Origin of the sequence: Halomicrococcus pelagicus (genome assembly GCF_051917725.1) — an archaeon.
GTDB lineage: Archaea > Halobacteriota > Halobacteria > Halobacteriales > Haladaptataceae > Halomicrococcus.
In genome coordinates this window covers 221,447-331,590 of the sequence record NZ_JBQBLX010000004.1, presented here as the reverse complement: position 1 = coordinate 331,590, position 110,144 = coordinate 221,447, and the positions used below count along the sequence as shown (strand labels likewise).

Below are 110,144 nucleotides of genomic sequence, written 5' to 3'. Positions count from 1 at the left end.
CCGCCCCCGAAACCTCGCACGCGCGCACCGAACTCGCCCTCCTTCACCGCCTCCTCTTCCCGAGCTGCTGGAACGCCTACGCAGACCACGCTGATCCCGACGACGTCCAGGAGACCCTCACTGAGCTCGGCGAGCAGCTCATACGGGGCTGCCGACTGTATGCCGCCGCCGACGCCGACCCCCGGGACTGTATCAGTGCCGTCCTCGACGACCTCCCCGAGATCAGAGAGCGTCTCAAACGCGACGTCGAGGCCGCGTACAAGGGCGACCCCGCTGCGAAGTCTTACCTCGAGGTCATCCGGGCGTACCCGGGGTTCCACGCCATCGTCGCCCAGCGTGTCGCCCACGAACTCTATACGGAGGGCGCGCACGAGTACGCCCGCGAACTCACCGAGGCCGCCAAAAGCGACACGGGCATCGACATCCACCCCGGCGCCGAGGTCGGGGACTACTTCTTCGTCGACCATGGCACCGGCGTCGTCGTCGGCGAGACCGCCACTATCGGTGATTGGTGCCGGCTCTACCAGAACGTCACTCTCGGCGCCCTCCACTTCGAAGAAGAAGAGGGCGCCGACCACGCGCTCAAGAAGGGGTACAAGCGCCACCCCGACATCGGCGACCACGTCGTCATCGGTGCCGGGACGAACGTCCTCGGCGCTATCACCGTCGGCGACCACGTCAGCATCGGCGCCAACTCCTGGATTACCGAGAACGTCCCTGCGAATACCACGGTGTACGTCTCTGAACACCCCGACCAAGAACGCAAATCCAATGGCTGTGAGACCAGGGACTGACCCCCGCTACGTTCTCGTGAAGGCCACCCAGTTGGTTGACACAGCGCTCACGGTCGTCGCGCTGGATGACGTGCCCGCGTACCGGAAACTTCGAGCTAGCCGTTCGTGCAGCAGTCGAGGCTCGTCAGTCCGAGTTCAGGCCCAAGCGCCGGATTGCAACCGACGGTGGATTGTGGAGGAGCTGTCGGCTTTACGCCCGCCCTGAAGGGCGGCGTTCTCGTCGTTCCGGCTGACGAGTTCGAAGTAGCTGAAGTCTGGGACACACTCGGTGAATCCATCTACGAGGGCCACTCGAGAGTATAGACTATTCAATTGACGTCTCTATGACCGGATTTTGACCGCGAAGTAGCCCTGCCGCTCATCACGGCTCGGTGAGCCGAAGCTCGCCGTCGACTTCGTAGAGATGCCCACGTAACAGCAGGCGTTCGATGATATCGTCGGCGGCTGGTTGGCTCAGGCCCTCTTCTTCAGCGAGGATCGTACAGGCGCGCTCGTAGCTAAAGCTGTCGTCGTGCGGCGCTGTTGTCGTGAGCGCGTCAAGGGCGTCTCGGGCCAGTGGTGGGAGCGTCGGTTCACCGTTCGAAGCCATCCTACTGCTAGATTGTGGAGAAAACGGGTAAAACCCTGTGACGCCATCCTCCGGGAAGAGAGGCACAGCTGTTAGCAACTCCGATTAGAGGAAACGAGCGGACGGCGTGGAATGCTGGGGGAGTGGACGTTGGATACGTCGCTTACGTTCGACATCCTTGACTTCAGGCTAAGTGAACAGCCGGGTTAGCTCTCTACGGGTGCAGCGGGCTGCGTTTCTTCACTGTACCTGTCGTTGAACTCGCCGATGAGCTGCACCATTTGGGCGTACCAGTCATTGAGCGTTCGCTGCATCTCGTTAGGAATCTCCTTGGCGTACCGCAGCCGGTAAACGTGGTAGTAGCCGCCCTGTTCGTAGTTCACCTGCTCTTTCTGGATGAGGCCTGTCTCGAGGAGCCGCTGGACGGCCCGATACGCGGTCGACCGTTCACGTTCGACCTGTTCAGCGATCTCATCGACGGTGAGAGGGCTCTGTCGTTCGTGAAGCAACTGGAAGATGTCCGTGTCGATTTCCTTGAGATCGTGGAAACATTCTAGCAGTCCTTCGCATTGCATGTCCTTTTGGAGCATCCCGCTCATTGATTCGGTCATTACTAACTAGGAGTAGGAGATGCAGACTCAAAAGAGTTTGTATGGTTAGTACAATACTACACCAGACTATGACGTGGTGAGCTGACACAACGTGCTAGTCCGATCGTCCCGGAGCCGACAGATGGCAGCGAGTATGACCGCGCTGCTCACGAACAGCGCCGCCCCGAAGATGAGGACGGTACTCACGGTGTTGAGCACCTCGATACCGTAGACAGTACCGAGTTTGTTCGCGGCGACGGCCACGCTCCCGGCGAGCAGCATCGCGGCGAAATACCCCTTGATCTCGTCTTCGTCCACGAGGTTCGTCGCCCCTGCCCCGATGCGTGCACCGAGCGAACTCCCGAGGAGCAGGAAGCCGACGACGGGCAGCGCGACGGACCCGGATTGCGCGTACGTGAATGCGCCGAACGCGCCCGAAATCGTAATCTGGAGGATGTCCGTCCCGACGGCGATGGCTGCGGGTACGCCGAGCCCGTACATCATCGCAGGCATCAAGAGGAACCCACCGCCGACGCCGAGGAATCCGGAGAGAACGCCGATGACGAGTCCTACCGCGAAGATGATGGTCGCCGAGACGCGGACACCACCGCGTAACGTCACCATCGGCGGGATGTGGATGGACTGGACGCGGTCCGCGAGGTCACTACTCGTTTCGGCGTCCTCGTCATCGGACCACGCGTCGCGGAGCGTGAGCAGTCCCACTATCGCGAGGAGACCGACGTACGCGACGTTGATGATGAGATCGGCCATGCCAGTCGCTTCGAGGAAGAACACGACGCTCTTCCCACCTTCGATGCCGAGAGTCATGGCGATCGTCATGATCACCGCGAGTTTGTAGTCGACTTGCCCGTGGTCGCGGTGTCGAAGCGCGCCGATGACGCTCGTCCCGAAGACGAACGCCAGCCCACTCCCGACGGCGACCGTCGATGGGTAGCCCATAACGAGCAGCGCGGGCGTCACGAGGAACGACCCGCCCATCCCGAAGAACCCGAAGAGAGTCCCGATGAGCAGGCCGAACCCCACGAAGACCGCGATCATGGTGAGACTCATGCCGAAGATCGCCATCGTCAGTCACCTCCAACCGCGTCGATCACGGCTGAACCGAGTATACTATTGAGCACACCATACCCGACGTACAGGACGATTGCCTCCGCGAAGACGAGCCCCACGGTGGCTATCGCCCGCGCTGAACCGCTCAGGGTTTCCAGTCCGAACATGTCACGCAGCCTCCGTTGTCTTGTTCTGATATACCATTATAGTGCAATTCTGCTGTCGCTCGATTGTGCTGTAAGCGGATGAGTACATGATAGTTAGCTAGTTGATGCGTCGCCAGTAGTGAGCGACCGAGCGTATCCCTGTGTGTACGCACCGAGGAACATTCCCGCAATCGCCCAGAGGATGGGGTAGTTGCCGACGCCGAAGCTGGCATAGGCTGCTCCGGGACAGATACCGGAGAGCCCCCACCCGACGCCGAAGATAGCGCCGCCGAGCAGGACGTTCCTGTCGAACGACTTCAGGCGGCGAGTGTACGCGTCGTCGGTGAGGGGTGCGCTGTCGAGGAACCGGGTCGCCACCGCGAACGTGAGACCGGTGACGACAGCTGCTCCACCCATCACGAACAGGAGGCCGAAGTCGTCGAACTGGAGGAAATCCAGGACGACCTCGGGACGAGCCATCCCACTGATGGCCAGGCCGAGTCCGAAGATGAGCCCCCCGATGTAGACGACGGGTAGGAACAAGGGGCCGCGTTCGCTCTCACTCATGGTGACACCCCCGTGGCCGCGACGAGTTGGGCGGTCCCGATCGCGGTAACCAGGAAGGTTGCGACGTTCACCAGCGAGGTGTTGGACAGCGAGCCGACGCCACAGACGCCGTGACCCGACGTACACCCTTTGCCCAGGCGAGTGCCGACGCCGACGAGGAAGCCGCCCCCGAGCAGCCGCCACCACTGGACATCAGTTGTCCAGATGGCGGGGTCGGGCGCAAGGACGAGCCCCCAGACGGCCGCGCCACTGACGATACCGACGGTGAACACGACCCGCCAGCCGCGCGACTGGATGTACTTGAAGCGGTTGAACCGGTCGACACCCGAGACGTACGAGAGCGTCGACTCGAGGAACGTACTCGCGCCCGCGATGATTCCGGTTGCGAGATAGATGACTGCCGCGCCGAGCCCGACGAGCAGGCCGCCGAGGAGGTACGGCAGTATCCCTCGCGGGAAGGGATCTCCGAATGCGAGCAGCGGGACGAGTGGCTCCATCATCAGTTAGTCAGGGCCTCATCGCTCGCAGCGCAGTTGTTCGGGCCGAGCTCGAGCTCGAACGCCTCCTCGTCATCAGGAGTTTGCTGGCCGAGGTTGGTGGCGATGATGTCCTCGTAGTTCGCCGGCTGGGGCGGCATGTCCGCGACGATGAACTCGACGAACTCGTCTTCGTCCATCGTGAGCGCGTCCATCCGCTCGACCAAGTCGCCAAGTTCCGCGGTGTACGTACCGTCGTCGTTTGGCGTCGCCGCATCACTGAAGTGCGCCGGCGCGACGACCGTGTCGTCGGGCTGGATTAGGACCTGCTTCTGCAGGCTCTCGTAGAGCGTCCGGGCTGCATCCTTCGCAGCCTCGGGATCCTCGAGGTCGGGGCGAGCCACACTCTCGGTGAAGAGCCCGTCGCCCGTGAACAGGACGTCACCGACTTTGTATGCGGTCATGCCGGTCGTGTGCCCGGGCGTATAGATGACCTCGATATCGATGTCACCGACCGAGAGGGTGTCACCGTCAGTGACCGTCTCGTAGGACGGTTCGTAGTCGACGCCCCGATCTGCAGCTGCCGCCGGAAGGACTGCCGTTGCGTCCGTCTCTGTCGCGAGGTCGCGAATGCCAGAAATGTGATCGGCGTGGACGTGCGTATCGAGTGCGTACGTGAGGTCGGCGCCCAGAGTGCGTGCGTCTTGGACGTACTCGTCGGTGAACGCCCGGAGCGGGTCGATTACGGCGGCTTCACCGTCGGAGACGATAAGGTAGGCGAGACACCCGCTGGATGGCCGTCGGTACTGGGCGACCGTGGCGTCGACGTCCGCGTCGAGTTCTTGGTACTCGTAGATACGTGCCCAGCCCTTCATGCCGTGTGCGAGGTGGTCGACGTCGTAGCCGTCCTCGTCGAGGTGTTCGGCGACGAGCTCGCTCGAACCACCCTTCGCACACAGGACGGTAATGCGCTGGTCGTCGGGGAGGTCTGCGTGGAGATTCTCAGGGATGCCGTCGAGCAACTCGAAGTACGGGTAGTTCACGATGTCGACGTTCTCGCCGTCGATGTGCCACTCTTCGAAGTTGCCCTTCGAGCGTGCGTCGAGAATAAACACATCCTCGCCGCTGTCGATGCGATCCTTCAGTTCGGGTGGCGTGGTCGATGCGACCGTTGTGTCAGATTCGGGGTCCGGTTCGGTCATCGTCACTCCCGTCTACCGACTGCTCGTAAATAAGGCTTTGTATAGTAGTTCATCTACTACACAACACTCTTTCTTGGAATTTTGCCGCTCAGCGTCGCTAAAGAGCCTATAATTATAGTGGGCATGAGGGTATTGCCCCAACGAAGGATTACCACCGACACGCTTTTCAGAGCCCACCCAGTATTGGGTAGTGGAGTCAATATCATGACGCAGTACGAAGTCACCGAGACCCTCGACGTAAAGGGCGAAAACTGTCCGATGCCGGTCGTCAAGACCAAGCAGAACATCGACCAGCTCGCCGAAGGTGAGATTCTAGAGGTCCTCGCAACCGATCCCGGAAGCATGAGCGACCTTGGCGGCTGGGCCGATACAACCGACGGCGTCGAACTCGTCGACCAGCAGGAAGGCGACGACGCGTACACACACTACGTGCGCAAGACCGAGTGATCACAATGGAGAAAATCGGAATTATCGTCGACAACGACAGTCCGAAGAGTCTCGCAATGGCGATGAACCTCGGACACACGGCTATCGCATCTGACACCGAGGTCCTCGTCTACTTCACTTTCGACGGACTCACGCACCTCCTCGAAGGCGAGAAGGATGTCTCAGAGATCGAACCGCTGCTCGAAGCGGGGATGCCTAATCCCTACGACCTGCTCGACGCGTTCGTCGCCGACGGCGGCAATCTCGTCACCACGGTCGCCTGCACGACGACGCTCGACATGCTCGAATGGGACCAGGAGTCGATCGACGACACCGTCACCACCAAATTTGCGGGCGCGGCCACGTTCCTCGAGGAAGTCGAGAACGCTGATCAGGTGTTCACCTTCTGACGATGAGTACGGATACATCACCGTCATCGAGTGAGGGCGCTCCCTCGCGCGCCGAACTCGCTGCTCGTATCGACGAGCTGGAGACACAGCTCGCCGCAGCGACAGACGACGACGGCCAGCCGAAAGTGTCGATCATCGCGACGAAGGGAACGCTCGACATGGCGTACCCGCCGCTCATCCTCGCCAGCACCGCTGCCGCGTTCGGCTACGAAGTGACGGTGTTCCACACGTTCTGGGGACTCGACATCCTCCACGAGGAGCGCTCGAAGAATCTGAAGCTGAGTTCGGTCGGCAACCCCAATATGCCCGTGCCGAACGCCGTCGCCGCGTTCCCCGGCATGGATCGCGTGACGACGAAGATGATGGAGAAGAAAATCGACGACAACGACACCGCTACCATCGAAGAACTCATCGAGACGTCTCTCGATATGGGCGTCGAGTTCCAGGCGTGCCAGATGACCATCGACCTGATGGATTACGACGAGGACGACTTCTACGACGGCGTGAGGACGGGCGTGGGCGCCGCCACGGCGATTCAGGACATGGCCGACGCCGACATTCAACTCCTCATCTAACGGCCGCGTTTCTTCGCTCTCACCAGTAAACTCGTGGAACAGTCTGGATCAATACGTTTAGCGGGACGTAGGGCTTTCACCCTCGGAGCGTGACCCGAGGTACTCGGCCTGCTCCGCCTGTAGAGTCGCCGGACGAATTCCGTCGGCAAAGAGGTGGTCCACCGAATTGCTCAGCCAATGCTTTGTACTACCCATCTACCCGACAGAGCTGTTCAGTTCGTGGTGCGAACTAATCACCGAACAGTATGTCAAATGAAGATAGTAGTCGTCGCGGCGTGCTGAATACAGGGCACGTACGGTCTCTCGGCCACGTTGTTACGTCAAGAGCGTACTCTTCAGTTGTTGGAAAACGTGGCCCCGAGGGTTCTGGCGACGTTATCACTTCTATCGTTATCAGCAAGCCGAACATCGATTCATGTGGTGATGTACCAACCCTACGAAATATTGATACTGCGTGCGAATGGAGGACGACTCATGACCGAGCATAGACAGGAGAACCAACAGCTCTGGAACGAGTGGAGCGAGGAGTTCCAGGCCGTGTGGAACGCAAATACGGGGGAAGGAGAGCTTCCACCAGCCCCGTCCCCGTTTGCGCCGGATGCCCCGGGAGGCAGCCACCCCGACATTCTCGCCTCTGTCGAGGGCAAGGACTACGTCGAACTGGGGTGCGGTGGGGGTCAAGGGAGCGTCGGTACGGCCAAACTAGGGGCTGAGACCGTCGTTGGAGTCGATTTCTCTGGAGAGCAACTGCGGCACGCACGACGGTTACGGAACTTCTACGGCGTTGAAGTCCAGTTTATCAAAGGTGACGTGACGAACCTTCCGCTCGCTGACGACGGGTTCGACGTAGCGTCCTCCGAGGCAGCTTTCCAGATGGTCGAACATCTCGACCAGGCTCTCTTCGAAGCCCATCGCGTCCTGCGGGATGGCGGTGTCTTTGTACTCAGCGTGCCACATCCCCTCTACGAGAATCTCGATAACGACACGGGGAGTATCGAGGGGAGCTATTTCGACACTAGCCCTCGGGAGATTACGATCGACGAGGACTACGAATCGAAGTTGACCGTCTTCGACCGAACGGTTGCCGACCTTCACAACGCTCTCGTCGACGCCGGGTTCGAGGTTCGACGGCTCATCGAACACAGGCGTCATGAGGTCAGGGAAAACGAACCGGCGGAAAGCGACCTCCCTGAGATACTGTGGAACGTGCCACAGAGTGTTCGGTTCTGGACAGTCGCAAAGTAAGTCGGCGGTCGAATCGGAACGAGCAATTGACGTTTGCTGAAAACACACTCTGTATGCAGCACGCCTATTATGGCAGATTCTGGCAACTCATCCGGAGCGTGCTGAATACGCGCCCTGTATTCAGTACTCGCCCCTCCGTTTTATATCGCGGTGTGTGTTACTCTCTCACATGCACAGATTGAATTCGACCGAGTCACCACTGGAGGCGGCTGCGGGCGCTGCCGGGCCACGCGCGACGGAGGCTTTCTCCGTCCTGGGGAACGAGACCCGGCTGGCGATCTTGCTGGCCCTCTGGGAGGCATACGAACCGTTTGAAGCGGAGAACACCGTCGCGTTCGCGGAGTTGCGCAAACGCGTCGGGATGCGCGATGGCTCGCAGTTCAACTACCACCTCACGCAACTCGTCGGGCACTTCGTCCGCCACACCGACGACGGCTACGAGCTCCGGCGCGCTGGCCACAAGCTCGTGCAATCGGTCATCGCGGGTGCGGGCCTCGACAACCCTGAACTCGACCCGACCGAGGTCGACCGGGCCTGTCCTGTGTGTGGCGCGCCCACGGTTGTTACCTACCACGATGAGTGGCTCTTTCATGTCTGTACCGAGTGCGAAGGGCGATTCGGGAACCGCGATCAGTTTCCGGAGGGGACGCTCGCAGGGGTGAACCTCAATCCGGCTGTTGTGACCGACCGGAAGCCCGAAGAGCTACTCAATGCGGCCTTTGTCAGGGGAACGTGGAACTTGCAATCCGCGGTCGAAGGGGTGTGTGCCGAGTGCTCGGGCCCGATGGAGGGGTGGCTACACGTCTGTGACGACCACGGGGCCGAGGGGGTATGTCCAAATTGCGACCGGCGGTACGAGGTGATGGCTCGGTTTCGCTGTCCCGTCTGCAAGGCCTCCGGCGAGTATGTGCCATCGTGCTCGTGGCTGGTCATGCACCATCCAGCCGTGATCGCCTTCTACGCCGACCATGGGGTTCCCCTCCAGTACGATGATGACAGTGGGAGTTTCCAACCGCGATACCGAGACGTAGATCCCAAGGAGGACATTGACTTTGAACTCATCACAACAGATCCACCCCGTGTTCGAGTTACGTTCCAGCATGAGGGTGCCGAATTGGAACTGACGCTCGACGAGAACGTGAACGTCATCGACGTAAGCGAGAGAGGGAGACCCGGTGTGAATCGCCTCGGGACTTGATCTCCGAGGCATCCGTCTCGAACCGCCCCATACATCCGGAAATCAGACCGATTGCACTGTGGTCAGAGTTCTTCGAGGGGGACACAACCGGGCATGTTGGCGAACCGGGAATTCGGCAGGCTGAACACGCCTTCCGGGTTCCTTTCGTGCACCCACACGTGCAAGTCCCAGATATGCATTCCCGTCCCGGGATCTTCGATGAGTATCCATCCGTCCTCCTCAGGTGTCCCTCGAAGCGTATCCCCCTCCAGTGGTTCGCTTTCGTCGTTGAAGAGATCAGGCTTGGGAACTTTGGGATCGTCGTTCTCGTCCAGTTCGGTAGGGAGGATGAATTCGGCGCCGCCGAGTTCGAGCTTTCCATTTTCGTCGACCATATAGAAGAGGGACTGTGGGTTTTCGGGGTCGAGCTCGCCTTTTTCCCAGAGAGCGGCATTGTCGAAGTGAAGACCCTCGCTACAAACGATCGGAATCGGCGCACTGACGTACCCTGCGTCGGCCATGTTCTCCAATCGTTTGAATGGCTGCGTTGCCTCGCGAACGACTTTCAGCTGATCGGTCAGCGTGGTATCGTCCCAATCGGTCGATCGCGCTATGGCAGTTCCAGGTCCACCTCCGGCGGCAGCAATGGTCGCCGTAACGACGCCCGCCTTCAGAAGTCGACGACGGTTGACGTCGAGATGGTTCCCGTCCGTTGCCGTTCGGTCACTCTCCACTGGTTCTCCCGTTATTGACGTTCGTTTCATGGTGTGTCGTGGGTGTTGTTCGGACGTGACTGCGTTGCCGATCACGTGGGTGAACGGCGGAGGGGTGACTCCACGAGGAACCCGTGGTATGTCAACCCCTACCGAACCGAAGTGGTGGGGTGCAATAAGTGTTAGTTGAATTATATTTCATCAAGTGAGATGATAGGTCGAAACCCAACGGCTGTACCGGTGTCGCGAAGGGACGTCCTTTGGAGTTGGTACGTTTGTCGTAGACCACTGTCTGTCCACAGTGTGAAGATGTCGTTCGGGACCGATTGCTGCTGAACGTAGGTTCACCAGTATTGACTGGTACGTATCAGAACTATGGGTGGCGCACTGCTCGCAGGAACGTGGCTGAAAGAGTACTGCGAACCCTGTTGAGTACGGCGAACGCGGGGAGCAAGTAGCTGAATAGTGATGGGCTGTGGCGGAGAACCCCGTCAGTACGCGGCGGCAACGTCGTCGAGTACGCGGTCGAATCGGTCGCGAACATCTCCGGCGATGCCATCTAAGTCCCGGTTGTCGACGACGCCGAGCAACGTCTGGGGGTCGACGGCGCTGACGACCACGTCGCCGTCGTCAGCCTCGTAGACTACGACGTTGCATGGCAGGAGCGTACCGAGGTCGCGTTCGGCGTCCAATCCCTGCTCTGCCAGCGGTGGGTTACACGCCCCGAGGATGCGATACTCCGGATATCCTTCGAGACCGAGTTTCTCCTCCAGTTTCGCCTGTAGATTGATGTCACTCAGGACGCCGAACCCTTCCTCTTCCAGCGCCTCAATAGCTGAATCGACGACATCCTGAAACGGCCCATCGACGCGCCGGGTCATTGTGTACTCCATAGCCACTCCCCCGGTTCGTCCGCCATTGGCATAGTGTTTGAGGCACAATCGCGGTCGCCGCTGTCCCCTCACTATCGAGGACGGCGATACAGGCAAACCGCGCCGAAACGGCATTCTCAAGCGGTGAGAATGAACGGCTCGATATAACCCGATAGTCGTCGTAGTAGCAGATAGAAGGGTGAACTCCACATGACTCTTGCCAGGCAACTCGAAACGAGAATCGTAGCGCTAGTCGCTACCGTGACCACGCTCGTCGCAACCGCGACCGGAACGGTCGTCGCCGACCCAGTCGGCGGTGGACACATGTGGGGCGGCGGCCACATGTGGGGAAACGGCTGGATGGCTGGATCCGGATGGATGGGACTCTGGGGTATCCTCTGGATGGTCATCCTCCTCGTCATCCCGCTCGCGCTCGTATACGTCCTGCTGAGTCGTCGTGGATCCGAGCGGGGGACCGACCCCGCGCTGGCGACGCTCCGAGAACGATACGCTCGTGGTGAAATCGACGACCAGGAGTTCGAAACACTCCGGGCAAAGCTTTCCCGTCGCGGCGATGCCGATCACTAGCACATCGTGAATCGGACGTTGTCGCTGGCGAGGTCGGCCACGTCCCGGCAGAGTCGGATGCACCGGGACATATCCACGCCCTCGTCGGAACACTTCTCCGCGCACCACTCGCAGGCCTACACTATCTCTCGATTTTGCGCCGAATCCTGTGATATTCTCGCTTCGTATTGACGTTCTCGACCGAGGTACCAAGCGACACGTCCGACGGAGCGGTCGAAATCGGAACGGTCTCCAGCTCTGGCAGGGCGTCGTGGAGTGCTCGGAGGCTGGCGTCCGGCAGAAGTTCACTGCGAACGTCGGCCACGGCGTCCCGTCGATAGAACGCGTGCAACGGTTCAGGCTCACCGTCTGCATGCACCGGGACGAGCGCATCCGGTGATGCACGCGCTGTCGGGAGCCGGCTTGCGAGCCACTCTATCGCCTCAGCGGAGAGTCGTGGCATATCGCACCCAGTCAGGAACAACCACTGCTCGTCGATAGCGGAGAGCGACCCGTACAGGCCCGAGAGCGGCCCCTGAAACGATGGCGCGTCGGACGTAAACACCAGGTCGTCCACCGAACCAAGTCCCGTCTCTACGGTGGCACGTTGGTCAGCAGTATCCACAGCGATTATCGGTGGGTTGTCCGTTACGCTGCTCACTGCTTGGACGACACGTTCGACAAACGTCGTCTCGTTCACGACCGCGACCGCCTTATTCGTCTCACCGAAGCGTCGGCTGCGGCCGCCAGCGAGCACGACGCCGCTAAACGAGGGGTGACGGCTAAAATCTCTGGACACGGCTACTCAGGGATGAACTGCTTTGAGCGCCCACTTTTCGAGCCCCCGACGTTCAACCGTGAATTCGGGGAGTACTTCGGTCGGCTTTCCGTCCGTACCCGCAAGATTGGTCAGGAAATCGCCAACCTGTGTCGGATCGCGGTCGCTCACGAGGTAGAGTGATTCCCCGGAGTCGAGGCTCTCGAAGGTCTCGCGCACGCGATCTACACGCTGTTGTCCCTCCAGTCCGCGGAGATCCACCGGGTTCTCGGGCAGTTCGAGGCGCTCGACGTTCTCCAGTCGGCCCATCACGGTGTCGGCCAGCGACGCGAACGAGTCGGGTGCGGTGCCGGGTTCGGGCGCGTCTTGCAGGTCCGTCGAGAACGGGAGGCGAGCCAGCACCTGCATGTCGAGTTCGTCTATCGGGGTCTCGCCGGGGAAGGTGTCGTGGTCGTGGCCGCACTCCTCGCAGACGAACCGGTCCATGTTGACCACCGTGCCGAGGACGGGAACGCCGTTCTCGTCGAACAGCCTGCGACTCCGACGGGTGTCCTCGATGCTGGTGTGAAACGGTGTCGTGACGAAGACGGCCCCGTCGATGGGCACCTCCTGCAGCGTCGTGAGCGCCACGTCGCTGGTGCCGGGCGGCAGGTCGATGACCAGCACGTCGGGGGCGTCCCACGCCGCGTCGGCGAACAGGTCCGAAAGCGCGTCGTGAGCCATCGCGCCCCGCCACGCCAGCGGGCCGCCGTCGGTCATCAGGCCGACGCTCAGCACTTCGAGGTTGGAGTTTCCGACCGTCTCCGGGATGGGCCGCCCCTCGTCGTCGGACATGATGGGGCCCTCGACGCCGAGCAGGGAGGGTACGTTCGGCCCGAAGATGTCGGCGTCGAACAGCGCCACGTCTCGATCGGCCGCCAGCGTGCAAGCCAACTGAGTGGCGACAGTGGACTTGCCGACCCCGCCCTTGGTGGACGCGACTGCGACGACCGAATCTATCTCGGCGATGGACACTCGGCCCTCGGTGTCGGCAGTAGCAGGTTCGACGTGGGCGCTCTCGACGCCTGCCACGTCCCGGACCGCGCTCAACATCGTCTCCATGACCTCGGTGCTGGTCCGAGGGTCGAACTGGGTCAAATCGACCTCGACCGTGACCGCCTCGTCCTCGACGTCGATGTCCGCGACCAGTCCGGCTTCGAACACGTTCATCTCGGTCCGGGAGTCCCTGACCGACCGGAGCGTCGCTTCCACGTCTTCCCGAAGTTGGTGTTCCGTAGGCATGCTCACAGGTTCGGCTGTCGGTTCAGCAGGTCTTCGCCGGGCAGGAGGGTGTCGCCCTCGGCCATCGCGCCGGTGAACCGTCGCCGGAAGCGGTCCGGGTCTACCGACCGGGCGTGTCGCGCAGTCAGTGCCACGATGTCGCTGTCGTCGCTGATCGCCATCCCCTCTAGCGTCCGCCGCGCCCGGTCGTCGTCGATGCCGCCGAGGACGTGGGCGGCCCACTCACGGACGCGCTCGCTCGGGTCGGTTGCCATCTCGATGGCGTCGTCCAGCACGTCCTCGCCCCGGAGTTTGAACAGCGAGATGAGGGCGTTCCGGCGACTTGCGTGATGGTCGTCCGATAGCGCCTCGTCCATCCGGTCGGCGTACGCCTCGCGGTCGATGCGGTCGAGCGCCACCACGGCCTCGGCCCGGACCCACGGGTCGTCGTCGTCGCGCGAGACAGCCAGCGCCACGTCGCCCGCGTCCTCGGCGCGAAGTTTGGCGAGCGATTCGACCGCGAACTGGCGCACGTCGGCGTCGTCGTCGCCGAGCGCGACAGACGACAGCGCGGCCACGACCGCCTCGGAGCCGTCGGTCTCGGCCAGCGCCAGCGTGGCCCGGCGTCGATCCTTCCGGGACCCCTCCGCGAGGTCGTCGAGCAGCTCGCGCGCCGAGTCATCGGCCACCGGGTCGGTGTCGCCAGCGGTCAGTTCGTCGGGAGCCACCTCGCCGAGGGTCACGTCTCGGCTCACCTCGATGTCGGCGAGACTGTCGAGGGTGTGGCCGACCCCCGGACTGCTCGTCGGATCGAGTTGCGGGTCGGGGTCCTCCTCGACTTCCGCGTACTCGGGTTCGTCGTCGTACGGGTCACTCGTGCATCTGCAGTCACCGCCACAGGCGCAGTCCTGCGGCGCGTCATCTCGGTTCGCGTCGTGGTCGTGCTGATGGTCGAAATCTCGTCCACAGCCGCAGTCGTGGTTCTGTCCGTGGTCGGGATTCTTGTCGTGTTCGTGGCTCACGTGGAATCACCTCGCTGGTCGGGAATCGGCGCGAGAACGAACGCCACCGCGAGTGCCGCGCCGAGCGCTCGCGGAATCGAAGAGGGAACACCAGCAGTCAGGAGCAGGAGACCGGTCGCCGCGGGCGCGATTCGCCGGTTCGTCGCGCCCGTCGCCACCGTCGTCGCCAGTCCGCCCACGGCCGCCGCGAGCAGGAGCGCCGATGCGCTGACGACGCTTCCCGCGACGAGGACGACTGCGCCCGAGACGAACGGCGCGGCCCCGGTCAGGTGAAAGGTCGCACCGGCAACGAGTCCGCCGACCGCGAACGCGCCCATTCGCGGCCGGAACGCCAGCGGGGTCGCCGCCATGCCCACCAGCGCGAGCGTCGTCCCGACGGTCCGGAACGCCGCCGGACGGACGCCGACCGCGCCGAACATCGAGAGCGTCAACCCTCCGAGGAGTGCCACCGCGACGACTCCGACGCGAATCTGGCGACGAGTCGGCGACCGGGAGACGACGGCGGACCCGGCAAGCGTCAGCCAGCCACCGACGACGACCGCCCCGACCGCTGGGAGGGCGACCGCGGGCGTGACCGCTGACAGGAGACCGAACACACCGACGAGTATCAGCCCGATTTGGGACCACGACTCGTCGGCGGTCACGCCGAGCGCGAGCGCCGCAGTCGCGGGACCGACGACCGCCGCACTCGCGGCCGCGTCGAACCACGCGCCGGACGCCACGCTCGGCAGAGTGACTGGTGCATTCAACGCGATTCGGGTCGCGGCCAGCGTCCCGAGTCCGGCCAGCGCCACGAGCGCCGCCACGAGTCGGACGCGCCGGGTCCAGGACTCGGTGACGACCGCAACCGTGAGCGAGCGCGCTCGCTGGCGGACCGCCGCGGTGCGCTCCCGGAGCGCAGTCGCCTGCTCGACCACGCGTCCGCGGACCCGCCCGGCAGATTGGCTCATCTCAGTCGCCCTCCAGTCGGTCGGCGAGTTCCGCCCGGTCCGCGGCGGTGAACTCGTCGAGGACCCGTGCGAATCGGGCGTACGCGCCAGGGTTCGGTTCGTCGTCGATGCGCTCGACGACGCCCTCCACGAGGAGGCGAAGGTGGCGGTCGAGGAGGTCGAGTCGCGCTCGTGCGGCGTCCGGTTCCTCCTCGACGGCTTCGCGCCGGGCCAGATAGCCCGCGAACTCCAGTTGGAGACCGAGGTAGTCGTGGTGTTCCCGGTCCGAGGTGGCGGGTCGGACCCCGTAGTAGTCGTAGGCCCGTGCGAGGTCGAGGTTCACGTCGGTCCACGACGCCTCGGGCCGGTAGGCCGACTCGTAGAGCGGGACCGGCGGTTCGTCGGTCGAGAGGGTGCCGTCGGTCCGGTCCTCGTACTCGGAGTAGCCGATGACGAAGAGGTCGTTGTACCGCGCGCAGAGCGTGTCGTAGTCGTCCTCGCTGCCGACCTCCTCGGTGGACACGTCGAGTGGCGTCCGGGCGAACAGGGCCGTCAGTTCGTCGCGCAAGTCGCCCCCAGCGAGCGCGTCGTAGAGCCCCTCGTCCGGGTGTTCGAAGGCGCTGGCGAGCAGGGCATACACCGTTCCGCGGGCCGTGGCGTCCGGGTCGAGTTCGTCGCGGTCCAGCGGCGGGTCCTCGTGGTCAGCAGTGGTATCGCTGTTCATCACCCGTCACCCCGCTTGACTGCGACGGCGGTGACAGCGATCACGACAGTGATGGCCACCCCCGCGATGAGCCACAGGGCGGTCTGGTAGGGCGGTCCCTGCGGCCCCGGACCGAACGGGAAGGTGTACCACTCGCTGACCGCCTTCCGGCCTGCTCGCTCGGCGTTCGACCCGTTCCAGACCGCGAACGAGACGGGCACGTCCTGGTCCATCTGTATCGAGGCACGGTCGGGAGCCTCGACGGTCAGGTTCCGCGAGAACACGACGTACCACCGGCCATCGCTGTACGTCGCGTTGGTTGTGATGGCCGTCTGGTTGAACGGCGTAGTGGTCCCCGGTCCGGCGGCTAGCAGTTCTTGACTGTCCATCGCGCCGTTCCACCACCAGACGTTCACCATCGACTGGGGACTCCCCATGGCGATGCCGGGTTGCTGGCTGACGTTTGCCGGGAACTGGACCGCGACCCCGTCGCCGAAGGAGTTGACCCTGGGCGCGTCGTACTGTGAGGCCGTGACGTTGCCGTCCTTGGTTCCGTCGGCCCACGACACCCGGAGGAACAGCCGTTGCTGGCTGTGAGCCGCCTCGATGTTCGCTCGGTCGACGGACGTCTGGTTGGCGTTGGGCACCTGACTCGGCGCACTCGACAGCGGGACCGTGACCGTCGAGGCGTTGTTCCACGCCGGAGCCGTCGGGTTCGAGAGCGCCCCGACCTCCGACTGGGAGGCTACCATGACCGGAATCTGGTTGGCTGGCGCTCCCGCGACCAGCATCGGAAGCGCCGCCGCCGCGAGGACGAGCGTTCCGGCAATCAGTAGTTCCCGCGCCGTCGCCGCGAACTCCCCTCTCACTGGTCGAACACCTCCAGTCGATACTGCTGTGCCGGGTTGTTGGTCGTGAGGATGTCCATGAGTTCGCTTTCGTCGCCGCCCTGGACCCGCGTGCGGTGGCGTTCGATGGTGTCCAGTGCGGCGTGAACTTGCTCGCCGAACAGTTCTTCGAGGAGAGGTCGCGGGATGCGCTCAGCGTCGACGCTCTCACCGGTCTTCTCGTCGTGCTGTGGTGGGGCGAACGGCGGGATGTAGTAGACGTTCGGTTGCGTGTGGTAGTCGGGGTGGAGTCGGAGCGCCACCTCGTACTCGTTGACGAGCTTGTGAATCGGTCCCTGCTCGTCGTCGAGGTAGCCGACCAGCCGGAGTTGCGGCGGACACTCCGTCGCGCACGCCGGCGGCACCGCGTCGCCGTCGTTGAGGTTGAAGTTGCCGTCGCCCGACCCCTCGCCCTCGATGCGCGGGTAACAGAAGATGCACTTCTCCGAGCGCTTGCGCATGACGTTGTAGTAGACCTTGTTGTATGGACAGCCCTCGACGCAGTAGCGGTAGCCGCGACACCGCTCCTGGTCGACGAGCACGATGCCGTCCTCCTCGCGCTTGTAGATGGCCTTCCGGGGACAGGCCTCTGCGCACGACGGGTGGGTGCAGTGGTTGCAGATGCGCGGGAGGTAGAAGTAGTAGGAGTTGGGGTACTCCCCCGCACCCTGGTCCTCGTCCCAGTTGGGTCCCCACTCGGGGTCGTTTCCCTCCGGACGGAGCGGCGCGTCGCTCCCGTCGTACATGACTTCGGTGTGGTTGAAATCCCACGCTCGGCCGTAATCCTCCTGAGACGGGAGGCTGCCGTCACCCTCCTGATACTCGCCGTGACCGTCGTTTTCGGCCTGTTCGGCCGAGGCGTAGCCGCCAGTGTCGTCCTCCCAGCCGCGTGGATACCCCTGGCCTGGTTGGGTCTCGACGTTGTTCCAGTACATGTACTCGCGGCCGCCGGTGTCGGTCCAGAGCTTCTTGCACGCGATGGTGCAGGTCTGGCACCCTATGCATTTGTTCAGGTCCATCACCATCGCTACCTGGTGGTTGATGCCGTCCGCGACGTCGATTTGCTGGCCGGACTCGGTCGTGGTCGTCTCGTTTCCTTGATCCTGAGAACTCATTCGGAGTCACCTCCGGCGGCGTCGTCGGGCGGATGGCCCGGGATTGCCTCGACGTCCATCGAGCTTTCGCCCGTCGTGACGTTCGTCGTCTCTGTCGTCGTTCCTTCGCCCGTCGCTTCGGTCGTCGTCCCGGTCGCGGTGTCGGTCCCCGCGTCGCCCGAGGTGTCCTCTACCAGTTCCACCTCGACCTGCACGTCGCTGTTCACGCCCGTCGGCCCCCAGTAGTTAGGGACGAACTCGAGATGCTCGCCGCTGTCCGCGGGGTACTGCACGAGCTGGGTCGGTTTCATGTACATCCCGACGAGCGTGTTGAAGTTCCCCCGACTCGGGAACTGGAACCGCTCCCACGCGAAGTAGAGCTTCGCCACGCCGGGTTGGGCGCTTGGATATATCTTGACGCTGACCTCGATCTCGTCGAGGTCGTTGTACACTCGGACGGTGTCGCCGTCCTCGATGCCTCGTTCTTCGGCGTCGTCGGGGTGCAGGTAGACGATCGGCTCGCCCCGTTGCAGTCGGAGCATGTGCTCGTTGTCCCGCCACGTCGAGTGGATTGACCACCGGCCGTGTGGCGTGTTGTACTGAAGCGGGTACTTCTGCTTGGACTGGAGCACTTCGGGCTCCTTGAACGTCGGCACCTGCTCGCCGAGGTCGAGGAACCAGTCGTGGTCGATGTAGTACTGCTGTCGCCCGGTGAACGTCGGCCACGGGTTCTTCTGCTGTACGTAGCGTTTCCACGGGGTGTACGGCTTGCCCTCCTCCAGCGGCGAGGTCCAGTGGTCGCCCGACGCCTCGAACCGCCGCGGCTGTTCGACCGTGTCGTCGAACGTGATGCGGCCGTCCTGGTTCTCCGGGTTGGTCTCCTCGGAGTGTTCGAGGATGAACTCGGCGGCGGCCTTGTCTTCTTTCAGCGCGCCCGGTGCGTCGTCCAGCCAGTCCCGGACGTAATCGTCGTGGACGGTCGTGAGGTCGATGTCGCGGTCGAACTGGCGGTCCTGAACCGGGTCCACGTTCCTTTCGTTGGCGATTTCTTGGACCTTCTGGGCCAGCAGGCGGAATATCTCCCAGTCGGTCTTGGACTCGCCCAGCGGTTCGATGGCGGGCGTGAACGGGTGGACGTAGCTGTGCATGTCGGTCATGTTCAGGTCGTGCTTCTCGTAGTGGCTCGCGGCCGGGAGCACGATGTCGCTGTACAGCGCCGTCGAGTCCATCCGGAAGTTGATGTCCACGACGAGGTCGAGTTTCGGCCAGAGAACGTTCTCGATGGCGATGCCGCCTTTCGACTGGTTGAAGTAGTTGCCCCGCCAGCAGAAGAAGACGCTCGGGTCCGGTCGCTCGCCGCTCTCGCGCTCCTTCGGGTAGACGGGCATCCATCCGTTGTCGATGGACTCCTGAATCCGCCGGCGCGTGTCGGGGTCGATGTTCCCGAGGATGTCGCCGTGGTAGTAGGTCCACAGCGTCGTCGGTACCCCGCGGACGTTCCCAGTCGGGAAGGATAGCTGTTGCCAACCGCGGTGAGTCCAGATTTTCTCCTGGCCGACGTAGTGGTCGAAGCCGGTTCCCTGTCGGCCGATGTGGCCCGTGAGCGTGACGAGCAACTGGATGGCCCGATTGCCGAGGTCGTTGTGGTACCAGTCGTTGACGCCCTTCCCGTGGATTATCTTGCCCTTGTCCACGTTGGCGAACTCGCGGGCGATCTGCTGGTGGGTCTCCGCTCCGACGCGGGTGAGTTCGTTGACGCGCTCGGGGGTGTACTTCGACAGTTCGTCGGTAACGTGCGACCAGACGGTCCGGACGGGCACGCTCCCAGCACCCTGTACGTTCACCTGGCGATTGACGTTCAGTTGCGGGTCGAAGTTCAGGGCGATGCTGGCGTTCTCGTCGTGCTTGCCGTCGCGGTTGCCCAGTGACCCCGGTGCGTTCCGGAGGTTGCCCTGTTGGTCCACCATCACGAACACTTTCCCGGCGTCGCCATCCGTGGAGAGGTTCGGCACGTCGGCGACCCGGAGGAACTTCCCGGTGTCCTCACGGACGAGTAGTGGCATGTCGGACTGCTCCTTGACGTGGCGTTGGTCGTAGAGGTCCTCGTCCACGATGGTCCGGGCCATACCGAGTGCGACCGCCGCGTCGCTCCCGGCCTTCGGCGAGAGCCACTCGTCGCAGTGGATGGCGGTCTGGGAGTAGTCGGTGAAGATGCCGACCCGCTTGGCCCCCTTGTACGCGGCTTCGAGGAAGAACTTCGCGTCCGGGATGCGCGTGACGTTGATGTTCGACCCCCACGCGATGATGTAGTCGGCGTTGTACCAGTCGGCGCTCTCGGCGTTGTCAGTCTGGGTCCCCCACGTGATGGGCTCGCCCGGCGGGAGGTCCGAGTACCAGTCGTAGAAACTGTGGCTCACGCCGCCGAGGAGGTTGACGAACCGCGACCCCGAGGCGAACGAGACGGGACTCATCGCCGGAATCGGGGTGAACCCCGAGATGGCGTCGTAGTTGCCCTGCTGGACCTCCTCGATGACCTTCTCCGCGATTTCGGTCAAGGCCTGGTCCCACGAGATGCGCTTCCACTTGCCCTCGCCGCGCTGGCCGACGCGCTCGAGCGGGTATTTGATTCGCTGTTCGGCGTTGACGTAGTCGGTGTAGCACGCGCCCTTCTGACAGCCGCGGGGGTTCGAGGAGGGGAGTTCGTCGTTGATGGCGGGGTAGTCGCTGGCCTGCTCCTCGCGCCAGACCTGCCCGTTCTTGACGTAGACGTTCCACGAACAGGATCCCGTGCAGTTGACTCCGTGGGTGCTCCGCGCCACCGAGTCCCAGTCCCACTTCTGCCGGTAGAAGTCCTCCCAGTCCCGATAGGGGTAGTTGCCGATGTAGTCCGCACCGTCCACGCTCTCGATGCCGGATAACTGGGTGAGTTCGTCGGCGACGATGCTCTCCGACAGGCCCAGGGCGGTCGAGAGACCGATGCCCTTCAGGAAGTCGCGACGACCGACACCACTGCTCGATTCACCTGCGCTCTCTGCGTTCGATTGATTGTCGCTCATTGTCGTTTCTCGATAAACACTGTCGTTAGTCCGAGCGCTGTCCCACCGAGCCCGAGCAACAGTCCCGTCGTCGTCGCGCCGCCGACTTCGAGTCCGGCGGCGACAAGCGCGAGGCCCACGATTTTCGTCGCGTAGTCGAGCAACCGGTAGGTCCGACTGGCTACGGTCACGCGGTGGTCAGTCATCCGGACCACCTCCGCGGGCGTCGTCCGACCGTCCTCCTTGAGGACTGTCCGTCTCCTCGTTGACAGGCGGGTCGTCGGCCGCAACCGACGACCCACCGTCCGCGGCGGCCTCCTCGCGACCGGGGCCCGCTGCGGAATCGTTCCCTCGGAGGACGACGTACGTGATTCCGCCGGCGACGAGAGGGTAGAGCAACACGCTCGCGAGCAGAATCGTATTGATAGTACCGGTCGGGGTGTGGACCACCTCCGCGAGGATGTTGTTCATCCCCGCGAGGGACGCGACCATGATGAACGTCACTCCCGCGACGCCGACAGCGGTCTGCCACGGCCTGCGCATGGGGTCCACCGTGAAGTGGGTTGGCTCCTCGCGGTAGTCGATGAACGGCCACAGGAACATCGCCCCGAACACGATGCCCGGCAGGACGATACCGCTGAGGAACTCCGTCGAGACGTGTATGTCGGTGAACGGCACCGTGAAACTCGTCCACGACGGCATCAGCTTCAGGAACCCGAACACCCACATCAGGAACCAGTCGGGCATGATGAGACCGGGCGTCGAGGCCGGGTCGTTCGGGCCGTACTCCGCGACGTTGTGGACCGGCAGGAACCCCGCGAGCAGGGAGACCGACGCCAGCGTCAGGAAGAAGACCACGACGCTGACCGCGGTCTGATTTGGGAACGCGGGGAGACCGACGACATAGGTGTCGTCTCCTCGGTCGATGGTGAGTTCACCGGCTACGTCGTCGCTCCGGGGGGCCTCAGTGTGCTTCTGGCGTATCAGTATCGCCATGTGGACGCCAATGAGACCCATGATGGCGACCGGAATGGCGAAGACGTGCAGGAAGTAGAACCGCGGTACTGTCGCGCTGGAGGGATACTGGCCCCCGAAGACGATTTTCGACAGTACGTCTCCGAACACCGGCACCGACTTGGCAATGCTGTAGCCGATGCCGGTCGCAGTGCTGGCGAACTCGTCGAACGGGAGCGAGTAGCCCGTGTACGCCGCAAAGATGGCCAGCACGGCGAGGAGTCCGCCGACGATCCAGTTCAGCTCTCTCGGGTTGCGGTACGCTCCGGTGAAGAACACCCGGAGCAGGTGGAGGCCGATGGACGCTACGAAGAAGTGGGCGGCCCAGTGGTGCATCCGCCGGAGAAACATCCCGTAGGGGATGTCGTAGGTGATGTGGAGGACGCTCACGAACGCCGCCGGGAGGTCTTGGCCCTGATACTGGGCGACGCTCCCCTCGTAGGTGACTTCGGTGGTGCTCGGTTCGAAGAAGAATCCGAGGAACACGCCCGTCAGCACCAGCACGAAGAACGTGAACAGCGCCACCTCGCCGAGGAGGAACGAGTCTTCGGCCGGGAATGCCTTGCCGAGGAACTCGCTGCCGTCGTCGAGATCGAAGCGCCCGTCGAGCCAACCGTAGATGCGGTCCCACATCTGCTCTCACTCCTGTACCCCGACGGGACTCTCGAAGTCCCCGGTGGCGACGAGGTAGCCGTCGCTCGACAGCGTGATGGGTAGTTGCGGGAGCGGCCGCGGCGGCGGCCCGCCGACGACCGTTGCGCCCTGCACGGGGTTGAACTTCCCGAAGTGGCAGGGACACACCATCGTCTGGTCTTCGCGGTTCGACACCATGCAACCGGCGTGCGTGCAGACCTTCGAGTACGCGGCGTAGCCCGCGACCGTGAACTCCAGTTTCGTCGGTTCGCTGTACTCCTCTTCGGGATATCGAACCAGCAGCGTCGGCGAGTCTTCGAGGCCGGGTCGAGGTTCGGGAAAGACAGTCATCATGTCTGCCATCTCCAGTTGGTTCTCGCCAATCCGGTCGCCGTCGGCGTCCACCAGCGGCACACCATCTGAGTAGATGGGGCCCGTGTACTCGCGCTCGAACACGCGTGTCAGTCCCGCGAGCGGTGCCGCGAGACTCCCAACGGCAGCCAGACCACCCATCGTGGCCAGTATCTTGGCCACGTCCCGCCGGTCAAATCGTCCCTCCTCGGCGTCGCCGGACGGTTCGGTCCCGCCGTCGGGCCTGTGGTCCGGCGAGGACTGGCGGTCCTCACGGGGCCGTCCGCCGTCCACACGAGCGCACGGACAGTTATCGTACGGACTAGCTCGCGGATTGTCAGTTGCTGGTCGTTCCGGGTCGCTCGGGTCGCTCCTGCCGTCCATTATCAGTGCCCCCGTTTCTCCGCGACTTCGACGTGCGGCATGAACCACGCGTAGTACGCGACGGTCAGCGCCGCCAGCGAGAGGAAGAGTCCGGCGGCGTAGAGTCCGAAGTACTGCGTCCGGGCGAGCGTCAGGTACTCGCCCGTGAACAGCGCCGAGAACACGATGGCGAGGACTGTCAACCCGGCCATGACGACGATGCCCTCAGTCGACCCCGCCGCGTCGTGGTACTCGATCAACCATCGCTCGTCGGTACTCAACCACGAGAGGGGACTGCCCCCTCCTTCGATTCTCCCGTCCCGCGGGGTCGTCCTGCGTTCGGCGTCGTTCCCCTCCTCGCCCGAGATTCCACCGTCGGATACGATGACTTCGGCGTCGGCGTCCGACGGCCTGACGGCGCTGTTCATGAACCGGTGTGCACCGACGAGGGCGCCGTAGAGACCGAACAGTGCGACCCATACGACGACCCCGACCTGACTCGGCGAGAGCTTGTTCGGCGCGTCCACCGGGCCGCCGAGCGGCCGAATCTCGCTGACGCTCGGGTCTATCTGTATCTCCTCGCCCGACGGCTCCCCCTGCAGCGCGACGTACCACATCGGAAGCAGTACCAGCGCGACGAGGACGCCGACGACGAGTGTCTCCCGCCTCACCGCTGGACCTTCCTCTGGATAGTACAGGTCACCTGATCCCCCCGTGCTCGTTTGCCGTCTCCACCGAACGAACTGTAGGAGAAACACTATAGACGCGATTAGGCTCTATTCCTCTAAATGAAGGTCCTTTAAATGCGGACGATGTACTAATCAGTTGGGATAACTACTTATGAGCGTCGGCGAAGTCGATTGAGGCATGGTGGGGGAGACGGTGTACGTGGAGTTGAAGATCAGCAACCCGAATACCTGTCAGGTCGCCGCCGCATCCGAACCGAACGCGACCGTGACCCGCGTGTCGCGAACTATGCTCCCGAACGACGATGGCCACGTAACCGAGGAGTTGGAGGTCGAACAGTCGTCCGGCGACGAAGTCGCGGCCGCGCCGGTCCACCGATCCAACGGCGTGTTCCGTCTCCAGCGACCGGTCGGACAGGGATGTGCCTGCGAACTCGTCGAGCGATACGACTGTCCGGTCCGGAGCATCCACGCCGACGATGGGGAACTGTCGCTGTCGTTCTACGCTAAGGAGATCAGGACGGTACGCCAGATCGTCACAGACCTCAAGGAGTCCTGCGACGGCGTCCATATTCAGCGGCTCTACCACGCGGATGAAGGGGAGACACGCGACCTCGTCTACGTCGACCGCGACCAGTTCACCGACCGCCAGCGAGAGGTGCTCCGGACCGCCCACAAGATGGGCTATTTCGCCTACCCGAAGGAAGCCAACGCGTGCGAGGTCGCCGCCGCACTGGGAATCACCTCGACCACGTTCGCTGAACACCTTTCGAACGCCCAGGCGAAGCTCCTCGACCACCTGCTCGACCAGCAGTAAATATCACGGTGAATTAGATAGATGCGTCCAGTACCAACACACCACGATGTCAGTTGAGTGCTCGTTGATGGTTTCACCGTGTTGCATCCTACGTGTACCGAAACCTTTCCGTCATAGAGTAGAAAATCGGCAGTCGATCGGTGCTATTCCGGTCGGCGAGTGATGCAGTCGAGAGCGAAGAGAAGCGAAGGCCCGGTCAACCCTCGAATGCTTCGTCCGATTGGTCGTATTGGATAGTCAACGTCCCCGGTGTGGAGCGTCTGGTCGCTTCGCGGATGGCTTCTAACTCATCGAGTACCTCGCTCTGGCCCGCTTCGTCTCCAGAGACTTCCCGTGTTTCCTCTCGCAGTATGTCATACGCCCGTTCAACGAGACGCCTGACTGCTTCTGCGTCGGATTTCGAATTAATCTCGAAGGTGGCTTCGTGCATAGGGCTAGTTGACGCTCAAGTGGTAAAACCGTAGTCCAGGGCTCATCGCCACAGAAGTTTCGTTCTGCGTCTCTCTCAGCAGAAAAACACTAAACGAATGAGAATTATTCGTTGTCTCACCTAATCAGGGGATTTTTGACTTGTGTCGATGTACCCTAGAGAAATGGGTCCGGGGGAATACGACGCGACGATGTCCGGCCGACGACTCAACGTATGAAATCATGGTTTCATTAGTCGAACCGTTCGTTCAAGTGGTCGGCGAAAACCCCGTGATTCAGGGGCTCGTCGGCGGAATCGTTATCGCGGTATTGAACCTGTTTGGAGCGTCACTGGTGCTCGTCTGGCGGAATCCTTCGGAGCGTGCGCTCGATGGCGCGCTCGGATTCGCGGCCGGTGTGATGCTCGCTGCAGCCTTCACGAGTCTCATCATCCCGGGAATCGAGCAGTACTCTGGCGGAAATCCGATTCCCACGCTCGTAGGCGTCGTGCTCGGCGGTCTCTTTCTTGATCGAGCCGACAGGCTCGTCCCGCACGCACACTATCTGCTGACCGGAAGCACGCGAGCGGATGAGGCCGACCCAAGCACGTCTCTTCCTCTCGATAACGAGCGGCTGAAGCCCGTAATCCTGTTCATCTTGGCTATCACGCTCCACAACATGCCCGAGGGGCTAGCTGTGGGTGTCGGTTTTGGCTCCGGCGACATCGAGAACGCGATTCCGCTCATGCTCGCTATCGGCATCCAAAATATTCCTGAAGGGCTTGCGGTCTCGGTGGCCGCAATCAATGCCGGGTTGGATCGCCGCTTCTACGCGGTCTTTGCCGGGGTGCGTTCAGGTGTCGTTGAAATCCCACTTGCGGTGCTGGGTGCACTGGCAGTGAGTGCCGTCAAGCCATTACTTCCGTACTCGATGGGCTTCGCCGCGGGGGCAATGCTCTTCGTCATCTCCGACGAGATCATCCCTGAAACCCACATCCACGGGCACGAGCGAGTTGCTACACTCGGAGTAATGGCTGGCGTGGTCGTGATGCTTTATCTCGATATCAGTCTGGGATAGAGCGCACGGTTATAAGATACTTGACAGCACTCCGTAAATTGATACAGTTCTTCAACTGGGCCAGCGATGTATATGAGTGAGAAATTCGTTCTTCGAATCTACAGGCGGTCCCTCGCGACGACGATAGCTGTCTCGCCGACGGTGTCGAGGGATGCCTCAACGCCGGGCCCGAAATCAACGGTGATGACGTTCTCCTCCTCGTACTCAGGACGCGTTATCGTAATGTCGTCCTGTTCGTCCGCGGCGGACTGGAGCTGGTAGGGAACTTCCATACGGTACCGTGGTCCGTATTTAACCTAAGTACTCTGTCCGTCATGGAATGGCACAGAGGAGCAGACCGCCTGGGAGTCGTCGCGCCGCCGCTCACTCCAACTGCGTGAGGTCCCCGCGCCGTTCACGGTGCATGATACCGCCCGCGACTCGCCGGAGTTTGGCAACGAGCTCCGCCTCGGTGTCGTACGTTGCAACCCGCAGATCCCACCGCACCTTCGCCGACCGGATCATCGCACTCGTCACGTCGTCTTCATGCACGAACACTAACCGCTCGCCGTGCGTGTCAGCAAGGTTCTCTAGCACGCTACCGGCCTCCTCCCCCACGCCGAAGTTATGCCCGAGAAACGGAACCACGAACGCGGTCGCGTTGCTGCACCGCGCGTACCTGATACTCTGGGACACTGCGTCCACCTCGTCCGTATCGATGCCGACGTCGAGGGCGAGAAACGCGTTCACGCCGGGATCCGCCCGGAGTTGCCCCTGCACCCGGCGCAAGAGCGCCTGCGCCGCGTCGATCTCCTCCTTGTTCCGGAAGAGCTGGCGCAGCGGGCCGGGGAGGTCGTCGACGTCGATCTCGCGGCGTTCGTCTTCGCTGAGAATGTAGTTGAGGTTGAACGACTTGTACGGCCCCATCAGATAGAAGAAAAACCGGTCGTATTTGACCTCGCCGAGCCGTTCGGCGAGGACGTCACGCGTAATCTCGACGCTCATGTCCCATCCTCCTATCCTGACTATATAAAAGGCGCTGTTTTCGAGACTTCTCGGCTTGACAACGACTAAGAGTTCACAGTCCGTACGTCGACACACGATGGCGACCGATCAATCTCGGCCGGGCGGTGGCGACCTTCCAGAGGACCCAGCAGACTTGCTGCCGGACGACAGCGTGCTCAGTCTCGACGAGTACCTCGCGATGCACGCCGCCGTCGGCCACCGCACCCGCTACGAGATTCTCTACCGGCTCGTCCACGGCGGCGATATGAGTCCCAAAGAACTCGAGGACGCACTCACTGTCGACGACAGCACGCTCCACTATCATCTCAACGAGCTCGTCGACGTCGGCCTCGTGGAGAAGCGCCAGCGGACCGACCGGGGCCAGGATGGACTATACACGTATTATCGGGCGACCGTGTTCGGGGAGGTCACGCTTACCGACGGTGTCGACGAGTTGATCCGCGGCGAACAGGACTTCGAAGCATTGTACGACAGCACGGTCGACAGCTGACGCAATACGGCCGGTGCGTTCTACCTGGAAGTCGCTCTCATACCTTCCCTGTGATGACGTCCCCAAAGCTTTTATTTTTATTACATGAGTGGGTGCTATGGATATTGCAATCCTCTCTGACACGCACATCCCTGACCAAGCAGACCAGATCCCCGACCAGTTCCGTGAGCACGTCACAGCGGCAGATCACGTCATTCACGCTGGCGATTTCGGCTCAAAAGAGGCGTTTGCAGACATCCGAGACCTCGCCGCCAATCTGACTGCAGTTTACGGGAACGTCGACCCAACCGATATCGACCTCCCGTCGGTGGCGTCGGCCACGGCCGGTGGTGTAACGTTCGTCGTTTCCCACGGGATGATCAACTTCGTCGAGCGGGCAGTTTCCAGTTCAGAAGGCGTTGTCTTTGACCGCAACGACTGGCTAAATGCGGTCGCCGACACGGCACGGGCACGAGCTGACACGGACGAACCACTCATCGGCGTCGGTGGGCACAGTCACGAACTCGAAGACGAAACGCACAACGGTGTTCGCGTCCTCAATCCAGGGAGTGCTACCGGCGTCGGTCCAGCCGACGGGACGGCAACAATGATGGTCGCTGGAGTGGCTGACGGTGAGACCACCGTCACTATCCACGAGGCGTAGGAGATTCGCACCACGAACGTATCGTAGCCAACTCTCGGTGGAGACAGAGCGTCTATCTATCGAAGATTCTTTCGCAGACAGGTTGCCGAATTCGGACACAGGTCCGTGAACTCGGCCGTTTGCTGGATGCTCGATGGGACGTCCTCCCGAACGACCTCTTCGTATCCACGCCGTCGGAAAAACGCTGCCGCGGTCGTGGTCAGCAAGTAGAGCGTCTCTACCTCGTTGGTTCGTGCATACTCCTCCAGCGCGTCGCACAACGCCGTCCCGTAGCCTTGGCCACGATTCGATTCCGTAACGACGACCGACCGAAGGAGCCCGGTCGATCCGTATCTTTCGACGCCTCCGACACCGATACACTCCGTGTCAGAGTAGACGACGAAGAAACACTCCGGCTTCGCTCGCACGTCCTCGGACGGAAGACCGTTCGCTTCCAACAGGGCTTCGACGCGGTCTACGTCGTCTTCGTCCGCCTTTTGGAGAGTTATCGAAGAGTCGGTCATGCGGTCTCGGTCTGTAGCGGGGATCGGTTGCTGTGACTACGCCGACCCGGAAGCGGCCCCAACTGCTCGAAACGCCGATCAGTTCGCTTCATCGATGGGAATCTGAGTGACCGTAATCTGGGCCTTCCCGCCCAGGTCGAAGGTGAACCCCTGGCAGTCGTAGAAGCAGCGGGTCAGTCTGTAGGCACGTCGCCCGCCGACGAGCAGGCCGACGACGGCCGCAAGGGTCACGGAGCCAACTAGCGGTTGGCTGACGACCCACAACAGCAGGGGAATCGCAGCTACCATGGCGTAGCTCACGAGGACGTTTCGCCAAGTGGGTGTCTCGATCAGCGGACGATCTCGTGGATCAAGCGGTGGCCTGTGCATCGTTACGTTATCGATTTTACTGGTGTCTGTCGTGGCTGTACCACTCGAAACGGTCGGCAGCACGTTCTCGCCCGCGACGACTGCGATTGTACGGATCGGTTCTCATGTTACGATTGGGGCTCCGTCGCTGGTTTCTCTCCTTCTATCGTCGCCGCGACGATGTAGTCGCTCAAATCGCGCTCGCTATCCCAGTCACGGATGAACTCTTCGCTGTCCGCTTTCGGCTCGACGGAAACGTCCGTAAATCCGGCTTCGGTCAGCATCGCTTCGAGCGCGGAAATCGTTGCTGCACCGCCGACGCAGGCAGCCACCGACGTCGGATCGGCCCGAAGGTCGGTCGGTAGCTCGGTGGTCAGGACCACGTCCGAGATAGCGAGGCGTCCGCCCGGTCGGAGGACGCGATACGCCTCGCGGAACACTCGAGGTTTGTCCGGCGACAGATTGACGACGCAGTTCGAAAGGACCACGTCCACCGACTCGTCGGCGACCGGAAGGTGTTCGATTTCACCGAGTCGGAACTCCACGTTCGTCGCATCGTTCGCCTCGACGTTCTCGCGGGCCTTTTCGACCATCTCGGGCGTCATATCCACGCCGATGACGTGACCGGCCGTTCCGACTTCGCGAGCCGCGAGGAAGCAATCGAATCCGCCACCGGAGCCGAGGTCGAGGACGGTGTCTCCCTCCGCGAGGCTGGCGATTGCGGTCGGATTGCCGCAGCCGAGACCCAGATTAGCGCTCCCGTCGACGGCGCCGAGGTCGTCGTCCGAATAGCCGAGTTCCCGTGATCGGTCGGGAGACGCTTCGTTACAGGAGTTATCGTCGCCGCAACACGATGACGACTCCGTGGCTATGCGTGTGTATCGTTCGCGCACGGCGGAGCGCTGTTCTGCGGAGTCGAGATGCCCCTCGTCCGCATCGTCTGTGGAAGTGTTATCGGTCATCGTCGAGCGACCTCCCGTCGTCGAGGACTCGGAGGAGTCGTTCTGCGCTCGGCGTCGCGGTGTAATACCGCCATCGCCCCTCTTTTCGCCGTTCGACCAGTCCAGCGCTGAAGAGCCGTGAGAGCGCCTGACTGACGGCTCCCTGGCTCACCCCGAGCGCAGGTTCCAACTCGCAGACGCAGACGTCGTCGTCGGCCTCGGCGATGAGGCGAAGCGCTTCGTACCGGGTATCGTTACCGAGGGTTGCAAGGGTCTCCACGTCGGCAGCTACCTCCTGTTCCGTCAGTGAATGCGCATGGCTGACCGAACAACAATCGGCGTCTTGCTGGCTTTGCGCGTCGGATGGCCGGCTGTCTGTCTTCTGCCCACTCATTTTAGCACATCCTAATATTAGGCTATGCTAATATAAGCGTTCTGTTAATGTTCTGGTACGATAGAGGAGATACCAAGGACCGGCGAGGTCACATTCGTCCAAGCCGCACTCGCAACGAGGTCTGGCCTATTTGTCGAACTTCGTTTTTCAGGGAGAGGCTTTCCCTCGCAATTCCGTAGCAGTACCGCAGAAAGGTCGCCTCGATCGTCGAGACCCACCGTACTAGATACGACTCTCCGTACGTCTCCCGAGAATTGTCAGATACCGGTGATGTAACGGGTGGCGACCAGTTCAAAAGCTAAACGTCTGTGGGTGTTACACCGTGGCATGGATGGGGAGACTGCCTTTCGGTTGTTCGTCGCCGGGGTTCTGGTGGTGGCGCCGACGATGCTGTTCCTGGGGCTGTGGCGCGGACTGATGGCGTTACGTGACGACGACCTCGCGAACCGAACGTTGAACGGAGAGTTCGGTCCCATCTCCGACGGACCGATTCCGACCCGGGTGTTCGGTTTCGCCGCTCCGAACGGAGGACGTGGTTCGACCGGCGACGAATCGCTCGTTCGCTGTCCGACCTGTCAGTCGAAGAATCCGAGCTACGTCGACTACTGCGACGACTGCCTCGAATCGATCGGGTGAGTCGGCCGACTGGTGTCGCTCCCGTGCACGTCGCGGAGCGCTGGCGTAGCCTCACAGCGAGTAGTAGTCGTCGACGACGAGGAGGACGGCCTTGTACAGCGCGAGGACGATGGGCCCGAAGAAGAGCCCGAGCGGTCCCATCACGAAGAGACCGCCGACGACGCCGACGAGGATGACGCTCGGATGGAGGTCCGCACCGCGGTCGACGAGGAACGCTCGAAGGTAGTTGTCGATCCAGCTTATTATCGTCGCGCTGTACGCGAAGAGGAATCCGGCGGCCAGGAACCGTCCGACGACGAGGAGATAGACCGTGGCCGGCAGCCAGACGGCAGCGACGCCGACGACGGGGACGAACGCGAACAGCACCATCACGAGCGTCCAGAGTGCCGCGTTCGGGACACCCGCGACGAACAGCCCGAGTCCCCCGAGCAGCCCCTGGACCAGTCCGACGAGGACGTGCCCCTCGATGACCGCCCAGGTGATGCGGTTCGCCTCGGCGTACAGTTCGTCCTGCACGTCCGGCGGCAGCGGCGTCAGGTCCCGAATCCACCCGACGAACTGTGCGCCGTCGACCAGGAAGTAGTAGAGGAGGAAGACGAACAGCGTTAGACCGATGAACGCGTTGACGGTCGCGCCGACGACCTCCGTCAGCTGTCCGGCGAACAGCTGGACGAACTGTTCGCCCAGGCCGGCCGCGTCCGAGGGAACGTCGACGGAGACGCCGAAGCGACCCGCCAGCCGCTCCACCTGCTGGAGGACGGGGCGGTCGGTCACGTTCGAGGTCGCGATGTTGCCGAGCGCGAGCACGACCAGCCCCACCGGGACGAGGAGGACCGCCACCGCGACCGCGAGGAGCCCCAGCGCGGTCGTCCGCGGTCCGAACCGGGGCGCGTACCGCCGCTGCAGCGGATACAGCAGAAACGCCAGGAGAACCGCAGCGAGCACGTAGGTGACGAACGGCTGGACGATCAGGTAGGCCAGTACCGTGAGCACGGTCACCAGCAGGGCGAAAAAGCCGTCTCGGACGTTCATGACCGCGACGTACCACGCGCTCGGTTATCCATCTCACGCCGGTCGGATCCGGACGGCTCTCGCGTCGATTCGAGAGCGACCCCTCGCGGTCGGCGATGTTCGACCCCTCGCCGTCTGTCGGTTTCCGTCTCAATACTTAAGGATGGCTTGCGAGGACAAGGAACGGGATGATGCGGCCAGTCGAGCTATGGTTTTCTCCGATGATCAGAAACCACGCCGCCGACGAACGCACCGAGGGCCCGCTCGACGAACGAGAGCTGTACGGCGACCCGCAGCACGAGGAAGCGACGGCCGACCGGTCCGAACTGATATCGTACGGCGACCCGCAGCACGAGGTCGCCGGGGAGACGGCGTCCGACGTCGAACTGGCACGCTGGATTCACTCCTCCGATCCGGAATCGGTCGAGCGGTACACCAGTCGGCCGTCCACGGCGGCGAGCGGCCCCAAAGTGGGACGCGAACGACCGAGGTCACCCGCTCCGGTTCGTAGCGTCGGTGACTGGCCTACTCGTCCGACCGGTCGTCCTTAGGACTGCCGATGGTTTCTCGAACGAGCGACTCGGTGGCGCGTCGCAGGCGTTCGGAGACGGCCTGGTGAGAGACGCCCAGGTCTTCCGCCAGGTCCTCCGCTGAGGCCTCCCGGGGTACGGTGAAGTACCCCGCTTCGACGGCGGCGAGCAGCGTCTCGCGCTGGACGTCGGTCAGCGCGCGCGAGTCGTCGGTCTTCGCGTCGGCGGTGTGGATCTCCCGGAGGTCCAGCGTCAGCCCGCGTTCGCGGCAGAAATCCACGTACTGCTGGAGACTCTCCCGGTCGGGGAACCGGAGCTGGACGGTCCAGCCGTCGCCCGACCGCTCCGCAGAGAGGAAAACCGCACCCAGCTCGGCCCAGCTCTGGTAGGTGATGACTTCCTCGCCCTCATCGGTCAGATGTATCTTGTACAGTCGCGTTCCGTCGACCTCCGAGAGGACCACCGGGTCCGTCACGGTCGGGTCGTCTTCGATCCCGGCCTCGAACGCCGAGAAGTCGTCTCCGCCGGCCCAGAATATCATCGTCGTCGGCGACGAATCCGTCGCCGTCTGCTGTTCGACCGATACCGACATCTCCGGTACCTCGTTCAGGGCCCGCTGAAGCACCGGCGTCTCTAAATAGAAGGTGGCGATGACCGACATTCGAACGCTAACTACAGGAAGTGACGAAATAAATAGCTTGGCCATCACCGTCCGGCGGTCGACCGCCGGACGGCCGGTCGCGCCCCGTCGGTTCGCCACACGCTATTTACTGTCTCCCGTCGACGACGGACCCATGGAGTACGAAACCGTCGACGGCGAGGAGGTGCCGGCGGTCGGCCTCGGGACGTGGCGAATGTCGGGTCCGACCTGCCGGAACGCGGTCGCCACGGCGCTGGAACTGGGGTACCGCCACGTCGACACCGCCCAGTCGTACGACAACGAGCGCGACGTCGGCCGGGCGGTGGCGGTCGCCGACGTCGACCGCGAGGAGGTGTTCCTGACGACGAAGGTGTGGCCGATGCACCGTACCCACGACGACATCGTCGACTCGGTCCACGAGAGCCTCGCGCGCCTCGGCACCGACTACGTCGACTTGCTGCTCGTCCACTGGCCGAACCCGCTCGCGTCGACGGCCGAGGTGATGGGGGCGCTCTCGGACCTCCGGCAGGACGGCGCGACCCGCCACGTCGGCGTGAGTAACTTCGACCGCGACCAGTTGCGGGAAGCCCGGCGGGTTTCCAGCGCTCCCGTCGTCACCGACCAGGTGCAGTTCCACCCGTTCGAACCGCAGCGCGAGTTGCTAGACTACTGTCAGGCGGAGGACGTACTGCTGACGGCGTACAGTCCGCTGGCGCACGGCGGCGTCGTGCGCGACCACGTCCTCACGGAAATCGGACGCAAGTACGACAAGAGCCCGGCCCAGACCGCGCTACGCTGGGCGCTCCAGCACGACGGCGTGGCCGCCATTCCGAAGGCGACGAGCCGCGAGCATCTCGAGGCGAACCTCGACGTCTTCGACTTCGAACTCACCGACACCGAGATGGCGCTCGTCGAACGCCCCTCCCGTCTCCAGAGCGGCCTGTCGATGCTCCGGGGTCGACTGGGGGTGTAGGACGGGGCCTCCCGGACCTCGGTGTCCCGCGTCGAAAACGACGGTGGTCGGCTCCGGAGGGCGAAAGCTTATGATGAATAACTGTCGACATGTATCCGATGGCACCCGTTTTCGTCGGACGGTGCTAGTGCTGTGGAGTCGGGTGGAGTCCCGGGCCGGGCCGCATCCTACGGTCGTCTCCGGGACGGAAACCAGCGACTCCCCCAATTCTCGGCAGTAACGACTGCGACCGACACAGAGCGTTCCACAGCACTGCAACCATGTCAGCCACGACGACCCCGACAGTACAGCTAGCCAACTCTCCCCGAGTCCGCAGTCCCCGACGGAGGTGCCGCGATGAGTGACCCCGACGTCGTCGAACTCGCCAAGCGCCGCGGGTTCTTCTTCCAGGCGAACGAGGCCTACGGCGGCGTCGCCGGCTTCTACACGTTCGGCCCCCGCGGTGCGGCGCTGAAGCGCAACGTCGAGGACGCGTGGCGCCGCCAGTTCGTCGTTCGGGAGGGTCACCACGAGATAGAGTCGCCGACGGTCGTCCCCGAAGCGGTGTTCGAGGCGTCCGGCCACCTCGACACGTTCGACGACATGCTCGTCGAATGTCCGGAGTGCGGCGCGAGCCACCGGGCCGACCACCTCGTCGAGGACGCCAGCGACGTCGAGGACGCCGAGAGCCTGCCGGCCGCCGACGTCGAGGAGCTCCTCGCGACGTGCGACGTCGACTGTCCGACGTGTCGCGCCACGCTCGCGGACGAACCCGTCACCGGGTTCAACCTGATGTTCGAGACGTCCATCGGCCCCGGCAGTTCGCGGGCGGGCTACCTCCGGCCGGAGACCGCCCAGGGCGTCCTGGTCGAGTTCCCGCGGCTCAAGGAGTACGCCCGCAACCAGCTTCCGTTCGGCGTCGCCCAGGTCGGCTCGGGGTACCGCAACGAGATAAGCCCGCGACGGTCCCTCCTTCGCGTCCGCGAGTTCACGCTCGCGGAACTCCAGCAGTTCACGGCCCCCGACGGCGACGGTCCGGGCCTCGAACCGGTCGCCGACCAGACGGTCCGGCTCTACCCGGCCGACGCACAGGAGCGCGAGGGGGAGTGCGTGGAGCTGACGGTCCGCGAGGCGCTCCGGGAGGACGTCGTCGCGAACGAGTGGCTCGCCTACTACCTCGGCCGCGCCCGGCAGTGGTTCGAGCGCGTGGGCGTCGACCCGGAACGCCTTCGCTTCCGCCAGCACCGCTCCGGCGAACTCGCCCACTACGCGAGCGCCTGCTGGGACGCCGAGGCCAGACTCCACGGCGACTGGGTCGAAATCGCCGGCTTCGCGTTCCGGGCCGACCACGACCTCTCGAAGCACGACGCTCGCTCCGACGAGCGGTTCACCCTCTTCCGGGAGTACGACGAACCGAAGGTCGTCGAACGTCCGACGGTCGACCCGGACATGAGCCACCTCGGTCCCGAGTTCGGCGACGTCGCCACCGACGTCGCGGACGCGCTCGAAAGTCTCGTCGAGCGCGACCCCACCGCGTTCCGGAGTGAGGACGTCACCGTCGAGGTCGACGGCGAGACGTACGCGGTGCCCGTCGAGAAGACGGGCTTCAGCGTCGACGAGGTCACGGAGACCGGCGAACACGTCACGCCCCACGTCGTCGAGCCGTCCATCGGTATCGACCGCGTCGTCTACGGCGTCCTCGTCCACTCGCTCCGCCGCGACGAGGTCGGCGGCGAGGGTCGCACTCGACTCGCGCTCCCGACGGCGGTCGCACCGACCGTCGCCGGCGTCTTCCCGCTCACGGACGACCAGGCCGACCGGGCTCGCGAACTGGCCGACCGCCTCACGCGCCGCGGCATCCCGGCGACGTACGACGACTCCGGTAGCATCGGCCGTCGGTACCGTCGACAGGACGAGATCGGCACGCCGTTCTGCGTCACGCTCGACGAACGGACGTCCGACGACGAACGGGCGACCGTCCGCGAACGCGACAGCACCGCGCAGGTTCGCGTTCTGGTGGACGACGTCCCGGAGACGCTCGCGTCGCTCCGGACCGGTGAGACGACGTTCGCGGCCGTCAGTCGGGAGTACGACGACGACTGCCGGTAACTCCCACGGCGGTCGCCGCGACGCTACTCGACCAGTCGGTCGACGATGCGGGAGCCGACCCGGAAGGCGTTCTCCAGGCCGAGTTCCACCGTGGCCGCGTCGAGGTCCTCGTCGATGCCCTCTCGCGCGGTCCGGCCCTCGGGCGGGCGGTCGAAGTTGACGACGCCCCGGACGCTGAGATAGCTCTCCGTCCGGTCGAAGCGATCGAGCGCGGCCGCCGTGCCGAAATCCTCCATCTCGGTCGTCGCGTACTCTCCGGCGTCGTACCGGTCGACGAGCCACCGGGCCGCCTCGGCGTGGTGTGCGCCGTGCCAGAACTCGTCGCCGCAGAGGGTCGTCCCCACGGCCACCGTCGGCGCACCCCGTGCGGCGTCCTGCGAGTAGCGCTCGCGGTGCTCTCGCGCCCGCTCCGTGTCGCAGAGGGCAACGTCGCTCGCCCACTCGTACGCTCGCTCGACGAAGTCGTCGTCGAGACCGTAGGCGTAGTCGTGGGGGCGGTAGGGGAGCAGTCGCATCGTCTCGACGGGGTCGTCGTCCGCCGTCCCGTCCCACCGCTGTTTGCGGTCCCAGTCGACGACGTGGTCGGCGATGAAGACGGAGCCGAGGGTGCCGGCCTCGGGCGAGGCCCCGGCGATGCCGACCGTCAGGAAGGCGGCGTCCGAGCAGTCGAGACCGGGCGCACGGAGCAGCGCGGTGACGGTCGCGGCGGCGTCGGCCTTCCCCATCCCGGTCGGCGTGATGGCGACGCCGTCGTCGGTGTACCTGACCGGCGCGTTCGCGCCCGGAACGGCGAGTTCGCGGTCGAAGGCGTACTCGTCGAGCCACGGTTCGACCTCGTTGGGAAGGTCGGCCTCGGCGGTGACGTCCCCGGCGGCGAACGCCGGCAGCACCACCACGTCGGGTTCGACTGGCGTCGCGACATCTCCCGGGTCGTCCCTGGTGGGCGCGGGCATCGCTCTACCCGATGGCTGGCCGAGCACCGGTTAAAATCTGCCGGCTGGGGCGGTTCGTCGCCCGGTCAGAGATACGAGTCGTCGTACTCCTCGCTCGACCGCGTCGCGTGGACGTTCCCGCACTCGCTGCACTCGATTCGGCCCACGTCGTCGACCGCCGTGTCGAGCGACCCGCAGTTCCCGCAGTAGTAGCCGTACTGCTCCTCGTACGCCTCGTCAGAATACGCCACGAAGAAGGACGACTCGGTCCCGGACTCGGTCTCCTCGCGGGCGACGTACACCCGGTCGCCGTCCTCGGTCGTCGCGGTCAGTTCGCCGTCCCGCGTCTCGGTGTTCGGGAAGTCGGTGGTCTCCTCGCCCTCGGCACCGGTCTCGGCCGTTCCGCCGTCGCCCGACTCGGCCGCCTCGGACTGTTCCGCGTTCGACTCATCGCTGTAGACGTACTCGACGAGGGACTCGCCGCCGACCTCGATCTGCCGCTCGTCGACGCGAACGAACCCGAACTCCTCGAAGAACTGGTGGCCCTCGGTGTTGGCCTCCAGCGCGGTCGCCTCGACCCGTTCGACGTCGCGGTCGCGCAGTCGCTCGACGCCGTTCTCGAACAGTTCGGCGCCGGCGCCGCGGCCGCGCTGTTCGGGGTCCACGAGCACCCAGCGCAGCACCCCCTTCCCGTCCTCGACCTCGCCGACTGCAACGCCGATGACCGTCCCTTCGCCGCCGCCCCCGGCCTCGTCGCTCGTCTCCGCGTCGGCCTCCGCGACGACGAGGACCGTCCCGTCGTCGTCGAACGCCTCCGACAGGGGCTCCTCGCCGAACGTCGTTTCGGCGATGTTCTCTATCTGCTGCGGACTGAGGGCGTACGAGGTGGTCATCGCGCTCTCGGTCAACTCGCGGATTCGTGCGGCGTCGTCGTCGCTCGGTTCACGGAGTTGCATACCGGCGAGTAGTTCGCCGAGTCCGATAAGTGCGTGGGCGGAACGGACGCACGTGTCGATGGCGATAGGTGTGTCCACGGTTCGACCCCCGAGCGGTCGCGGCTCGCGCCAGGTCAGTCGCCCTCCAGGGGGACCTCGACGAGCGACATCCCGTCGGCGTCGACCGTCTCGTCGAGGGCGGCCGCTATCTCGTCCCAGGACTCGGCGCGGTAGGCGTCGATGCCGAAGCTCTCCGCGAACGAGACGAAGTCCGGGTTCGACAGCTCCGTGCCGGTGTGGGCGTCGCGGTGAGCCTCCTGCTGCTTGGAGATGAGACCGTAGTCGTCGTCGTTGAACAGGAGGATGGTGTACTCACAGCCCAGGCGGGTCGCGGTCTCTATCTCGGCGGCGTTCATCAGGAACCCGCCGTCGCCGGTGGCGACGACGACGTTCTCGTCGGTCGCGAGGTCGGCCGCGACGCCGCCCGGAACCGCGATGCCCATGCTGGCGAGGCCGTTGGAGATGAGGACCGTGTTCGGCTCGTACGCCGGGAACGCGGTGGCGATCGCCATCTTGTGGCTGCCCACGTCCGAGATGAGCACGTCCTCGTCGTCCATCGCCTCGCGAAGGAGCGGCAGCGCGTTCCGGACGGTGACGGGGTCGTCCTCGTCCGGGCGGTCGACCACCTGTCGCGCGATGGCCTCGCGCTCCTCGCGGTACCACGCGTCGTCACAGGTTACGTCGGCGGCCTCGTCGAGACGCTCCAGCCCGGCGGAGAGGTCACAGACGAGTTCGACGCTCGGGTTGTAATGTTCGTACACCTCAGCGGGCTCGTGGTCGAGGTGGACGATGTCCTTGTCGAGGTCCGGATTCCAGTTCTCGGGGTCGTGCTCGGCGATGTCGTACCCCACGGCGAGCACGCAGTCGGCGCGGGCGATGGCGTCTTCCGCCTCGCCGTTCTCGCCCGAGTCGAGCGTGAACAGCGAGTGGTCGTCGCGGTCAGACAGCGCCCCCTTGCCCATGTACGTCGCGGTGACGGGCACGCCCCGGTCGTCGACGAACTCCCGGAGGGCCTCGGCCGCCCGGGTTCGGACGGCGCCGTTGCCCGCGATGACCAGCGGACGCTCCGCGGATTCGAGCAGTTCGGCGGCGCGTTCGACCGACTCGCCGTCGGGGTCGGGGCGGCGGACTCGTCCCCGCGGTTCCAGCGGTTCGGCGTCGGTCTCCTCGGCAGCGACGTCCTCCGGAAGTTCGAGGTGGGTCGCGCCCGGCTTCTCGTACTCGGCGAGCTTGAACGCCTTGCGCACGGACTCGTTGATGACGCCGGGGTCGGTCACCTGGGTGTTCCACTTGGTCACCGACTTGTACGTGTGGAGGACGTCCAGCGTCTGGTGGCTCTCCTTGTGCAGGCTCTCGAGACCCGACTGGCCCGTGATGGCGACCAGCGGACTCTTGTCGAGGTGAGCGTCCGCCACGCCGGTGAGGAGATTCGTCGCGCCCGGGCCGAGCGTCGAGAGGCAGACGCCCGCGTCGCCCGTCAGACGACCGTGCACGTCGGCCATGAACGCCGCGCCCTGTTCGTGACGCACCGGGATGAACTCCACGTCGGAGTCCGCAATCGAGAAGAGCACGTCTTCGAGTTCCTCGCCCGGAAGGCCGAAGACGTACTCGACGCCCTCCGCTTCGAGACACTCGACCAGAAGGTCGGAGGCTAGCATGGCTACGCGTACGGGACCGCGCGACAACTGTCTGACGGCAGTTGGAACCGCCTGCGAGGCCGACGCCAGAGGCTACCTCCGGTTCGCGTTCCGCTGCCCGCCGGACCACGTCGAAGCGTGTCTTGCCGTCCGCCTCGTGATGGTCGAGGCCGCCCGACGCGACCGGATACTTATACTCCTCCGGCCCGTCTGTCGCTGGAAGGGGGTTTCACGTGAGCGAACCCGAACAGCAGACCGGACTGGAGGAGGCCGAGGAGTCGACGACGGACTCGCAGGCACAGGAGTTCCGCGCGGAACGCTCGCCACAGCAGCGACAGATGGCCGCGGAGGCGGCGCGCGAGCGCGAACGGGCGGCAGCCGGCGAGGAGCGAGAGGACGGAGAGACGGTCCACCTGAAGGTGTTCCGCTATGACCCGGACGTTCCGGAGAAGCAGGAGCCTCGGTTCGACCACTTCTACGTCCCGGCCGAGCGAGGACTGACGGTTCTAGACGCACTCATCTACGCTCGCGACCACTTCGACACGACGCTGACGGTGCGTCACTCCTGCCGACAGGCCATCTGTGGCAGCGACGCGGTGTTCATCAACGGCCGCCAACGACTCGCCTGCAAGACCCAGGTGGCTGGACTCGACGAACCGGTGCAGGTGGAACCGCTTCCCCACCAGGACGTCGTCAAGGACCTGGTCGTCGACATGGAGCACTTCTACGACCAGATGCACGCCGTCGAACCGTTCTTCCAGCCCGACGCGGTCCCGGAGGACGACCTGAAAGAGCAGCAGCAGAGCCGCGAGAACCGCGAGAAGATCAAGCTGGCGACGCGCTGTATCTGGTGTGGCGCGTGCATGTCCTCGTGTAACATCGCCGCCGGTGACAACCAGTATCTCGGTCCGGCGGCCATCAGCACGGCCTACCGGTTCGCGTTCGACGAGCGCGAGGGCGACGAGGCGACGGAGCACCGACTGGACCTGATGGACCAGAAGCACGGCGTCTGGCGCTGCCAGACGCAGTTCTCCTGTACGAACGTCTGTCCGAAGGACATCCCGCTGACCGAACACATCCAGGAACTCAAGCGCTCGGCGGTGAAGAACAACCTCAAGTTCTGGTGACGCTCACCGTCCTGGACTCGCTCTCGCCGGTCGTCCATCCCTCGTCCTACGGCCCGGGTCGCTAAACCCACGCTCGAACTTCATCGCAACGAAGTCAGGTTTTCGATAGGACCGAACCGCCTCCGAAAATATGACAAACTGCCGAAAGGAATTACCCGCTGCCCGCCGACCCTCTGTTCAATGGCACAGATCGGCACCGACCTGGCGGTCACCGCGCTGATGGGGGTGTTCTTGCTACTGGTGGTGTACTACATCCTCAGCGTCGAGGACTGGCGGTCGTACGCACCGACCGTCGGCGGGGGAACGGCGGAGCGGGGGGAAGAGCGCGGCGAGTACGCCGAGAAGCCGTCGGGCCTGACGCGCTGGCTCACGACGGTCGACCACAAGGACATCGGGATGCTGTACGGCACGTTCGGCATCATCGCCTTCGCCTGGGGGGGAATTTCGATCCTGATTATGCGGGCGGAGCTGTTCGCTCCCCAGACGGATCTCATCGAGCCGACGTTCTACAACGGCCTGCTGACCACGCACGGCATCACGATGCTGTTCCTGTTCGCCACGCCGACCATCGCGGCGTTCGGGAACTACTTCATCCCGCTGCTCATCGGGGCGGACGACATGGCGTTCCCGCGCATCAACGCCATCGCGTTCTGGCTGTTGCCGCCCGCCGCACTGCTCATCTGGAGCGGACTGCTCGTACCGTCGCTCGCCCCGTCCCAGACGAGCTGGACGATGTACACGCCGCTGTCCGTCGAGCAACCGATGCCCGCGAACGACCTGATGCTGCTCGGGTTACACCTCTCGGGCATCAGCACCACGATGGGTGCGATAAACTTCATCGCGACCATCTTCACCGAGCGCGGCGACGACGTCGGCTGGCCCGACCTCGACCTGTTCTCGTGGACGCTGCTCACCCAGTCGGGGCTCATCCTGTTCGCGTTCCCGCTGCTGGGCAGCGCGCTCGTCATGCTGCTGCTCGACCGGAACTTCGGCACGACGTTCTTCGCGACAGAAGGTGGCGGTCCCATCCTCTGGCAGCACCTGTTCTGGTTCTTCGGCCACCCCGAGGTGTACATCCTCGTGCTGCCGCCGATGGGGCTGGTCAGCCTCATCCTGCCGCGGTTCTCCGGCCGGAAGCTGTTCGGGTTCAAGTTCGTCGTCTACTCCACGCTGGCCATCGGCGTCCTTTCGTTCGGCGTCTGGGCCCACCACATGTTCGCCACCGGCATCGACCCCCGGATTCGGGCGAGTTTCATGGCGGTGTCGCTGGCCATCGCGATACCGAGCGCGGTCAAGGTGTTCAACTGGATCACCACCATGTGGAACGGCCGGCTGCGCCTGACCGCGCCGATGCTGTTCAGCATCGGGTTCGTCCAGAACTTCATCATCGGCGGCGTCACCGGCGTCTTCCTCGCCGCGATTCCCATCGACCTCGTGCTCCACGACACACACTACGTCGTCGGGCACTTCCACTTCATCGTCATGGGGGCCATCGGCGTCGCCCTGTTCTCGGCGTTCTACTACTGGTTCCCCATCTTCACCGGGAAGATGTACCAGAAGCAGCTGGCTCACTGGCACTTCTGGCTGACGATGATCGGCTCGAACGTCACGTTCTTCGCGCTCCTGTTCCTCGGCTACGGCGGCATGCCGCGCCGCTACGCGACCTACCTGCCGCAGTTCGCCACGTGGAATCAGGTCGCCACCGTCGGCGCGTTCATCCTGGGCGTCGGTCAGCTCATCTTCGTCTGGAACATCGTCCAGTCCTGGCTGGAAGGCCCGGTCGTCGAGGACGTCGACCCGTGGGACCTCGAAGCGGACGGCCTCCGGTCGAAGGAGTGGCGCTGGTTCGCCCGCCGTCAGGAGACCGCCATCGCCGACGGGACGGGCGACGGTGAGGTGGAGTCGTCCAGCGACTCCGGAGGTGACGACTGATGCCGCACTCCATCTGGAACCGCGAGACGTTGCTCGACATCACGGTGAATCTCGTTCCCCTGTTCATCCTCCTGTTCTTCACCGTTATGTACGCCGTCTGGACACCGTGGACAGGCGAGCCGCTGATCTACGCCATGATGCACGTGCTGACCGTCCTTCCCCTGCTCCTCCTCGCCCTATTGACGTACATCGCGGCGCAGTACCTGTGAACTGCGGACGCCGGGGTACTTCCGGAAAACCGTCGTGACGCGATACGGCCGGCGTCTCGTCGTGGTCGGTACCTCGTCCTCTCCGTCCGACGTCCCGGCGTGCCGTCCGCGAAAACTTTTATCACCAAGTAATATCACTAGGTAATCGATGACGGAACGACAGCGAGCGCGAAACGGCGAGGTCACGGAAGCGATGGAGCGAGTCGCGGAGCGCGAACGGGTCGACTCGGCGTTCGTCCGCGAACAGGTCGCGGAGGGCCGGGCGGTGATACCGAACAACCGTGAGCACGACGCGCTCGACCCGATGATAATCGGCCGGGCGTTCTCGACGAAGGTGAACGCGAACATCGGCGCGAGCGACGAGGCCAGCGACGCCGACGAAGAACTCCGGAAGCTCCACACCGCCGTCCACTACGGCGCGGACACGGTGATGGACCTCAGCACCGGCGGCGACCTCGACGCCATCCGGGCGTCGAACGTCGAGCACTCGCCGGTTCCAGTGGGCACGGTGCCCATATACGAGGCCGTAACGCGCGCGGGAAGTCCGGAAGACATCACGCCGGACCTCCTGGTCGACGTGATAGAGAAACAGGCCGAGCAGGGCGTCGACTACCAGACCATCCACGCCGGCGTCCTGGCCGAACACCTTCCGCTCACCGACGGCCGGAAGACCGGCATCGTCTCGCGCGGCGGCTCCATCCTCGCCGAGTGGATGGAGCAGAACGGCGAGCAGAACCCCCTTTACACCCGGTTCGAGGACATCTGTGATATCTTCGCCGAGTACGACGTGACGTTCAGCCTCGGCGACGGACTCCGTCCCGGCTGTCTCGCCGACGCCGGCGACGACGCCCAGTTCGCCGAACTGGAGACGCTCGGCGAACTCACCCGGACCGCGTGGGAGCGCGGCGTGCAGGTCATGGTCGAGGGGCCGGGTCACGTCCCGATGGACCGAATCGCCGGCCAGGTCGAGCGCCAGCAGGAGGTCTGTGACGGCGCGCCGTTCTACGTGCTCGGCCCGCTCGTGACCGACGTCGCGCCGGGCTACGACCACATCACCAGCGCCATCGGCGCGACCGAAGCCGCCCGCGCCGGCGCGGCGATGCTCTGTTACGTCACCCCGAAAGAACACCTCGGTCTGCCCGAGGCGGCGGACGTTCGCGACGGTCTCGCGGCCTACCGCATCGCCGCCCACGCCGCCGACGTCGCGAACGGTCGCGAGGGTGCCCGCGACTGGGACGACGCGCTCTCCGAGGCCCGGTACGCCTTCGACTGGCGTCGTCAGTTCGACCTCGCGCTCGACCCCGAACGCGCCCGGGAGTACCACGACCAGACGCTCCCCGGCGACAACTACAAGGAGGCGCGGTTCTGCTCGATGTGCGGGGCGGAGTTCTGCTCGATGCGCATCGACCAGGACGCTCGCGAGGCGGGCGAGATGGCCGCCATCGACGACGAGACGGACCTCGGCGCCTCGGTCGCCGCCGAGGTGAATCGTCCGCCGGTCGGCACGCACGACGCCGAGACGTCCGACCTCCCCGACGTCGCCGAGGCCGGGGACGACTGACGGCGAACTGCTGCCGTCTCGCGGCGGCAGGGACTTACCGCCTCGCTCCTAACGGGCGACCATGTACACCGGGAAGACGGAGCAGCCCTGCTGTCTCTGCGACGACCCGGACGCTCCGGTGCGCGTCGACCTGCCGCCGCGAGCGATTCCGGAACTCAAACATGGCGACCCCATCGCGTGGCAGGACGTCGTCGGCGAGGTGTCCGTCCACTTCTGCGAGAGCGACTGGGCGGTCGTCCGGGACCTCGTACTCGACGCCGGGATGAGCCCCCTGCCGCGTTGCAACGCCGCCCGAGCGTCCTTCGACCTCCGCGAGGACTTCGAGGCGCTGCTGGACCGCACCCGCGACGAACCTGACCAGAGCGGCGTCGAATCCCGACTGATGGAGCGCAGCGAGCGAGTCGTGGCCGAGTACGGGCGGGACTCGCTCCACAGCGAGCGCGACCTCGTCGAAGCGAAGATCGTCCGATGGGTGCTGGAAGCGGACGGCGTCGCTCCCGAGGGCGCCTGATACGGTCCGCTCCTCGCGTCGACTCGTCGGGGTGAGATTGAACACCTCCGCGCTCGTCTCTCGAAGCCATGGCCACCTTTCGCGGCGCGATACTCGACGTGGACGGCACGCTCGTGCGCGGGAACGACCGCATTCCGGGCGCCCGCGAGGGCGTACGGGTCCTCCGCGACGCCGGCGCGGACCTCCTCCTCTGTTCGAACAATCCGACCCGTCCGGCTGAGTACCACGCCGACCGCCTCACGGCCCACGGCATCGACGTCGCCCCTGGACAGGTGCTCACCGCCGCGACCGTCACCGCGGAGTACCTCGCGAGCGAACACCCGGACGGCGTGCCGTTCGTCGTCGGCGAGCCGTACCTCCACGACCTGCTACGGGAGTACGGCTTCGACCCCACGGACGACCCCGACGCCGCGGACGTGGTCGTCGCGTCCATCGACCGTGAGTTCGACTACGACCGTCTCACGCGGGCGTTCTGGGCGCTCGAAGACGGCGCGGCGTTCGTCGGGACCGACCCCGACCGCACTATCCCGACGAGCGACCGTCTCGTTCCCGGGTCGGGGGCGGTCGTCAACGCCATCGCGGGCGTGGCGGGCCGCGAGCCTGACCGGGTGCTCGGCAAGCCCTCGGAGGAGACGGCAGCGACGGCGCTGGAGCGACTCGGCGTCGCCGCCGAGCGTTGCCTGGTCGTCGGCGACCACCTCGACACCGACGTCGCGCTCGGCGAGCGTCTGGGGATGACGACCGCGCTCGTCCTCTCCGGCGTGACGACGCGAGCGGACCTCGACGACGCGACAGTGCGACCGGACCACGTACTCGACTCGCTGGCTGAGGTCGGTCGCCTGCTGGACTGACCGCGGAGTCGCCCGACTCGACCGCCTCGGGAAGGTCGGGACGCGCTCGACGCTCGCCGGGTCGATGAACGTGGCGGCGGGGGAAACGACGACCGGCGCTCCGGTTCACACTTCCGGGATTCCGACGTCGCTGGTCGGCTCACGGCCGCGTTCGGCGGAATCGAACGAAATGCTCAATATCTCGCGGCGCCTATATACCCCTCGGTTCGGGGCGGTAGAACGCATCGAGCCCGTCGTTTTTGGCGCGTTTTCCCCTCCGATGGGAGACGAAACCATGACCAGCAAAACGCAGACGAAGAAAGTGCAGCCTGTCGACCTCTACCAGTTCGAGGGTACCGAGGTACGGGCAGAAGACGACGACCACGCCCGCCTGCACGGATACTTCCCGCTCTCGCCAGGGACACCGAACGCCAGCGACGTCACTGCCGACGACCTCACGATGGTCTGCATGGAGATCCAGCCCGGCGACTACCTGCCGACGCACACCGACAGCAGCGAGGAACTGCTCGTCGTAACCGCCGGGACGGTCGCAGCGACCGTCGACGGGGAGACGGTCGAACTGTCGACCGGCCAGTGCGCGGTCGTCCCCGAGATGGTCCCGCACGGCCTCGAAACCGTCGGCGACGAACCGGCCCGCGTTCTCGGCATCTTCCCCGACGACGAACTCACCGCCACCTTCGAGACGACGCTCGAACCGTTCGGCACGAACGTCGTGACCATCGGCGGCGACGCGGACTGATCCCTGCGGGGAGGGCCGGCGTCGCGTCCGGGTGCGGGCAGGGAACCGCGGCGATAGACGGCGACGCGACTCACTTTTCCGTCCACTCGCCGCCGACGCGGTCGACGCCCATCATCGCTTCGCCGGGGTGTTCGGTGAACACGACTTTCATGTTCGGGTCTGGGACGTCGAAGGCGTCGCCGGCGTACTCCATCGTTCCGAGCGCGAACGCTCGCTTTCGCTCGTGGGAGCGACCGCGACGGATCTGGGCGTCGAGGAACAGCAACGGCCCGTCGACGCCACGTCCGAGGTGCATCTCCGCGTCGGTTCGCTCGCGAATCGTGACGGCGACGTGGCCGGCCGTGGTCGCCATCTCGCGGGTGTACAGTTCGGTCACTCGTTCCGCGAACGTCGTCTTCTCGTCGGCGGCCAGCGAGAGCGTCGTGTCGAACTGGAGCAGGGGCACGGTGTCGACTGGGCGGGCGAGCGTGTTGTACCTGCCGGGCGAGCGGTCGGCGGCTCACTCCGCGCCGAGGAGGAACGCGCTCAGTTCCTCCCGATACGCCTCCGGCCGGTCCTCCATCACCCAGTGAGTGGCGTCGTCCAGTCCGGTAAGCTCGGCGTCCGCGATGTCGTCCCGGAGGCGCTCTGCGTACTCGATGGCCTGAAGCTCGTCGTCGGCACCCCACAACAGGAGCGTCTCCGCGGAGACCGCCCCGGGGTCGATTTCCGTCGTATGGCTCGTGTTCGTCGCGACGGCGTTCCGGACGAGCGAGGTGAGCCCCGTTTCGGACTGCCACGGTGTCGTCATCCCGTCGAGGAACTCCGACGACGGGTCACCGCTCGACAGCGTGTCCACGAACGTCTCCTCGAGCATCTGCCGTAGCTCCTCGACGCTCGTCTCCTCGACCGTCGACGGGAGTCCGAGCTCCGTGATGAACGGAACCGGCCACGAGTCGTAGGCGACGGCGTTGGACAGTACGAGCCGGTCGACGGCGTCCGGATTGTGAGCGGCGTACCGAAGGAAGACGCCGCCGCCGAGGTCGTGTCCGACCAGCGACACGGCGTCCAGACCGAGCGTCTCGACGAGTTCGTCGACCATCACCTCCTGGGCGCGGAGCGACCGGTCGAACCCGTCGTACATCGACGAGTTCCCGTAGCCGACCATGTCCGGGACGATTACGCGACGTTCCTCGCTGATGGGCGGAACGACGTTCCGCCACAGGAACGAGTTCGTCGGAATTCCGTGGAGGAACAGGACCGGGTCGCCGGACCCCTCGTCGTAGTAGGCGACCTCGAGTTCGTGTCCGTCGACCGAGACGGTCGCGGTCTCCTGTTCCGAACGCCAGTCGTCGTAGTTCACTTTCGATCTCCCCCGTACGTCGTATCGCTGGCACGTCCCAAACTACTACTGGCTAAGAGTCTCCATCTCGACGACCTGCCGTGTACCGTGACGTCCGTCCGCTGTCGGAACGGTTCTGCGGCGATTCTTTCCGGTGTCTGTGACTCGTGTAGACGCCGACGAACGCCACGTTCCGGCGCGAAACGGCCAGAAGTCCCTGTACGACGTTTTTGGGGCCGACATCGGCTGCCGCACTCGCTACCGCGAAATCCAGACGGATAACCGAGCGCTCGTTAGGGAACGCAAGGATGAGTCAACACGAATCTCGCGGGAACGCCGGAACGTTCGTCGCGAATCTCTTCGACCTCCAGTATCGCGAAGTGATGATGGCGTTCGCGACGCTCGCCGTCCTCGTCGGGTCGGTCGTCTTCTTCCCCGGAGCGGAGAACGTCACGAAAGGCGTGCAGTCGAACATCTCCCTCGGCCTGTTTGCACTGTTCGTCGGCGTCGCAATCGTCGCCGGCGTGGTCAAGGGCATGATCGGGTTCGGGTACTCGCTCATCACGACGCCGATCTTCGCGTCGGTCATCGACCCGACGCTCGCGGTCGTCGTCCTCGCCATCCCGCCGTGGATGATCAACATGTTCCAGATCGGCGAGACCGACACGGGCCTCACGTTCGTCCGCGAGGAGTGGGCGCTGTTGCTGCTGGCCGTCGTCGGTTCCGTCGTCGGCGTGTCGTTCCTCGCACAGTTCCGGACCGGTCCGATAATCCCGTTCCTCATCGGTCTCGTCATCTTCGGGTACGTCGTCTTCCAGGTCGTCCAGAACTTCGTGACGATTCGGCAAGCACACCACCCCGTCGCGCTCGGCGTGGCGGGCTTCCTCGAAGGGTTCCTGCTCGCCGTCGCCAATCTCGGCCCGCTCCTGCCCGCCTACTTCCACACGTTCGAACGCGACGTCGAACGATACATCGGCGGACTCTCGATGGTGCTCGGAACCATCTTCACCGTCCGCATCGTCCAGATGCTCCTCTTCACCGACCTGATGACGACCTACCGACTCTGGCTCGGGTCGGTCATCGCCGTCGTCACCGTCGTCGGGTTGCTGATCGGCACGTACCTCCGTCGGCTGGAGATAGACGAACGGAAGTTCAACTGGTTCGTCGTCGCCCTCCTGTTCGTCATCGCGCTCAACATCTTCCGGAACACGATTCCGGCGCTGCTCCCCTGACCGGCTCTCAGGGCTTGAGGTAAGCGTAGCCCTCGTCCTGGAGTCGCGCGAGTTCACCGACGCCCGAGGACACGAGTTCGACGCCGTCGATGAGGTCGTCCTCGGTGAGGCCCTTGCCCTCTATCGTGTTGCGGCACTGCCTGAAGCTGACGCCGCGCTCCTGAAGCGCTTCGACCGTCTCGCGCTGGGGGGAGTCCGTCGTCAGGAGGGCGAGGCCGCCGCTGTTGGCCACGAGTGCGACGGCCTCGACGTCGACCGTGTCGTCGTCGAGGAGGTTGGCGACGTTGTTGACGACGCGCTCGTGGAGGTCCGAATCGTCGTTCGAGTGGTGGAACACGGCTTTCATGGGAGTAGCACTGGGGCCCGAGAGCCAAAAGGGTTGACTCGTCGGCAGCGACCCCCCGGTACCCGAGACGGGTACCCTCTCCCGGAAAATCCTCGACGGAACGGACGGTGCGAAATCGTTCTCGCTGGTCGGGCCCGTTCTCCGGCGTCCCGGGGAGGGCGGCTCCGGCGAAGAACGTAAAACACGCCCCGCTCCGGTTCGTATCGCCCGCCGATGGACCACGTTCGGCTGAACGAGCGCGAGTTTCACCACATGCTGGTGGTCGCCGCCGTCCTGGGGGTCGGCGTCGGCCTCGTCGCCACGGCGTTCCGTCTCGTCTGGCTCTTCGTCAAACATCAGCTCTGGACGACGCTGACCGCGACGTACTGGCGCGTCCCGGTCAGCATCGGTGCGGGCGTCGTCGTCGGAGCCGTCCTCTACGCGACGTTCTATCCCGGAGCCCTCTCGGCGCTCGTCCAGCAGTTCCACGCCGAGGGGCGGGTCGAACTCGAGGAGAACGTTCCCATCCTCCCCGTCGGTCTCGTCGGGTTGGTCGCCGGACAGAACGCGGGACCGGAGGGAGTGATGTCGGTCGTCGGCGGTTCGTTCGGCACGTACGTCTCGGAACTGTTCGGGTTCGAGAACTCGACGAAACTCCTGACGCTCTCGGGGATGGGGGCGGGGTTCGGGACGATCCTGGGTGCGCCCATCGGCGGGGCGCTCCTCTGGCTGGAACTTCCCCACGACCACGGACTCGAGTACTACGAGGCGCTCATCCCGACGTTCGTCGCCTCGTTCGCGGGGTATCTCACGGAAGCCGCGCTCGGGGGGATGGCGCTGTTCCCCACGTGGGAGACGACCGCGCTCGCCTCGCCGACGCTCGGGACGCTCGGCTGGGCCGTCGGCATCGGCGTCGTCTGCATCCCGTTCGGGCTGGTGTACTCGAAGACGTTCTCGCTCGTCGGGCGAGCGTTCCGCCGGTTGTCCCTCGCGGTGTACGTCCGAACGACGCTCGCCGGCGCGGTCATCGGCGTGCTCGGCTGGCTCGTGCCGCTGTCGTACTTCTACGGCGGAGCGAAGATGAGCGTCCTGCTGGAGGGCGGCTTCTCGCTGGAGACGCTACTGCTGACGCTCGGTGCGGTCATGGTCGCCGCCGCGTTCACCATCCACGGAAACTGGATCGGCGGCCTCATCGTCCCGCACATGTTCATGGGAGCGCTCGTCGGCCAGGCGACGGCGCTGGTCGTCCCCGGTCTCCCGCCGATGCTGGCGATGCTCGCGGGTATGGCGTCGTTCAACTCCGTAGTGACCGGCACGCCGCTGTCGTCCGCGCTCATCGCCATCGCGCTCAGCGACGGCGCCAGCATCACGCCCCTGTTCCTCGCCTCGCTCGTGGCGTTCGCCGCGAGTCCGTCGGTGCGGTTCGTCGAGGAGGCCGCCTCGCGGTCGGAATCGCCGAACTTCCACGTCTCCGGCGACGATTGACTCCGTAGCGAGGCTGACGCACCGTCGCCGGTAGCTCCTCGCGGGACGCGTCCGGGCGTCGCACGGCGGTTCGAACGGGAACGGCCGTGTCCTCCGGCCGATTCTACGTTAGCCAATCCAGCAGCCACGTGGCCAGTCCGAGAGCGACGAGAACCATTCCGATCGCCGAGGTGGCCGGTTCGGGGAAGAGAAAGAGGACGACGCCCACGACGAGGAGTACGGAGACGACCCCTTCCTCCCACGGACCGTCCTCGTCCGTCGCTTCGGAGGGCCCGAACTCCTCGCTCCCGCCGTTGGCGTCGTTCTCGTCCTCCGCGCCCGACCACGGCCAGACCGACCATCCGAACCCGTACGGGGAGCCTCCGTAGGGGAAGAGAGAGTCGTCGAACGCTTCCTCTGCGGGGGGTTCGTCGGTGTGCTGATCGTCGTCCTGCATGGCTTGTCTAGCTAGCCAGCACGGGGTTAGTGGTTGGGGCCGAAGGGCCGGACTGGCCGCGCCGAACGTGCCCGGCCTTCTGGGGAAACCCTTTTGAGCGTGCTGGCCCGAGCTACGACCGGCATGTCAGAAGCCGCTACTGCCGGTGGTCGATTTTGGCCGACCAGCGCGCACTGAGACGAATTCTGCGGTAACGAACGTACAGTTCCGAGTGGAAACCGGGGAGGTGACCAGCCGTGGCTGAAATCGACCCCTGGGGCGACGTCGACGTCGGCGACTACGACGAGACGATGGCACAGTTCGGCATCGAACCCATCGAGTCGGTGGCCGAGCGACTGCCCGACGACCGCCTCGTCCGGCGCGGCGTCGTCTTCGGGCAGCGCGACCTGGACCGGGTGCTCGACGCCCGCGACGCGGGCGAACCGTTCGCGGTGATGACCGGGCTGATGCCCTCCGGCAGGTTCCACTTCGGCCACCTCGCGGTGGTCGAGCAGGTGCTCACGTTCCAGGAGATGGGCGCGGCGGTCACGCTCTGTGCGGCGGACGTCGAGTCGTACGTCACCCGCGACGTGTCGCTTTCGGAGGCCCGCGAGCGCGTCGTCGAGGAGTACCTGTTGAACTACGTCGCGCTGGGGCTGGACCTCGACTCGACGGACTTCTACTTCCAGTCCGGTGCGGGCAACGACCACCACGTCCGGAGCAAGCTGTTCGCCCGCCACGTCACCGAAAACGAGTTCGCGGCGACCTACGGCGGCGCCGACCCCGCGAAGATGACGGCGGCGTTCACGCAGTACGCCGACGTGCTCCGGCCCCAGTCGCCCGAGCGCGGCGGACCGAAGCCGACCGTCGTCCCGGTCGGCATCGACCAGGACCCACACGTCCGGATGACGCGTGACGTGGCGTCCCGGTTCCGCGACGCCGACTACGTCAAGCCGGCGAGCACCTACCACCGCTTCCTCCGGGGTCTGCAGGGCGGCAAGATGAGCTCCTCGGACCCCGACAGCTACGTCGCGCTCACCGACGACGTCGAGGACGCGAAGCGGAAGATAGACCGGGCGAAGACCGGCGGCCGGGTCAGCGTCGAGGAACACCGCCGGAAGGGCGCGGACATCGAGGAGGACGTGGTGTTCGAACTGCTCGCCGCCCACCTGATAGCGGACGACGACGAACTCGAACGCATCCGCGAGGAGTACGAGTCCGGCGCGATGCTCTCCGGCGAACTGAAATCGATAGCGAAGGAACGCCTCGCGGCGTTCCTGCGCGAGCACCGGCGCAAGCGCGAGGCGGCGCGACCGGAGGTCGAGCAGTACGTCGCGGAGCACACGGTCGCGGAGCCGTGATACCTAGCAGCGCTCGTAGGCGACGATGGTGGCGACGGCGTACACCGCCCCGACGACCGCGGTACTGAGGACGGTCCCGATGTAGGGGACGCTCACGAGCACGTAACTCAGGATTCCGGCGACGAGCACGACCCCGCCCAACGACAGGTCGTCGCGGCGCGTCCGACGGTTGCTCTCGAGCGCCGCGGCGACCGGCGTCTCACCGTCGAGCATCACGAGCGGTGGAGCGACGAACAACCGCGCGGCGAGTCCGAGGACGAAGAGGAGCGCGAAGACGGCGACGACGAACTGTACCGCCGCGACGAGCACGAGTGCGCCGGCGACGATCGACACGCCGACGGCGTACTCGAACAGCCGAACGAGCTGCGCTCGCGTGACCTCGCGCCAGGAACCGCCGCTGGCCTCGATTACGGTCAGTCCGGTCGCGACGACGGTGGCGGCGAGCGCGACGCCCCAGAGGACGACGAGTTCGGCGAGAAAGACCGGTCGCAGGCCGAGCACCGTTCCGGGAGAGAGTCCGGCGACGCTCGACCCGCCGGGGAAGACGAGCAGCGTAACGTGAATCGTGCCCCGGTACGGCCACGACTGCAACTGGACCGGGACGGGGTCCGCGAACCTGACCGCGTCGACGAGCGCCGCGACGAGACCGGCGAGCGCGAACGGGACCAGCAGCGCAGGGCGCTCGCGGAGTCGGAACAGCGACGCTCGAAACAGCCCCCTCGCCGACACTCCGCCCGACTCCACGTCCGTCCCCGGTTCGGAGGCGACTTCGTCGTCCAGCGGTTCGTTCCCCTCTCCCGCGCCGTCCGTCGGGTCACCGTCCGTCATCGCGACTCCTCCAGGGCGTAGAGGACGTGTCCACCGGCGACGTACACCCGACCGTCCGCGACGACGGGCGTCGACACCGACCCTTCGGACGCGAACCGCCACAGCCGTTCGCCGGTTCCGAGGTCGAGGGCGAAGAGGTCGTGATGACTCGGATGGTACACCACGCCGCCCGCAACGACGGGCGAGGAGTCCCAGTTGCCGTCGCCGAAGGTCCACCGCGTTTCGCCGGTCGCAGCGTCGAGCGCGTACAACCGCCCCTCGGTCTTCTCCGAGGTGACGAGGAGGGTGTCGTCGGCAATCGCCGGCGGTGACCGTATCTGGGCGTCGAACGCGCGTTGCCACAATCGGTTCCCGGTGGTCGCGTCGAACGCGTAGGCGTTCTCCCAGTCGGTGACGACGACGCGACCATCGGAGACGGCGAGTCCGTGGACCGTCTCCTGGTCGGTTCTCGTACGCCACAGTTCGGAACCGTCGTCGAGGGCCAGCGCGCGGACCCCACCGCCCCACGAGGCGACGTAGACGGTTCCGTCGTGGACCGCCGGCCGTCGTAACTCGCCGCGAAGCTCGACGCGCCAGCGCTCCGCGGCGCTGCTCGGGTCGAGCACTGCGACAGCGTTCTCGCCGCCGACACTACCGGCGTACACCAGCGCGTCGTCGGTGACGACCGGTGCCGGCGACGTCTCGCTCCCGAACGTGAAGAGGGGGTCGTCGCGGTCGCGGTCGGGGTACGTCCAGCGGTTCGACCAGCGGTAGCGGTGGCCGAAAACGTCGACGCCGCCGGCCGGGTTGACGCCGGCCAGTCCCGCACGGTCCGCGACCGCCAGCGTCTCGTTCGCGTAGGCGGTGTCGGTGACGACGGTGGGTGAGGAGAGGTAGGTCCCGTTCTCGACCTCGCGACGAACCGTTCCGGTGTCGGCGTCCACGGCCAGGAACCTGTCCGCGGCGCTGTAGTACAGCGTCCCCTCGTGGAGGGTCGGCGACGGCGGGGCGAAGACGAGTCCGTAAATCTCGTGTTTCCAGCGGACGCGTGCTCCCGTCTCGGGGCCGGTCGAGTCGGGAGCGTGGCCGGTGCCGGCGGCGTCGTAGCGCTCCATCGGCCAGCGCGGTTCGGACGATTCGCCGTCGGAGCTCACCGCGAAAAGGCCGGCGGTGAGCGCCGTCCCGGACGCTGCGAGGACGCTCCGTCGGTCGGTCTGGAGGGCGGTCACGTCGGGAGCTTCACAGCACCGCGAAATGACTCTTATCATCGGGGGGAAACGTCCGGGCGGTCAGCCGTCGGTCGACGGTCGCCACGTCGATTCGCCGCGAGAGCGGGATTTATACGCCCTCGCGACCGGAATCAGTGTATGTACCTCGCCGACCAGGCGTGGCCGGACCTCGGAGACTACGTCGCCGAGGAGTCGGTCGCCGTCGTTCCGCTCGGTTCGACCGAACAGCACGGACCGCACCTGCCGCTCGCCACCGACCACCTCATCGCCGAGGGGTTGGCCCGGGAGGCCGCCGACCGCGCGGGCTTCCTCTGTACGCCCACCGTGAACGTCGGCGTCAGCCCGCACCACAAGCAGTTCCACGGGACGATGTGGGTCGACCCGCCGGAGTTCCGCGACTACGTCGAGAGCTTCTCGCGCAACCTCACCTACCACGGCGTCGACCGCATCGTCTACGTCAACGCCCACGGCGGCAACATGCAGCATCTCCGCGAGGTGGGGCGTCGGTTGCGCGAGGACCGGGCGGCGTTCGCCGTCGAGTGGATGTGGGACGAATCCATTCCGGACCTCGTGGACGACCTCTTCGAGCGCAACGGCCCGCACGGCGGCCCGAAGGAGACGGCGATGATCATGCACCTCGCGCCGGAACTCGTGCACGAGGACCGTCTCGAGGAGGCTCGCGACGGCGGCGTACCGGTGTTCGAGGACGCCGACCCGTACCGCTACGGCGCGCGCAACTTCTACGACGCCATCGACAACACCGAGAACGGCGTCCTCGGCGACCAGACCGACGCGACCCCCGAGAAGGGCGAGCAGATCTTCGAGGCCGCCACCGAACAGCTCGTCCGGTTGCTGGAGTTCGTCGACGAGAGCCGGTTCGAGGACCTGATGGCGAAGCCGCACGTCGACCCCCAGCCCGGCAGTCGACGCTGACTCCGGGCCAATCGGGACCCAACTATAAATTCGCTCCCGTGCACTCTTCGATAGACGAAGGATGTTCGACGAGATTCTCATCGCAGTCGACGGAAGCGATAACGCGCGCCGCGCGGCGACGTTCGGCTTCGCGCTGGCGGACGCGTACGACGCGACCGTCGACCTGCTCTACGCGTACAGGGAGCGGTCGCTGCTCGGTCGCGACGGGACGGGCGACACCGCGACCGAGCGCGGACAGGCCATCCTCGACGAGACGGCCGAACTGGCCGCCGACCGTGACGTCGCGGTCGAGACGCACGTCGTCGAGGGGCGGCCGGCGAAAGCCATCACCGGGTTCGCAGCCGACCGGGGCACCGACCTCGTCGTCGTCGGCCGGAAGGGCCGTGTCGGGGTCGGACGCCGGCTCCTCGGCAGCGTCACCGAGCAGGTGCTGCGCCGAATCGACGTGCCGGTGCTGGTCGTCCCCGGCAGCGACTCGCCGGGAGACCGGGAGTACGAACGCGTGCTCGCCACGACCGACGGCAGCGAGGCCGCGGAGTGGGCGGCTCCGTACGCGGGCGACCTCGCCAACCGCTGCGGCGCGGCGCTTCACCTCCTCACCGTCGTGGACCTCCAGGCCGTGGCAGGCCCGTTCGACGCCGGCGGCGTCTCGAAGCAGTACATCGAGCGACTCGAAGAACAGGGGCGGGAAGCGCTCGACCGGTTCGAGGCGGAGGTTGGAGACGGCGACCACGAGTCGGCCGTCGTTCGCGGTACGTCCCACCGGGCCATCCGCGAGTACGTCGAGGAGAACGACGTGGACCTCGTCGTGATGGCGTCGCGGGGGCAGTCAGGGTTCTCCGGCCAGCGACTCGGGAGCGTCACGGGGCGCGTCCTGCGGGTCGTCGACGTGCCGGTACTGGTCGTCACCTCGCCGCCGTAATCGGCGGTGGGCGCGGCGGTTCGGCTGCCTACCGCCTGTAGCTCACCGCGATGCCCTCGCCGAGCGGCACGACGCTCGTCTCGAACTCGGGGTCGTCGCGCACCGTCGTCAGGTACTCCGCGATGCCGCGGGATTCCTCGTCCAGGTCGGGGGCGCCGCCCTCCAGCGCGTCGAGGATGCCGTCGAAGTCCTGGGCGCCGCTGACCATCGCGTTGTCGGCGACGACGACGCCACCGGGTGCGACCTTCTCCCGGACCTCGGCCAGCGCCTCCGGGTAGCGTCGCTTCTGGTGGTCGATCAGCACCACGTCGAACGGGCCGTCGTACCCCTGGACGGTGTCGAGGGCGTCGCCCTCCTCGAACGCTGCGCGGTCGGCGAACCCGCCGCGGTCGAGGTACTCGCGCGCCTCGTCGAGTTCGTCGGGGTCGTGCTCGGTGAGGACGACCTGGCCGTCCTCGGGGAGCGCCCCCGCGAACCAGTAGGCGGAGTAGCCGAACCCGGAACCGAACTCGAAGACGCGGCGGGCGTCGACCATCCGGGCGAGCAGTCGGAGGAACTGACCCACCTCGCGCCCGACGGTGGGGAACTCCTCGCCGCGCTCCTCCATCTCGCGCAGGACGTCGTCCGGTTCGGCGATGGACGCGCGGGTGAACCGCCTCGTCGATTCGGGGAGTATCTCTGTCACGACCGGCGTGACGGCCGGCGCGCAGTTAACTCTCCCGTCGCGCCGCGGCGGACCGAAGCGCTCATTTCGGGGTGTGCCCACCTCTCGCGTATGGTACGCGTCAAACGAACCCTGACCGTCCTGTTCGCACTGGTCGCCGCGTCGTTCGCCGTCCACTACGCCCTCTTCGGGTCGCTCCCGCTCGGGAAACCGGCGCTGCTGGCGGACGACGAATCCGCCGACGAACTCGACGTGACCGAGAGCGTCTGAGCGGACGTCGGCCACTGAAGGCATCAGAACTTTTATCGTACGGAAAATAGTAGTGTAAGTTACACGATGCGCCGACGCCACGTCATCGCCGCCCTCCCCGCGCTCGGCACCGCAGGCTGTCTTGGGACCGGACTTCCGTTCGGCGGCGGTTCGAGCGACGCAACCGAACTCCGCAACCTGTCGGTCAGTAACATCCACGACGAAGCCCACGTCGTCCACCTGCTGGTGGAGTACGACGGCGAGGTCGTCCACTGGCGGTCCTACGACGTCGAGGCGATGCACGAAGTGACGGAGGACGGGACCACGTACGACAAGTCAGGGGGGGCCAGCGTCCCCTGCGCGTGGCCGGCCGAACCCGGGCGAATCGTCCTCCGCGCCCGCGTCGACGACCGCAAATCGTGGAAGACGTTCGACCTGGCGGAGGAGGACGCAGACTGCCTGGTCGTCGACGCGCAAGTCGACCGGGATGGCCGCCTCGTATTCTGGCAAAGCGGCGAATGCACGTCGCCGCCCGGCGGGACGTACGCCTGCGCGCCGAACGCCACGACACGGTAGTCGGGACGACGGTCGGAACCGATATTCCGGTGGAGCGAAACCACCGGCGTACCGTGGCACTGGACTACCCCTACTTCCTGGTCAACTTCAAGACGTACCCCGGGACGGCCGGTGAGGACGGACTGGCGTTCGCTCGCACGATGGAGCGCGTCGCGGAGGAGACGGGAGCACGGTTCGTCGTCGCGCCCCAGACGCCCGACCTAAGACTGGTCGCGGAGCGGACGTCGCTCCCGGTCGTCGCGCAGGCGGTAGACGCCGACGACCTCGGCCGTCGGACCGGCGGCGTCCTGCCCGAGACGGTCGCCGCGGCGGGCGCGGACGGCGCGTTCGTCAACCACCCCGAGAGTCCGGACGCGCTGGCCGACGTCGAGACGAAGGTCGAGCGCTGCCGGGACCTGGGCCTGGAGAGCGTCGTCTGCGTGAACAGTATCGAGCAGGGTCGGGCCGCGCTGTCGTTCGACCCGGACTGCCTCCTGTTCGAGAAACCCGAGGACGTGGCGACGGGCCGCGCTATCAGCCGGACCCACCCCGAGCGCGTCGAGTCGTTCGTCGCCGCCGTCGAAGCGGAGCGTCCGGAGACGAGGGTGTTCCTCGGCGGGGGCATCGGCGAGGCCGCTGACGTCGCGGCGGCGTTCGACCTCGGGGCCGACGCGGCCGGCGCGGCGTCGGCGGCCGTCCAGGCCGCCGACCGCGAGGCGTGGCTGCGCTCCATCGCCGGGGCCGTTCCGGCGAACGGCGAGTAGTCAGCTACCTTTTTGCAGGTTCCGTGCGAGCGTCGTAGCATGGAGTACACGACGCTCGGCGACACGGGCATGGAGGTCAGCCGCATCTGTCTCGGCTGTATGAGCTTCGGCACGAGCGACTGGCGCGACTGGGTGCTCGACGAGGAGGAGGGCCACGAGATAATCGAGCGCGCCATCGACCTCGGCATCAACTTCTTCGACACGGCGAACATGTACTCGGAGGGCGAGAGCGAGCGCGTGCTCGGCGACGCCCTGGACGGCCGGCGCGACGAGATGGTCGTCGCCACGAAGGGGTACTTCCAGATGGACGAGGACGACCCCAACTCGGGCGGACTCTCGCGGAAGGCCATCGAGCAGGAGCTAGAGAACTCGCTCGACCGGCTGGGGATGGACACGGTCGACCTCTACCAGATCCACCGCTGGGACGAGTCGACGCCCATCGGCGTGACGATGAAGGCGCTCGACGACGCCGTCCGGCGCGGCAAGGTACGCTACGTCGGCGCGAGTTCGATGTGGGCCCACCAGTTCGCCGACGCGCTCCACACCGCCGACGACCTCGGCACCGAGCGGTTCGCCACGATGCAGAACCACTACAACCTCGTCTACCGCGAGGAGGAGCGCGAGATGCTGCCGCTCTGCGACCGCGAGGGCGTCGGCGTCGTCCCGTGGAGTCCGCTCGCCCGTGGGTACCTCACGCGGCCGCACGAGGAGTTCGAGGCGACGACGCGGGGCGAGACCGACTCCCACGCCCACGACCACCCTTACGCCGAGGGCGGCGGCCGGGAGATAAACGAGCGCGTCCAGGAACTCGCCGCCGAGAAGGGGGTCACGATGGCCCAGATAGCGCTGTCGTGGCTGCTCCACCAGGAGTGGGTCGACGCTCCCATCGTCGGCACGACCAGCGTCGAGCACCTGGAAGACGCCGTCGAGGCGCTGGACATCGACCTGACGGCGAGCGACCAGGCGTACCTCGAAGAGCCGTACGAGCCGGTGCCCGTCTCGGGCCACGACTGAGGCGTCGCGTCGACCGCGACGCCGACGACGACCCTACTCCTCGATGCCGGCTCGCAGTTCCTCGTACTCGTCACGGAACAGCGACTCGCAGGACGTACAGCAGAGGTGGTACTCCTCGTCGTCCAACGTCACCGTGACGCCTTCGCCCTCGACCGCCTTGCCGCACTGGACGCACTCGGCGACGAGGTCGCCCTCGCCGAGCGTCGGACTCCACGCCGACTCGACCACCTTTCGGACGTCGAGTTCCCGAACGACGTCGCCGTCCAGCGTCTCGGAGACGAGCGTCCGCAGTTCGTCCGCGTCCATGTACGTCCGTGCGACCACGCGGGCGTCGACGGTCCGGACGACGTGCGCCACGGCCTCGATTTCCGCGAGGGCGTCCGCCACCTCGCCCGCGCGCCCCGGCCGCGTTCGAATCTCGACGAGGACCGCGTCGCCGTCGACCAGCGTCGAGCGGTCGACGTCGAGCGTGAACCCCTGGATGACGCCCATATCCTTGAGGTGGTCGACGCGCTCGGAGATGGTCGGCGGGGAGAGTCCGACCTGCTCGCCGATGTCTCGGTACGACCGCCGGGCGTTCTCCATCAGTAGCCGGAGAATCTCCCTGTCCGTTGCGTCGAGTTCGGCCATCAGGGTTCGGTTCGAGGCGCGCAGGAAAACGCGTTGTGGCGGCGCCGACGAGCGGACCGGACGGCGACGCCGGTTCCCAGGCCCCGGGAACGGAGCGACAACTATTCCCTACCTCCGTCCTCAGTTTCGACCATGACGACCGGCGTCGTGCTACTCAACTTCGGGGAACCGGCGGAACCGACGCGAGAGAACGTCATCGACTACCTGGAGCGCATCTTCATGAACAACAGGGACCTCGAGGGCGACACGACCGAGGCGGAGGCCCGCGAGCGCTCCCGGGAACTGGCGGAGCGGCGCGCTCCCGGCCTCATCGAGGAGTACGAGGAGATCGGCGGGTCGCCACTGAACCCCCAGGCGAGGGCGCAGGCCGAGGCCCTGAAGGCGGAACTGGACGTCCGCGGATTCGACGCCGAGACGTACGTCGGGATGCAGTTCACCGAACCGTTCGTCGAGGACGCCGTCGAGGCGGCCCACGAGGACGACGTCGACGAACTCGTCGGCCTCCCCGTCTACCCGCTCTGTGGCGCGTCGACCACCGTCGCGGCGCTGGAGGAACTCGCGACGGCGGTCGCTGAGCGCGACTGGGACGTCGACGTCCAGGAGGTCACGGGCTGGCACAGACACCCGACGTACAACCGCATCCGGGCCGACAACGTCAGGAGCTACGCCGCCGCCGAGGGCGTCGACGTGACCGACGAGGGCACCGAACTGTTCTTCTCCGCGCACGGTACGCCCGCTCACTACCTCGACGAGGGGAGTCGCTACGACGCGTACGTCGAGGAGTTCTGCGACGTTATGGCCGCCGAACTCGGCGTCGACTCGTACACGCTGGGCTACCAGAACCACGGAAACCGGGACATCCCGTGGACGGAACCGGACGTGGAGGCGGCCATCGAGGACGTGGCGGCCGAGCGCGTCGTCGTCGAGCCGATCAGCTTCATGCACGAGCAGAGCGAGACGCTGTCGGAACTGGACGACGAACTCCGCGAGGAGGCCGAGGCGGAGGGGCTGGACTTCTACCGCGTGCCGGTGCCGCACGACGACGACCGGTTCGCCGGCGTGCTCGCCGACCTCGTCGAGCCGTTCGTCGCCGACTTCGCCCCCGAGTACTACCAGTTCAGGCAGTGCCAGTGCAAGGACACGCCGGGCACGATGTGCCTGAACGCCCCGTTCGGCGATGACTGAGGGTGAGTTCGACGCCGCGGTCGGCGTCGTCGGCGCGGGCATCACGGGACTCGCGCTCGCCCACCATCTCGACGACGCGGGCGTCGACCACGTCGTCCTGGAGGCGAGCGACGAACCGGGCGGCGTCATCCGGAGCGGGCGCGTCGACGGCTACCTGCTGGAGTGGGGTCCCCAGCGACTCCGCCGGACCGACCCCGTCGACGAACTCGTCGTCGACCTCGAACTCGACGACGAGGTGCTCGAAGCGGGCGAGACGGAGATGTTCGTCTACGCGGACGGCAGCCTCGGCCGCGCGCCGTTCTCCCTCGACGCCTTCGCCGAGACCGACCTGCTCTCCGAGGAGGCGAAACTGACGGTCGTCGGCGAACCGGCGACCGAGCCTGCGCGGCCGGACGAGACCGCGGCGGAACTGTTCACCCGGAAGTTCGGCGAGGAGGCCTACCGGAACCTGCTCGGCCCGCTCTTCGGCGGCATCTACGGCTCCGACCCGGCGGAGATGCCGGTCCGGCACGCCCTCTCCGGTCTGATGGCGGTGGAAGAGCGGTACGGCTGCCTGCTGAAACCCGCAGTGAAGCGGGCGATGCAGGGGGGAGCGTCGGCACCGGCCATCTCCTTCGAGGAGGGCGTCAAGCGACTCCCCGAGGCGCTGTACGACGCGCACCGGACGAACGTCCGCCTCGAAACGCCGGTCGAGGGCGTTCGACGCGAGGGAGCGGGGTACGCCCTCGATACGGCCGACGGGACGGTCGCGGTCGAACGGGTGGTCGTGACCACGCCCGCGGACGTGACCGGCGACCTCCTCGCGGACCTCGCGCCCGACGCCGCGACCGCGCTCGCGGAACTGAACTACAATCCGCTGGCGATGGTCCACCTCCTGGCCGACGGTGACCGCGAGGGGTTCGGGTACCAGGTCCGCCACGACGAGGGGTTGGACACCCTGGGCGTCTCGTGGAACGCCAGCATGTTCGACCGCGACGGCGGCCGCGCGAGCGAAGCGAACGACGGGGCCTCCCGAGCGGAGCGAAGCGGCGGCGTGTACACGGCGTTCCTCGGCGGGATGCGAAACCCGGAGCTGGTCGAAGCGGACGACGACACCCTCGGCACCGTCGCCAGCGAGGAGTTCGAGCAGGTGATGGGCGTTCCGGCGGAGGTGCTGTCGGTCGAGCGCCTGGAGCGCGGATTTCCGGCGTACGACCGGTCGTGGGACGCCCTCGTCGACGTCGAAACGCCGGACGGTCTCTTCCTCGCGACGAACTACACCGCCCGGATGGGCGTCCCGAGCCGTATCCGGGAGGCGCGGGAGCTGGCCGAACGGCTGTCGTAGCGCCGGTCTGCTCTTGGCGGAGGTTACGGACGTCAAACCGCCGGAATCGCGGGTCGCTACAGGTCAGCGTTCCGGAATCGCCACGCACCGACGGCGAGCGGGACGGCGGCCCAGGCGAGGACGACCAGCAGCGCCACCCACGGCGAGAGATAGGCCGGCGCGGGACCGCCACCGGCCAGCTGCACGGTTCCGCGCGACACGAGCGCCCGGACCAGCCCCTCGTAGGCGCCGGTGGGGCTGAGCCGCTGGACGAAGTACGCCCACGCCGGCAGGGGGTAGGTCATCGACGCGGACCCCGTGACGACGTAGCCGACGAGGTTGGCGAGCGCGCCCCAGAACAGTTCGACGAGCGCGAACGCGCCGACGGCGGCGGCCGCGGCGCGCCGCGGGGTAGCGGTCGCCGCCGAGACGCCGACGCCCAGCGCGACGAACGCGACGCCGAGCAGGAGGGTGAGGAGGACGAATCCGGCGAAGGGGACGAGCGCGAACCCCTCGTACTGGGTCGCGACGAGTGCGGCGGCCAGCGCGAAACTCGCCAGTAGCGGAAGGGCGACGACGACGCAGCGACCGAGCAACTTGCCCCGGACCACGTCGCGACGGGAGTGCGGCAGGCCGAGCAGTATCTTGATGCTCCCCGACGCGCGCTCGCCGACGACGGCGCGGTAGCCGACCGCGAGTCCGACGAGCGGCACGAGCGCGCGGGCGGCCGGCACGAAGTGGAGAACGACGTCGGCGGTGCTACCGGTGTGATACGACTGGAGGGTGTAGAGGTACGCGTCGCCGACGACGAGGAGGGCGAAGACGGCCGAGACGAGACGGAGCGTTCTCGTACGGAGCGCGTCGCCGAACTCCTTGCGGGCGATCAGGGACCCGGACATACACGCATTATACCACACTGACATGAAAAGTGTTCGCGTTCGCGCCTACCGCTCGACGGCCTTCGCCGTCTCGACGAACGCCTTCGCGTTCTCCACCGGCGTGTTGCGGTCGATGCCGTGTCCCAGGTTGAGGATGTGCCCCGCGTCGCCCGCCTTCTCGATGACCTCGCGCGTCTTCTCGCGGACGAACGCCTCGTCGCCGAGCAGGTAGGAGGGGTCGAGATTCCCCTGGACGGGCGTGTCGCCCAGTTCCTCGCGGGCGTCGGCCATGTCGACGGTCCAGTCGAGGCTCACCACGTCCGCGCCCGACTCCGCGAGCAGGTCGAGTTTCCCCCCGACGTTGCGCGCGAAGACGACGGACGGCACGTCGATGGCGTCGAAGATGCGCCGGTGGAGCGGGAGCAGGAACTCGCGGTAGTCCGCGGGCGTCAGCACGCCCGACCACGTGTCGAACACCTGGACGACGTCGGCACCGCGGTCGACCTGGTACTCGACGTACTCCTCGACGACGCGGGTGAACGCCTCCAGCAGCGCCGCGAACGCCTCGGGATGGTTGGCCCGGAAGCGCCGGAGGGGTTTCCGGGAACTCGGCTCGTCGCCGACCACGTACGACGCCAGCGTGTACGGGCCGCCAGCGAAGCCGATGATGCTCGTCCGGTCGCCGACGCGCTCCTGGAGGCGGTCGAGTAGCGCGCCGACGAAGTCGAGCTGTTCGCGCACGTCGCCCGCTTCCGTCGGCACGTCCTCCGGGTCGAAGACGGGGTTCTCGACGACGGGGCCGACGCCGCTCTCGATGTGGTAGTCGAACCCCAGCGGTTCGAGCACGGTGAGGATGTCGGAGTACATCACCAGCCCGTCGGGCTCGAACAGTTCCCACGGGAGCAGCGTGATGCGCTCGGCCACCTCGGGGGTCTCGATGGCCTCCCTGAACGTGTACTCCTCCCGAATGTCGCGGTACTCGGGGATGTACCGCCCGGCCTGGCGCATCAGCCAGACAGGCGGGCGCTCGGTGGGTTCGCCCCGGGCCGCACGAACTAGCAGGTCGCTCATGACTCGACAATTCGGCGGCGCGCGTCTAAGCGTTTCGAAGCCGGTGCTGGACGAGGGCGTCGCCCCGCTTCGACGGTGGCGACGGCCGGCAGTCAGCGCCGTCCCGGTTCTGGCGTCGTCGCGTCGTCTGAGGTCGCCTCGTCCGGCCGTCGGTCGGTCCGGAACTCGACGACCGCGAGCGTGACGAGCGCGACGCCCACGGCGACGTCGTTCCAGCGGTTCGCGACGCTCGCCGACCCGACGACGAACGGCTGCGTGACCTGGACGAGGCCTATCAGCGCGACGAGCACCGGCGCGGCCGGCGACACCGGCTCCTCCCGGACCACCCGGACGGTGGCGTACAGACCGACCGCCAGCAGCGTCGCCGCCGAGAGCAGGTCGCCCCAGAGGTTCGACGGCAGGCTCGACGCGAAGACGACGAACGGCGCCGTGAGCAACCACGTTCCGAGAAGCGGACCGCCCACGGCAGTCAGGTTCCCCCGCATCCCCGTACCGTCAACGACGCACGGAGAGTTAAACCGATGGGGTCCCTGCCCGCGACTCGTACTCCGCGGGGCGACCGCCGGTTCCGACCGCCGACCGTTCGACCCAGCTCTCTGGAAGACGAACGAAAGGCCGTCAGGCGGAATCGTCTCAGGAAGTACCCCTCTTTTCGAGGTGAGTTAAAACATCGAAGGTTGGTGAGCCCGAGAGCCGAAGTTTGCTAAGGACAACTCGCATTAATACGGAGCCCGTAGTAATCGACAGGTGACTACTGTGAGCAAACGGACGCAACTCGACGTTCGCGGGATGAGTTGCGCGAACTGCTCGACGACGGTCGGCGACGCGCTCGAATCGCTCGACGGGGTCTCGTCGGCGGAGGTCAACTTCGCCACGGACGAGGCCAGCGTCGAGTACGACCCCGAGCGCGTCTCGCTGGCCGCTATCTACGCAACCATCGAGGAAGCGGGATACGAGCCGGTTCGCGCCACGACGACCGTCGGCATCGCCGACATGTCGTGTGCCAACTGCGCGGAGAGCAACGAGGAGGCCCTGGAGTCGGTGCCGGGCGTCGTCTCGGCGGAGGTCAACTTCGCCACGGACGAGGCCAGCGTCGAGTACAATCCGGGGGAGGTCGACCGCGAGGACCTCTTCGACGCCATCGAGGCGGCCGGATACGCGCCGGTCCGCGAGAACGCGGGCGGCGAGGACGGCCCGGAGGAAGCCGAGGCGGACGCTCGCGAGGCGGCCCGGGACGCCGAGATTCGCAAGCAGTTCCGACTGACGCTGTTCGGGGCCGCGCTCGCCGTGCCGCTGGTCTTCTTCATGTTCGAGCACCTGTTCTTCCCGGACGTCCTCGGGGAGCGACTGTTCGGCGTCGACCTCGGCGTGGTCCAGTTCCTGCTGGCGACCCCCGTGCAGGTACTTCTCGGCAAGGAGTTCTACGAGAACAGCTACACGGCGCTCGTGAAGAATCGGACCGCGAACATGGACGTGCTCATCGCGCTCGGGTCCTCGACGGCCTACCTCTACAGCGTGGCGGTCATGCTCGGCGCGATTCCGGGCGGTCTCTACTTCGACAGCGCCGTGCTCATTCTCGTGTTCATCACGATGGGTAACTGGCTGGAGGCGCGCTCGAAGGGTCGCGCGGGCGAGGCGCTGCGCGAACTGCTGGAACTGGAGGCCGACACCGCGACCGTCGTGACCGACGGCGAGGAGGAGGAAGTTCCGCTCGACGAGGTCGACGTCGGCGACCGCCTGCGGATTCGCCCGGGCGAGAAGGTGCCGACGGACGGCGTCGTCGTCGACGGCGAGAGCGCGGTCGACGAGTCGATGGTGACCGGCGAGTCCGTGCCCGTCGAGAAACGCGAGGGCGACGAGGTCATCGGCGGCACGATGAACGAGAACGGCGTGTTGCTCGTCGAGGCGACGAAGGTCGGCGAGGAGACGGCGCTCCAGCAGATCGTCCAGACCGTGAAGGAGGCGCAGGCCCGCCAGCCGGAGATACAGAACCTCGCGGACCGCGTGAGCGCGTACTTCGTCCCGGCGGTCATCGCCAACGCCCTCTTCTGGAGTGCGGCGTGGCTCCTCGTCCCGGAGACGCTCGCGGGCTTCGTGAACGCCCTGCCGCTCTGGGGCCTCGTGGCCGGCGGTCCGGCGGCGGCGGGCGGCGCGGTGTCGGGCTTCGAGTTCGCCGTCGTCGTGTTCGCCAGCGCCGTCCTCATCGCCTGCCCCTGCGCGCTCGGGCTGGCGACCCCGACGGCGACGATGGTCGGGACGGCCATCGGCGCGCGCAACGGCGTGCTCTTCCGCGGCGGCGACGTCCTGGAGCGAGTCCGGGACGTGGACGCCGTCGTCTTCGACAAGACCGGGACGCTGACCAAGGGCGAGATGCGCCTGACCGACGTCGTGACGCTCTCCCGTGACGGCGACGTCGCGCCCGACGGCGGCGTCAGCGCGTCGTCGTCCGTCGCCGACGCCGAGGTGACCGAGGAGTTCGTCCTCGCGGCGGCGGCCAGCGCCGAGCACGGGAGCGAACACCCGCTCGCGCAGGCCATCGTCGAGGGAGCGCGCGAGCGCGGCATCGAGGTCGAGGAACCGGAGTCCTTCGAGAACGTTCCCGGTCACGGCGTCCGCGCGACGACGAGTCACGGCGAGGTCGTGGTCGGCAACCGGAAGCTGCTGCGCGAGCAGGGTATCGACCCCGCCCCTGGCGAGGAAGCGATGGAGCGCCTGGAGCGAGAGGGCAAGACCGCGATGCTCGTGGGCGTCCGCGAGGCGCGGAGCGCCTCGGAACGGTCGAGCGGTGACGAACCGCGAGGCGGCCGGCTCGTGGGCGTGGTCGCCGACGCGGACGAGGTGAAAGCGAGCGCCAAGGACGCGGTCGCTACCCTCCGCGAACGCGGCCTCGACGTGCTGATGCTGACGGGCGACAACGAGCGGACCGCGAACGCGGTCGCCGACGAGGTCGGCATCGACCGCGAGAACGTCCGCGCCGAGGTCCTGCCGGACGAGAAGGCCGACGCCGTCGACGACGTCGAGGCGGACGGCCGGAACGCGATGATGGTCGGCGACGGGGTCAACGACGCGCCCGCGCTGGCCTCCGCGTACGTCGGCACGGCTATCGGGAGCGGGACGGACGTCGCCATCGAGGCGGCGGACGTGACGCTGATGCGCGACGACCCGCGCGACGTGGTGCGGGCCATCCGCATCTCGGAGGGGACGCTGTCGAAGATAAAGCAGAACCTCTTCTGGGCGCTGGGGTACAACACGGCCATGATTCCGCTGGCGTCGCTCGGCCTGCTCCAGCCGGCGCTGGCGGCGGCGGCGATGGCGTTCTCCAGCGTGAGCGTCCTGACGAACAGCCTGCTGTTCCGCACCTACACCCCGGACCACGACTACGAACTGCTCGGGGTACTGCGGTAAGCTCCCCCCGTCGGGGGCGACGAAGCCCGTGGAGAAGACAGCGGAAACGAAGGACCCTCTAGTCGATGCGGTTGTCGGCCAGTAGTCGAACGAATTATGTACTGGCCTTCGAAAGTTTCTGACGAATGCTGCGGGATCTGGCAGACGACGGCCCCGAGTTGCAGGCCATACTCGATGCCCTCGACGACCCCGCATGCCGGACCATCATCCAGGAACTCGAGGAACCGATGACAGCAAGCGAACTCGCCGACGAGACGGACATTCCGCTCTCGACGCTCTACCGAAAGATAGACCTGCTGACCGACGCCTCGCTACTCAACGAGTTGACCGAAATCCGCGAGGACGGCCACCACACGAGCCGGTATCGGGTCGCGGTCGAGTCGGTCAACATCACGTTAGACGACGACCGCGAGTTCGACGTGACCATCGAGCGACCGCCACAGTCCACCGACGAACGCCTCGAACAGCTCTGGTCGGAGGTGCGCAAAGAGACATGACACACATAACCACCATCGTCATCGCGCTGAAGACGCTGACGCTCGCGCTCGGCGGGCTGATAACGTACTTCGCGTTCAAAGCCTATCGACGCACAGGCTCGCCCGCGCTCCGCTCGCTCGCCATCGGATTCGGCGTCGTCACGCTCGGCGCGTTCCTGGCGGGCGTCGCCGACCAGGCGCTGAACATGAACCGGGAAACCGTGCTCGTCATCGAGAGTGGCCTGACCGCCATCGGCTTCGCCGCAATCGCGTACTCGCTGTACGCGGAGTAGCTTTATCTCGCCGGGCGTGTCAACCGCTTGCATGGACGCGCTCGCGGGAACGCTGTTCTCCGAACGCTTCCGCACTCGACTCCTCGACAGCGCTCGGACTGCCGACGCGCTCCCCGACCTCGCCCGAACCCGCGAACTGGTCGCCGAACGGTACGAGAACGGCCGGACGAGGTCGGAGAGGGCGACGCGGCACGACCTCGTCGAGTCCGTCCTCGACGCGCTCGGCGGCCGGCCGGACGGCGTCTCGGTGGTCGAGGCGCTGCCGGACGAGCGCGCGACGGTGGACGTCCACGCCGACCTCGACGGGGGACGAGCGGCGGTCACCGACGGACGACGCTGGCGGCTGCTCGTCGCCGACGAGCCGCCGGACCGCCGTCTCGACGTCGACCTTCCAGCGGCGCTCGACGACCGCGACGCGTTCCGGGCGTTCGCGCTGGCGTTCGGTCCGGACGCGGCGTTCGAGCGACTGCGCGACGCTCGCGAACGGCACCGCGAGAGGGCGCGGACCGCACTCGAGACCGGTCTCCGCGACGCCGTCCGGACGACCGCGAGCACCCTGGTGACGACGGCGAGGTCGGACCCGGACGCGGCGTTCGACGCCGGTTGCGTGCTCGCCGTCCGACTCGCCGCGGCCCGCTTCGCCGCGGCGCAGGGCCGCGACGTGGCCGACCTCGACGCCGTCGCCCGATGGAACGGCGACCTCCCGTTCGGTCGTTCGTCGGCGCTCGCCGACGAACGACGCCGTCTCCGGGCGCTCCCGGACGAGACCGCGACGGCGGTCGTCGACGCGCTCGACGCGGCCGCCGTCGACTACGCCGCCCTCGACGCCCGCGACCTCGGCGACGCCTACGAGCGACTGCTCGACGCCGACCCCAGGGTCGAGGATGGCGCGGTCCACCTCGACGTCGACGGCGACCGGCGACGGCGTCGCTCGGCGGGCGCGTACTACACGCCGGAGCACGTCGTCGAGTACGCGGTCGCGGAGGCCGTGGACGACCCGGACGCGACAGTGCTCGACCCGGCGACGGGGAGCGGCCACTTCCTCGTCCGCGCGCTCGACCACCTCGCGGTCGAACGCGTCCGGACGACGGACGAGACGCTCGCCGACGCGCGCCGTCGAGCGGCCCGACAGGTGTTCGGCGTCGACGTCGACCCGCTGGCGGTCGAACTCGCTCGCACCGCCGTCTGGCTCCGCGCCGGCGTCTGGCCGGACGACCGCCTCCGGGCGGCCGACGCGCTGGGCGACGGCCCCGAGTGGTTCGAGTCCGGGTTCGACGCGGTCGTCGGGAACCCGCCGTACGTCCGCAGCAGGCACATCGACGACGAGCGCAAGGCCGACCTCCGGGACCGGTTCGACACCGTTCACGGCGCGTTCGACCTCTACGTCCCCTTCGTCGAGCGCATGTGCGACCTCGGCGAGCGCGTCTGCGCCGTCGTGCCGAACAAGTGGACGACGGCGCGGTACGGACAGCGCCTCCGCGACCGACTGCTGGACCGCCACCGCCTCGTCGAGGTGGTCGACGCCAGCGAGTTGCCGGTGTTCGCCGACGCGGAGGTGTACCCCGTCGTCGTCTCGGTCCGGACCGACGACGGGCCGACCGAGTCGTTCCGGGTCCGGTCCGTCGACTCGCCGGGCGAACTGCGTTCGGGACCGGAGACGGCGGTCTCGCGGTCGTTCGTCGAGGCGCTCGGCGACCGCGTGATCCCCGTCGGAATCGAGCCCTCGTTCGCCCCGGTCGCCGAGCGCGTCCGCCGAGAGTGCGACGGCCTCGGCGAGCACGTCACGCTGACGGAGGGCGTCCACACCGGCAACGTCCGGGACGAACTGGTCGTCGACGAGGCCGACGACGACTGCGAGCGCGTCGTCGGCGGCAGCGCGGTCGAACGGTACGGCGTCGAGTGGGACGGCGACTGGCTCCGCCGGGACGAGTCGGTCGTCGCCGCCGACGGCGCGTACGGCGACCTGCGCGACCCCGCGGTGTTCGCGACGGAGAAACTGCTCGTCCCGGACATCAGCGACCGCCCGGTCGCCGCCTACGACGACGAGGGGCTGTACGCGCTGAACACCCTCTACAGCGTCCGGAAGCGACCGGACTCCGACGCATCGTTGCGGTACGTCCTCGCCGTCATCAACTCCGCGTTCGCGGCGGTCTACTTCCGGCAGGTGTACGGCGGCACGCACGTCAACGGCGGCTACCTGCGGTTCAAGCCGATGTTCGCCGCGAACCTCCCGCTGCCCGACACACCGGCCGACGAGCGCGAGGAACTGGCGCGGCTGGCGGCCCGGATGTGCGAGTTGCGCCGCGAGCGGTCACGGTGTACGCTGCCGTCCCCGCCGACGGCGGGGCCGCGACTGGCGGATCTCGACCCGTTTCGCGTCGGCGAGGACACCCCGCTCGGGGGGACGACCCGGACCCACGAAGGGCTCCGACTCGGACGCGTCGCGGTCCGGACGGACGACGAGGACGGCGCGCTGGTCCTCGTGGCGACGGCGCGCTACCGGCCGGAGGACGGGGACCGCGAGAGCGACCGGTGGGGGTTCGTGGAGACCGAGCCGACGCCCGCGCTCGCGTTCGACGTCTCGGCCGCTCGCCGGGAGCTCCTCCGGGCGTTCGTCCCGCGGGCGGTCGACCGCGGCGACGTGCGCTCGCAGGCCGGCAAGACCATCTCGCTCCTCGAACGCCTCGAACGTCTCCGCCTGCCGACGGTGGAGGACGCCGGGGAGTTCCTCGCCGAGTGGCGGCGACTGCGCGAACTGGACGCCGAACTGGCCGCGACCGACGCCGAGATCGACCGCCGGGTCTGTCGGGCGTACGGCCTGAACGACCGGGAGGTGGCGCTGGTCGAACGGCTGGCTCCCCGGTCGGCGAGTGGGCGGGCGGTCCCCCGCGACGCTCCGGAGGTTTCTATCGGCGGCTCGTGAGGTACGAAAACCGTTTTCTTCGCGGCAATCGTGTCACTGCGTATGGATTCGTCGCTGGTGGACGCGACCCGAGTGGTCGGCGTCCCGACGGACGTGCTCGTCGTCTTCGGCGTCGTCCTGTTCGCGCTCGCTCTCTTCACCACCGAACTCCTCCCGGTCGACGTGACCGCTATCCTGGTGATGGTGATGCTCATCGTCCTCGAACCGTGGACCGGCATCTCGCCGGCAGAGGGCATCTCGGGGTTCTCCAACGAGGCCACCATCACCGTCCTGGCCATGCTCATCCTGAGCGAGGGCGTCGCCCGGACCGGCGTCGTCCAGATGCTGGGAACCCGGATGGCGGCGTTCGCCGGCGACGACCTCCGGAAACAGCTACTCGCCGTCATCGGCGTGTCGGGGCCGGCCTCCGGGTTCGTCAACAACACGCCTGTCGTCGCCATCCTCGTTCCCGTCGTCACGGACCTCGCCCACGAGGGACACACGTCCCCCTCCAAGCTCCTCATCCCGCTGTCGTACGCCTCGATGTTCGGCGGCATGCTCACGCTCGTCGGCACCTCCACGAACCTCCTCGCCAGCAACGTGGCGGGTCGGCTCGGCGGCCAGTACCCGACGCTGCACCGGTTCTCGATGTTCGAGTTCACGCAACTGGGCGTCGTCGTCCTCCTCACGGGCAGCCTCTACCTGCTGTTCGTCGGTCACCACCTCCTGCCGGAGCGGATTCCGCCCGAGGAGGACTACGTCGACGAGTACGAGATGGACGAGTACCTCACCGAGGTGGTCGTCGACGACGACTCCCCCCTCGTCGGGTCGACGGTCGAGGAGGCCATCGACACCGAGCGGTTCGACGTGGACGTGCTCCAGCTGGTCCGCGGCGAGCGGACGTTCCTCGAACCCATCCGGCAGACGACCGTCCAGGCGGGTGACGCGCTGACGCTGCGAACCGACCGGGGGACCCTCTCGCGGTTGCTGACAGACGGAGGACTGACGCCGGTCGGGGCCCGGATGGCCGACGAGGACCTCGGACCGGGCGACGAGTCGTCGCTGTTCGAGGTCGTCATCCCGCGCGGGTCGGCGCTCGTCGGCGAGACGCTGGCGTCGTCGACGTTCCGCGAGCGCTACGACGCGAGCGTCCTGGCCTTCCGCCGCGGACGCGAACGCATCCGCGACCGGCTGGAGGCGGTCAGAATCGGCGTCGGTGACACCCTGCTCGTCCAGGCGTCCGCCAACAGCGTCGACCGCCTGGCCGCGAACCCGGACTTCATCGTCGCCCACCAGCCCCCGGACCCGGACTACCGGACCGACAAGATTCCGGTGGCGCTCGCCATCGTCGCGGGGGTCGTCGCGCTGCCGGCGCTCGACGTCTACCCCATCCTCGTGTCGGCGCTGGCGGGCGTGGTGGCGATGGTCGTCACCGACGTGTTGCGTCCCAGCGAACTGTACGACTCCGTCGAGTGGAGCGTCATCTTCCTGCTCGCGGGCGTCATCCCGCTCGGCGTCGCGCTCGAACGCTCCGGCGGTGCCGAACTGCTCGGTCAAGCCGTCGCCGCCAGCGCCGACTTCCTCCCCGTCGTCGGCGTGCTCTGGGTGTTCTACATCGCCACCGGTCTCGTCACCGAGGTCATCAGCAACAACGCCAGCGTCGTCCTCATGATTCCGGTCGCCGTGGAGGCCGCGACCCGCATCGGGGCCGACCCATTCGCGTTCGTCCTCGCGGTGACGTTCGCCGCGAGCACCTCCTTCCTCGGTCCCATCGGCTACCAGACGAACCTGTTCGTCTACGGTCCCGGCGGCTACCGGTTCACCGACTACTTCCGTATCGGCGCGCCGCTCCAGATACTGCTGTCGGTCGTCACCGTCGCCGGCATCGTCGCGTTCTGGGGCGTGTGACTACCGGCGCTGGCCCACGTCGAGCCACGAGACGAACACGAAGGCGCCGATGAGCCCAGTGGTCGTTCCGCCGAACAGGAAGACGAGGCGGTCGGTGATGCGCTCCCGTTCGGAGACGGCGAGTTCGTACACCGTCTTCCCGTCCCGGACGTAGGTGTTCGCCTCCAACTGCGAGGGCAGGTCCCCCTGCGTCGTGTGCGTACCGCTCAGCTTCGCCTCCGCGAACGCCGAGCGCGCCTCCGTCGAGAGGTCGCCGTACTTCACGGCCTTCGACTCGCTACCGGGCGGGTTGCCCTCCAGTTTCGTGACTTCGAGCGTGTGGACGGTGTCGTCGCCCGCCGGCCGCGAGAGGGCGTACCCGGTCACGGCGAGACCGGCGACCAGCATCAGCGCGGCGAGCACCTGTATCGCGACGCTGGAACCCCTCATCTACCCCAACCCGCGAAGTATCAGGACTTAAAACGTTCCCCTCGGCGATGGCAGGGATTTCCCGACCCCTGCCCGCGTCCGCGAACCCTCAGACCGGCGCTTCGTCGATGCAGTTCACCTGCTCCCAGTTGCGAGCGTCGTTCAGGCGGTAGAGGCGCTGGCGAGCGTCGGGGATGTACACCTCCTCCTCGACGGCACCGACCTGGGTCAGCCGTTCCAGGGCGCTCCGGACCGTCCGGGCCGAGAGCCGCGACCGCTGGACGAGTTCCTTCTGGGTGTGTGCGCCGTCGTACTCGAGGACTTTGAACACCAGTTTGGCACTCGGCGGGAGCTCGCAGATGTTTTCGGGGTCTGCCATATCACGTCTCTCGAACGCCAGCCACTAAACGACTGGCTAACTCGCAGGTAACCCGGTGACGTTCGCGTCACTGGAGCGGTGGCGTTCCGGTCGCCCGAGAAAAAGCGGAGGTTCTTTTATGGATGCTGGCGAATGGGTATCTATGGGACTTGAACTTGCAAGTCGGGAGCGCCCCAGCACGGCAGATATCGACCGCCTCTTCTGCAAGCAGTGCGGCGAGCGCTTCGACGCCGACGCGGCGACCGACGACGGCTGGCACTATCGATGTCCGAACGACGACTGCGACGCCGAAGGAATCGGCGACGACCTCGCGCCCGTGACCGACGTACTCCCGTCGGCGCGATAGCGAACTCGCCCTCTCCGGCCTCTCCGTACTGCGTGCTCGCTCTCCCGGTCGCCAGGGACTGCTCGCGTTCTCTCCACTTGCACTCTCGCCGTTCTCGCGCCGCTACCGCCGCGGGCTACTCGGCGAACTCCGTCACGACCTCGATGCCGCTCGTCTCGTAGTCGCCCATCGCGGCGAGGCGGTCAGGTACCTCCGACAGCGCCACCTCGCGACCGACGAGCGCGCCCGGGTCGACGGTACCGCGCTCTACCATCCGCAGGAGTTCGCCGTACCGCGACGGCGGCATCCCCCGCGAGCCGAGGAACGTTATCTCGCGCATCGTCATCGCGTCGGTCGGGAGCGACACCTCGCCGCGCTCCTCGTCGGTCGTCAGGCCGAGCTGGACGTGCTGGCCGCGGCGACGCAGGCAGTCGACGGAGTTCCGGCAGGTCTCGGCGACCCCCAGCGCGTCGACGGAGACGTCGGCACCGCCGCCCGTGACGTTCCGTATCACGGCCGGCGCGTCGGCGTTCGCCACGTTCAGCGTCTCGTCGGCCCCGAGGTCCGCCGCTCCCGAGAGCGCGTCGTCGTCCACGTCGACCGCGACGACGTTCGCGCCGAGCGCGTCCGCGACCTGGACCGCAGAGAGACCGACGCCGCCGCAGCCGTGGACCGCCACCCAGTCGCCGGGCGTGAGGTCCGCACGGTGGGCTAGCGCGTGGTACGCCGTGGCGAACCGACAGCCCAGGGCCGCCATCTCGGTCGCGCCGACGCCGTCCGGCAACCGGACGACGTTGTAGTCGGCGTGGGGCGCGTGCACTCGCTCGGCGAACGCGCCGGGAGCCGCCGCCTCGAACCCGAGTGCGATGCCGTTCTCGCAGGCGTTGCCGTGGCCGTTCCGGCAGTACGAACAGCGGCCGCGCCCGAGGTTGAACGGGACCGCGACCCGGTCGCCCTCGCGGACGCTCTCGACCTGCTCGCCGACCGCGACCACGGTGCCGGCCGGTTCGTGGCCCAGAATCTGGCCTCTCGGCACCCGGTCGTCGGCCCACTCGCCGTGGCCCTGCCAGGCGTGCCAGTCGCTGCGACAGATGCCGCAGGCCTCCGTTTCGATAACGACGCCGTGGTCGGCGGTGTCGGGGTCGGAGACGTCTTCGATGGAGAGCGGTTCGCCGTACTCGTGGAGGACAGCCGCGCGCATACGCCATCCTGGTCGTTCAGTTATTTAAATGGACAGGGGGAAAGGGGTCGGCGGCCGTCGTCCGGAGCCATCGCCAGCGACGGAACGGACCGGTGGCTCAGTACGTGATGACCTCGTAGCCGTCCGCGACCAGGTCGCGCACGCTCGGGTGGCCCTCGTACTCGTCGAGGGCGGTCGCGTCGCTCTCCTCGACGGCGCCCTCCACGTCGAAGGCTCCCGCGCAGTAGTCGCAGACGCTGACGTGGTCTTCCAGCGCCTCGTAGAGCGGGCTGAGGTCGTGGTCGTCGTCGGTGAGTTCCGCGACCCACTGGGTGCCCGCGCCGTCGAAGACGATTTCGAGGTCGTCGCCCGCGTCGTCGAACTCCTTGGCGGCCTGGAGCGCGTTCGTGACGCGGCCGAGGTCGGCGTGCGATTCGGTGCCCGCGAGGACGAGGATTGCTACGTTCGTCACGCGTCGTCCGTGGAGCGGGACGGAAATACGACCTGCGAAGGGGGAAGTTCCCGCCCGTATCGTGGACGATTGGGCGGGGCGGCAGTCGGCAGACGAGAGCGAAACGACGGAACCGGACGGTACCTTCTGGCCCCCGACCTATCCGCGACTGCCCCGAACCGACACAACGATTTTTGTATCTCGGCCCCGATTGTCGAACACGGTACGGGGGTACCGGGGTTAATCATGAGTTCCGACAAACCACACCAGAACCTGGCCATCATCGGCCACGTCGACCACGGGAAGTCCACGCTGGTCGGCCGACTGCTGTACGAGACGGGATCGATTCCGGAACACGTCATCGAACAGCACAAAGAAGAGGCCGAAGAGAAGGGCAAGGGCGGCTTCGAGTTCGCCTACGTGATGGACAACCTCGCCGAAGAACGAGAGCGCGGGGTGACCATCGACATCGCCCACCAGGAGTTCGACACCGACGAGTACTACTTCACCATCGTGGACACGCCCGGCCACCGCGACTTCGTGAAGAACATGATCACGGGCGCGTCCCAGGCCGACAACGCCGTGCTCGTCGTGGGAGCCGACGACGGCGTCGCGCCCCAGACCCAGGAGCACGTGTTCCTGGCCCGCACGCTCGGCATCAACGAGCTCATCGTCGCCGTCAACAAGATGGATCTCGTCGACTACAAGGAGGACCGCTACCGGGAGGTCGTCACCGAGGTCAAAGACCTGCTGGACCAGGTTCGGTTCGACACGGAGAACGCCTCGTTCATCCCGATATCGGCACTGGAGGGGGACAACGTCGTCGAACTCAGCGACAACATGTCGTGGTACGACGACGACGTCGTCCTGGAGGCCCTGAACGACCTGCCGACGCCCGAACCGCCGACGGACGCGCCGCTCAGGCTTCCCATCCAGGACGTGTACACGATTTCGGGCATCGGGACGGTCCCGGTCGGGCGCGTCGAGACGGGGATGCTGAACACGGGCGACAACGTCAGCTTCCAGCCCAGCGACGTGAGCGGCGAGGTCAAGACCATCGAGATGCACCACGAGGAAGTCCCGGAGGCTGGCCCCGGCGACAACGTCGGGTTCAACGTCCGCGGCGTCGGCAAGGACGACATCCGCCGCGGCGACGTCGCCGGCCCTGCCGACGACCCGCCCAGCGTAGCCGACACGTTCCAGGCGCAAATCGTCGTGATGCAGCATCCCAGCGTCATCACGGCCGGCTACACGCCGGTCTTCCACGCCCACACGGCGCAGGTCGCCTGTACCATCGAGTCCATCGACCAGAAAATCGACCCGTCGAGCGGGGAGGTCGAGGAGGAGAATCCGGACTTCATCCAGAGCGGCGACGCCGCCGTCGTCACGGTGCGCCCCCAGAAGCCGCTCTCCATCGAGCCGTCCTCGGAGATCCCCGAGCTCGGCAGCTTCGCGATCCGCGACATGGGCCAGACCATCGCCGCCGGTCGCGTCCTCGAAGTCAACGAGAAGTGAGGCGGGACGAGGTCGTCGGGCGGAGATTCGCGAACCGGCGCGGCGACCGGCCGTTGGACCGTCCGGCTACCGCCCACCGTGCACGTCGTACTCCGACTCGAACGGCGACGAATCGCGTCCACCTCCGCAGAATCGTACGGACGCTCGTCTCCAACCCCGCCGCCTGCAGGCGCTTAGAATCGAGGGTTGCATTTGCAGGCAGCACGCCTTGAAGGGCCGGGAGAGTACGGTAGGGAAATGGGTACGAAGTCCGAACGGTCGCTGGGGCTTTACGAGACGGTACGGGAGGCCATGCTGACGGGCATCACGGTCGTCCTGCCGCTGATAGTTACGCTGTACGTCATCTTCGTTCTGCTGAACTTCGTCTCGCGGTTGCTCGTCCCGATGCTCAGCCTCGTCCCGGTCGACTCCGTCGTCGTGCTGGGACTGGTCGCCGCCCTGCTGATAACCACCCTCGTCTTCCTCGTCGGACTCCTCGCTCACTCCCCGATGGGCGACACGGCCATCGACGGTTTCGACAGTGCGATCAGCCGCGTCCCCGGGTTCGGTACCGTCTACCGGAGTTTCCGGCGCATGGGTGACGCGATGCTCGAGAGCGACGCCGACAACTTCCGTGACGTGCGACTGCTGGAGTTCCCCATCGACGGGTCCTACACCGTCGCGTTCGTCACCGCGAACACGCCCGACGGCATCTGTGAGGCCACCGGAAACGATGAGATGACGACCGTCTTCCTCCCGATGGCACCCAATCCGGTCATGGGCGGGTTCGTCATCAACGTCCCCGACGAGAGCCTCGAAGACGTGGACATGACCGTCGAGGAGGCGTTCCGCACCGTCGTCACCAGCGGCGTCGGCATCGACGCGGTGGCCCACGAGGGAACCGGCCTCTCCGAGGACGAACTCCGGGACCTCACCGGGTACGACCCCGTCGCTCAGGCGGGGACCGAACGGAACGACGAGGGCGACTAGCCGCCGCACTCCGGGCACCCTTCGTCGCTGCCGCGACCGATTCCGGTGCCGGACGGCGTTTTCAGGCTCGGAAACCGTTCGTGGCCTTGAAACGCGTTCGGCGCTACGTCACGGTCGTGTCGACCGCTCGACGGCGACTCGGAAAGGGTGTCGTGGTAGGCGTCGTAGCGTTCGCGTTCTTCGGCGTCGTCACGGGGCTGATTCCGAACCCGCTGTACGCACGTATGGTTCCCCGAACGGCGCTCGACTACCTGTTTCTCACGCTCACGGCGGCGTTCCTCGGCATCTACAGCGTCCAGACGACCGTCCCCGAGGACTGGCGCGACGACGGCGCTGCGACCGTCGGGACGGTCGGTGGCTTCCTGGCGTTCGGCTGCCCAATCTGCAACGCGTTCCTGCTCGCGCTGTTCGGTAGCTCCGCTCTCACGACGTACTTCGACCCGCTTCGTCCGCTCCTCGGTGCGGTCACGGCCGTCCTGTTCGGCGGTCTCGTCGTCTACCGCCACTCGCGGTCCTGTGAAACCTGCGAGAACGCATCGGGGACGCAACCGAGCCGGGAGTAGCCGTTTTCGGACTCGCGGGGACGACGCGGGACGGAGTTCGCGTCGCTCGCACCCGTGGACGTCACCGCCCGGTGCATCGCGTCGACGCCGACGATTCGAGGGCGCCGAGCGATGCGTCTACGCCCCGGCGAGGTCGGCGAGCGCGCCGGCCAGCACGCGGGTCGCGGTCGCACAGTCGTCCCAGTCGGTCCACTCGGCGGGGTTGTGCGAGACGCCGTCTCGCGAGGGTGCGAAGAGGAGGCCGGCGTCGGCGACCTTCGCGACGTGCATCGTGTCGTGGGCCGCGCCGGAGTGGAGGTCCAGCGTCGCGACGTCCGCGGCCTCGCCGGCGTCGTGGGCCGCCTCGCGCACCCGGTCGCTCATCGGCGTCGGGCGGAGGTCGAAGCGCCGGTCGAGTCGCGTCTCGACGCCGCGCTCGTCCTCGATGCGCGCCAGCGTCGTCCGGGCGTCGTCGACGACGTCGTTCATCGCGTCGTAGTCCACGTCGCGCACGTCGACGCCCATCTCGACCCGACCCGGGACGACGTTCGTCGCGTTCGGCGAGACGTCGAGGCTGCCGACCGTCCCGACCGCCGTCTCGCTGTCGGCGTCGCGGGCCGCCCGTTCGACGCTGCGGACGAACTCGCTGGCGGCGACCAGCGCGTCCGTGCGTTCGAGCATCGGCGTCGCCCCTGCGTGGTCCGCCTCGCCCACAACGTCGACCGCACAGTGCGTGATGCCGGTGATGGTCGTGACGACGCCGACCGGAACGCCGGCGCGTTCGAGGCGCTGGCTCTGCTCGACGTGCAGTTCCAGCCACGCGTCCCACTCGCTCGCGTCGAGCCGTCCCTCCCCGCGGAATCCGATGGACGAGAGCGCCGATTCGAGCGTCTCCTCGTCGCCCGTGCCGTCTCCGTTCTCGTCCACGCGCTCTGCGGTCAGCGAGAGCGCGTCCTCGACCGACCGCTCGCCGGCCGCCACGGAGGAGCCGAGCAGTCCGTCGGCGAACCGCTGGCCCTCCTCCTCGGTGAACGAGACGACCTCGACGGGCCTGTCGAGGTCCACGCCGGCGTCCTGCATCGCCCGGACGGCCTCCAGCGCGGCGTAGACTCCGAGCGGGCCGTCGAAGATGCCGCCCTCGGGGACCGAATCGAGGTGGCTGCCGGCCGCGACCGGGGCGGCGCCGGGGTCCGCGCTCGGCGGCGTCCACCGTCCTGCGACGTTGCCGACCGCGTCGACCCGCACGTCCAGTCCGGCGTCTTCGAGGCGGTCGACCAGGCGCTCGCGCGCTCGCCGGTTCGCGTCGGTGCCGGCGAGTACGGTCCGTCCCCGGCCGTCGACGTCCAGCGAGCCGAACTCGGCGTTCGCTTCGACGTCCGACCGTAGTCGGTCGACTTCGACTTGCATGCGTCGTCCGACGGACGCGCCGATTATGAGCGTGTGGGTAGCGTACGTGACCGCGACGGAACTACTCCTCGAGGAACGCGTCGAGCAGTTTCGACTCTGCTCGGCGGAGATGCTGGTGGAAGGTCGGGGCCGTCACGCCGAGCGACTCGGCGACCTCCTCGGCCGTGCTCGCCCGGGGCCACTCGAAGTAGCCTGCGAGGTGGGCTACTTCGAGCGCCGTGCGCTGGCGATCGGTCAACGCCTCGTCGAGCGCAGTCCGCATGTGCCGGGGCGTGGTCCCGACGCGGTCGCGCTCGCGCTGGGCCAGCAACTCCACGCTCGGATAGTAGCGCTCGATGGTCTCGGTCGCGCCGCGGACGTCCGCGTCCACGGGGAGTTCGACCACGGCTCGTGCCCCGTCCGGGCCGGCGCTCGCGGACGTCAGCGTCCCCCCGTGGTCGGCCAGCGCCAGGACCAGCGCGTCGTCGTTGACGACCTCTATCAGACCGCCGTCGTCGTGAGCGTCGACGACCCGGGCGCGTTCGACCTCGTCGAACGACCGCACCCGCTCCATCAGTTGCTCGGGCGAGGTCCCGCTGACCGTGAGGTAGTACAGCATCGACCCGTCCGTGGTCACCGTCGCGCCGCGGAACTCGAACGCGCAGTCGGCGTGCTTCGGTACGTCGACGAAGAAGTGGTCGGCCGCGGCGCTGACCGCGAACTCCAGTTCCACGACGGCGTCGCTGACGAGCGCTTTCTTGCTCTCGACGGCGGCGATGGCGTAAGCGATGGTCTCCCCGAGTTCCGCGAGCACGGTGCGCTCGCGGTCGTCAAACGCGCCCGCCCTGTCGGCCGTCACGACGAGGACGCCGTACGCCGTCTCGTGGTACTCCAGCGGGATGGCGGCCAGGTCCTCCCCGCCCTCCTCGACGACCACGCGTCCGGCGTCGGCCGCTCGCGTCGCCACGGCCTCGGGGTCTCCACTCGTCTCGCCCGCGACGGCCTCGCTCCGGACGTCGCCGCCCGCCCCGCGCTCGACGATGCAGGCGTGTTCGTAGGGGCCGCCGTCCGTCAGCCGCTCGACCACTGAGTCGCCGACCGCTTCGCGGGTCGTCGCCCGGACGAGCGCGCGGTCCACCTCGCGAATGACCGCGTTGATGCGGTTCAGCTCCGCCAGTTCCGCGCGCTGGGACGCCAGGGTCTCCTCGCGCTCCGCCCGGTCGAGTGCGCGAGCGGCGTTCGCGGCGAGAATCTGCGCGAAATCGAGCGCGTAGTCAGGGACGGTCGCGGCGTCGAGCGACCCGACGGTCAGGACGCCGTGGTCGTCCAGCGGAACGATGACCTCCGTGTCGACGGGCGTATTCCGGTTGTACGCTCGGGTCATCGACCCGACGTCGCCGAACACCGCCGGTGAGCCGCTCTCGTACACGTCCCACGCGAGCGACTCGTCCGGCCCGAACGTCGGGATGCCGTCGAACACCCGGTGGGCTTCGTCTGTGGCCGCGGTGGGCCGCAGGACGTCTTCGTCGGCGTCGAACAGGTGAACGGCCGCCAGCGACGTGCCGAGGACGTCCCGGGCCGTCTCGACCGTCACCTGGCAGATGGTCTCCCTCGTCTCCGCGGAGATGAACTCACGGGCCGCCGCGCGCAGCGAGGCGAGGGCCGTCGTCCGTTCCGCACGCTCGGTCACGTCGCGGAAGACGGCGTAGATGACCTCCCGTCCGTCGAGTTTCGTCATGTTAGCGCTTATCTCGACCGGCACCTCGTGGCCGTCGTCGTGGACGACGGTGAGGTCGCCGTCTCGGCGCGTGATGCCGCCGCGGTCGGCGTGGTCGTCGAAGATACGACGGTAGTACGTCTCGTCGTCCGACGGGTGGAGGTCGCTCTGGTGGAGGCCGAGTATCTCCTCGCGGGGTTTGCCGAGCAGGTCCTCGGCCGCCGGGTTCGCGTCGAGGACGGTGCCCGTCTCGGCGTCCGCGACGAACAGGGCGTCCGGACAGGTCTCCACCAGCGTCCGGTAGCGCTCCTGGGTCGCTTCGAGCGCGGTCTCGGCCGCGCGCCGTCCGGAGACGTCCCGGAGGACGCCGACGAACCGCCGGTCGCCGTCGCGTTCGAACGGGCGGAACGCGACGGTCAGCGGAACCTCGTGACCGTCGCTGTGGCGACCCGGCAGTTCGCGGTAGTCCCCGTCGTCCGCTCCCCCGTCGCCCGCGAGACAGCAGTCGAGGACGTCGCGGTGGTCGCCCCGTCGGGGTTCGGGCACGAGCGTCGCCAGCGGTTCGCCGACGAGCGAGGACGGGGCGTAGCCCAGGACGCGGTCGACCTCGGCGTTCGCGTACCGAATCGTGCCCGCGTCGTCGACGACGACGACCGCGTCGGGGCCGCAGTCGACCAGTGCGTCGAAGCGGGCGGCCGCCGTCGACCGCTCTCGCTCGGCGCGGCGGCGCTCGGCGGCGTTCTCGACCCGGCGCGCGAGGCGCGCGGAGCGGTCGGGGCGAACGCAGTCCGTCGCGCCCGCGTCGAGCAGTTCCGGGTGGGCGGCGTCCGGCGCGACCACGACGACGGGACAGTCCGGCGCGCGCTCGGCCGCCGTCGCGAGCAGTTCGCGGGCGTCGCGCTCCGGCGGTCGGTGTTCGCAGACCAGACACTCCGGTTCCGGGTCGAACGCCGCCGACGCGTCCGCGACCCTCTCGACCGTCTCGTCGAGTCGCGCCGCCGCGTCGCGGACGCCTGTCGGTACTCCGACGTGAACGACGCTGGGCGGAGAGGTGGATTCGTCGACCGCCATCTGGAAGAAAGATGTCACGAGGATACCTGAACGCTTCGGCTCCCACTGGAAATCGTTAAGGTGGGTCCGTGTCAGCCGACAGGTATGCGACTGGAGGACTACTGGGGCGTCGGACCCAAGACGAGCGACCTGCTCGAATCCGAACTCGGGGTCGAGCGGGCGATCGAGGCCATCGAGGGAAGCGACGTGCGCGCGCTGACGGAGGCGGGGCTCGCGCGGGGGCGAGCGACCCGCATCCTCCGGCGCGCGAACGGCGGCGAGGGGATGGCCGTGCTGGCGACCCGCGACACTCGCTCCGTGTACAAGGACCTGCTCGACCTCGCCAGCGACTACGCCGTCACCGAGGACGCCGCCGACCGCATCCGGGTGCTGACGCCGCTCCCGACCCGCGAAGCGGCCGAGGAGCGTCTCGACGCCGTGACGGAGGCGACCGACTCGTGGGGCGACGTAGACGAAGCGACGCGGGAGGCAGTCCTCGACGCGTTCGAGGGGTACGACGGCGGCGAGCGCGCGGCGGTCGAGACCGTGCTGGCGCTCCGCGAGGCCGGCGTCTCGGACGGCGCGTTCGCCCCCGTCGCGGCCATCGACGGCGACGCGCTCGAGTCCGCCGTCGGCGCGCTCGGGAAGTTAGACGACGGTGAGGTCGCGGACGGCGCGGACGAGGAACTCGACCGCCGACGGGAAGCGCTTTCCGCCGTCGAACGCCTCGAGAGCGGCGCGCTCGACGTGCTCGAACGCGTCCAGACGGGAGACGTGCGCGGCCCCGACGAGTTCCGCGAGTCGTTCGTCGAGTACGTCGCCGACGAGACGGGCATCGGACCGGGGGAGATTCGGTCGGCGACGACCGGCGACGCCACCGACGCGACCGACTTCGTCAGCCAGTCGCTGCGGGCCGTCGTCGAGGCCCAGCGCGAGGCGGTCGAGGAGCGCGAGGAGCGGGTGGCCGCCGAACTGCGCGAGGACATCGAGGCCGCCCGAGAGGCCATCGACGCCGCCGTCGAGACCGTCGACGACCTCGCCTTCCACCTGTCGCTCGCCCGCTTCGCGGACGCCTTCGAGATGACCCGCCCGGAGTTTTCCGAGGGCGCGTTCGCCGTCGAGAACGCGCGCAACCTCTTTCTCGCCGCCGGGAGCGGGTCGGTCCAGCCCATCACGTACGGCGTCGGCGACCACCGCGTGGCGGGGCCGCCGAGCGGCGACCGCGTCTCGGTGCTCACCGGCGCGAACAGCGGCGGGAAGACGACGCTGCTCGAGACGCTCTGTCAGGTCGGCCTGCTCGCCCAGATGGGGCTGCCCGTCCCCGCCGACCACGCGCAGGTGTCCCCGTCCGACGCCATCGTCTTCCACCGCCGGCACGCGAGCTTCAACGCCGGCGTACTGGAGTCGACGCTCCGGAGCATCGTTCCGCCGCTGACAACGGACGGACGCACCCTGATGCTCGTCGACGAGTTCGAGGCCATCACCGAACCGGGGAGCGCCGCCGACCTCCTGCACGGACTGGTCGGCCTGACCGTGGACAAGGGCGCGCTCGGCGTGTTCGTCACCCACCTCGCCGACGACCTCAACCCCCTGCCCGACCAGGCGCGGAAGGACGGAATCTTCGCCGAGGGCCTGGACGACGACCTCGAACTCCAGGTCGACTACCAGCCGCGGTTCGACACGGTGGGCAGGTCGACGCCGGAGTTCATCGTCTCGCGGCTCATCGCCTCCGCCGACGACCGCAGCGAGCGCGCCGGGTTCGACGTTCTCGGACGCGCGGTCGGCGAGGCGGCCGTCCAGCGCACGCTCGACTCCTGGGCCGGCGGCGACGAGTAACGGACGCCCGTCTCACCGCTTTCCCGACTTTTAGGTCCCTTCGCGAAGACGACTCACACATGGACTACCGGACGCTCGGCAACACCGGAACGAAGGTCTCGGAACTCTGTCTCGGCACGTGGCGATTCGCCAAGGAGAGCGACGGCGTGGTCGAGACGGACCGCAAGACGGCCCACGCCCTGCTCGACACGTTCGCGGAAGCGGGCGGCAACTTCATCGACACCGCGAACGTGTACGGCGACCCCTCCGGCACCAGCGAGGACTGGATCGGCGACTGGCTGGCCGACCGCGACCGGGAGGACTTCGTGCTCGCGTCGAAGGTGTACTTCCCGATGGGCGACGGCCCCAACGACAGCGGTCTCTCGCGCAAGCACATCCGCAGCCAGATTCGAGGGACGCTCGAGCGCCTCGGGACCGACTACCTCGACCTCTACTACATCCACCGCTGGGACGAGGAGACGCCCATCGAGGAGACGCTGTCCGTCCTCACGGAACTCGTCGAGGAGGGGAAGGTGAACTACCTCGGCGCGAGTTCGATGGCCGCCTGGCAGTTGACGAAGGCGCTCTGGACGAGCGACGTGGAGGGGCTGGAACGCTTCGACGTGACCCAGCCGATGTACCACGCGGCCGCGACCGACGACACGGTCGAGCACTACCTCGACGTCTGCGCCGACCAGGACGTCGCGGTCTGTCCGTACTCGCCGCTGGCCGGCGGCTTCCTGACGGGCAAGTACAGCCGGGACGGCGACGCTCCCGAGGGCTCCCGGGCGGAACTCGTCGACAGCTTCGAGGAGTACTACGTCTCCGAGACGGGGTGGGACGTGCTCGACGAGATTCGGGCGGTCGCGGACGAACTCGACGCGACACCGCCGCAGGTCGCGCTCCGCTGGCTCGTCCAGCAGCGCGAGTTCACCTGCACCCCCATCGTCGGCGCGCGCACCGTCGACCAGCTTGAGGAGAACCTCGGCGCGGCCGAGATATCGCTCTCCGACGACCAGTTCGACCGCATCACCGACGCCCGCACGGACTGAGCAGCCGACTTTGACGACGCTCGGGGTCGCGTCGAAGCCGCCGGCAGGAGATCGGGGCGAGCGCGCCAGCGCGGCCGGTGCTTGCGCCGAAGTGCCAATCTATTTATTACATGAACGTAAACGACGGTCAATATGGAACGAGCACTTGCCGTCGTCGAGGCGTCGGAGTCCGCGAAACGACTGGTTCACGAGGCGGGCGAACTCGCGGCGGGCGTCGGCGCCGACCTCGTGTTGCTCCACGTGACCACGGACGAGGAGTACGAGTCCACGCGCCAGTCGCTGGAGCGGATTTCCGACGTGGAGTCGTCGTACACGGCGGGGCAGGCGCTGGAGGGTGCGCGCCAGTTCGCGGCCGACATCGGCCGCGAGATGCTCGAAGACGTCGGCGCGGAGTGGGAGGCGGTCGGGCGCGTCGGCAACGAACGCGACGAGATTCTCGCCGCGGCCGACGAGTACGGCTGTGACCACGTCTTCCTCGCGGGCGACAAGCGCACGCCGGCCGGGAAGGCGCTGTTCGGAGACACCACGCAGTCGGTCATCCTCGACTTCGACGGGACGGTGACGGTCGTCACCGAGTGACCGTCCCGGGCGACGCCGCGACGGCAGGTCCGTAGCAGACGAACGACTCGTCCCAGGGAGTCGCCGTCGGCAAACGACCCTCGACGCCCCGGGGTCCGGTTTCCCCGGACAGGTCCGGACGACCCACGAGACGTCCGTCCGGGCGCGCTACTCGGAGGGATAAACCGGCTCAAACCGGCGTTAAGCAGGGATTACCTATGGTGGAAGCGCCCGAAATCCGGGTTACGGTGACTTGAAATGGGCGTTCTCTCCACGTTCAAGGCGACCCTGTTCGACCGGGACGGCAAGAGCGACCCGCTCTACGTCTGTACCGGCTGTGGCTGCTTCTTCGAACGGCAGCGACAGGTGTGCCCGGAGTGTGGCGCGTACACGTTCCGGCGCACGGACTGACCCTCGGTACCGTTCCCCGGCGGGAACGGCGCGGGCGACGCGCGACGGGGCGCTTCCCGGAGGCTACGGTGATCGCTTCGGTCACGGCGGCCTCTCTCAGAAGTGTTCGAACTTGTCCCGCCGGTAGAGGTCGATCTCGCTCGCGGTCGTCGGCGGCTCCTGGGTCGCCGCGAACACGACCGCGTCGGCGATCTCCTCGGGTTCAGTCACTTCGCCCTCCTCGAAGCGCGCCTCGAACGGGTCGTCGTCCTCCGAGCCGAACTTCGTGCGGACCTCCGAGGGGTTGACGACGGTCACGCCGACGCCGTCCTCGCCGACGCTCCCAGCGAGACTCAGCGCGAACCCGCGCGTCCACCACTTCGTCGCGGCGTAGACCGCCGCACCGGGACGGGGGTACTGCCCGGCGAAGCTCCCGAGGAAGATGAGGTTGCCCGCAGACTCGCGCAGATGCGGCAGTGCCGCACGCGCGGTGAAGAAGGAGCCGTCGACGTTGACGTCCATCATCTGGCGGTACTTCTCCGTCGAGAGGTCCGTGAGGTCCCCCTCCTCGCGGCCGAGGCCGGCGTTGTTGACCACCACGTCCAGGCCGCCGAACGCGTCGACGGTCCGGTCGACCATCGCCTCGACCTGCGCCTCGTCGGTGACGTCGGCCGGAATCGCGAGCGCGTCGACGCCGAACTCGCGTTCGAGGTCGGCGGCCAGCGACTCCAGTCGTTCCTCGCGGCGGGCGGCGAGCGCGACGTCCGCGCCCGCTTCGGCGAGAGCGCGGGCGCTGGCGCGACCGATTCCGGCCGTCGCACCGGTCACGAGCGTTGCGGCGTCGTCGAGACTAGTTTCGTCGGACATGTGTGGGTCGTCGCTCTCCAGGGGATAAAACCGGACGGCCGCGCCGACCGCCGGCGCGCGCAGTCGACCGGTCGCTCCCGGGACGACTCCCCGTCGGTCACGTCCGTCGCGTGGACGGAGTGGGGAGCGGACCCTCGAAGCGACGTAGCTTTGCCCGCGTGACAACGCTGATACGAACGACCGTCCTCTGTTGGGCTATGACGGTCGCTCGGACGGTCGAACTCGAAGGACACATCATCGACTCCGGGATGATGCAGCGGTGTTTCGGCGTGGTGATGGACCTGGACGGCAACTTCGACGTCGAGCAGTTCGACGTGGGTGAACACAAAGACGCAGAGTCGTACTGCCGGATGACGGTCACCGCGCCGGACGAGGAGACGCTGCGTTCGATACTGCACGAACTCCACCAGAGCGGAGCGCAGTTGACGGACCCGCCGAACGCGAGGCTGGAGCCAGCGCCGGCCGACCGTGTCGTCCCGAACGGCTTCTACTCGACGACGAACCACCCGACGCAGGTCCACCACGAGGACGAGTGGATCGACGTCGAGCGAATCGAGATGGACTGCGCCGTCGTCGTCGAACCGGACGAGCGGCGGGCGTACACGAAGGTGCTCAACGCCATCGAGGCGGGCGACCTGGTCGTGACCGGCGAGGCGGGGGTGCGCGTGGACCCACCGGAACGCCCGCGCGGCGGCAGCGGTCCGTTCGGTTTCATGCAGGGCGGAGTGTCGAGCGAGCGCCCGTCGGCGTCGCTCATCCGCGAGATAGCCGAGGTCCTCGTCGAGACGAAGGCCGAGGACGGCACGGTGCTGGCGGTCGCCGGGCCGGCGCTCATCCACTCGGGGGCGGGCGACGCCCTGGCGCGACTGGTCCGCGAGGGGTACGTCGACATGCTGAGCGCGGGCAACGGGTTCGCGGTCCACGACATCGAGCGCGGCGTCTACGGCACCTCGCTGGGAATGGACGTGGAGACGATGGAGCATCCGCGGAAGGGCCACAAACACCACATCTACACCATCAGCGAGGTGGTTCGCGCCGGGGGCATCGAACCGGCGGTCGAGGAGGGACTCGTCGAGGAGGGCGTGATGTACGAGTGCGTCACGAACGACGTGCCGTACGTCCTCGCGGGGTCGATTCGGGACGACGGGCCGCTCCCGGACACGATAACCGACGCCGTCGAAGCTCAGGACGCCATCCGCGAGCAGGCCCACGAGGCCGACATGGTGTTGATGCTGTCGACGCTGCTGCACTCCGTCGCGGTGGGCAACTGCCTCCCGTCGACGACGCCGGTGGTGTGCGTGGACATCAATCCCGCGACCGTGACCCAGCTCCTCGACCGGGGGAGCGCGCAGGCCATCGGGATGGTGACGGACGTCGGGACGTTCGTCCCGGCGCTCGCCGAGGAGATTCTCGACTAGCCGTACCGAGGCGTCGGCGACGTCAAGGTCGCCGGCATGCGGCGCGACCCCCGGACCGAGGCGGGACGGGGAGAACCCCCAAGAGGTCCGAGTGCGTAACCCCGCCAAATGGGCCGGACGCTCGAACTGCCGAACGGAGAGGTCGTCACCGAGGGCGACGTCGTCCTCTACAACGGGTACCCGTACCGGGTCAGGTTCCTGGACGACGACGCGTACGCGTTCGAACTCGCTCCCCTGTTCTGGGGCGACAGCGGCATGGACGTTCCGTTCGCCGACCGGGAGGCGCTCGTCGACCAGTGGGGGCCGGAGTCGCGCGGCACGCTGACCACGACGGAGTGGGAGGAGTGGCTGCGCGAGGCCCGGACGGACGACCGCTTCGGCGACGACGAACTCGACGCCCTCGCCCGCGAACTCCCGACCTCGGACGGCCTCCTCACGCGCCTCCGTCGCGCGCTCCGACGCTGAGCGTACCCGGTGCGGACGATATCCGGCCGTTCGGCCGGCTCCGACGTTCGGAACTGACGGGGAAAATGCTGGCGAGGTAGGAACGTGACGTGGTTCGTTCTGGGATGAACGAACGAATACAACGACTCACTTAAAGGCGACTTGCACAGACAGGCAGGAGACATCAGCCACTGAACGGGGAATGGAAAGACACGGAACGGCGAGGTGCGGTCGACCGGCGGCGGACGCCGGAGCGCCTCACCGTGACCGAACGCCAGTGATACACCATGTCTGTTGACACCGCAACCGGCGACGTCGAGGAATCGTGTGACAACTGTGCTGGCACGACGCCGCATCAGGTCCAGATCAAGATTCGGACCGAGAGCGACAAGAACGAGAACACGGAGTTCTCGCGGGAGCCCTACCGCGTCACGGAGTGTATGAGCTGCGGGCAGACGACGAGCCAGCGGATGAACAACGCCTGACGGAGACGACTCTCCCGCCGAGTGCGGTCGCGTCAATAGTCAATCGGTCGCTGCTTTCCTTTTTGCCAGGTCCGGACGAAGACCCGCAGAGAGCCATCGGGACGACGTCTGCGTCGTCGTGGCGGAGATACGCGGCGTCGACAGCGTCGGGTCGTCCGGCGAGAACGGTCCTAACCCGTCCCGGCGACGGTGAGCGGTCGCCGTAAGCGACTCGTCACCCGAGAGTCACGGCCGTTACTCGTCCGCCGGGTCGGGGTCGTACTCCGGTCCGACGCAGACCGTGAGCGCGTGCGGTCGGGTGTGTAACACGAGCCGTTCGTGCGAGCTCAGTTCGCCGTCGAGGCTGAAATCTATCGGCTCGCCGCTCTGGCTGTCGATCTCCAGTTGGCTCGCCCGGACGTGAACGACGTGTTCGGTGTCCTGGCCGAACAGCCGATGGGCGATTCCCTCCTCGATGATGTCGCTCGGGGGCATCTGTTCGATGATGACCACCTCGAAGAGGCCATCCTCGACGTTCGCCTGTCCGCCCTTCTTCGTGAACCGGCGGACGTTTCCGACGAGCGCACTCAGTGCTTCGCCCTGCCAGGTCGTCTCCTCCCCCTGCGAGACCGCGGTGAGTTCGACGTCGAGACCGTCGAACGCCGCGACCTCCTGCAGGCCGGCGATGACGAACGCGAGCGAGCCGAAGCGCTCCTTCAGTTCGCCGCTCGTCGCTACGCTCGCGTCCGCCGGCAGTCCCGCGATACAGGACATCACGAACGGCGTGTCGCCGGCGACGCCGACGTCGATGTCCCGCCGTTCGCCGCGGTCCAGCATCTCGAACCCGTGTTCGATGCCGGTGATGCCGACGTTCGTCGCGAAGATGTTCGCCGTCCCCGTCGGGACGACGCCGAGCGTCACGGAATCGAGACCGTTCGCCCGGTCGAGACCACGGACCACCTCGTTGAGCGTTCCGTCGCCGCCCGCGACCGCCAGACGGTCGACGTCCTCCGCGACGGCGTCCTGCGCGAGTTCGGCGGCGTGTCCCGGTCCCTCCGTCTCCTCGATGCGGTACCCTCGTTCGGTAGCGAGCCGTCGGACGTCGTCGATGTGGTCGGCGGTTCCGCTCGTCGGATTCAGGACGAGCCAGCGTCGGTCGCCCGAGCGCGAAGCGGCCTCCTCGGCTGCCGTGCCGGCGGACGGTCGCGCTTCGTCGGTCATACGTCACGACAGGGCCCGCAGGCAGAAAGAGGCTGTGTCGTCGAGGTGGAGAACGAGGCGCTAGCCCTCCATCCCGCTGAAGGAGAGGCCGCCCTCGATGTACCGCTGGGCGAACAGGTACACCAGCATTATCGGCGTTGCGAAGGTGAGCGCGAACGCCGAGAAGCGCGCCCACGGGATGGAGTACTCGCTGACGAGCGAGAACAGCCCGACGGGCAGCGTGTAGTTGTCGGTGCCGAGCAGGGTCTGGGCGACGACGAACTCCGTCCAGCCGGCGAGGAACGTGAAGACGAACACCGTCGCCAGTCCCGCGGTGGACAGGGGGAGGATGACCTCGGTGACGACGCGCCACGGCGGCGCACCGTCGACGACGGCCGCCTCCTCGTAGGAGACCGGGATGCCGTCCATGTACGTCTTCAGGAGCCACGTGTTGAACGGCACCGCGGTCGCGGCGTAGTAGACGGAGAGCGCGAGCTTGCTGTCGTTGATTCCGAACTGGACGTAGACGGTGTACAGTCCGATGAGCAACGCGACGCCGAGGCCGCCGCCGACCTGGGTCATCAGGACGTACAGGAAGAGCACCTTGCGACGGAGGATGAACTCCCGGCGCGAGAGCGCGTACGCCGCCGGCACGACCAGCGACATCGAGATGAGGACGGTCGGGACGGCGACCGAGACGCTGTTCCAGAAGAACTTCTTGAACGAGGAGGGGTTCTCGACGCCGTACTGGGAGACGTCGAGGAAGACGAACTCGGGCGTCTCGACGACGAGCGCGAGGTCGGTGAGCGGGAGATTCACCGCGATGGTGTACGCCGGAATCCCGAGGTCGCCGAGGACCCAGAGGAACGGCTTCAGCGTCGGGGTCTCCGGGAACAGTTGCAGGCCGTCCGACGAGAGCAGCGAACCGCCGGCTCCGGCCAGGGCGGCCATGAGAATCCAGTAGACGGGGAACAGCAACAGCAGTACCATCACGAGCGCGCCGAGCGTGGCCCCGACCGTCTTCAGCGGTTCGACCGGCGAGAGTTTGCCGCGCCGGACCTGCTCGACGGTGTACGTCGCGTCCCGGACGGTTTCGACCGGAGCGAGCGCGACGGTCCGTGCGTCCTCTTTCAGCTTCCGTCCGATGCCGTCGAACAGACTCATTGCTCGGACACCCCGTCGGCGAGTTTGCCGCGCTTGACGTTCAGCCACATGAACATGCCGATGAACGCGACCGCGACGAGGCTGATAGCCGCCCCGCGTCCGTACTCCTGGAACCGCAGCGCCTCGCGGTAGCCGTAGACGACCAGGAGTTCGTTCGCGCGGGCCGGGCCGCCCTGGTTGAACACGTAGGGGATGAGGAACTGCTGGAACGACGCGGCGGCCGTCAGGATGGACGCGAACAGCACGGGTCGCTTGATGGACGGCAGGGTGACGTGCAGGAACCGGGAGAAGTAGCCCGCGCCGTCGACCTTCGCCGCCTCGTGCAGTTCCTCGGGCACGTCCTGCAGGGCGCTGACGGTGATGATGACCATGAACGGGTACGCGAGCCACGCCTCCGTGACGTTGTACGCGAAGAAGGCGGGCCACCGCTCGGCGAGCCACGAAACCGAACCGACCCCGAGTTCACCGAGGATCTGGTTCGCGAGCCCGAACTCGGCGGAGCTGAAGATGCCGCGCCACACCGTGACGGTGAAGATGGCCGGCAGTCCCATCGGGAGGATGATGAACGACCGCATGAGCCGCTTGCCGCGGACGCGGTCGCTCGTCACGACCATCGCGATGCCGAGGCTCAGGCCGATCTTCAGCGTGACGCTCGTGGCGACGAACAGCCACGTCACGCCGAAGGAGTTCCAGAACTGGCCGTTGATGGGGAGGGTGACGAGCGTCTCCCCGAACAGGACGACGTGGAACTGGCCGCCGAACAGGACCTGCACGTAGTTCTGCAGACCGACGAACTCCGCCTCCCCGAGCGTCAGGACCGACAGCGCTCCGTCGCCCGCGAACAGCGTCGCCGGCGTGGCGTTCGTGAACGAGATGCCGACGAGATACAGCACCGGGAACAGCATGAACGCCGTGAAGACGAACAGTCCGGGCAGGACGAACAGGAGCGAGACGTCCCGCTTCTCGAGGAACGGCGTCGCTTCGAACCGTCGCGCGATGCGGGAAGACGTGCTCACGTGCCTGCTACCCCCACTTGTTCCGGATGGTCTTGGCGGCCTGGTTCAGCGCCGCTTCCGGGCTGGCGTCGCCGTTGAACGCCTTGGTGAGCGCGGTCTTCATCGGCGGCCAGACCTTGTTCATCTTCGGGTGGGTCGGCATCGGCGTCCCCTGGTCGACGCTCTTCGAGAAGGCCGTCACCTGGCTCGGCAGGTCGTCGCTGCCGACGAGACTGTCGAGCACGGGGATGGCACCCTGTTTCTCGGCGCGCTTGCGGATGAGGTCCTCGTTGGTCGCGTACCACTCGATGAACTTCCGGGCGGCCTTCGTGTCCGCGCCGCCCTGTTTCATGCCCTTCGAGAAGTACCACATGGTGATGCCCGTGTAAGGTTTGGGCTCGCCACCGTCGACGGTGGGGAGCGTCGTGACCCCGTAGTTCACGTCCTTGTCGTTGAGCGTGGCGAGATACCAGGGGCCGTTGATGGCGAACGCGGCGTTGCCGTCGGCGAAGGGGGCGGCCTGGGTCTCGTACTTGGCGTCGTCCGGCATGTACGGCGCGAAGTTGTCGAGTGCGAACTTCAGGCCGCGGACCGTCTCCTTCTTGTCAACGCCGAGCATCGGGTCTTCGTTCGGGTCGAAGTAGTACCCGCCGAACGCCTGGAGCCACGCACTGGTGAAGTAGGGGTCGAAGGGGTAGCTCAGGCCGTATTTGTTCTGTTTCGGGGCGTGGTACTCCTCCATGGTCGAGACCATGTCCGAGACCGTCTCCGGCGGCGAGTCGACGACGTCGGTGTTGTAGATGAGCGTCACCGTCTCGGCGTCGTGCGGGAGGCCGACGAGGTTGCCCTCGTACTGGATGGCCTCCCTGGCCGGGCCGATGAACTGGTCGAGGCTCACGTCGACCGCGTCGCTCTGGTCGACGACGAAGCCGCGCTCGTAGTAGTCGCCGACCCAGTCGTGGGCCCATTCGAAGGTCTTCGGCCCCTGTCCGGCGGGGATGGTGCTCGTCGTCTTCTTCTCCATCTCGGAGATGTCCGCGCCCTTTATCGTGTGTGGGGATTGCTGGTTGAACGACTTGATGGCCTGCTTGCGCTGGGGCATCTCCGTCTCGGGGAGCGAGTACCACGCCTTCGCCTTGCCGGACGACTCGCCGGAATCGGTCGTGCCGTCGGAGTTGCTTTCCTGGACGCTGGTACAGCCCGCCAGTGCCGCGATACCGGCCGCACCGCCGACGTGCTTGAGCACGGTTCTACGATCCATTGTCATGGAATAACGATGTATTATTCGTTCACGACTTAAATCATGGGGTTGACCAACGCGCACCACTGGACCGGGACACGAGCGCTCGGCCGACAGGACGGCCTCGACGGGCGGTGCCGCCGACCAGGGCCGGCGGACATCGACCGTAGCGTCGCGGCCCGATTCCGGCGAGCACCTCGACCATCAAACTACTACGTAATTATACCTCACGAATCGAATATTGAGGGCAAGAACTATATTCCGTCGTCAAGAGATACCGTCAAATGGCAACTGTAACGCTCGATAATCTCAGAAAGGAGTTCGACAGCGGACAGATCGTCGCGGTCGACGACGTGTCCCTGACCGTCGAGGACGGGGAGTTCGTCACCGTCGTCGGCCCGTCCGGGTGCGGGAAGTCGACGACGCTCAGGATGATTGCGGGGCTGGAACAGCCGACGTCGGGCTCGATCCGCATCGACGGCGAGGATGTCACCGACGTGCACGCGCGCCACCGCGACGTGGCGATGGTGTTCCAGAACTACGCGCTGTACCCTCACAAGACCGTCCGGCAGAACATGGCGTTCGGCCTCCGGATGAGCACGGACATGGACGAAGACGAACGCCACGAGAAGGTCGACGAGACGGCGACGATGATGGGCATCGACGACCTGCTGGACGACAAGCCGAGCGAACTCTCCGGCGGGCAGAAACAGCGCGTCGCGCTCGGCCGCGCCATCGTCCGCGAACCGGACGTGTTCCTGTTCGACGAACCGCTGTCGAACCTCGACGCGAAGCTCCGGACGAGCATGCGGACGGAGATCCAGCGACTGCAGGAGGAACTCGGCATCACCTCCATTTACGTGACCCACGACCAGGAGGAGGCGATGACGATGGGCGACCGCCTCGCCATCATGAACGACGGCGTCCTCCAGCAGACGGGTCGACCCAGCGACGTGTACGCGAACCCGAGAAGCGAGTTCGTCGGCGGGTTCGTCGGGTCGCCGTCGATGAACAACGTCGACGTGACGGTCGAGGACGCCGGCGACGGCGTCACGCTCAGGAACGGGGACCGGTTCGCGTACTCGCTGACCGGCGAGCGCGCCGACCGCGTCGCCGACGCCGGCGTGCAGCGAGCGCGCCTCGGAATCCGCCCCGAGAACGTCGCCGTCGTCGACGACCGGGACGGCATCGGGACCACCGTCGAAGTCGTCGAACCCGTCGGGAGCGACAACTACCTCCACCTCGACCTCGGCGAGGAGTTCATCGCCAGGGTCGCCTCCGGGATAGAGCCGGAACCGGGCGAGGTCATCTACGTGACGTTCGACGAGTCGGACGTCCACCTGTTCGACTCCGAGAGCGGCGAGTCGCTCCTGTTCGACGGCGAGCGGGAACGCACCGCCGCGACGGTTTAGTCGTCCGCCGCGACCGTCCGTTCTTCGAGGAAGTCGTACTCGTCGAGCAGGGCCACCGTCGCCAGTCGCAGCGCGTGGGGCCACCCGAGCGGCGTCGCGCTGTCCGGCGTGCCGTCGTCGAACACCTGTTCGGGGAGGTACCCGCTGTCGAGACAGAGCGGTCCGTCCGGGAGGACGAGCGCGAGCAAGTCTCGCGCCGTCGCGGCCATCGCGTCGGCGCGGTCGTCGCCGCGGTCCGCGAGCATCGCGGCGAGCGTCCCGGCCGCGTTGGCTCCCCACGCCGTCGAGACCGTCCATATCTTCTCGCCGTCCTGTTCGCGCCGCCGCCAGCCGTCGCCCTCGTACCGCACGAGGCCGGCGACCGGTCCGTCGGGGTCGTGGAACAGTTCGTCGACGACCGTCTCGACGTGCGAGACGAGTCGGTCCAGCCGTTCGTCGTCCACGTCGCCGACCCGGTCGTACGCGCGGTGGGCCCCGACGAGGGCGAGCGTGGCGGAGTCGACCCGTTCGTCGAGTTCGCCCGCGTCCTCGTGGTGGTCAGCGTACTCGCGCAGGGCGTAGACGCCGCGGTCGTCGACCCAGAGGTCGTCGAGCGCGTCGTACACCTCGCGGGCGCGGTCGGCCGCGCGGTCCGCGACGTCGTCGGGGTCGGTCGCCGCCAGCGCGGAGTAGGCTTCGAGGAAGGTGGCGGCCGTGTGGGCGAACCGACCGGACATGTCCTCCCACGCGTTCTGGCAGGCGACCGGTCGGCCGTCGTCGGCCAGGGTGGCGTCGAGGCCGTCGAGCGCCCGCGCCAGCACGTCGCCGTAGTTTCCGCCCTCGTCGTAGGCCGCCACGTAGGTCGTGACGCTCCCCGTCTGGTCGGCCTGGTAGTTGAGCCCGTCGCCGGCCTCCATCCGGCCGTTGGCCCAGCCCGGGGCCAGCGAGGCGTCGAACGGCCAGACCCGGTGCGGCCAGGTGCCGTCGTCGAGTTGCGTCTCGGCGTACACCGCCGCGCTGCGGTCGTGCCAGTCGTCGAGTCCGAGGCCGAAGTGGCGGTCCGCCTCCAGGAGGAACCGCGATATCTCGGCGTCGTCGCGGAACCACGAGTAGCCGTAGCCGCCGGAGTGGGCGTAGTACGGGTCGAAGTCGGGGGCGGCGATGCGCAGGCCCGACCGACCGGTGAGCAGGGAGAGGACGCGGCGGTCGGCGGCGATGGCCGCCGCGTGCGGTCGGTCGGCGTCGACGGGGTCGTCGACCTGCGCTTCGGCCGCGCGTTCGAGCGCCGCGGCGTCGCGGGCGGCGGCCGTCCGGACCGCATCGAGCGCGTCGTCTCGGGGCGTCTCCTCGCGACTCGTCAGCAGCGTCGCCAGCGTCGCCGTCCCGTCCTCGGTCGGGATAACGCCGACCACGTCGCCGCTCAGCAGGTCCTCGTCGTAGGGGTTCCGCCGACCGGCCCGGGGGTACTCGGCGGGCGTCTCCTCGAGCAGTTCCGGGAACCCGCCGAACGCCGACCCCCGGACGGCCTCGAACCCGGTCGCGCTCGCGAGGAAGTCGGCCTCCTCGGCGTGGTACACCTCGACCGCGTCGCCGTGGTGCAGTTGTGCGATGCGCGTGTCGCGGCCGTCGGGGGCGAACCCGAAGCCGGCGACCACGTCGAGCGCCTCGTCGGCGTCGCTCGCGTCGACGTGCGTGACGTGAACGCCGTCGACGGTGAGGTCGTACTGGGTCACGCGGCCGTGGACGGTCTCGTGGTCGGTGACGACGAGCGCCGTGCGGTCGTGGTACCGCTGGTCGACCGCGGCGTCGAACCACGTCGTCTCGGCATCGTCCTCGTTCGCGGGGCGGACGCCGAACCGCGAGCGAGCGACGCCGGTCAACCCGACGAGCGGGTAGCTGAAGTCCCGGACCGCTCCGTCCTCGTCGACGTGGACCAGCCGTCCGTCACGGCCGGAGAACCGACCGGTCGTCGTCCGTCGCTCACCGGGAAACCGCGTGCTGTCGTCCCGGTGGCGTTTGTAGTCGTTCAGCGCGTCGCGGAGTTGCATTGGCCGAGACGTACACGCCCCCCTACTAATAACTGTGGTGAAATTGTAGTTCACAAATTCTCCACAATCCGAAAGGGTAAAAGCCGCCACCAGCAACCGTGGGAGTATGCCACATCCAGGACCGCCGCGATTCCTCCACGTCGGCGAATCGGTCGAACTGGCACCGCGCGCTCCCGACCCGTCGGCGACCTACCGGTGGCGCGTCACGGACAGGCCCGCAGAGAGCACGGCGACCGTCGGTGACGGCCCGGTCGTCCACCTCGCGCCGGACGTCCCCGGCACCTACCGGGTCGAACTCGACGCGCCCGACGGCGCTCACGAACAGACGGTGCGGGCGTTCCCCGACCCCCGCCGCGAGGCGCGGTTCACCGTCGCCGCGGACGACGTGGACGGGGACGTCCGGGACGTCGACCACGCTACCGTCATCGGCGCGTTCAACGACTTCACGATGGGGGTCCACCGCGCCGAGCGCGAGGGCGACGAGTGGGTTCTCGACGCGGCGCTGCCGCCGGGCGACCACGAGGCCATCTTCGCCTTCGACGACGAGTTCGACCCCTTCGCCACCGCCGAAACCACCGTCGAGGGGCCGGGACGGCCCCGCGTCCGTCTCGACGGCCGACGGGAGGGGGAGGCGGTGGTCGTCACCGCGACGGCCCGGGCCGCCCCCGACGGCGCGGACCCCGACGTGGAGTTCCACCTCGACGACCGGGACGCGCTCGCGCGCGAGGACGTGACCGTCGACGGCGACGAACTGCGGGTTCCTCGCGACGCGCTCCCGGTTCTGTCCCGTGTCCACGCCGTCCCCGTCGCCGGGCGAGACGACTCGAACGCGGTCCGCCACGGCGTCGCCGACACGCTGACGATTCGCGACGGTGACGAGGTCTCCTTCGAGCGGCCCGCCGACGCGCCGGACTGGGTCCGCGACGCGACCATCTACGAGATATTCGTCCGCGAGTTCGCTGGCGAGACCGTCGACACCACGTTCGAGGAGATAGAGCGACGCGTCCCCTACATCGAGTCGCTCGGCGTCGACGTCGTCTGGCTCACCCCCGTTCTGGCGAGTCCCACCCGGCACGGCTACCACATCACCGACTTCTTCGACACCGCCGCGGACCTCGGCACCCGGGAGGAGTTCGCGTCGCTCGTCGAGCGCTTCCACGAGGCCGACATACGGGTCGTCTTCGACCTCGTCGTCAACCACACCTCGCGGGACCACCCCGCCTTCCAGTTGCACCGCGCCGGCGTCCCCGAGTACGCCGACCGCTACGAGCGCGTCCCCGCCGACCGGGACGCGTCGGACGTCGACTGGGCCGGCGACGACGCGCCGGGCCACTACTTCACCTGGACGCAGATACCGAACGTGAACTACGACTCGCTGGCCGTCCGCGAGTGGATGCTCGACGTCGTCGACGAGTGGGCGCCGGTCGTCGACGGCTTCCGCTGCGACGTCGCGTGGGGCGTTCCGCACGGCTTCTGGAAGGAGGTCCGCGAGCGACTGAAGGCCCGCGACGACGACTTCCTGTTGCTCGACGAGACGGTCCCGCGGGACGCCGACTTCCGCGAGAACGAGTTCGACGTCCACTACGACACCGACCTCTACGACGCGCTGCGCGACGTCGGCACCGGCGACGCGCCGGCGAGCGCCCTCTTCGACGCGCTCGAGGACTCCCCGCGCGTCGGCTACCCCGACGAGGCGGTCCACATGCGCTACGTCGAGAACCACGACGAGGACCGCTACGCGACCGAGTGCGACGAGGGGACGCTGCGACCCGCCGCGGCCGCGACGTTCACGCTCCCCGGCGCGCCGATGATCTACTACGGCCAGGAGCGCGGCGTCCCCGAGCAGCGCGGGACGATGCGCTGGCACGACGGCGACGCCTCGCTGACCGAGTTCCATCGCCGCCTCGTCGAACTCCGAAACGACCGTCCGGCGCTGCGCGCCGCCGGCGTCGAGCGCGTCGCGTGCGACGTCCACGCCGGCGACCCCGGGCGCGTCGTCGCCTACGAGCGCACGGGTGACGACGAACGGCTCGTCGTCGTCCTGAACTTCGGCGCGGAACCGGCCACGGTGACGCCCGAGCGGGCCGTCGATTCCCGTGACCTGCTCGCCGGGGCCGACGCCAGCGCCGGCGAGCGAGCGGACGCGGTCCGGGTCCGCGACGCCGTCGTCCTGCGAGCGCGGTGAGACCGAACGCCGGCCATCGGGTGATGTAAGTATCGGCCGGTCGCAACCCCCGGTATGGACGACGCGTCGCTCGAGGACCAGCTACAGCGGTTCGGGTTCTCCGACAAGGAAGTGGACACCTACCTGACCATCCTGGAACTCGGGGAGGCGAAAGCGAGCACCATCGCGGACGAGGCGGGCGTCTCCAAGCGGTACGTCTACAGCATCGCCGAGACGCTGTCCGACAGGGGCTTCGTCGAGGTGAACAACCACGCCGTCCCGACGACGATACGGGCGAACTCGCCGGAGGACGTCGTGGGCGCGCTGACCGACGACCTGGAAGAGATGCGACCGGCGCTGGACTCGCGGTTCTCGCGGACGGACTCCCGGACCGAGCGGTTCGAGGTCGTCAAGTCCCGCGTCACCGTCCTCAAGCGCATCTCGGAACTGTTGTCGCGCGCCGACACCGAGGTGACGCTCGCGATACCCTACCGCCTGCTCGACGAGGTCGCCGACGAACTCCGTGAGGCAGTCGAGCGCGACGTGCTCGTACTCCTGCTCGTCACCGGCGTCGACCCGGACGAGGCGGTCGACCTCGACGGACTGGCCTCGGTCGCCCGCGCCTGGGACCAGCCGATGCCGACGATGCTGACCGTCAACCAGACGGACGGCCTCGTCGCCCCCGGCGAGCTGCTCTCCCAATCCAACAGCCCGACCCAGGCCATCGTCTTCGCGCAGGAACAGCTCACCCCGGTCATCGTCGGGTCGTTCCTCGGCAACTACCTCCCGATGGCGGCGGAGGTGTACACCGCCGAACCGATGGCGCTGCCCGCCACCTTCCGGAACTTTCGTCAGGCGGTCCTGCAGGCGTCGCTTCACCTCCGCTCCGGCACGGAGATTCGCGCTCGCGTGACCGGCCACCCGCTGTACGACGAGGACGCCGCCAGCGAACTCGACGGCGTCGTCGTCGACGTTCGGCAGTCGCTGATAGAGCCGACGACCAGTTCCTTCCCGGTCGAGAACGCGCTCGTCGTCGAGACCGAAGCGGGGACGTACAGCGTCGGCGGCGAGGGGGCGTTCGTCGAGGACTTCCAGGCCAGCGAGGTCGAACTGACGCCGGCCGAGTAGTCCCTCCGGGCCGGCACCCGGAATTAACTGTTCGCCCGCCGACGGTCCACCATGGCACTCTACGACCGGATAGCCGACCTGCCGCTGGTCGTCGACGGCGTCGAGTTCGACCAGCACGAGCGCGATACCTCCAGCGGGTTCACCCGCGTCACGACCGAGATCGTCCTGCACGGCGAGGGCGCGACCGGCCGCGGCGAGGACGTGACCTACGACGAGGACGACCAGCGTTCGCTTCCCGACGCCGACCTCGACCTCTCGGGCGAGTACGAGTTCGACGAGTTCTCCCGGACGGTCGGCGAACTGGACCTCTTTCCGACGGAACCCGGCCGCGAGGACTTTCGCGACTACCGCCGCTGGGGATTCGAGAGTGCCGCGCTCGACCTGGCGCTCCGGCAGGCCGGCGAGCGCCTGGCCGACGCGCTGGACCGCGAGCCGAACGCGGTGCGGTTCGTCACGAGCATGGGACTGGGCGACCCGCCGACCACCGACCGCGTCGAGCGCTGGCTGGAGCACGACCCGGAACTGGAGTTCAAACTCGACGCGACCTCGGAGTGGACCGACGACCTCGTCGCCGACCTCGCCGACACCGGCGCGGTACGCGTCGTCGACGTGAAAGCCCAGTACGGCGACGCGGAGGTGAACCAGCGACCGGACGCCGACCTCTACCGTCGGGTGCGCGACGGCCTGCCGGACGCGCTCGTCGAGGACCCGGCGTACACCGACGAGACGGCCGACGTGCTCGACGCCGCGCGCGAGCGAATCGCCTGGGACGCCCCCATCCACGGCGTCGAGAGCGTCGAAGCGCTGCCGTTCGAGCCGGACTGGCTGAACGTCAAGCCCTCCCGGTTCGGCAGCGTCGCCTCGCTGCTGGAGACGCTGGAGTACTGCGACCGCCGGGACGTCCGTACGTACGGCGGCGGACAGTTCGAACTCGGCGTCGGCCGCGGCCAGATCCAGTTGCTCGCCGCGCTGTTCTATCCCGACGCGCCGAACGACGTCGCGCCGCGAGCGTACAACGACCCCGAGCCGTCGCCGGGTCTCCCGTCGAGTCCGCTCGACGCGCCCGCACCGGAGGACGCGACCGGATTCCGGTGGGAGCGGTAGGCGACGGGGCCTCCGTCGCCCTCGGCGTTCGCTACGACCGTCCGACGCTCGGAACCGAGGCGGAGAGTTAATCGAGTCGATGTGGTAGAGAGCGTGATGTCGGACTCCGACGTCAACCCAGAGGATTTCGATTCGACCGAGCCAGAGGAGCGAGACGTAGCCAGCGAGGCGGCGACCGACCACGAGAAGTTCCTCTCCATGCTGCCCCACTACTACCGCGGCGAGGTCGCGCAGGCGAACAGCCTCATGGACCGCCTGGACCTCACCGTCGACTGGGCCATAGCCGTCGTGACGGCGGTGCTCGCGCTCGCGTTCCAGGGCGGCGACGTGACCGCGTACCTCCTGCTGATAGGAATCGTCGCCGTCTCGGCGTTCCTGCTCTTCGACGTTCGCCGGTATCGCATCTACGACGCGACCCGGGCGCGCGTTCGCCTCCTGGAGGAGAACGTGTTCGCGAACACCTTCGACCCTGCGGGGACGCCGGTCGACGAGTGGCGGAAGGAACTCGGCACCGACCTCCGTAGGCCGACGCTGAAGGTGTCGTACCTGGAGGCGCTGTCGCGCCGACTCCGACGCGTCTACTTCCTGCTCTATCTCCTCCTCGGAGGGGCGTGGGTCTTCCGAATCACGCTCTTCACGCCGGGAGAGCCGTGGACGGAGACCGCGTCCGTCTCCGGCGTCCCCGGCGAAACCGTCGCCGGCGTCGTGGCAGTCTTCTTCGTCGTCGTGGTCGCGGTCACGTTCTGGCCGACCGGACGACGGGCCAAGGGCGAGTTCCACGGCGAGGAACCCGGGCGCTGGAAGCGGTCGGAGTAACGCAGTTCGGGGCGCTCGCTACGCGGAACGAATCTCGAAACGCGCACCGCCGCTGTCGCTCTCACGGACCTCTATCGTCCATCCGTGAGCCTCCGCGATGCCTTTCACGATGGAGAGGCCAAGACCCGAGCCGTCCGCCGCGGTGGTGTGACCGTGCTCGAAGACGGCCTCGCGCTGCTCCGGCGGAATGCCCGGACCGTCGTCGGCGACGTAGAACCCGGCCTCGGTCCGGTTCGTTCCCCGAGGAGCCCCGTCCTCGCCCGACGCTGACGAGCCGGCGTCGGACCCGTCCGGGGAGTCGGCGTCCGCGTCGTCAGTTCGCGGCGGTCGCTCCGCACTCGCGTCGTCGAGCCGGCCGACGCGGACCGTCGGGGCGGGACCGGCGTGTTCGACCGCGTTGCGGAACAGGTTCTCTAACAGTTCCGTGAGCCGTCCCTCGTCCGCCTCGACCTCGACCGAGTCCTCGACGACGAGCGAGCCCTCCTCGGTCTCGACGGTCGCCCAGGCCTGACGGACCACCGGTTCCAGCTCCACCGGTTCCGTCTCGCTGACCACCTGCCCCTGTCGAGCCAGCGTCAGCAGGTCGCGGATGAGGTCTTCCATCCGGGCGAGCGCGCCGGCGGTCTTCTCGAAGTGACGGTCCTCGTCGCGCTCGCGGGCGAGTTCGAGGTGACCCTGCGCGACGTTCAGCGGATTCCGAAGGTCGTGGGAGACGACGCTCGCGAACTCCTCGAGTCGCTCGTTCTGGCGTTCGAGTTCCTCCTTTCGGGCCTTCCGTTCGGTCACGTCGCGCGCGGAGCCGAGGTGGGCCATCTCGCCCTCGTAGCTGATGACGCGCACCGAGAACTCCATGTAGCGCACGCTCCCCGCCTTGGTCACGATGCGCGCCTCGTAGTGGGGCGGGTGAGTGCCCTCGATGCGCTGGCGGGCGATGCGCTTGACGCGCTCGCGCTCGTCCGGATGCAACACGTCCCAGACCTGCATCTCGTACAGCTCCGACCGCGAGTAGCCGGTGAGCTCGCACACGCGCTGGTTGACGAACAGGAACTCCCCGTCGCGGTAGATGTAGATGGCGTCGTGGCTCTGTTCGACGAGGGTGCGATACTTCTCCTCGCTCTCCCGGAGTGCCTCCTGCGAGCGGATGCGTCGTAGCGCCTCGACGGCGTGCGAGAGCAGGAGTTCTATCAGCTCCACGTCGTCGTCGTCGAACGCGCCCACCTCCCGGGACCCCGCCTGGAAGACGCCCATCTCGCCCAGCGGGACGCTGACGAGCGAGCGGTACTCCGACTGCGCCGGGCTAGCGTCCTCCACCTCTCGCACGTCGTCGATGACGTACGACTCGCCGTTCTGTATCGTCTGGCCGGCGATGCCCTCGTCGGCTTCGAGTTCGGTGTAGCCGTCGTCGGTCATCCCCGTCGAGATTGCTTTCGGCACGATGTAGCCGTCCTCGACGACGTCGACGCCGCAGATGTCGAACTCCAGGATGCCCTCGGCAGCCTCGACGGTCAGGTCGTATATCTCGTCGGCGGTCTGGCAGGCCACCATCTCGGAGGCGATCTCGTGGAGTTCCTCCGTCTTCTGCTTCTCGTCGCGCAACTGTCGTTTGATGTCCTCGTGTTCGGCGATGCTCCGGAGCACTCCGACCGTGCCGCGGAACCGGTCGCCGTCGTTGAGGAGTCCGATGCGCGTCTCGCAGGGAATCGACGCTCCGTCGGCCGTGTGGAGGGTCATCGGTAGTTTCCCCACGTCCCGCTCGTCGTCGCACAGGAGGTCGCGGATGAGCCGTTCGCCCTCGGCGACGTCCCTCTCGCCCAGCAGTACCGAGACGTGCTCGCCGACGAGTTCCTCCCGGTCGTAGCCGGAGAGGTTCTTGAGCGTATCGTTGACCGCGGTGATGGTCCCCGACCGGTCCAGCGTGTACACTCCGTCGCCCATCGCCTGGACGATGGAACGGTAGCGGTCGAACTTCCGTCGCGGCCGACTGCGGTCGGTCACCGAACGGCGAACCTCCGCGAGAACCGCGTCGACGCGGTCCCCGTCGGTGTCGGCCGGGACGTACCCCGTCACGCCGGCCGCAACGGCGTCGGCCGCGACGCGTTCGTCCCCCGAAGTGGTACAGAGGACGAACGGCAGGTCGGGCTGGCGGTCCCGAACCCGCTCCAGTAGCGCGAGACCGTCACCCTCCGGGAGCGCGTACCCGCTGATGACGCAGTCGACCGTCCCCTCCGCAAGCGCGTCCAGGGCCGTCTGCCCCGTAGCGCTGGTCACCGACATATCACCCGATTGACCGTCGAGTTCCGCGGGCGGCGCGCCCGTGTCGGACAGAGGGTCCACGTGCAGCACCCGGATTTGATCCGTCATTGTCAGGACTTCTTGGTCGTCTATCGTACTCCACCCCTAAAAATTGATACTATTCTTGAGTGGTAGTTGTCACTTGCCACGATAGGGCGTGGGACTGAAATTCTAGAAATCTATCTGGATAGCTTTCTGTATATTCAACAGAGTCGAACGAGACCGACGCGCTCGCCGACCGACTGGACTCGTGGCTCGACCTCCCGGACGAGAGACTGCGGGCCGCGGGCGGTGCCAGCCGAACGCACGCCTGCCGGAACTTCAGCTGGGAGTCGACCGTCGACTCGCTGGAACGCTTCTACGAGAGTAGGCTCCGGGGGGTGATTCCTGCGCGTCTCTCCCACGGCGGAGGGGCGTCGACGCGACAGGGTCACTCGTAGCGCAGCGCGTCGATGGGGTCGACGCGGGCGGCGCTCCAGGCGGGATACAGTCCGGTCACGACGCCAACGCCGATACCGACGACGACGGCGATGGGCACCCACTCGACGGCGAACACCAGCGGCAACCCGACGTACTCGGTGGCGAGGTAGCCACCGAGCGCGCCGAGCGCGACGCCGAACAGCGAGCCGAAGACGCCGAGCAGCACCGCCTCCAGCAGGAACAGCTGGAGCACGTCGCTGTTCTGCGCGCCCACCGCTTTCATGATGCCGATCTCCCGCGTCCGCTCCGTCACCGACACCAGCATGACGTTGGCGATGCCGAGCGACGCGACGACCAGCGAGACGACGGCGATGCTCGTGACGAACGTCGTCAGCGTGTTCAGTATCTCGCGCACCTGCTCCACGAGGTCCTCGTCGGTCCGAACGTGGAACGAGTACGCGTCCGGGCGGAGCGTCGCGGCGTCCGAGTTCCGCCGGAGGTAGCGCCGCACCTGCCGCTTGGCCACCGGAACGTCCTCGTGATCCTCGGCGACCACGGTCAACAGCGGATAGGCGCGCTGGTCTCCCCCCTGCGAGGGGCTCTCGACCGTCTGCCCGTAGAAGGGGTCCGTCGGCACGTACACCCGGGGCACGCTCGACTGGCCCTCGAACTGGTCGGTTCCCTGCGAACTGTTGAGGACGCCGGCCACCGTCGCCTCGACACGGCGGCCGTCGGAGAGGCGAACGGTCACCCGGTCGCCGACCGACGCAGTCCGGTCGAACATCCGCGCCGCGAGCGGGTTGAGCACGACCTGCCGGCTCCCCTGCTCGAACGGGCCGCCGGCCGCGAACTCCTGACCGTCGAACTTGGCCGGCGTGGTGGCGACGACGTTGCTCTGGCTCACCGTGTTCCCCCGGTACGTGACCGAGGCGGTGGCGACGAAGCCCCGCGGTACGACGTCCGCCACCCCGTCCAGCGAGCGAATCGCGGTGACGTCGTGGCTGGTGAACACGGGCTGGGCGGACGCCCCGGGCTGGCCGTTCGACTGGCCGGCCCAGACGTACATGTTCGGTGCGCTGTCGCCCGCGACCTGGGAGACGATGTCGGCCTGGAGGCTCGTCCCCAGCGTGGCCAGCGTGACGACGGCGGCGATGCCGATGACGATGCCGAACGCCGACAGCGACGACCGAATCCGGTGGCTCCCGATGGCGCGGAGGCTCATCCGCAGCGTCTCCGCCGGGTCCATCAGCGCGCCTCCTCGACCCGGCGCGGCGTCTCGACCTCCTCTATCTCCTCGATTTGACCGTCCAGCAGGTGGACGATGCGCTCGGCGTGTTCGGAGATGTGACGTTCGTGGCTCACCATGAGGATGGTGTTGCCGTCGTCGTGGAACTCCTGGAACAGGCCCATTATCTGGCGACCGGTGTCGCTGTCCAGGTTCCCCGTCGGCTCGTCGGCGAGGATGATGGCGGGGTCGTTGACGAGCGCACGGGCGAGGGCGACCCGCTGGCGCTGCCCGCCGGAGAGTTCGTTCGGACGGTGGTCCTCCCGGCCCCGGAGACCGACGCGGTACAGCAGCTCCCGCGCCCGGTCCCGGCGCTCCGACCGTCCGACTCCCCGGAACACGAGCGGAAGCGCGACGTTCTCGACGGCGGTGAGCCGTGGCATCAGGTTGAACGTCTGGAAGACGAACCCGACCTCTTCCCCCCTGACGGTCGTGCGTTCGTTTTCGGACAGTTCCGTCACCTCCCGGTCGTTGACGTAGACGGTCCCGTCCGTCGGCGTGTCGAGACAGCCGATGAGATTCAGAAGCGTACTCTTGCCCGACCCGCTGGGGCCCATCACCGCCGTGTACGAACCCCGGGGAATCGACAGCGTCACCCCGTCGAGCGCGTGAACTTCTTCTCCGAGCTGGTACGTCTTTCGCACGTCTCGTAACGTCACCGCGTCGCCCGGCCCCCCATCGGACCCGGCAGCCGGATGGCTGTCGGCCATGTACGCAGTAGCATGCCGAGCGTCTAAATCCTGGCCCATCTCCCGGGGGCGCACCGCGAAAAATTAACTCCGGGGGGCCGGACCCCTGCGACGGAGCGGTCCCGGTCGCACGAGCGACGGCACGCTGCCGACGCGACCGCCGATTCGGCGGGGGACGACCGTTCGCCCCGAACCGTCCGAACGTCCCGGACCGCCGGGGTTCGTGGCCACGCACGCACACGTGTCAGCCGACAGTCCGGAAGCAGTACGTTCTTTGGCACCAGCGACCTATCTCGGCAGGGGAAATGGGGGGTCGGCTAGTCAGCGTCTCGCTTCTCGTGCTCGTCGTCGGGAGCGTCGTCGCCGGGAGCGTGCTGGCGAGCAGGACCGTTCGCGCGGAGCGCGTCGACGGAGTCGACGCGGCCACGACGGGGACCGTCGACATCGAACGAGACAGCGTCTTCATCCGGGTCGACGTGGCGGAAAACGGGACGGCGCAGTGGCGCATCGAGTATCGAACCCGACTCGACGACCCGAACATCACCGCGGCGTTCGAGCACCTCCAGCGGGACATCCGCTCGAACCGGACGGCGTACAGCCGAAGCTTCTTCGACGGTATCCGCGTGACCATCGCGGCCGCCGAGAACGCCACCGGTCGCGAGATGGCCGGGACCAACTTCGGCGTCGAGAGCGAGGTGCGACGGCTCCCCAGGACGTACGGCGTCGTCGTCTACCGGTTCACGTGGCACGGGTTCGCGGCCGTGACCGGCGACCGCATCCGGGTCGGCGACGCCCTCTC

Annotated in this window: 114 protein-coding genes and 1 pseudogene (2 of these 115 running past the window's edge); 55 read left to right on the top strand and 60 right to left on the bottom strand. The window is 66.9% G+C overall.

The annotated features are described in order from the left end of the window. Window positions 1–794, top strand: the 3' portion of a protein-coding gene (epsC, locus tag ACTF4R_RS13295) for a serine O-acetyltransferase EpsC (protein WP_440008370.1). It extends 91 nt beyond the left edge of the window; only the last 794 of its 885 coding nucleotides appear in the window; the start codon falls outside the window, past its left edge; its stop codon occupies window positions 792–794. A gap of 361 nt (window positions 795–1,155) precedes the next feature. Here epsC and ACTF4R_RS13290 read toward each other — a convergent pair whose 3' ends face one another. From ACTF4R_RS13290 to ACTF4R_RS13260, 7 genes are all read right to left on the bottom strand, one after another. Beyond that, on the bottom strand, window positions 1,156–1,383 hold the full coding sequence (locus tag ACTF4R_RS13290; RefSeq protein ID WP_440008369.1) for a hypothetical protein: 228 nt from the start codon (window positions 1,381–1,383) through the stop codon (window positions 1,156–1,158). Window positions 1,384–1,568: 185 nt separating this feature from the next. Then, window positions 1,569–1,973 carry a helix-turn-helix domain-containing protein gene (locus ACTF4R_RS13285; RefSeq protein ID WP_440008368.1) on the bottom strand — a complete coding sequence of 135 codons (405 nt, stop codon included), beginning with the start codon at window positions 1,971–1,973 and terminating at the stop codon, window positions 1,569–1,571. A 66-nt stretch (window positions 1,974–2,039) separates the two neighbouring features. Then, a complete protein-coding gene (locus ACTF4R_RS13280; protein WP_440008367.1) occupies window positions 2,040–3,038 on the bottom strand; it encodes a sulfite exporter TauE/SafE family protein in 999 nt (332 codons plus the stop codon). 2 nt (window positions 3,039–3,040) lie between these two features. Further along, window positions 3,041–3,190, bottom strand: coding sequence for a DUF7512 family protein (locus ACTF4R_RS13275; protein WP_440008366.1), 150 nt, complete (start codon window positions 3,188–3,190; stop codon window positions 3,041–3,043). 93 nt (window positions 3,191–3,283) lie between these two features. Beyond that, window positions 3,284–3,736 carry a DUF6691 family protein gene (locus ACTF4R_RS13270; protein WP_440008365.1) on the bottom strand — a complete coding sequence of 151 codons (453 nt, stop codon included), beginning with the start codon at window positions 3,734–3,736 and terminating at the stop codon, window positions 3,284–3,286. After that, window positions 3,733–4,233 carry a YeeE/YedE family protein gene (locus tag ACTF4R_RS13265; RefSeq protein ID WP_440008494.1) on the bottom strand — a complete coding sequence of 167 codons (501 nt, stop codon included), beginning with the start codon at window positions 4,231–4,233 and terminating at the stop codon, window positions 3,733–3,735. Before ACTF4R_RS13265 ends, ACTF4R_RS13270 begins: the two co-directional genes overlap by 4 nt. Window positions 4,234–4,235: 2 nt before the next feature. Beyond that, entirely contained in the window at window positions 4,236–5,414 is a 1,179-nt protein-coding gene (locus tag ACTF4R_RS13260) for an MBL fold metallo-hydrolase (RefSeq protein ID WP_440008364.1), read from the bottom strand. Window positions 5,415–5,618: 204 nt separating this feature from the next. Between ACTF4R_RS13260 and ACTF4R_RS13255 the strand changes: the two genes are divergently transcribed. The 5 genes from ACTF4R_RS13255 (at window position 5,619) to ACTF4R_RS13235 (ending at window position 9,268) form a co-directional block, all read left to right on the top strand. After that, window positions 5,619–5,861 (top strand): sulfurtransferase TusA family protein, encoded by a 243-nt coding sequence (locus ACTF4R_RS13255; RefSeq protein ID WP_440008363.1) that lies wholly within the window; start codon window positions 5,619–5,621, stop codon window positions 5,859–5,861. A gap of 5 nt (window positions 5,862–5,866) precedes the next feature. Beyond that, on the top strand, window positions 5,867–6,250 hold the full coding sequence (locus tag ACTF4R_RS13250; RefSeq protein ID WP_440008362.1) for a DsrE family protein: 384 nt from the start codon (window positions 5,867–5,869) through the stop codon (window positions 6,248–6,250). A 2-nt stretch (window positions 6,251–6,252) separates the two neighbouring features. After that, complete coding sequence (locus tag ACTF4R_RS13245) at window positions 6,253–6,825, top strand: DsrE/DsrF/DrsH-like family protein (RefSeq protein ID WP_440008361.1); 573 nt, start codon at window positions 6,253–6,255, stop codon at window positions 6,823–6,825. A 474-nt stretch (window positions 6,826–7,299) separates the two neighbouring features. Further along, the gene (locus ACTF4R_RS13240) at window positions 7,300–8,070 is read left to right on the top strand and encodes a class I SAM-dependent methyltransferase (RefSeq protein WP_440008360.1); all 771 of its coding nucleotides are present in this window, start codon (window positions 7,300–7,302) and stop codon (window positions 8,068–8,070) included. A gap of 169 nt (window positions 8,071–8,239) precedes the next feature. After that, a complete protein-coding gene (locus ACTF4R_RS13235) occupies window positions 8,240–9,268 on the top strand; it encodes a winged helix-turn-helix domain-containing protein (protein ID WP_440008359.1) in 1,029 nt (342 codons plus the stop codon). Window positions 9,269–9,330: 62 nt separating this feature from the next. Here ACTF4R_RS13235 and ACTF4R_RS13230 read toward each other — a convergent pair whose 3' ends face one another. Further along, entirely contained in the window at window positions 9,331–10,011 is a 681-nt protein-coding gene (locus ACTF4R_RS13230; RefSeq protein ID WP_440008358.1) for a hypothetical protein, read from the bottom strand. A 440-nt stretch (window positions 10,012–10,451) separates the two neighbouring features. Next, window positions 10,452–10,853: a DUF302 domain-containing protein gene (locus ACTF4R_RS13225; protein ID WP_440008357.1), complete on the bottom strand. Its 402-nt coding sequence runs from the start codon at window positions 10,851–10,853 to the stop codon at window positions 10,452–10,454. Window positions 10,854–11,093: 240 nt separating this feature from the next. Between ACTF4R_RS13225 and ACTF4R_RS13220 the strand changes: the two genes are divergently transcribed. After that, the gene (locus ACTF4R_RS13220; protein WP_440008356.1) at window positions 11,094–11,420 is read left to right on the top strand and encodes an SHOCT domain-containing protein; all 327 of its coding nucleotides are present in this window, start codon (window positions 11,094–11,096) and stop codon (window positions 11,418–11,420) included. Window positions 11,421–11,428: 8 nt separating this feature from the next. Here the strand turns inward: ACTF4R_RS13220 and ACTF4R_RS13215 are convergent. From ACTF4R_RS13215 to ACTF4R_RS13155, 13 genes and pseudogenes are all read right to left on the bottom strand, one after another. Further along, window positions 11,429–11,533, bottom strand: a pseudogene (locus ACTF4R_RS13215) (four-helix bundle copper-binding protein); the annotation flags it as partial. 8 nt (window positions 11,534–11,541) lie between these two features. Continuing rightward, window positions 11,542–12,156 carry a molybdenum cofactor guanylyltransferase gene (locus ACTF4R_RS13210; RefSeq protein WP_440008355.1) on the bottom strand — a complete coding sequence of 205 codons (615 nt, stop codon included), beginning with the start codon at window positions 12,154–12,156 and terminating at the stop codon, window positions 11,542–11,544. A 48-nt stretch (window positions 12,157–12,204) separates the two neighbouring features. Next, on the bottom strand, window positions 12,205–13,458 hold the full coding sequence (locus ACTF4R_RS13205; RefSeq protein WP_440008354.1) for a P-loop NTPase: 1,254 nt from the start codon (window positions 13,456–13,458) through the stop codon (window positions 12,205–12,207). A gap of 2 nt (window positions 13,459–13,460) precedes the next feature. Next, window positions 13,461–14,459, bottom strand: coding sequence for a HEAT repeat domain-containing protein (locus tag ACTF4R_RS13200; protein WP_440008353.1), 999 nt, complete (start codon window positions 14,457–14,459; stop codon window positions 13,461–13,463). Continuing rightward, window positions 14,456–15,409, bottom strand: a complete 954-nt coding sequence (locus tag ACTF4R_RS13195; protein ID WP_440008352.1) for a DUF8068 family protein — start codon at window positions 15,407–15,409, stop codon at window positions 14,456–14,458. Before ACTF4R_RS13195 ends, ACTF4R_RS13200 begins: the two co-directional genes overlap by 4 nt. Before the next feature lies 1 nt (window position 15,410). Continuing rightward, window positions 15,411–16,112 (bottom strand): molecular chaperone TorD family protein, encoded by a 702-nt coding sequence (locus ACTF4R_RS13190; protein WP_440008351.1) that lies wholly within the window; start codon window positions 16,110–16,112, stop codon window positions 15,411–15,413. Beyond that, the gene (locus ACTF4R_RS13185; RefSeq protein ID WP_440008350.1) at window positions 16,112–16,960 is read right to left on the bottom strand and encodes an ethylbenzene dehydrogenase-related protein; all 849 of its coding nucleotides are present in this window, start codon (window positions 16,958–16,960) and stop codon (window positions 16,112–16,114) included. The genes ACTF4R_RS13190 and ACTF4R_RS13185 overlap by 1 nt, the downstream gene beginning before the upstream one ends. Beyond that, a complete protein-coding gene (gene narH / locus ACTF4R_RS13180) occupies window positions 16,957–18,093 on the bottom strand; it encodes a nitrate reductase subunit beta (protein ID WP_433630155.1) in 1,137 nt (378 codons plus the stop codon). The genes ACTF4R_RS13185 and narH overlap by 4 nt, the downstream gene beginning before the upstream one ends. Continuing rightward, a complete protein-coding gene (gene narG / locus ACTF4R_RS13175; RefSeq protein WP_440008349.1) occupies window positions 18,090–21,128 on the bottom strand; it encodes a nitrate reductase subunit alpha in 3,039 nt (1,012 codons plus the stop codon). Before narG ends, narH begins: the two co-directional genes overlap by 4 nt. Further along, on the bottom strand, window positions 21,125–21,313 hold the full coding sequence (locus ACTF4R_RS13170) for a DUF8120 family protein (RefSeq protein ID WP_440008348.1): 189 nt from the start codon (window positions 21,311–21,313) through the stop codon (window positions 21,125–21,127). Before ACTF4R_RS13170 ends, narG begins: the two co-directional genes overlap by 4 nt. After that, window positions 21,306–22,754 carry a cytochrome b gene (locus ACTF4R_RS13165; RefSeq protein WP_440008347.1) on the bottom strand — a complete coding sequence of 483 codons (1,449 nt, stop codon included), beginning with the start codon at window positions 22,752–22,754 and terminating at the stop codon, window positions 21,306–21,308. Before ACTF4R_RS13165 ends, ACTF4R_RS13170 begins: the two co-directional genes overlap by 8 nt. A 6-nt stretch (window positions 22,755–22,760) precedes the next feature. Then, complete coding sequence (locus ACTF4R_RS13160; RefSeq protein WP_440008346.1) at window positions 22,761–23,489, bottom strand: QcrA and Rieske domain-containing protein; 729 nt, start codon at window positions 23,487–23,489, stop codon at window positions 22,761–22,763. Window positions 23,490–23,491: 2 nt separating this feature from the next. After that, a complete protein-coding gene (locus ACTF4R_RS13155; RefSeq protein WP_440008345.1) occupies window positions 23,492–24,139 on the bottom strand; it encodes a hypothetical protein in 648 nt (215 codons plus the stop codon). A gap of 196 nt (window positions 24,140–24,335) precedes the next feature. On the opposite strand from ACTF4R_RS13155, the gene ACTF4R_RS13150 reads away from it, so the two are divergent. After that, entirely contained in the window at window positions 24,336–24,971 is a 636-nt protein-coding gene (locus ACTF4R_RS13150) for a helix-turn-helix domain-containing protein (RefSeq protein ID WP_440008344.1), read from the top strand. Between the two features lie 196 nt (window positions 24,972–25,167). Here ACTF4R_RS13150 and ACTF4R_RS13145 read toward each other — a convergent pair whose 3' ends face one another. Next, window positions 25,168–25,401: a hypothetical protein gene (locus ACTF4R_RS13145; RefSeq protein WP_440008343.1), complete on the bottom strand. Its 234-nt coding sequence runs from the start codon at window positions 25,399–25,401 to the stop codon at window positions 25,168–25,170. 221 nt (window positions 25,402–25,622) lie between these two features. On the opposite strand from ACTF4R_RS13145, the gene ACTF4R_RS13140 reads away from it, so the two are divergent. Next, window positions 25,623–26,456, top strand: a complete 834-nt coding sequence (locus ACTF4R_RS13140) for a ZIP family metal transporter (RefSeq protein WP_440008342.1) — start codon at window positions 25,623–25,625, stop codon at window positions 26,454–26,456. A 98-nt stretch (window positions 26,457–26,554) separates the two neighbouring features. Here ACTF4R_RS13140 and ACTF4R_RS13135 read toward each other — a convergent pair whose 3' ends face one another. Next, window positions 26,555–26,728 carry a DUF7127 family protein gene (locus ACTF4R_RS13135; protein WP_440008341.1) on the bottom strand — a complete coding sequence of 58 codons (174 nt, stop codon included), beginning with the start codon at window positions 26,726–26,728 and terminating at the stop codon, window positions 26,555–26,557. Window positions 26,729–26,819: 91 nt separating this feature from the next. Further along, window positions 26,820–27,440, bottom strand: coding sequence for a DUF7509 family protein (locus ACTF4R_RS13130; protein WP_440008340.1), 621 nt, complete (start codon window positions 27,438–27,440; stop codon window positions 26,820–26,822). Window positions 27,441–27,537: 97 nt separating this feature from the next. Here ACTF4R_RS13130 and ACTF4R_RS13125 point away from each other — a divergent pair, with 97 nt between their 5' ends. Further along, complete coding sequence (locus ACTF4R_RS13125; RefSeq protein ID WP_440008339.1) at window positions 27,538–27,951, top strand: ArsR/SmtB family transcription factor; 414 nt, start codon at window positions 27,538–27,540, stop codon at window positions 27,949–27,951. Between the two features lie 97 nt (window positions 27,952–28,048). Then, window positions 28,049–28,594: a metallophosphoesterase family protein gene (locus tag ACTF4R_RS13120; RefSeq protein ID WP_440008338.1), complete on the top strand. Its 546-nt coding sequence runs from the start codon at window positions 28,049–28,051 to the stop codon at window positions 28,592–28,594. Between the two features lie 56 nt (window positions 28,595–28,650). Here the strand turns inward: ACTF4R_RS13120 and arsN2 are convergent, their stop codons facing one another. The 4 genes from arsN2 to ACTF4R_RS13100 all read right to left on the bottom strand — a co-directional run bounded on the left by arsN2 (window position 28,651) and on the right by ACTF4R_RS13100 (window position 30,780). Next, a complete protein-coding gene (gene arsN2 / locus ACTF4R_RS13115) occupies window positions 28,651–29,097 on the bottom strand; it encodes an arsenic resistance N-acetyltransferase ArsN2 (protein WP_440008337.1) in 447 nt (148 codons plus the stop codon). A 78-nt stretch (window positions 29,098–29,175) separates the two neighbouring features. After that, complete coding sequence (locus ACTF4R_RS13110; RefSeq protein WP_433630187.1) at window positions 29,176–29,385, bottom strand: hypothetical protein; 210 nt, start codon at window positions 29,383–29,385, stop codon at window positions 29,176–29,178. A 188-nt stretch (window positions 29,386–29,573) separates the two neighbouring features. Then, window positions 29,574–30,407, bottom strand: a complete 834-nt coding sequence (locus tag ACTF4R_RS13105) for an arsenite methyltransferase (protein ID WP_440008336.1) — start codon at window positions 30,405–30,407, stop codon at window positions 29,574–29,576. Next, the gene (locus tag ACTF4R_RS13100; RefSeq protein ID WP_440008335.1) at window positions 30,397–30,780 is read right to left on the bottom strand and encodes an ArsR/SmtB family transcription factor; all 384 of its coding nucleotides are present in this window, start codon (window positions 30,778–30,780) and stop codon (window positions 30,397–30,399) included. Before ACTF4R_RS13100 ends, ACTF4R_RS13105 begins: the two co-directional genes overlap by 11 nt. 327 nt (window positions 30,781–31,107) lie before the next feature. On the opposite strand from ACTF4R_RS13100, the gene ACTF4R_RS13095 reads away from it, so the two are divergent. After that, entirely contained in the window at window positions 31,108–31,416 is a 309-nt protein-coding gene (locus ACTF4R_RS13095) for a hypothetical protein (RefSeq protein ID WP_440008334.1), read from the top strand. Between the two features lie 51 nt (window positions 31,417–31,467). Here ACTF4R_RS13095 and ACTF4R_RS13090 read toward each other — a convergent pair whose 3' ends face one another. Then, window positions 31,468–32,448, bottom strand: a complete 981-nt coding sequence (locus tag ACTF4R_RS13090; RefSeq protein ID WP_440008333.1) for an AI-2E family transporter — start codon at window positions 32,446–32,448, stop codon at window positions 31,468–31,470. A gap of 200 nt (window positions 32,449–32,648) precedes the next feature. On the opposite strand from ACTF4R_RS13090, the gene ACTF4R_RS13085 reads away from it, so the two are divergent. After that, entirely contained in the window at window positions 32,649–32,978 is a 330-nt protein-coding gene (locus ACTF4R_RS13085) for a hypothetical protein (RefSeq protein WP_440008332.1), read from the top strand. Here the strand turns inward: ACTF4R_RS13085 and ACTF4R_RS13080 are convergent. Next, a complete protein-coding gene (locus ACTF4R_RS13080) occupies window positions 32,953–33,618 on the bottom strand; it encodes a helix-turn-helix domain-containing protein (protein WP_440008331.1) in 666 nt (221 codons plus the stop codon). The genes ACTF4R_RS13085 and ACTF4R_RS13080 overlap by 26 nt on opposite strands. 133 nt (window positions 33,619–33,751) lie before the next feature. Between ACTF4R_RS13080 and ACTF4R_RS13075 the strand changes: the two genes are divergently transcribed. Further along, window positions 33,752–34,570 (top strand): aldo/keto reductase, encoded by an 819-nt coding sequence (locus tag ACTF4R_RS13075; RefSeq protein WP_440008330.1) that lies wholly within the window; start codon window positions 33,752–33,754, stop codon window positions 34,568–34,570. 336 nt (window positions 34,571–34,906) lie between these two features. Next, window positions 34,907–36,658 carry a glycine--tRNA ligase gene (gene glyS, locus ACTF4R_RS13070; RefSeq protein WP_440008329.1) on the top strand — a complete coding sequence of 584 codons (1,752 nt, stop codon included), beginning with the start codon at window positions 34,907–34,909 and terminating at the stop codon, window positions 36,656–36,658. Window positions 36,659–36,681: 23 nt separating this feature from the next. On the opposite strand, the gene ACTF4R_RS13065 is transcribed toward glyS, so the two are convergent. The 3 genes from ACTF4R_RS13065 to ACTF4R_RS13055 all read right to left on the bottom strand — a co-directional run bounded on the left by ACTF4R_RS13065 (window position 36,682) and on the right by ACTF4R_RS13055 (window position 40,243). Continuing rightward, window positions 36,682–37,611 carry a phosphorylase family protein gene (locus ACTF4R_RS13065; RefSeq protein ID WP_440008328.1) on the bottom strand — a complete coding sequence of 310 codons (930 nt, stop codon included), beginning with the start codon at window positions 37,609–37,611 and terminating at the stop codon, window positions 36,682–36,684. A 65-nt stretch (window positions 37,612–37,676) separates the two neighbouring features. Continuing rightward, the gene (locus ACTF4R_RS13060; protein WP_440008327.1) at window positions 37,677–38,546 is read right to left on the bottom strand and encodes a GNAT family N-acetyltransferase; all 870 of its coding nucleotides are present in this window, start codon (window positions 38,544–38,546) and stop codon (window positions 37,677–37,679) included. A gap of 113 nt (window positions 38,547–38,659) precedes the next feature. Next, on the bottom strand, window positions 38,660–40,243 hold the full coding sequence (locus tag ACTF4R_RS13055; protein ID WP_440008326.1) for an acetolactate synthase large subunit: 1,584 nt from the start codon (window positions 40,241–40,243) through the stop codon (window positions 38,660–38,662). A 212-nt stretch (window positions 40,244–40,455) separates the two neighbouring features. On the opposite strand from ACTF4R_RS13055, the gene ACTF4R_RS13050 reads away from it, so the two are divergent. From ACTF4R_RS13050 to ACTF4R_RS13020, 7 genes are all read left to right on the top strand, one after another. Further along, complete coding sequence (locus ACTF4R_RS13050; RefSeq protein ID WP_440008325.1) at window positions 40,456–41,349, top strand: succinate dehydrogenase/fumarate reductase iron-sulfur subunit; 894 nt, start codon at window positions 40,456–40,458, stop codon at window positions 41,347–41,349. A gap of 180 nt (window positions 41,350–41,529) precedes the next feature. Further along, the gene (gene ctaD, locus ACTF4R_RS13045; protein ID WP_440008324.1) at window positions 41,530–43,281 is read left to right on the top strand and encodes a cytochrome c oxidase subunit I; all 1,752 of its coding nucleotides are present in this window, start codon (window positions 41,530–41,532) and stop codon (window positions 43,279–43,281) included. Beyond that, a complete protein-coding gene (locus tag ACTF4R_RS13040; RefSeq protein ID WP_440008323.1) occupies window positions 43,281–43,490 on the top strand; it encodes a DUF6684 family protein in 210 nt (69 codons plus the stop codon). Before ctaD ends, ACTF4R_RS13040 begins: the two co-directional genes overlap by 1 nt. Window positions 43,491–43,638: 148 nt before the next feature. Further along, window positions 43,639–45,051 (top strand): phosphomethylpyrimidine synthase ThiC, encoded by a 1,413-nt coding sequence (gene thiC / locus ACTF4R_RS13035; protein WP_440008322.1) that lies wholly within the window; start codon window positions 43,639–43,641, stop codon window positions 45,049–45,051. A 61-nt stretch (window positions 45,052–45,112) separates the two neighbouring features. Continuing rightward, the gene (locus ACTF4R_RS13030; RefSeq protein WP_440008321.1) at window positions 45,113–45,562 is read left to right on the top strand and encodes a DUF7960 family protein; all 450 of its coding nucleotides are present in this window, start codon (window positions 45,113–45,115) and stop codon (window positions 45,560–45,562) included. A 68-nt stretch (window positions 45,563–45,630) separates the two neighbouring features. Further along, window positions 45,631–46,413: an HAD-IIA family hydrolase gene (locus ACTF4R_RS13025; protein WP_440008320.1), complete on the top strand. Its 783-nt coding sequence runs from the start codon at window positions 45,631–45,633 to the stop codon at window positions 46,411–46,413. Between the two features lie 274 nt (window positions 46,414–46,687). Next, the gene (locus tag ACTF4R_RS13020) at window positions 46,688–47,152 is read left to right on the top strand and encodes a cupin domain-containing protein (protein WP_440008319.1); all 465 of its coding nucleotides are present in this window, start codon (window positions 46,688–46,690) and stop codon (window positions 47,150–47,152) included. Between the two features lie 70 nt (window positions 47,153–47,222). On the opposite strand, the gene ACTF4R_RS13015 is transcribed toward ACTF4R_RS13020, so the two are convergent. Together ACTF4R_RS13015 and ACTF4R_RS13010 are read right to left on the bottom strand one after the other, a co-directional pair. After that, window positions 47,223–47,597, bottom strand: a complete 375-nt coding sequence (locus ACTF4R_RS13015; RefSeq protein ID WP_440008318.1) for a tautomerase family protein — start codon at window positions 47,595–47,597, stop codon at window positions 47,223–47,225. Between the two features lie 54 nt (window positions 47,598–47,651). After that, on the bottom strand, window positions 47,652–48,494 hold the full coding sequence (locus tag ACTF4R_RS13010; protein WP_440008317.1) for an alpha/beta fold hydrolase: 843 nt from the start codon (window positions 48,492–48,494) through the stop codon (window positions 47,652–47,654). Between the two features lie 287 nt (window positions 48,495–48,781). Between ACTF4R_RS13010 and ACTF4R_RS13005 the strand changes: the two genes are divergently transcribed. Then, window positions 48,782–49,705, top strand: coding sequence for a TSUP family transporter (locus ACTF4R_RS13005; RefSeq protein ID WP_440008316.1), 924 nt, complete (start codon window positions 48,782–48,784; stop codon window positions 49,703–49,705). Window positions 49,706–49,712: 7 nt separating this feature from the next. On the opposite strand, the gene ACTF4R_RS13000 is transcribed toward ACTF4R_RS13005, so the two are convergent. Further along, the gene (locus ACTF4R_RS13000; RefSeq protein ID WP_440008315.1) at window positions 49,713–50,051 is read right to left on the bottom strand and encodes a DsrE family protein; all 339 of its coding nucleotides are present in this window, start codon (window positions 50,049–50,051) and stop codon (window positions 49,713–49,715) included. A gap of 213 nt (window positions 50,052–50,264) precedes the next feature. Between ACTF4R_RS13000 and ACTF4R_RS12995 the strand changes: the two genes are divergently transcribed. Next, complete coding sequence (locus tag ACTF4R_RS12995) at window positions 50,265–51,515, top strand: chloride channel protein (RefSeq protein ID WP_440008314.1); 1,251 nt, start codon at window positions 50,265–50,267, stop codon at window positions 51,513–51,515. 103 nt (window positions 51,516–51,618) lie between these two features. On the opposite strand, the gene ACTF4R_RS12990 is transcribed toward ACTF4R_RS12995, so the two are convergent. Next, entirely contained in the window at window positions 51,619–51,951 is a 333-nt protein-coding gene (locus ACTF4R_RS12990) for a hypothetical protein (protein ID WP_440008313.1), read from the bottom strand. Window positions 51,952–52,187: 236 nt separating this feature from the next. Between ACTF4R_RS12990 and trpS the strand changes: the two genes are divergently transcribed. Beyond that, window positions 52,188–53,291 (top strand): tryptophan--tRNA ligase, encoded by a 1,104-nt coding sequence (gene trpS / locus ACTF4R_RS12985; protein ID WP_440008312.1) that lies wholly within the window; start codon window positions 52,188–52,190, stop codon window positions 53,289–53,291. A gap of 3 nt (window positions 53,292–53,294) precedes the next feature. On the opposite strand, the gene ACTF4R_RS12980 is transcribed toward trpS, so the two are convergent. After that, window positions 53,295–54,119 (bottom strand): hypothetical protein, encoded by an 825-nt coding sequence (locus tag ACTF4R_RS12980; RefSeq protein ID WP_440008311.1) that lies wholly within the window; start codon window positions 54,117–54,119, stop codon window positions 53,295–53,297. Next, the gene (locus ACTF4R_RS12975; RefSeq protein WP_440008310.1) at window positions 54,116–55,366 is read right to left on the bottom strand and encodes an outer membrane protein assembly factor BamB family protein; all 1,251 of its coding nucleotides are present in this window, start codon (window positions 55,364–55,366) and stop codon (window positions 54,116–54,118) included. The genes ACTF4R_RS12980 and ACTF4R_RS12975 overlap by 4 nt, the downstream gene beginning before the upstream one ends. Before the next feature lie 99 nt (window positions 55,367–55,465). Here ACTF4R_RS12975 and ACTF4R_RS12970 point away from each other — a divergent pair, with 99 nt between their 5' ends. Further along, window positions 55,466–56,260, top strand: a complete 795-nt coding sequence (locus tag ACTF4R_RS12970) for a creatininase family protein (protein ID WP_440008309.1) — start codon at window positions 55,466–55,468, stop codon at window positions 56,258–56,260. 61 nt (window positions 56,261–56,321) lie between these two features. Then, entirely contained in the window at window positions 56,322–57,182 is an 861-nt protein-coding gene (locus tag ACTF4R_RS12965) for a universal stress protein (RefSeq protein WP_440008308.1), read from the top strand. A 28-nt stretch (window positions 57,183–57,210) separates the two neighbouring features. Here ACTF4R_RS12965 and ACTF4R_RS12960 read toward each other — a convergent pair whose 3' ends face one another. Further along, a complete protein-coding gene (locus tag ACTF4R_RS12960; protein ID WP_440008307.1) occupies window positions 57,211–57,867 on the bottom strand; it encodes an O-methyltransferase in 657 nt (218 codons plus the stop codon). Window positions 57,868–57,957: 90 nt separating this feature from the next. Between ACTF4R_RS12960 and ACTF4R_RS12955 the strand changes: the two genes are divergently transcribed. The 4 genes from ACTF4R_RS12955 to ACTF4R_RS12940 all read left to right on the top strand — a co-directional run bounded on the left by ACTF4R_RS12955 (window position 57,958) and on the right by ACTF4R_RS12940 (window position 60,428). Next, window positions 57,958–58,116, top strand: a complete 159-nt coding sequence (locus ACTF4R_RS12955) for a hypothetical protein (protein ID WP_440008306.1) — start codon at window positions 57,958–57,960, stop codon at window positions 58,114–58,116. A gap of 66 nt (window positions 58,117–58,182) precedes the next feature. Then, window positions 58,183–58,671, top strand: coding sequence for a hypothetical protein (locus ACTF4R_RS12950; protein ID WP_440008305.1), 489 nt, complete (start codon window positions 58,183–58,185; stop codon window positions 58,669–58,671). A 53-nt stretch (window positions 58,672–58,724) separates the two neighbouring features. Further along, a complete protein-coding gene (locus ACTF4R_RS12945; RefSeq protein ID WP_440008304.1) occupies window positions 58,725–59,414 on the top strand; it encodes a triose-phosphate isomerase in 690 nt (229 codons plus the stop codon). A 39-nt stretch (window positions 59,415–59,453) separates the two neighbouring features. After that, window positions 59,454–60,428, top strand: a complete 975-nt coding sequence (locus tag ACTF4R_RS12940) for an aldo/keto reductase (protein WP_440008303.1) — start codon at window positions 59,454–59,456, stop codon at window positions 60,426–60,428. 33 nt (window positions 60,429–60,461) lie between these two features. Here the strand turns inward: ACTF4R_RS12940 and ACTF4R_RS12935 are convergent, their stop codons facing one another. Further along, window positions 60,462–61,058, bottom strand: coding sequence for an AsnC family transcriptional regulator (locus ACTF4R_RS12935; protein ID WP_440008302.1), 597 nt, complete (start codon window positions 61,056–61,058; stop codon window positions 60,462–60,464). Window positions 61,059–61,190: 132 nt separating this feature from the next. On the opposite strand from ACTF4R_RS12935, the gene hemH reads away from it, so the two are divergent. After that, the gene (gene hemH, locus ACTF4R_RS12930; RefSeq protein WP_440008301.1) at window positions 61,191–62,243 is read left to right on the top strand and encodes a ferrochelatase; all 1,053 of its coding nucleotides are present in this window, start codon (window positions 61,191–61,193) and stop codon (window positions 62,241–62,243) included. Further along, window positions 62,236–63,567 (top strand): protoporphyrinogen oxidase, encoded by a 1,332-nt coding sequence (gene hemG, locus ACTF4R_RS12925; protein ID WP_440008300.1) that lies wholly within the window; start codon window positions 62,236–62,238, stop codon window positions 63,565–63,567. The genes hemH and hemG overlap by 8 nt, the downstream gene beginning before the upstream one ends. 56 nt (window positions 63,568–63,623) lie before the next feature. Here the strand turns inward: hemG and ACTF4R_RS12920 are convergent, their stop codons facing one another. The 3 genes from ACTF4R_RS12920 to ACTF4R_RS12910 all read right to left on the bottom strand — a co-directional run bounded on the left by ACTF4R_RS12920 (window position 63,624) and on the right by ACTF4R_RS12910 (window position 65,980). Next, a complete protein-coding gene (locus tag ACTF4R_RS12920; RefSeq protein WP_440008299.1) occupies window positions 63,624–64,445 on the bottom strand; it encodes an ABC transporter permease subunit in 822 nt (273 codons plus the stop codon). A 45-nt stretch (window positions 64,446–64,490) separates the two neighbouring features. Next, a complete protein-coding gene (gene hemE, locus ACTF4R_RS12915; protein WP_440008298.1) occupies window positions 64,491–65,495 on the bottom strand; it encodes a uroporphyrinogen decarboxylase in 1,005 nt (334 codons plus the stop codon). Between the two features lie 92 nt (window positions 65,496–65,587). Further along, window positions 65,588–65,980, bottom strand: a complete 393-nt coding sequence (locus ACTF4R_RS12910) for an SPW repeat domain-containing protein (RefSeq protein ID WP_440008297.1) — start codon at window positions 65,978–65,980, stop codon at window positions 65,588–65,590. Window positions 65,981–66,251: 271 nt separating this feature from the next. On the opposite strand from ACTF4R_RS12910, the gene ACTF4R_RS12905 reads away from it, so the two are divergent. From ACTF4R_RS12905 to ACTF4R_RS12885, 5 genes are all read left to right on the top strand, one after another. Beyond that, a complete protein-coding gene (locus ACTF4R_RS12905; RefSeq protein WP_440008296.1) occupies window positions 66,252–68,900 on the top strand; it encodes a heavy metal translocating P-type ATPase in 2,649 nt (882 codons plus the stop codon). Between the two features lie 125 nt (window positions 68,901–69,025). Further along, window positions 69,026–69,397: an ArsR/SmtB family transcription factor gene (locus ACTF4R_RS12900; protein WP_440008295.1), complete on the top strand. Its 372-nt coding sequence runs from the start codon at window positions 69,026–69,028 to the stop codon at window positions 69,395–69,397. Next, complete coding sequence (locus ACTF4R_RS12895; RefSeq protein ID WP_440008294.1) at window positions 69,394–69,669, top strand: DUF7521 family protein; 276 nt, start codon at window positions 69,394–69,396, stop codon at window positions 69,667–69,669. The genes ACTF4R_RS12900 and ACTF4R_RS12895 overlap by 4 nt, the downstream gene beginning before the upstream one ends. Window positions 69,670–69,700: 31 nt before the next feature. Beyond that, on the top strand, window positions 69,701–72,592 hold the full coding sequence (locus ACTF4R_RS12890; RefSeq protein WP_440008293.1) for an Eco57I restriction-modification methylase domain-containing protein: 2,892 nt from the start codon (window positions 69,701–69,703) through the stop codon (window positions 72,590–72,592). A 42-nt stretch (window positions 72,593–72,634) separates the two neighbouring features. Beyond that, window positions 72,635–74,479, top strand: a complete 1,845-nt coding sequence (locus ACTF4R_RS12885; RefSeq protein WP_440008292.1) for an SLC13 family permease — start codon at window positions 72,635–72,637, stop codon at window positions 74,477–74,479. On the opposite strand, the gene ACTF4R_RS12880 is transcribed toward ACTF4R_RS12885, so the two are convergent. Together ACTF4R_RS12880 and ACTF4R_RS12875 are read right to left on the bottom strand one after the other, a co-directional pair. Continuing rightward, window positions 74,480–74,908 carry a DUF7979 domain-containing protein gene (locus ACTF4R_RS12880; protein ID WP_440008291.1) on the bottom strand — a complete coding sequence of 143 codons (429 nt, stop codon included), beginning with the start codon at window positions 74,906–74,908 and terminating at the stop codon, window positions 74,480–74,482. A gap of 88 nt (window positions 74,909–74,996) precedes the next feature. Continuing rightward, window positions 74,997–75,266 (bottom strand): MarR family transcriptional regulator, encoded by a 270-nt coding sequence (locus ACTF4R_RS12875; protein WP_433632300.1) that lies wholly within the window; start codon window positions 75,264–75,266, stop codon window positions 74,997–74,999. Window positions 75,267–75,408: 142 nt separating this feature from the next. Here ACTF4R_RS12875 and ACTF4R_RS12870 point away from each other — a divergent pair, with 142 nt between their 5' ends. Beyond that, complete coding sequence (locus ACTF4R_RS12870; protein WP_113276325.1) at window positions 75,409–75,612, top strand: HVO_2901 family zinc finger protein; 204 nt, start codon at window positions 75,409–75,411, stop codon at window positions 75,610–75,612. Window positions 75,613–75,727: 115 nt separating this feature from the next. On the opposite strand, the gene ACTF4R_RS12865 is transcribed toward ACTF4R_RS12870, so the two are convergent. Together ACTF4R_RS12865 and ACTF4R_RS12860 are read right to left on the bottom strand one after the other, a co-directional pair. Further along, complete coding sequence (locus ACTF4R_RS12865; protein WP_433632304.1) at window positions 75,728–76,792, bottom strand: zinc-dependent alcohol dehydrogenase family protein; 1,065 nt, start codon at window positions 76,790–76,792, stop codon at window positions 75,728–75,730. A gap of 97 nt (window positions 76,793–76,889) precedes the next feature. Then, window positions 76,890–77,243 carry a DsrE family protein gene (locus tag ACTF4R_RS12860; RefSeq protein ID WP_440008290.1) on the bottom strand — a complete coding sequence of 118 codons (354 nt, stop codon included), beginning with the start codon at window positions 77,241–77,243 and terminating at the stop codon, window positions 76,890–76,892. Window positions 77,244–77,468: 225 nt separating this feature from the next. Between ACTF4R_RS12860 and tuf the strand changes: the two genes are divergently transcribed. The 3 genes from tuf to ACTF4R_RS12845 all read left to right on the top strand — a co-directional run bounded on the left by tuf (window position 77,469) and on the right by ACTF4R_RS12845 (window position 80,269). Further along, window positions 77,469–78,737, top strand: coding sequence for a translation elongation factor EF-1 subunit alpha (gene tuf, locus ACTF4R_RS12855; RefSeq protein ID WP_440008289.1), 1,269 nt, complete (start codon window positions 77,469–77,471; stop codon window positions 78,735–78,737). Window positions 78,738–78,974: 237 nt separating this feature from the next. Further along, window positions 78,975–79,706 (top strand): DUF502 domain-containing protein, encoded by a 732-nt coding sequence (locus ACTF4R_RS12850; RefSeq protein ID WP_440008288.1) that lies wholly within the window; start codon window positions 78,975–78,977, stop codon window positions 79,704–79,706. A gap of 152 nt (window positions 79,707–79,858) precedes the next feature. Then, on the top strand, window positions 79,859–80,269 hold the full coding sequence (locus ACTF4R_RS12845; protein WP_440008287.1) for a hypothetical protein: 411 nt from the start codon (window positions 79,859–79,861) through the stop codon (window positions 80,267–80,269). A gap of 117 nt (window positions 80,270–80,386) precedes the next feature. Here the strand turns inward: ACTF4R_RS12845 and ACTF4R_RS12840 are convergent, their stop codons facing one another. Together ACTF4R_RS12840 and ACTF4R_RS12835 are read right to left on the bottom strand one after the other, a co-directional pair. Then, entirely contained in the window at window positions 80,387–81,655 is a 1,269-nt protein-coding gene (locus ACTF4R_RS12840) for a M20 family metallo-hydrolase (protein ID WP_440008286.1), read from the bottom strand. Window positions 81,656–81,716: 61 nt separating this feature from the next. Beyond that, complete coding sequence (locus ACTF4R_RS12835; RefSeq protein ID WP_440008285.1) at window positions 81,717–84,440, bottom strand: PAS domain S-box protein; 2,724 nt, start codon at window positions 84,438–84,440, stop codon at window positions 81,717–81,719. Between the two features lie 66 nt (window positions 84,441–84,506). Here ACTF4R_RS12835 and ACTF4R_RS12830 point away from each other — a divergent pair, with 66 nt between their 5' ends. From ACTF4R_RS12830 to ACTF4R_RS12815, 4 genes are all read left to right on the top strand, one after another. Further along, on the top strand, window positions 84,507–86,237 hold the full coding sequence (locus ACTF4R_RS12830; RefSeq protein WP_440008284.1) for a DNA mismatch repair protein: 1,731 nt from the start codon (window positions 84,507–84,509) through the stop codon (window positions 86,235–86,237). Between the two features lie 59 nt (window positions 86,238–86,296). Further along, complete coding sequence (locus ACTF4R_RS12825; protein ID WP_440008283.1) at window positions 86,297–87,268, top strand: aldo/keto reductase; 972 nt, start codon at window positions 86,297–86,299, stop codon at window positions 87,266–87,268. 132 nt (window positions 87,269–87,400) lie between these two features. Then, on the top strand, window positions 87,401–87,847 hold the full coding sequence (locus ACTF4R_RS12820; RefSeq protein ID WP_440008282.1) for a universal stress protein: 447 nt from the start codon (window positions 87,401–87,403) through the stop codon (window positions 87,845–87,847). Between the two features lie 237 nt (window positions 87,848–88,084). Beyond that, a complete protein-coding gene (locus ACTF4R_RS12815) occupies window positions 88,085–88,237 on the top strand; it encodes a hypothetical protein (protein ID WP_440008281.1) in 153 nt (50 codons plus the stop codon). A 96-nt stretch (window positions 88,238–88,333) separates the two neighbouring features. On the opposite strand, the gene ACTF4R_RS12810 is transcribed toward ACTF4R_RS12815, so the two are convergent. Then, a complete protein-coding gene (locus tag ACTF4R_RS12810) occupies window positions 88,334–89,083 on the bottom strand; it encodes an SDR family oxidoreductase (protein ID WP_440008280.1) in 750 nt (249 codons plus the stop codon). Window positions 89,084–89,280: 197 nt separating this feature from the next. On the opposite strand from ACTF4R_RS12810, the gene ACTF4R_RS12805 reads away from it, so the two are divergent. From ACTF4R_RS12805 to ACTF4R_RS12795, 3 genes are all read left to right on the top strand, one after another. Further along, window positions 89,281–90,501: an ornithine cyclodeaminase, nickel-pincer nucleotide-dependent gene (locus tag ACTF4R_RS12805; protein WP_440008279.1), complete on the top strand. Its 1,221-nt coding sequence runs from the start codon at window positions 89,281–89,283 to the stop codon at window positions 90,499–90,501. A gap of 108 nt (window positions 90,502–90,609) precedes the next feature. Then, on the top strand, window positions 90,610–90,966 hold the full coding sequence (locus tag ACTF4R_RS12800; RefSeq protein WP_440008278.1) for a hypothetical protein: 357 nt from the start codon (window positions 90,610–90,612) through the stop codon (window positions 90,964–90,966). 266 nt (window positions 90,967–91,232) lie between these two features. Continuing rightward, window positions 91,233–91,430 carry a DUF7835 family putative zinc beta-ribbon protein gene (locus tag ACTF4R_RS12795; RefSeq protein WP_440008277.1) on the top strand — a complete coding sequence of 66 codons (198 nt, stop codon included), beginning with the start codon at window positions 91,233–91,235 and terminating at the stop codon, window positions 91,428–91,430. 234 nt (window positions 91,431–91,664) lie between these two features. Here the strand turns inward: ACTF4R_RS12795 and ACTF4R_RS12790 are convergent, their stop codons facing one another. From ACTF4R_RS12790 to ACTF4R_RS12775, 4 genes are read right to left on the bottom strand one after another with little or no spacing between them, the layout of a single operon-like run. Further along, window positions 91,665–92,630 (bottom strand): diacylglycerol/lipid kinase family protein, encoded by a 966-nt coding sequence (locus ACTF4R_RS12790; RefSeq protein ID WP_440008276.1) that lies wholly within the window; start codon window positions 92,628–92,630, stop codon window positions 91,665–91,667. Window positions 92,631–92,690: 60 nt separating this feature from the next. After that, window positions 92,691–93,773, bottom strand: coding sequence for a sugar ABC transporter permease (locus tag ACTF4R_RS12785; protein ID WP_440008275.1), 1,083 nt, complete (start codon window positions 93,771–93,773; stop codon window positions 92,691–92,693). Continuing rightward, window positions 93,770–94,789 carry a carbohydrate ABC transporter permease gene (locus tag ACTF4R_RS12780; RefSeq protein WP_440008274.1) on the bottom strand — a complete coding sequence of 340 codons (1,020 nt, stop codon included), beginning with the start codon at window positions 94,787–94,789 and terminating at the stop codon, window positions 93,770–93,772. The genes ACTF4R_RS12785 and ACTF4R_RS12780 overlap by 4 nt, the downstream gene beginning before the upstream one ends. Window positions 94,790–94,796: 7 nt before the next feature. Next, the gene (locus ACTF4R_RS12775; RefSeq protein WP_440008273.1) at window positions 94,797–96,035 is read right to left on the bottom strand and encodes an extracellular solute-binding protein; all 1,239 of its coding nucleotides are present in this window, start codon (window positions 96,033–96,035) and stop codon (window positions 94,797–94,799) included. A 257-nt stretch (window positions 96,036–96,292) separates the two neighbouring features. Here ACTF4R_RS12775 and ACTF4R_RS12770 point away from each other — a divergent pair, with 257 nt between their 5' ends. Continuing rightward, window positions 96,293–97,420 (top strand): ABC transporter ATP-binding protein, encoded by a 1,128-nt coding sequence (locus ACTF4R_RS12770; RefSeq protein WP_440008272.1) that lies wholly within the window; start codon window positions 96,293–96,295, stop codon window positions 97,418–97,420. On the opposite strand, the gene ACTF4R_RS12765 is transcribed toward ACTF4R_RS12770, so the two are convergent. Then, on the bottom strand, window positions 97,417–99,447 hold the full coding sequence (locus ACTF4R_RS12765; RefSeq protein WP_440008271.1) for a DUF7997 domain-containing protein: 2,031 nt from the start codon (window positions 99,445–99,447) through the stop codon (window positions 97,417–97,419). The genes ACTF4R_RS12770 and ACTF4R_RS12765 overlap by 4 nt on opposite strands. A 106-nt stretch (window positions 99,448–99,553) precedes the next feature. Here ACTF4R_RS12765 and ACTF4R_RS12760 point away from each other — a divergent pair, with 106 nt between their 5' ends. The 4 genes from ACTF4R_RS12760 (at window position 99,554) to ACTF4R_RS12745 (ending at window position 104,659) form a co-directional block, all read left to right on the top strand. Further along, window positions 99,554–101,632 (top strand): alpha-amylase family glycosyl hydrolase, encoded by a 2,079-nt coding sequence (locus ACTF4R_RS12760; RefSeq protein ID WP_440008270.1) that lies wholly within the window; start codon window positions 99,554–99,556, stop codon window positions 101,630–101,632. 54 nt (window positions 101,633–101,686) lie between these two features. Next, window positions 101,687–102,739, top strand: coding sequence for a TrmB family transcriptional regulator (locus ACTF4R_RS12755; protein WP_440008269.1), 1,053 nt, complete (start codon window positions 101,687–101,689; stop codon window positions 102,737–102,739). A 51-nt stretch (window positions 102,740–102,790) separates the two neighbouring features. After that, a complete protein-coding gene (locus ACTF4R_RS12750) occupies window positions 102,791–103,843 on the top strand; it encodes an enolase-like domain-containing protein (protein ID WP_440008268.1) in 1,053 nt (350 codons plus the stop codon). A gap of 96 nt (window positions 103,844–103,939) precedes the next feature. Next, the gene (locus ACTF4R_RS12745; protein WP_440008267.1) at window positions 103,940–104,659 is read left to right on the top strand and encodes a DUF2270 domain-containing protein; all 720 of its coding nucleotides are present in this window, start codon (window positions 103,940–103,942) and stop codon (window positions 104,657–104,659) included. An 18-nt stretch (window positions 104,660–104,677) separates the two neighbouring features. Here ACTF4R_RS12745 and ACTF4R_RS12740 read toward each other — a convergent pair whose 3' ends face one another. From ACTF4R_RS12740 to ACTF4R_RS12730, 3 genes are all read right to left on the bottom strand, one after another. Next, on the bottom strand, window positions 104,678–106,933 hold the full coding sequence (locus ACTF4R_RS12740; RefSeq protein WP_440008266.1) for a PAS domain S-box protein: 2,256 nt from the start codon (window positions 106,931–106,933) through the stop codon (window positions 104,678–104,680). Window positions 106,934–107,381: 448 nt separating this feature from the next. Further along, window positions 107,382–108,617, bottom strand: a complete 1,236-nt coding sequence (locus ACTF4R_RS12735) for an ABC transporter permease (RefSeq protein ID WP_440008265.1) — start codon at window positions 108,615–108,617, stop codon at window positions 107,382–107,384. Beyond that, the gene (locus tag ACTF4R_RS12730; RefSeq protein ID WP_440008264.1) at window positions 108,617–109,366 is read right to left on the bottom strand and encodes an ABC transporter ATP-binding protein; all 750 of its coding nucleotides are present in this window, start codon (window positions 109,364–109,366) and stop codon (window positions 108,617–108,619) included. Before ACTF4R_RS12730 ends, ACTF4R_RS12735 begins: the two co-directional genes overlap by 1 nt. A gap of 284 nt (window positions 109,367–109,650) precedes the next feature. On the opposite strand from ACTF4R_RS12730, the gene ACTF4R_RS12725 reads away from it, so the two are divergent. Next, window positions 109,651–110,144: the beginning of a helix-turn-helix transcriptional regulator gene (locus ACTF4R_RS12725; protein WP_440008263.1), read on the top strand. Its footprint extends 532 nt past the window's final position; 494 of the gene's 1,026 nt are visible here — the first part of the coding sequence; the start codon lies at window positions 109,651–109,653; its stop codon lies beyond the right edge, outside the window.

What these genes read in the sequence shown, in the direction of transcription:
- ACTF4R_RS13280 (WP_440008367.1), bottom strand. Translation starts at nt 3,038, where the DNA reads ATGGCGATCTTCGGCATGAGTCTCACCATGATCGCGGTCTTCGTGGGG.
- ACTF4R_RS13025 (WP_440008320.1), top strand. Translation starts at nt 45,631, where the DNA reads ATGGCCACCTTTCGCGGCGCGATACTCGACGTGGACGGCACGCTCGTG.
- ACTF4R_RS13160 (WP_440008346.1), bottom strand. Translation starts at nt 23,489, where the DNA reads ATGGACGGCAGGAGCGACCCGAGCGACCCGGAACGACCAGCAACTGAC.
- ACTF4R_RS13195 (WP_440008352.1), bottom strand. Translation starts at nt 15,409, where the DNA reads ATGAGCCAATCTGCCGGGCGGGTCCGCGGACGCGTGGTCGAGCAGGCG.
- ACTF4R_RS12850 (WP_440008288.1), top strand. Translation starts at nt 78,975, where the DNA reads ATGGGTACGAAGTCCGAACGGTCGCTGGGGCTTTACGAGACGGTACGG.
- ACTF4R_RS13140 (WP_440008342.1), top strand. Translation starts at nt 25,623, where the DNA reads ATGGTTTCATTAGTCGAACCGTTCGTTCAAGTGGTCGGCGAAAACCCC.
- ACTF4R_RS13125 (WP_440008339.1), top strand. Translation starts at nt 27,538, where the DNA reads ATGGCGACCGATCAATCTCGGCCGGGCGGTGGCGACCTTCCAGAGGAC.
- ACTF4R_RS13040 (WP_440008323.1), top strand. Translation starts at nt 43,281, where the DNA reads ATGCCGCACTCCATCTGGAACCGCGAGACGTTGCTCGACATCACGGTG.
- ACTF4R_RS13075 (WP_440008330.1), top strand. Translation starts at nt 33,752, where the DNA reads ATGGAGTACGAAACCGTCGACGGCGAGGAGGTGCCGGCGGTCGGCCTC.
- tuf (WP_440008289.1), top strand. Translation starts at nt 77,469, where the DNA reads ATGAGTTCCGACAAACCACACCAGAACCTGGCCATCATCGGCCACGTC.
- hemE (WP_440008298.1), bottom strand. Translation starts at nt 65,495, where the DNA reads ATGAGCGACCTGCTAGTTCGTGCGGCCCGGGGCGAACCCACCGAGCGC.
- ACTF4R_RS13250 (WP_440008362.1), top strand. Translation starts at nt 5,867, where the DNA reads ATGGAGAAAATCGGAATTATCGTCGACAACGACAGTCCGAAGAGTCTC.
- ACTF4R_RS12920 (WP_440008299.1), bottom strand. Translation starts at nt 64,445, where the DNA reads ATGTCCGGGTCCCTGATCGCCCGCAAGGAGTTCGGCGACGCGCTCCGT.
- ACTF4R_RS13100 (WP_440008335.1), bottom strand. Translation starts at nt 30,780, where the DNA reads ATGAGTGGGCAGAAGACAGACAGCCGGCCATCCGACGCGCAAAGCCAG.
- ACTF4R_RS13240 (WP_440008360.1), top strand. Translation starts at nt 7,300, where the DNA reads ATGACCGAGCATAGACAGGAGAACCAACAGCTCTGGAACGAGTGGAGC.
- ACTF4R_RS13090 (WP_440008333.1), bottom strand. Translation starts at nt 32,448, where the DNA reads ATGAACGTCCGAGACGGCTTTTTCGCCCTGCTGGTGACCGTGCTCACG.
- ACTF4R_RS12810 (WP_440008280.1), bottom strand. Translation starts at nt 89,083, where the DNA reads ATGTCCGACGAAACTAGTCTCGACGACGCCGCAACGCTCGTGACCGGT.
- ACTF4R_RS13170 (WP_440008348.1), bottom strand. Translation starts at nt 21,313, where the DNA reads ATGACTGACCACCGCGTGACCGTAGCCAGTCGGACCTACCGGTTGCTC.
- ACTF4R_RS13145 (WP_440008343.1), bottom strand. Translation starts at nt 25,401, where the DNA reads ATGCACGAAGCCACCTTCGAGATTAATTCGAAATCCGACGCAGAAGCA.
- ACTF4R_RS12885 (WP_440008292.1), top strand. Translation starts at nt 72,635, where the DNA reads ATGGATTCGTCGCTGGTGGACGCGACCCGAGTGGTCGGCGTCCCGACG.
- narG (WP_440008349.1), bottom strand. Translation starts at nt 21,128, where the DNA reads ATGAGCGACAATCAATCGAACGCAGAGAGCGCAGGTGAATCGAGCAGT.
- ACTF4R_RS13150 (WP_440008344.1), top strand. Translation starts at nt 24,336, where the DNA reads ATGGTGGGGGAGACGGTGTACGTGGAGTTGAAGATCAGCAACCCGAAT.
- ACTF4R_RS13080 (WP_440008331.1), bottom strand. Translation starts at nt 33,618, where the DNA reads ATGTCGGTCATCGCCACCTTCTATTTAGAGACGCCGGTGCTTCAGCGG.
- ACTF4R_RS13005 (WP_440008316.1), top strand. Translation starts at nt 48,782, where the DNA reads ATGAGTCAACACGAATCTCGCGGGAACGCCGGAACGTTCGTCGCGAAT.
- ACTF4R_RS13000 (WP_440008315.1), bottom strand. Translation starts at nt 50,051, where the DNA reads ATGAAAGCCGTGTTCCACCACTCGAACGACGATTCGGACCTCCACGAG.
- ACTF4R_RS12830 (WP_440008284.1), top strand. Translation starts at nt 84,507, where the DNA reads ATGCGACTGGAGGACTACTGGGGCGTCGGACCCAAGACGAGCGACCTG.
- ACTF4R_RS12840 (WP_440008286.1), bottom strand. Translation starts at nt 81,655, where the DNA reads ATGCAAGTCGAAGTCGACCGACTACGGTCGGACGTCGAAGCGAACGCC.
- ACTF4R_RS13265 (WP_440008494.1), bottom strand. Translation starts at nt 4,233, where the DNA reads ATGGAGCCACTCGTCCCGCTGCTCGCATTCGGAGATCCCTTCCCGCGA.
- hemG (WP_440008300.1), top strand. Translation starts at nt 62,236, where the DNA reads ATGACTGAGGGTGAGTTCGACGCCGCGGTCGGCGTCGTCGGCGCGGGC.
- arsN2 (WP_440008337.1), bottom strand. Translation starts at nt 29,097, where the DNA reads ATGACCGACTCTTCGATAACTCTCCAAAAGGCGGACGAAGACGACGTA.
- ACTF4R_RS12755 (WP_440008269.1), top strand. Translation starts at nt 101,687, where the DNA reads ATGGACGACGCGTCGCTCGAGGACCAGCTACAGCGGTTCGGGTTCTCC.
- ACTF4R_RS12800 (WP_440008278.1), top strand. Translation starts at nt 90,610, where the DNA reads ATGGGCCGGACGCTCGAACTGCCGAACGGAGAGGTCGTCACCGAGGGC.
- ACTF4R_RS13120 (WP_440008338.1), top strand. Translation starts at nt 28,049, where the DNA reads ATGGATATTGCAATCCTCTCTGACACGCACATCCCTGACCAAGCAGAC.
- ACTF4R_RS12815 (WP_440008281.1), top strand. Translation starts at nt 88,085, where the DNA reads ATGGGCGTTCTCTCCACGTTCAAGGCGACCCTGTTCGACCGGGACGGC.
- ACTF4R_RS12875 (WP_433632300.1), bottom strand. Translation starts at nt 75,266, where the DNA reads ATGGCAGACCCCGAAAACATCTGCGAGCTCCCGCCGAGTGCCAAACTG.
- ACTF4R_RS13285 (WP_440008368.1), bottom strand. Translation starts at nt 1,973, where the DNA reads ATGACCGAATCAATGAGCGGGATGCTCCAAAAGGACATGCAATGCGAA.
- ACTF4R_RS13065 (WP_440008328.1), bottom strand. Translation starts at nt 37,611, where the DNA reads ATGCCCGCGCCCACCAGGGACGACCCGGGAGATGTCGCGACGCCAGTC.
- ACTF4R_RS13165 (WP_440008347.1), bottom strand. Translation starts at nt 22,754, where the DNA reads ATGTGGGACCGCATCTACGGTTGGCTCGACGGGCGCTTCGATCTCGAC.
- ACTF4R_RS12935 (WP_440008302.1), bottom strand. Translation starts at nt 61,058, where the DNA reads ATGGCCGAACTCGACGCAACGGACAGGGAGATTCTCCGGCTACTGATG.
- ACTF4R_RS12745 (WP_440008267.1), top strand. Translation starts at nt 103,940, where the DNA reads ATGTCGGACTCCGACGTCAACCCAGAGGATTTCGATTCGACCGAGCCA.
- ACTF4R_RS13270 (WP_440008365.1), bottom strand. Translation starts at nt 3,736, where the DNA reads ATGAGTGAGAGCGAACGCGGCCCCTTGTTCCTACCCGTCGTCTACATC.
- ACTF4R_RS13110 (WP_433630187.1), bottom strand. Translation starts at nt 29,385, where the DNA reads ATGGTAGCTGCGATTCCCCTGCTGTTGTGGGTCGTCAGCCAACCGCTA.
- ACTF4R_RS12955 (WP_440008306.1), top strand. Translation starts at nt 57,958, where the DNA reads ATGGTACGCGTCAAACGAACCCTGACCGTCCTGTTCGCACTGGTCGCC.
- ACTF4R_RS13055 (WP_440008326.1), bottom strand. Translation starts at nt 40,243, where the DNA reads ATGCTAGCCTCCGACCTTCTGGTCGAGTGTCTCGAAGCGGAGGGCGTC.
- ACTF4R_RS12825 (WP_440008283.1), top strand. Translation starts at nt 86,297, where the DNA reads ATGGACTACCGGACGCTCGGCAACACCGGAACGAAGGTCTCGGAACTC.
- ACTF4R_RS12870 (WP_113276325.1), top strand. Translation starts at nt 75,409, where the DNA reads ATGGGACTTGAACTTGCAAGTCGGGAGCGCCCCAGCACGGCAGATATC.
- ACTF4R_RS12785 (WP_440008275.1), bottom strand. Translation starts at nt 93,773, where the DNA reads ATGAGTCTGTTCGACGGCATCGGACGGAAGCTGAAAGAGGACGCACGG.
- ACTF4R_RS13060 (WP_440008327.1), bottom strand. Translation starts at nt 38,546, where the DNA reads ATGCAACTCCGTGAACCGAGCGACGACGACGCCGCACGAATCCGCGAG.
- ACTF4R_RS13225 (WP_440008357.1), bottom strand. Translation starts at nt 10,853, where the DNA reads ATGGAGTACACAATGACCCGGCGCGTCGATGGGCCGTTTCAGGATGTC.
- ACTF4R_RS12965 (WP_440008308.1), top strand. Translation starts at nt 56,322, where the DNA reads ATGTTCGACGAGATTCTCATCGCAGTCGACGGAAGCGATAACGCGCGC.
- ACTF4R_RS12975 (WP_440008310.1), bottom strand. Translation starts at nt 55,366, where the DNA reads ATGATAAGAGTCATTTCGCGGTGCTGTGAAGCTCCCGACGTGACCGCC.
- ACTF4R_RS12900 (WP_440008295.1), top strand. Translation starts at nt 69,026, where the DNA reads ATGCTGCGGGATCTGGCAGACGACGGCCCCGAGTTGCAGGCCATACTC.
- ACTF4R_RS12820 (WP_440008282.1), top strand. Translation starts at nt 87,401, where the DNA reads ATGGAACGAGCACTTGCCGTCGTCGAGGCGTCGGAGTCCGCGAAACGA.
- ACTF4R_RS13255 (WP_440008363.1), top strand. Translation starts at nt 5,619, where the DNA reads ATGACGCAGTACGAAGTCACCGAGACCCTCGACGTAAAGGGCGAAAAC.
- ACTF4R_RS12760 (WP_440008270.1), top strand. Translation starts at nt 99,554, where the DNA reads ATGCCACATCCAGGACCGCCGCGATTCCTCCACGTCGGCGAATCGGTC.
- ACTF4R_RS12890 (WP_440008293.1), top strand. Translation starts at nt 69,701, where the DNA reads ATGGACGCGCTCGCGGGAACGCTGTTCTCCGAACGCTTCCGCACTCGA.
- ctaD (WP_440008324.1), top strand. Translation starts at nt 41,530, where the DNA reads ATGGCACAGATCGGCACCGACCTGGCGGTCACCGCGCTGATGGGGGTG.
- ACTF4R_RS13245 (WP_440008361.1), top strand. Translation starts at nt 6,253, where the DNA reads ATGAGTACGGATACATCACCGTCATCGAGTGAGGGCGCTCCCTCGCGC.
- ACTF4R_RS12995 (WP_440008314.1), top strand. Translation starts at nt 50,265, where the DNA reads ATGGACCACGTTCGGCTGAACGAGCGCGAGTTTCACCACATGCTGGTG.
- ACTF4R_RS12980 (WP_440008311.1), bottom strand. Translation starts at nt 54,119, where the DNA reads ATGACGGACGGTGACCCGACGGACGGCGCGGGAGAGGGGAACGAACCG.
- ACTF4R_RS12910 (WP_440008297.1), bottom strand. Translation starts at nt 65,980, where the DNA reads ATGCGGGGGAACCTGACTGCCGTGGGCGGTCCGCTTCTCGGAACGTGG.
- ACTF4R_RS13260 (WP_440008364.1), bottom strand. Translation starts at nt 5,414, where the DNA reads ATGACCGAACCGGACCCCGAATCTGACACAACGGTCGCATCGACCACG.
- hemH (WP_440008301.1), top strand. Translation starts at nt 61,191, where the DNA reads ATGACGACCGGCGTCGTGCTACTCAACTTCGGGGAACCGGCGGAACCG.
- ACTF4R_RS12950 (WP_440008305.1), top strand. Translation starts at nt 58,183, where the DNA reads ATGCGCCGACGCCACGTCATCGCCGCCCTCCCCGCGCTCGGCACCGCA.
- ACTF4R_RS12990 (WP_440008313.1), bottom strand. Translation starts at nt 51,951, where the DNA reads ATGCAGGACGACGATCAGCACACCGACGAACCCCCCGCAGAGGAAGCG.
- ACTF4R_RS13205 (WP_440008354.1), bottom strand. Translation starts at nt 13,458, where the DNA reads ATGCCTACGGAACACCAACTTCGGGAAGACGTGGAAGCGACGCTCCGG.
- ACTF4R_RS13190 (WP_440008351.1), bottom strand. Translation starts at nt 16,112, where the DNA reads ATGAACAGCGATACCACTGCTGACCACGAGGACCCGCCGCTGGACCGC.
- ACTF4R_RS12735 (WP_440008265.1), bottom strand. Translation starts at nt 108,617, where the DNA reads ATGGACCCGGCGGAGACGCTGCGGATGAGCCTCCGCGCCATCGGGAGC.
- glyS (WP_440008329.1), top strand. Translation starts at nt 34,907, where the DNA reads ATGAGTGACCCCGACGTCGTCGAACTCGCCAAGCGCCGCGGGTTCTTC.
- ACTF4R_RS12730 (WP_440008264.1), bottom strand. Translation starts at nt 109,366, where the DNA reads ATGGCCGACAGCCATCCGGCTGCCGGGTCCGATGGGGGGCCGGGCGAC.
- ACTF4R_RS13085 (WP_440008332.1), top strand. Translation starts at nt 32,649, where the DNA reads ATGATCAGAAACCACGCCGCCGACGAACGCACCGAGGGCCCGCTCGAC.
- ACTF4R_RS12880 (WP_440008291.1), bottom strand. Translation starts at nt 74,908, where the DNA reads ATGAGGGGTTCCAGCGTCGCGATACAGGTGCTCGCCGCGCTGATGCTG.
- ACTF4R_RS12940 (WP_440008303.1), top strand. Translation starts at nt 59,454, where the DNA reads ATGGAGTACACGACGCTCGGCGACACGGGCATGGAGGTCAGCCGCATC.
- thiC (WP_440008322.1), top strand. Translation starts at nt 43,639, where the DNA reads ATGACGGAACGACAGCGAGCGCGAAACGGCGAGGTCACGGAAGCGATG.
- ACTF4R_RS13105 (WP_440008336.1), bottom strand. Translation starts at nt 30,407, where the DNA reads ATGACCGATAACACTTCCACAGACGATGCGGACGAGGGGCATCTCGAC.
- ACTF4R_RS12765 (WP_440008271.1), bottom strand. Translation starts at nt 99,447, where the DNA reads ATGCAACTCCGCGACGCGCTGAACGACTACAAACGCCACCGGGACGAC.
- ACTF4R_RS13095 (WP_440008334.1), top strand. Translation starts at nt 31,108, where the DNA reads ATGGATGGGGAGACTGCCTTTCGGTTGTTCGTCGCCGGGGTTCTGGTG.
- ACTF4R_RS12790 (WP_440008276.1), bottom strand. Translation starts at nt 92,630, where the DNA reads ATGACCGACGAAGCGCGACCGTCCGCCGGCACGGCAGCCGAGGAGGCC.
- ACTF4R_RS13290 (WP_440008369.1), bottom strand. Translation starts at nt 1,383, where the DNA reads ATGGCTTCGAACGGTGAACCGACGCTCCCACCACTGGCCCGAGACGCC.
- ACTF4R_RS12775 (WP_440008273.1), bottom strand. Translation starts at nt 96,035, where the DNA reads ATGACAATGGATCGTAGAACCGTGCTCAAGCACGTCGGCGGTGCGGCC.
- ACTF4R_RS13275 (WP_440008366.1), bottom strand. Translation starts at nt 3,190, where the DNA reads ATGTTCGGACTGGAAACCCTGAGCGGTTCAGCGCGGGCGATAGCCACC.
- ACTF4R_RS12740 (WP_440008266.1), bottom strand. Translation starts at nt 106,933, where the DNA reads ATGTCGGTGACCAGCGCTACGGGGCAGACGGCCCTGGACGCGCTTGCG.
- ACTF4R_RS13235 (WP_440008359.1), top strand. Translation starts at nt 8,240, where the DNA reads ATGCACAGATTGAATTCGACCGAGTCACCACTGGAGGCGGCTGCGGGC.
- narH (WP_433630155.1), bottom strand. Translation starts at nt 18,093, where the DNA reads ATGAGTTCTCAGGATCAAGGAAACGAGACGACCACGACCGAGTCCGGC.
- ACTF4R_RS13030 (WP_440008321.1), top strand. Translation starts at nt 45,113, where the DNA reads ATGTACACCGGGAAGACGGAGCAGCCCTGCTGTCTCTGCGACGACCCG.
- ACTF4R_RS13135 (WP_440008341.1), bottom strand. Translation starts at nt 26,728, where the DNA reads ATGGAAGTTCCCTACCAGCTCCAGTCCGCCGCGGACGAACAGGACGAC.
- ACTF4R_RS12865 (WP_433632304.1), bottom strand. Translation starts at nt 76,792, where the DNA reads ATGCGCGCGGCTGTCCTCCACGAGTACGGCGAACCGCTCTCCATCGAA.
- ACTF4R_RS12750 (WP_440008268.1), top strand. Translation starts at nt 102,791, where the DNA reads ATGGCACTCTACGACCGGATAGCCGACCTGCCGCTGGTCGTCGACGGC.
- ACTF4R_RS12795 (WP_440008277.1), top strand. Translation starts at nt 91,233, where the DNA reads ATGTCTGTTGACACCGCAACCGGCGACGTCGAGGAATCGTGTGACAAC.
- ACTF4R_RS12970 (WP_440008309.1), top strand. Translation starts at nt 55,466, where the DNA reads ATGTACCTCGCCGACCAGGCGTGGCCGGACCTCGGAGACTACGTCGCC.
- ACTF4R_RS13020 (WP_440008319.1), top strand. Translation starts at nt 46,688, where the DNA reads ATGACCAGCAAAACGCAGACGAAGAAAGTGCAGCCTGTCGACCTCTAC.
- ACTF4R_RS13230 (WP_440008358.1), bottom strand. Translation starts at nt 10,011, where the DNA reads ATGAAACGAACGTCAATAACGGGAGAACCAGTGGAGAGTGACCGAACG.
- ACTF4R_RS12895 (WP_440008294.1), top strand. Translation starts at nt 69,394, where the DNA reads ATGACACACATAACCACCATCGTCATCGCGCTGAAGACGCTGACGCTC.
- ACTF4R_RS12770 (WP_440008272.1), top strand. Translation starts at nt 96,293, where the DNA reads ATGGCAACTGTAACGCTCGATAATCTCAGAAAGGAGTTCGACAGCGGA.
- ACTF4R_RS13130 (WP_440008340.1), bottom strand. Translation starts at nt 27,440, where the DNA reads ATGAGCGTCGAGATTACGCGTGACGTCCTCGCCGAACGGCTCGGCGAG.
- ACTF4R_RS12805 (WP_440008279.1), top strand. Translation starts at nt 89,281, where the DNA reads ATGACGGTCGCTCGGACGGTCGAACTCGAAGGACACATCATCGACTCC.